General features: G+C 64.0%; 102 protein-coding genes and 1 pseudogene. 52 read left to right on the top strand and 51 right to left on the bottom strand.

Going from position 1 to position 112,984, the window contains the following annotated elements; translation table 11 throughout:
• The first annotated feature begins 39 nt into the window (after positions 1 to 39).
• Positions 40 to 618, top strand: a complete 579-nt coding sequence (locus ACEQXV_RS12380) for a hypothetical protein (protein ID WP_370269465.1) — start codon at positions 40 to 42, stop codon at positions 616 to 618.
• 270 nt (positions 619 to 888) lie between these two features.
• Here the strand turns inward: ACEQXV_RS12380 and ACEQXV_RS12375 are convergent, their stop codons facing one another.
• The 4 genes from ACEQXV_RS12375 to ACEQXV_RS12360 all read right to left on the bottom strand — a co-directional run bounded on the left by ACEQXV_RS12375 (position 889) and on the right by ACEQXV_RS12360 (position 4,067).
• Entirely contained in the window at positions 889 to 1,074 is a 186-nt protein-coding gene (locus ACEQXV_RS12375) for a helix-turn-helix transcriptional regulator (RefSeq protein WP_370269463.1), read from the bottom strand.
• A 261-nt stretch (positions 1,075 to 1,335) separates the two neighbouring features.
• Positions 1,336 to 2,340, bottom strand: coding sequence for an IS30 family transposase (locus tag ACEQXV_RS12370; RefSeq protein ID WP_370269462.1), 1,005 nt, complete (start codon positions 2,338 to 2,340; stop codon positions 1,336 to 1,338).
• A 109-nt stretch (positions 2,341 to 2,449) separates the two neighbouring features.
• Positions 2,450 to 3,460 carry an IS30 family transposase gene (locus ACEQXV_RS12365; protein WP_370269461.1) on the bottom strand — a complete coding sequence of 337 codons (1,011 nt, stop codon included), beginning with the start codon at positions 3,458 to 3,460 and terminating at the stop codon, positions 2,450 to 2,452.
• A 253-nt stretch (positions 3,461 to 3,713) separates the two neighbouring features.
• Positions 3,714 to 4,067 carry a winged helix-turn-helix transcriptional regulator gene (locus ACEQXV_RS12360; RefSeq protein WP_370269459.1) on the bottom strand — a complete coding sequence of 118 codons (354 nt, stop codon included), beginning with the start codon at positions 4,065 to 4,067 and terminating at the stop codon, positions 3,714 to 3,716.
• A 295-nt stretch (positions 4,068 to 4,362) separates the two neighbouring features.
• Between ACEQXV_RS12360 and ACEQXV_RS12355 the strand changes: the two genes are divergently transcribed.
• The 4 genes from ACEQXV_RS12355 to ACEQXV_RS12340 all read left to right on the top strand — a co-directional run bounded on the left by ACEQXV_RS12355 (position 4,363) and on the right by ACEQXV_RS12340 (position 7,355).
• Complete coding sequence (locus tag ACEQXV_RS12355; protein WP_372525773.1) at positions 4,363 to 5,175, top strand: class III extradiol ring-cleavage dioxygenase; 813 nt, start codon at positions 4,363 to 4,365, stop codon at positions 5,173 to 5,175.
• Between the two features lie 55 nt (positions 5,176 to 5,230).
• The gene (locus ACEQXV_RS12350; protein ID WP_370269456.1) at positions 5,231 to 6,130 is read left to right on the top strand and encodes an SDR family oxidoreductase; all 900 of its coding nucleotides are present in this window, start codon (positions 5,231 to 5,233) and stop codon (positions 6,128 to 6,130) included.
• Positions 6,131 to 6,140: 10 nt separating this feature from the next.
• Positions 6,141 to 6,776: a glutathione S-transferase family protein gene (locus ACEQXV_RS12345; RefSeq protein WP_370269454.1), complete on the top strand. Its 636-nt coding sequence runs from the start codon at positions 6,141 to 6,143 to the stop codon at positions 6,774 to 6,776.
• A 90-nt stretch (positions 6,777 to 6,866) separates the two neighbouring features.
• On the top strand, positions 6,867 to 7,355 hold the full coding sequence (locus ACEQXV_RS12340) for a luciferase family protein (protein ID WP_370269452.1): 489 nt from the start codon (positions 6,867 to 6,869) through the stop codon (positions 7,353 to 7,355).
• Between the two features lie 297 nt (positions 7,356 to 7,652).
• Here ACEQXV_RS12340 and ACEQXV_RS12335 read toward each other — a convergent pair whose 3' ends face one another.
• The 7 genes from ACEQXV_RS12335 to ACEQXV_RS12305 all read right to left on the bottom strand — a co-directional run bounded on the left by ACEQXV_RS12335 (position 7,653) and on the right by ACEQXV_RS12305 (position 16,267).
• Positions 7,653 to 8,489, bottom strand: coding sequence for an MBL fold metallo-hydrolase (locus ACEQXV_RS12335; protein ID WP_370269450.1), 837 nt, complete (start codon positions 8,487 to 8,489; stop codon positions 7,653 to 7,655).
• 75 nt (positions 8,490 to 8,564) lie between these two features.
• Positions 8,565 to 9,731: an acyl-CoA dehydrogenase family protein gene (locus tag ACEQXV_RS12330; protein WP_370269449.1), complete on the bottom strand. Its 1,167-nt coding sequence runs from the start codon at positions 9,729 to 9,731 to the stop codon at positions 8,565 to 8,567.
• Positions 9,728 to 11,731: a biotin carboxylase N-terminal domain-containing protein gene (locus ACEQXV_RS12325; protein WP_372525770.1), complete on the bottom strand. Its 2,004-nt coding sequence runs from the start codon at positions 11,729 to 11,731 to the stop codon at positions 9,728 to 9,730. Before ACEQXV_RS12325 ends, ACEQXV_RS12330 begins: the two co-directional genes overlap by 4 nt.
• On the bottom strand, positions 11,728 to 12,519 hold the full coding sequence (locus ACEQXV_RS12320; protein ID WP_370269446.1) for a crotonase/enoyl-CoA hydratase family protein: 792 nt from the start codon (positions 12,517 to 12,519) through the stop codon (positions 11,728 to 11,730). The genes ACEQXV_RS12325 and ACEQXV_RS12320 overlap by 4 nt, the downstream gene beginning before the upstream one ends.
• Positions 12,520 to 12,529: 10 nt before the next feature.
• Positions 12,530 to 14,128 carry an acyl-CoA carboxylase subunit beta gene (locus ACEQXV_RS12315; protein WP_370269445.1) on the bottom strand — a complete coding sequence of 533 codons (1,599 nt, stop codon included), beginning with the start codon at positions 14,126 to 14,128 and terminating at the stop codon, positions 12,530 to 12,532.
• A gap of 99 nt (positions 14,129 to 14,227) precedes the next feature.
• A complete protein-coding gene (locus tag ACEQXV_RS12310; RefSeq protein ID WP_370269444.1) occupies positions 14,228 to 15,058 on the bottom strand; it encodes an SDR family NAD(P)-dependent oxidoreductase in 831 nt (276 codons plus the stop codon).
• A 24-nt stretch (positions 15,059 to 15,082) separates the two neighbouring features.
• Positions 15,083 to 16,267 carry a lipid-transfer protein gene (locus ACEQXV_RS12305; protein WP_370269443.1) on the bottom strand — a complete coding sequence of 395 codons (1,185 nt, stop codon included), beginning with the start codon at positions 16,265 to 16,267 and terminating at the stop codon, positions 15,083 to 15,085.
• Between the two features lie 286 nt (positions 16,268 to 16,553).
• On the opposite strand from ACEQXV_RS12305, the gene ACEQXV_RS12300 reads away from it, so the two are divergent.
• Positions 16,554 to 17,165: a transferase hexapeptide repeat family protein gene (locus ACEQXV_RS12300; RefSeq protein WP_370269441.1), complete on the top strand. Its 612-nt coding sequence runs from the start codon at positions 16,554 to 16,556 to the stop codon at positions 17,163 to 17,165.
• A gap of 19 nt (positions 17,166 to 17,184) precedes the next feature.
• On the opposite strand, the gene ACEQXV_RS12295 is transcribed toward ACEQXV_RS12300, so the two are convergent.
• From ACEQXV_RS12295 to ACEQXV_RS12275, 5 genes are read right to left on the bottom strand one after another with little or no spacing between them, the layout of a single operon-like run.
• Positions 17,185 to 18,792, bottom strand: coding sequence for an acyl-CoA carboxylase subunit beta (locus ACEQXV_RS12295; RefSeq protein WP_370269440.1), 1,608 nt, complete (start codon positions 18,790 to 18,792; stop codon positions 17,185 to 17,187).
• A gap of 2 nt (positions 18,793 to 18,794) precedes the next feature.
• Positions 18,795 to 19,298: a biotin/lipoyl-containing protein gene (locus tag ACEQXV_RS12290; protein ID WP_370269438.1), complete on the bottom strand. Its 504-nt coding sequence runs from the start codon at positions 19,296 to 19,298 to the stop codon at positions 18,795 to 18,797.
• Positions 19,298 to 20,767, bottom strand: a complete 1,470-nt coding sequence (locus ACEQXV_RS12285) for an acetyl/propionyl/methylcrotonyl-CoA carboxylase subunit alpha (RefSeq protein WP_370269436.1) — start codon at positions 20,765 to 20,767, stop codon at positions 19,298 to 19,300. Before ACEQXV_RS12285 ends, ACEQXV_RS12290 begins: the two co-directional genes overlap by 1 nt.
• 11 nt (positions 20,768 to 20,778) lie before the next feature.
• Entirely contained in the window at positions 20,779 to 22,578 is a 1,800-nt protein-coding gene (locus ACEQXV_RS12280) for an acyclic terpene utilization AtuA family protein (protein ID WP_370269434.1), read from the bottom strand.
• A 22-nt stretch (positions 22,579 to 22,600) separates the two neighbouring features.
• On the bottom strand, positions 22,601 to 23,386 hold the full coding sequence (locus ACEQXV_RS12275; protein WP_370269432.1) for an enoyl-CoA hydratase-related protein: 786 nt from the start codon (positions 23,384 to 23,386) through the stop codon (positions 22,601 to 22,603).
• 133 nt (positions 23,387 to 23,519) lie between these two features.
• Here ACEQXV_RS12275 and ACEQXV_RS12270 point away from each other — a divergent pair, with 133 nt between their 5' ends.
• The 6 genes from ACEQXV_RS12270 to ACEQXV_RS12245 are packed head-to-tail and all read left to right on the top strand — an operon-like array spanning position 23,520 to position 28,504.
• Positions 23,520 to 24,734, top strand: a complete 1,215-nt coding sequence (locus ACEQXV_RS12270; protein WP_370269430.1) for an acyl-CoA dehydrogenase family protein — start codon at positions 23,520 to 23,522, stop codon at positions 24,732 to 24,734.
• Positions 24,735 to 24,748: 14 nt separating this feature from the next.
• The gene (locus ACEQXV_RS12265) at positions 24,749 to 25,948 is read left to right on the top strand and encodes an acyl-CoA dehydrogenase family protein (protein ID WP_370269428.1); all 1,200 of its coding nucleotides are present in this window, start codon (positions 24,749 to 24,751) and stop codon (positions 25,946 to 25,948) included.
• A 10-nt stretch (positions 25,949 to 25,958) separates the two neighbouring features.
• Positions 25,959 to 26,813, top strand: a complete 855-nt coding sequence (locus tag ACEQXV_RS12260) for an SDR family NAD(P)-dependent oxidoreductase (RefSeq protein WP_370269427.1) — start codon at positions 25,959 to 25,961, stop codon at positions 26,811 to 26,813.
• The gene (locus tag ACEQXV_RS12255; protein WP_370269426.1) at positions 26,806 to 27,609 is read left to right on the top strand and encodes an enoyl-CoA hydratase-related protein; all 804 of its coding nucleotides are present in this window, start codon (positions 26,806 to 26,808) and stop codon (positions 27,607 to 27,609) included. The genes ACEQXV_RS12260 and ACEQXV_RS12255 overlap by 8 nt, the downstream gene beginning before the upstream one ends.
• 36 nt (positions 27,610 to 27,645) lie before the next feature.
• Positions 27,646 to 28,071 carry a PaaI family thioesterase gene (locus ACEQXV_RS12250; RefSeq protein WP_370269424.1) on the top strand — a complete coding sequence of 142 codons (426 nt, stop codon included), beginning with the start codon at positions 27,646 to 27,648 and terminating at the stop codon, positions 28,069 to 28,071.
• A 31-nt stretch (positions 28,072 to 28,102) separates the two neighbouring features.
• A complete protein-coding gene (locus tag ACEQXV_RS12245; RefSeq protein WP_370269423.1) occupies positions 28,103 to 28,504 on the top strand; it encodes a PaaI family thioesterase in 402 nt (133 codons plus the stop codon).
• A gap of 18 nt (positions 28,505 to 28,522) precedes the next feature.
• Here the strand turns inward: ACEQXV_RS12245 and ACEQXV_RS12240 are convergent, their stop codons facing one another.
• The gene (locus tag ACEQXV_RS12240) at positions 28,523 to 29,857 is read right to left on the bottom strand and encodes a TetR/AcrR family transcriptional regulator (RefSeq protein ID WP_370269422.1); all 1,335 of its coding nucleotides are present in this window, start codon (positions 29,855 to 29,857) and stop codon (positions 28,523 to 28,525) included.
• A 126-nt stretch (positions 29,858 to 29,983) separates the two neighbouring features.
• Here ACEQXV_RS12240 and ACEQXV_RS12235 point away from each other — a divergent pair, with 126 nt between their 5' ends.
• From ACEQXV_RS12235 to ACEQXV_RS12215, 5 genes are all read left to right on the top strand, one after another.
• Positions 29,984 to 30,745, top strand: coding sequence for a glucose 1-dehydrogenase (locus ACEQXV_RS12235; RefSeq protein WP_370269421.1), 762 nt, complete (start codon positions 29,984 to 29,986; stop codon positions 30,743 to 30,745).
• Between the two features lie 112 nt (positions 30,746 to 30,857).
• Positions 30,858 to 32,795: an AMP-binding protein gene (locus ACEQXV_RS12230; RefSeq protein ID WP_370269419.1), complete on the top strand. Its 1,938-nt coding sequence runs from the start codon at positions 30,858 to 30,860 to the stop codon at positions 32,793 to 32,795.
• The gene (locus ACEQXV_RS12225; protein WP_370269418.1) at positions 32,792 to 33,646 is read left to right on the top strand and encodes an SDR family oxidoreductase; all 855 of its coding nucleotides are present in this window, start codon (positions 32,792 to 32,794) and stop codon (positions 33,644 to 33,646) included. Before ACEQXV_RS12230 ends, ACEQXV_RS12225 begins: the two co-directional genes overlap by 4 nt.
• Positions 33,630 to 34,364: an AraC family transcriptional regulator gene (locus ACEQXV_RS12220; RefSeq protein ID WP_370269417.1), complete on the top strand. Its 735-nt coding sequence runs from the start codon at positions 33,630 to 33,632 to the stop codon at positions 34,362 to 34,364. The genes ACEQXV_RS12225 and ACEQXV_RS12220 overlap by 17 nt, the downstream gene beginning before the upstream one ends.
• Positions 34,365 to 34,373: 9 nt before the next feature.
• Positions 34,374 to 34,829 (top strand): PaaI family thioesterase, encoded by a 456-nt coding sequence (locus ACEQXV_RS12215; RefSeq protein WP_370269416.1) that lies wholly within the window; start codon positions 34,374 to 34,376, stop codon positions 34,827 to 34,829.
• Between the two features lie 94 nt (positions 34,830 to 34,923).
• Here ACEQXV_RS12215 and ACEQXV_RS12210 read toward each other — a convergent pair whose 3' ends face one another.
• Together ACEQXV_RS12210 and ACEQXV_RS12205 are read right to left on the bottom strand one after the other, a co-directional pair.
• Entirely contained in the window at positions 34,924 to 35,499 is a 576-nt protein-coding gene (locus ACEQXV_RS12210) for a flavodoxin family protein (protein WP_370269414.1), read from the bottom strand.
• Positions 35,500 to 35,963: 464 nt separating this feature from the next.
• Positions 35,964 to 37,997, bottom strand: a complete 2,034-nt coding sequence (locus tag ACEQXV_RS12205; RefSeq protein ID WP_370269413.1) for an FAD-dependent oxidoreductase — start codon at positions 37,995 to 37,997, stop codon at positions 35,964 to 35,966.
• Positions 37,998 to 38,092: 95 nt separating this feature from the next.
• Between ACEQXV_RS12205 and ACEQXV_RS12200 the strand changes: the two genes are divergently transcribed.
• From ACEQXV_RS12200 to ACEQXV_RS12150, 11 genes are all read left to right on the top strand, one after another.
• Positions 38,093 to 39,274, top strand: coding sequence for an acyl-CoA dehydrogenase family protein (locus ACEQXV_RS12200; RefSeq protein ID WP_370269412.1), 1,182 nt, complete (start codon positions 38,093 to 38,095; stop codon positions 39,272 to 39,274).
• Complete coding sequence (locus tag ACEQXV_RS12195) at positions 39,271 to 40,050, top strand: enoyl-CoA hydratase/isomerase family protein (protein ID WP_370269410.1); 780 nt, start codon at positions 39,271 to 39,273, stop codon at positions 40,048 to 40,050. Before ACEQXV_RS12200 ends, ACEQXV_RS12195 begins: the two co-directional genes overlap by 4 nt.
• Positions 40,051 to 40,059: 9 nt before the next feature.
• Positions 40,060 to 41,220, top strand: a complete 1,161-nt coding sequence (locus tag ACEQXV_RS12190) for an acyl-CoA dehydrogenase family protein (protein WP_370269409.1) — start codon at positions 40,060 to 40,062, stop codon at positions 41,218 to 41,220.
• Between the two features lie 26 nt (positions 41,221 to 41,246).
• Complete coding sequence (locus ACEQXV_RS12185; RefSeq protein WP_370269408.1) at positions 41,247 to 42,638, top strand: phenylacetate--CoA ligase family protein; 1,392 nt, start codon at positions 41,247 to 41,249, stop codon at positions 42,636 to 42,638.
• Positions 42,635 to 44,242, top strand: a complete 1,608-nt coding sequence (locus tag ACEQXV_RS12180) for an acyl-CoA carboxylase subunit beta (protein WP_370269407.1) — start codon at positions 42,635 to 42,637, stop codon at positions 44,240 to 44,242. Before ACEQXV_RS12185 ends, ACEQXV_RS12180 begins: the two co-directional genes overlap by 4 nt.
• Before the next feature lie 10 nt (positions 44,243 to 44,252).
• A complete protein-coding gene (locus ACEQXV_RS12175; protein ID WP_370269405.1) occupies positions 44,253 to 46,259 on the top strand; it encodes a biotin carboxylase N-terminal domain-containing protein in 2,007 nt (668 codons plus the stop codon).
• Between the two features lie 4 nt (positions 46,260 to 46,263).
• The gene (locus ACEQXV_RS12170; protein ID WP_370269404.1) at positions 46,264 to 47,223 is read left to right on the top strand and encodes a hydroxymethylglutaryl-CoA lyase; all 960 of its coding nucleotides are present in this window, start codon (positions 46,264 to 46,266) and stop codon (positions 47,221 to 47,223) included.
• A gap of 12 nt (positions 47,224 to 47,235) precedes the next feature.
• The gene (locus ACEQXV_RS12165) at positions 47,236 to 48,150 is read left to right on the top strand and encodes an SDR family NAD(P)-dependent oxidoreductase (RefSeq protein WP_370269403.1); all 915 of its coding nucleotides are present in this window, start codon (positions 47,236 to 47,238) and stop codon (positions 48,148 to 48,150) included.
• Positions 48,135 to 48,944 carry a citryl-CoA lyase gene (locus tag ACEQXV_RS12160; RefSeq protein WP_370269402.1) on the top strand — a complete coding sequence of 270 codons (810 nt, stop codon included), beginning with the start codon at positions 48,135 to 48,137 and terminating at the stop codon, positions 48,942 to 48,944. The genes ACEQXV_RS12165 and ACEQXV_RS12160 overlap by 16 nt, the downstream gene beginning before the upstream one ends.
• A 3-nt stretch (positions 48,945 to 48,947) precedes the next feature.
• On the top strand, positions 48,948 to 50,111 hold the full coding sequence (locus ACEQXV_RS12155) for an acyl-CoA dehydrogenase family protein (RefSeq protein ID WP_370269400.1): 1,164 nt from the start codon (positions 48,948 to 48,950) through the stop codon (positions 50,109 to 50,111).
• Positions 50,112 to 50,204: 93 nt separating this feature from the next.
• Entirely contained in the window at positions 50,205 to 50,957 is a 753-nt protein-coding gene (locus tag ACEQXV_RS12150; RefSeq protein ID WP_370269399.1) for an SDR family NAD(P)-dependent oxidoreductase, read from the top strand.
• A 173-nt stretch (positions 50,958 to 51,130) separates the two neighbouring features.
• Here ACEQXV_RS12150 and ACEQXV_RS12145 read toward each other — a convergent pair whose 3' ends face one another.
• The gene (locus ACEQXV_RS12145) at positions 51,131 to 52,333 is read right to left on the bottom strand and encodes a CaiB/BaiF CoA transferase family protein (protein ID WP_370269398.1); all 1,203 of its coding nucleotides are present in this window, start codon (positions 52,331 to 52,333) and stop codon (positions 51,131 to 51,133) included.
• Positions 52,334 to 52,683: 350 nt separating this feature from the next.
• Here ACEQXV_RS12145 and ACEQXV_RS12140 point away from each other — a divergent pair, with 350 nt between their 5' ends.
• The 5 genes from ACEQXV_RS12140 to ACEQXV_RS12120 are packed head-to-tail and all read left to right on the top strand — an operon-like array spanning position 52,684 to position 58,540.
• Positions 52,684 to 53,892 carry an ABC transporter substrate-binding protein gene (locus ACEQXV_RS12140; RefSeq protein ID WP_370269397.1) on the top strand — a complete coding sequence of 403 codons (1,209 nt, stop codon included), beginning with the start codon at positions 52,684 to 52,686 and terminating at the stop codon, positions 53,890 to 53,892.
• Between the two features lie 27 nt (positions 53,893 to 53,919).
• On the top strand, positions 53,920 to 54,795 hold the full coding sequence (locus ACEQXV_RS12135; RefSeq protein WP_370269395.1) for a branched-chain amino acid ABC transporter permease: 876 nt from the start codon (positions 53,920 to 53,922) through the stop codon (positions 54,793 to 54,795).
• Positions 54,792 to 56,660, top strand: coding sequence for an ATP-binding cassette domain-containing protein (locus ACEQXV_RS12130; protein ID WP_370269393.1), 1,869 nt, complete (start codon positions 54,792 to 54,794; stop codon positions 56,658 to 56,660). Before ACEQXV_RS12135 ends, ACEQXV_RS12130 begins: the two co-directional genes overlap by 4 nt.
• Entirely contained in the window at positions 56,661 to 57,836 is a 1,176-nt protein-coding gene (locus ACEQXV_RS12125) for an acyl-CoA dehydrogenase family protein (protein WP_370269392.1), read from the top strand.
• The gene (locus tag ACEQXV_RS12120) at positions 57,833 to 58,540 is read left to right on the top strand and encodes an ABC transporter ATP-binding protein (protein WP_370269391.1); all 708 of its coding nucleotides are present in this window, start codon (positions 57,833 to 57,835) and stop codon (positions 58,538 to 58,540) included. The genes ACEQXV_RS12125 and ACEQXV_RS12120 overlap by 4 nt, the downstream gene beginning before the upstream one ends.
• Positions 58,541 to 58,614: 74 nt before the next feature.
• Here ACEQXV_RS12120 and ACEQXV_RS12115 read toward each other — a convergent pair whose 3' ends face one another.
• From ACEQXV_RS12115 to dctP, 11 genes are read right to left on the bottom strand one after another with little or no spacing between them, the layout of a single operon-like run.
• On the bottom strand, positions 58,615 to 59,769 hold the full coding sequence (locus tag ACEQXV_RS12115) for an acyl-CoA dehydrogenase family protein (protein WP_370269390.1): 1,155 nt from the start codon (positions 59,767 to 59,769) through the stop codon (positions 58,615 to 58,617).
• A 6-nt stretch (positions 59,770 to 59,775) separates the two neighbouring features.
• Positions 59,776 to 60,897 (bottom strand): CaiB/BaiF CoA transferase family protein, encoded by a 1,122-nt coding sequence (locus ACEQXV_RS12110; protein WP_370269389.1) that lies wholly within the window; start codon positions 60,895 to 60,897, stop codon positions 59,776 to 59,778.
• On the bottom strand, positions 60,894 to 61,712 hold the full coding sequence (locus ACEQXV_RS12105) for a citryl-CoA lyase (protein ID WP_370269388.1): 819 nt from the start codon (positions 61,710 to 61,712) through the stop codon (positions 60,894 to 60,896). The genes ACEQXV_RS12110 and ACEQXV_RS12105 overlap by 4 nt, the downstream gene beginning before the upstream one ends.
• The gene (locus ACEQXV_RS12100) at positions 61,709 to 63,808 is read right to left on the bottom strand and encodes an acetate--CoA ligase family protein (RefSeq protein WP_372525753.1); all 2,100 of its coding nucleotides are present in this window, start codon (positions 63,806 to 63,808) and stop codon (positions 61,709 to 61,711) included. Before ACEQXV_RS12100 ends, ACEQXV_RS12105 begins: the two co-directional genes overlap by 4 nt.
• Before the next feature lie 4 nt (positions 63,809 to 63,812).
• On the bottom strand, positions 63,813 to 64,304 hold the full coding sequence (locus ACEQXV_RS12095; protein ID WP_370269385.1) for a MaoC family dehydratase: 492 nt from the start codon (positions 64,302 to 64,304) through the stop codon (positions 63,813 to 63,815).
• Positions 64,301 to 65,821, bottom strand: a complete 1,521-nt coding sequence (locus tag ACEQXV_RS12090; RefSeq protein WP_370269384.1) for a class I adenylate-forming enzyme family protein — start codon at positions 65,819 to 65,821, stop codon at positions 64,301 to 64,303. Before ACEQXV_RS12090 ends, ACEQXV_RS12095 begins: the two co-directional genes overlap by 4 nt.
• Before the next feature lie 10 nt (positions 65,822 to 65,831).
• On the bottom strand, positions 65,832 to 67,004 hold the full coding sequence (locus tag ACEQXV_RS12085; protein ID WP_370269383.1) for an acyl-CoA dehydrogenase family protein: 1,173 nt from the start codon (positions 67,002 to 67,004) through the stop codon (positions 65,832 to 65,834).
• Positions 66,997 to 67,746 (bottom strand): SDR family NAD(P)-dependent oxidoreductase, encoded by a 750-nt coding sequence (locus tag ACEQXV_RS12080; protein WP_370269381.1) that lies wholly within the window; start codon positions 67,744 to 67,746, stop codon positions 66,997 to 66,999. The genes ACEQXV_RS12085 and ACEQXV_RS12080 overlap by 8 nt, the downstream gene beginning before the upstream one ends.
• Before the next feature lie 20 nt (positions 67,747 to 67,766).
• Positions 67,767 to 69,056, bottom strand: coding sequence for a TRAP transporter large permease (locus tag ACEQXV_RS12075; RefSeq protein ID WP_370269379.1), 1,290 nt, complete (start codon positions 69,054 to 69,056; stop codon positions 67,767 to 67,769).
• Positions 69,057 to 69,058: 2 nt separating this feature from the next.
• On the bottom strand, positions 69,059 to 69,628 hold the full coding sequence (locus ACEQXV_RS12070) for a TRAP transporter small permease (protein ID WP_370269378.1): 570 nt from the start codon (positions 69,626 to 69,628) through the stop codon (positions 69,059 to 69,061).
• 12 nt (positions 69,629 to 69,640) lie between these two features.
• Positions 69,641 to 70,684 (bottom strand): TRAP transporter substrate-binding protein DctP, encoded by a 1,044-nt coding sequence (dctP, locus tag ACEQXV_RS12065; protein WP_370269377.1) that lies wholly within the window; start codon positions 70,682 to 70,684, stop codon positions 69,641 to 69,643.
• A 271-nt stretch (positions 70,685 to 70,955) separates the two neighbouring features.
• On the opposite strand from dctP, the gene ACEQXV_RS12060 reads away from it, so the two are divergent.
• Positions 70,956 to 71,456 (top strand): hypothetical protein, encoded by a 501-nt coding sequence (locus tag ACEQXV_RS12060; protein WP_370269375.1) that lies wholly within the window; start codon positions 70,956 to 70,958, stop codon positions 71,454 to 71,456.
• A gap of 70 nt (positions 71,457 to 71,526) precedes the next feature.
• Here the strand turns inward: ACEQXV_RS12060 and ACEQXV_RS12055 are convergent, their stop codons facing one another.
• The 4 genes from ACEQXV_RS12055 to ACEQXV_RS12040 all read right to left on the bottom strand — a co-directional run bounded on the left by ACEQXV_RS12055 (position 71,527) and on the right by ACEQXV_RS12040 (position 77,034).
• Positions 71,527 to 72,345 (bottom strand): IclR family transcriptional regulator, encoded by an 819-nt coding sequence (locus tag ACEQXV_RS12055; RefSeq protein ID WP_370269374.1) that lies wholly within the window; start codon positions 72,343 to 72,345, stop codon positions 71,527 to 71,529.
• 127 nt (positions 72,346 to 72,472) lie between these two features.
• Positions 72,473 to 74,599: an acetate--CoA ligase family protein gene (locus ACEQXV_RS12050; protein ID WP_370269373.1), complete on the bottom strand. Its 2,127-nt coding sequence runs from the start codon at positions 74,597 to 74,599 to the stop codon at positions 72,473 to 72,475.
• Positions 74,600 to 74,621: 22 nt separating this feature from the next.
• Positions 74,622 to 75,788, bottom strand: a complete 1,167-nt coding sequence (locus tag ACEQXV_RS12045) for an acyl-CoA dehydrogenase family protein (RefSeq protein WP_370269372.1) — start codon at positions 75,786 to 75,788, stop codon at positions 74,622 to 74,624.
• A gap of 31 nt (positions 75,789 to 75,819) precedes the next feature.
• Complete coding sequence (locus ACEQXV_RS12040) at positions 75,820 to 77,034, bottom strand: CaiB/BaiF CoA transferase family protein (protein ID WP_370269370.1); 1,215 nt, start codon at positions 77,032 to 77,034, stop codon at positions 75,820 to 75,822.
• 182 nt (positions 77,035 to 77,216) lie between these two features.
• On the opposite strand from ACEQXV_RS12040, the gene ACEQXV_RS12035 reads away from it, so the two are divergent.
• Genes ACEQXV_RS12035 through ACEQXV_RS12010 form a run of 6 tightly spaced genes read left to right on the top strand, consistent with a single transcriptional unit; the run spans position 77,217 to position 82,542 of the window.
• Positions 77,217 to 78,608, top strand: coding sequence for an acetate--CoA ligase family protein (locus tag ACEQXV_RS12035; RefSeq protein WP_370269368.1), 1,392 nt, complete (start codon positions 77,217 to 77,219; stop codon positions 78,606 to 78,608).
• The gene (locus tag ACEQXV_RS12030; protein ID WP_370269366.1) at positions 78,605 to 79,276 is read left to right on the top strand and encodes an acetate--CoA ligase family protein; all 672 of its coding nucleotides are present in this window, start codon (positions 78,605 to 78,607) and stop codon (positions 79,274 to 79,276) included. Before ACEQXV_RS12035 ends, ACEQXV_RS12030 begins: the two co-directional genes overlap by 4 nt.
• Positions 79,277 to 79,335: 59 nt before the next feature.
• On the top strand, positions 79,336 to 79,773 hold the full coding sequence (locus ACEQXV_RS12025) for a MaoC/PaaZ C-terminal domain-containing protein (protein ID WP_370269365.1): 438 nt from the start codon (positions 79,336 to 79,338) through the stop codon (positions 79,771 to 79,773).
• Positions 79,770 to 80,912 (top strand): acyl-CoA dehydrogenase family protein, encoded by a 1,143-nt coding sequence (locus ACEQXV_RS12020; protein ID WP_370269363.1) that lies wholly within the window; start codon positions 79,770 to 79,772, stop codon positions 80,910 to 80,912. Before ACEQXV_RS12025 ends, ACEQXV_RS12020 begins: the two co-directional genes overlap by 4 nt.
• A 48-nt stretch (positions 80,913 to 80,960) precedes the next feature.
• Entirely contained in the window at positions 80,961 to 82,133 is a 1,173-nt protein-coding gene (locus ACEQXV_RS12015; protein ID WP_370269361.1) for an acetyl-CoA acetyltransferase, read from the top strand.
• 4 nt (positions 82,134 to 82,137) lie between these two features.
• Positions 82,138 to 82,542 (top strand): Zn-ribbon domain-containing OB-fold protein, encoded by a 405-nt coding sequence (locus ACEQXV_RS12010; protein WP_370269359.1) that lies wholly within the window; start codon positions 82,138 to 82,140, stop codon positions 82,540 to 82,542.
• An 87-nt stretch (positions 82,543 to 82,629) separates the two neighbouring features.
• Here ACEQXV_RS12010 and ACEQXV_RS12005 read toward each other — a convergent pair whose 3' ends face one another.
• From ACEQXV_RS12005 to ACEQXV_RS11985, 5 genes are all read right to left on the bottom strand, one after another.
• A complete protein-coding gene (locus tag ACEQXV_RS12005; RefSeq protein WP_370269358.1) occupies positions 82,630 to 84,573 on the bottom strand; it encodes a TRAP transporter permease in 1,944 nt (647 codons plus the stop codon).
• A gap of 85 nt (positions 84,574 to 84,658) precedes the next feature.
• Positions 84,659 to 85,630, bottom strand: coding sequence for a TAXI family TRAP transporter solute-binding subunit (locus tag ACEQXV_RS12000; RefSeq protein ID WP_372525744.1), 972 nt, complete (start codon positions 85,628 to 85,630; stop codon positions 84,659 to 84,661).
• 43 nt (positions 85,631 to 85,673) lie between these two features.
• A complete protein-coding gene (locus ACEQXV_RS11995; RefSeq protein WP_370269355.1) occupies positions 85,674 to 86,441 on the bottom strand; it encodes a CoA-transferase in 768 nt (255 codons plus the stop codon).
• Positions 86,438 to 87,376: a CoA transferase subunit A gene (locus tag ACEQXV_RS11990; RefSeq protein ID WP_370269353.1), complete on the bottom strand. Its 939-nt coding sequence runs from the start codon at positions 87,374 to 87,376 to the stop codon at positions 86,438 to 86,440. The genes ACEQXV_RS11995 and ACEQXV_RS11990 overlap by 4 nt, the downstream gene beginning before the upstream one ends.
• Positions 87,377 to 87,540: 164 nt before the next feature.
• Positions 87,541 to 88,968, bottom strand: coding sequence for a hypothetical protein (locus ACEQXV_RS11985; RefSeq protein ID WP_370269351.1), 1,428 nt, complete (start codon positions 88,966 to 88,968; stop codon positions 87,541 to 87,543).
• A 231-nt stretch (positions 88,969 to 89,199) separates the two neighbouring features.
• Here ACEQXV_RS11985 and ACEQXV_RS11980 point away from each other — a divergent pair, with 231 nt between their 5' ends.
• The 3 genes from ACEQXV_RS11980 to ACEQXV_RS11970 are packed head-to-tail and all read left to right on the top strand — an operon-like array spanning position 89,200 to position 92,809.
• Positions 89,200 to 90,606 carry an MmgE/PrpD family protein gene (locus ACEQXV_RS11980; protein ID WP_370269349.1) on the top strand — a complete coding sequence of 469 codons (1,407 nt, stop codon included), beginning with the start codon at positions 89,200 to 89,202 and terminating at the stop codon, positions 90,604 to 90,606.
• The gene (locus ACEQXV_RS11975; protein WP_370269348.1) at positions 90,606 to 91,664 is read left to right on the top strand and encodes an acyl-CoA dehydrogenase family protein; all 1,059 of its coding nucleotides are present in this window, start codon (positions 90,606 to 90,608) and stop codon (positions 91,662 to 91,664) included. Before ACEQXV_RS11980 ends, ACEQXV_RS11975 begins: the two co-directional genes overlap by 1 nt.
• The gene (locus tag ACEQXV_RS11970) at positions 91,661 to 92,809 is read left to right on the top strand and encodes an acyl-CoA dehydrogenase family protein (protein WP_370269347.1); all 1,149 of its coding nucleotides are present in this window, start codon (positions 91,661 to 91,663) and stop codon (positions 92,807 to 92,809) included. The genes ACEQXV_RS11975 and ACEQXV_RS11970 overlap by 4 nt, the downstream gene beginning before the upstream one ends.
• 33 nt (positions 92,810 to 92,842) lie before the next feature.
• Here the strand turns inward: ACEQXV_RS11970 and ACEQXV_RS11965 are convergent, their stop codons facing one another.
• Positions 92,843 to 93,661 (bottom strand): IclR family transcriptional regulator, encoded by an 819-nt coding sequence (locus tag ACEQXV_RS11965; protein WP_370269345.1) that lies wholly within the window; start codon positions 93,659 to 93,661, stop codon positions 92,843 to 92,845.
• Between the two features lie 108 nt (positions 93,662 to 93,769).
• Positions 93,770 to 94,252, bottom strand: a complete 483-nt coding sequence (locus ACEQXV_RS11960) for a MaoC family dehydratase (RefSeq protein ID WP_372525740.1) — start codon at positions 94,250 to 94,252, stop codon at positions 93,770 to 93,772.
• A 310-nt stretch (positions 94,253 to 94,562) separates the two neighbouring features.
• Here ACEQXV_RS11960 and ACEQXV_RS11955 point away from each other — a divergent pair, with 310 nt between their 5' ends.
• The 8 genes from ACEQXV_RS11955 to ACEQXV_RS11920 all read left to right on the top strand — a co-directional run bounded on the left by ACEQXV_RS11955 (position 94,563) and on the right by ACEQXV_RS11920 (position 102,953).
• On the top strand, positions 94,563 to 95,675 hold the full coding sequence (locus ACEQXV_RS11955; RefSeq protein WP_370269343.1) for an acyl-CoA dehydrogenase family protein: 1,113 nt from the start codon (positions 94,563 to 94,565) through the stop codon (positions 95,673 to 95,675).
• 28 nt (positions 95,676 to 95,703) lie between these two features.
• Positions 95,704 to 96,930: an acyl-CoA dehydrogenase family protein gene (locus ACEQXV_RS11950; protein WP_370269341.1), complete on the top strand. Its 1,227-nt coding sequence runs from the start codon at positions 95,704 to 95,706 to the stop codon at positions 96,928 to 96,930.
• A 46-nt stretch (positions 96,931 to 96,976) separates the two neighbouring features.
• Complete coding sequence (locus ACEQXV_RS11945; protein WP_370269340.1) at positions 96,977 to 98,125, top strand: TAXI family TRAP transporter solute-binding subunit; 1,149 nt, start codon at positions 96,977 to 96,979, stop codon at positions 98,123 to 98,125.
• A gap of 69 nt (positions 98,126 to 98,194) precedes the next feature.
• Positions 98,195 to 100,162 (top strand): TRAP transporter permease, encoded by a 1,968-nt coding sequence (locus ACEQXV_RS11940; protein WP_370269339.1) that lies wholly within the window; start codon positions 98,195 to 98,197, stop codon positions 100,160 to 100,162.
• Between the two features lies 1 nt (position 100,163).
• Complete coding sequence (locus tag ACEQXV_RS11935; protein ID WP_370269337.1) at positions 100,164 to 100,604, top strand: PaaI family thioesterase; 441 nt, start codon at positions 100,164 to 100,166, stop codon at positions 100,602 to 100,604.
• 33 nt (positions 100,605 to 100,637) lie between these two features.
• Positions 100,638 to 101,414 (top strand): SDR family NAD(P)-dependent oxidoreductase, encoded by a 777-nt coding sequence (locus ACEQXV_RS11930; RefSeq protein WP_370269335.1) that lies wholly within the window; start codon positions 100,638 to 100,640, stop codon positions 101,412 to 101,414.
• A gap of 10 nt (positions 101,415 to 101,424) precedes the next feature.
• On the top strand, positions 101,425 to 101,811 hold the full coding sequence (locus ACEQXV_RS11925; RefSeq protein WP_245582908.1) for a Zn-ribbon domain-containing OB-fold protein: 387 nt from the start codon (positions 101,425 to 101,427) through the stop codon (positions 101,809 to 101,811).
• Complete coding sequence (locus ACEQXV_RS11920; protein ID WP_370269333.1) at positions 101,808 to 102,953, top strand: acetyl-CoA acetyltransferase; 1,146 nt, start codon at positions 101,808 to 101,810, stop codon at positions 102,951 to 102,953. Before ACEQXV_RS11925 ends, ACEQXV_RS11920 begins: the two co-directional genes overlap by 4 nt.
• A 70-nt stretch (positions 102,954 to 103,023) precedes the next feature.
• Here the strand turns inward: ACEQXV_RS11920 and ACEQXV_RS11915 are convergent, their stop codons facing one another.
• From ACEQXV_RS11915 to ACEQXV_RS11880, 8 genes are all read right to left on the bottom strand, one after another.
• Positions 103,024 to 104,157, bottom strand: coding sequence for a C4-dicarboxylate TRAP transporter substrate-binding protein (locus ACEQXV_RS11915; protein WP_370269331.1), 1,134 nt, complete (start codon positions 104,155 to 104,157; stop codon positions 103,024 to 103,026).
• 65 nt (positions 104,158 to 104,222) lie between these two features.
• A complete protein-coding gene (locus ACEQXV_RS11910; RefSeq protein WP_370269329.1) occupies positions 104,223 to 105,530 on the bottom strand; it encodes a TRAP transporter large permease in 1,308 nt (435 codons plus the stop codon).
• Between the two features lie 10 nt (positions 105,531 to 105,540).
• A complete protein-coding gene (locus tag ACEQXV_RS11905) occupies positions 105,541 to 106,062 on the bottom strand; it encodes a TRAP transporter small permease (RefSeq protein ID WP_372525735.1) in 522 nt (173 codons plus the stop codon).
• A 42-nt stretch (positions 106,063 to 106,104) separates the two neighbouring features.
• Positions 106,105 to 106,881, bottom strand: coding sequence for an enoyl-CoA hydratase/isomerase family protein (locus ACEQXV_RS11900; RefSeq protein WP_370269325.1), 777 nt, complete (start codon positions 106,879 to 106,881; stop codon positions 106,105 to 106,107).
• A gap of 28 nt (positions 106,882 to 106,909) precedes the next feature.
• On the bottom strand, positions 106,910 to 108,064 hold the full coding sequence (locus ACEQXV_RS11895) for an acyl-CoA dehydrogenase family protein (protein ID WP_370269323.1): 1,155 nt from the start codon (positions 108,062 to 108,064) through the stop codon (positions 106,910 to 106,912).
• 5 nt (positions 108,065 to 108,069) lie between these two features.
• Complete coding sequence (locus ACEQXV_RS11890; protein ID WP_370269321.1) at positions 108,070 to 109,248, bottom strand: acyl-CoA dehydrogenase family protein; 1,179 nt, start codon at positions 109,246 to 109,248, stop codon at positions 108,070 to 108,072.
• A 1-nt stretch (position 109,249) separates the two neighbouring features.
• Positions 109,250 to 110,437 (bottom strand): CaiB/BaiF CoA transferase family protein, encoded by a 1,188-nt coding sequence (locus ACEQXV_RS11885; protein ID WP_370269320.1) that lies wholly within the window; start codon positions 110,435 to 110,437, stop codon positions 109,250 to 109,252.
• Positions 110,434 to 111,204: an enoyl-CoA hydratase/isomerase family protein gene (locus ACEQXV_RS11880; protein WP_370269318.1), complete on the bottom strand. Its 771-nt coding sequence runs from the start codon at positions 111,202 to 111,204 to the stop codon at positions 110,434 to 110,436. The genes ACEQXV_RS11885 and ACEQXV_RS11880 overlap by 4 nt, the downstream gene beginning before the upstream one ends.
• Positions 111,205 to 111,428: 224 nt before the next feature.
• Between ACEQXV_RS11880 and ACEQXV_RS11875 the strand changes: the two genes are divergently transcribed.
• Positions 111,429 to 112,394: an NAD(P)H-dependent flavin oxidoreductase gene (locus ACEQXV_RS11875; RefSeq protein ID WP_370269317.1), complete on the top strand. Its 966-nt coding sequence runs from the start codon at positions 111,429 to 111,431 to the stop codon at positions 112,392 to 112,394.
• 74 nt (positions 112,395 to 112,468) lie between these two features.
• Here ACEQXV_RS11875 and ACEQXV_RS11870 read toward each other — a convergent pair.
• Positions 112,469 to 112,984: pseudogene (locus ACEQXV_RS11870) on the bottom strand (phenylacetate--CoA ligase family protein); the annotation flags it as partial.

Raw genomic sequence — 112,984 nt, 5'->3', positions numbered from 1 at the left:
ATTGCGCGATAGTCTGCGCAACTTTTGCGGGAGAGCGACATGAAGCGACAGGCGATGGCAGCTGCGATGGGGGCGATGGCGGTGTTTGGCGCCCCGGAAAAGGCGCAAGCCTACGACATCGACTGCGCCATCATGCTCTGTATGGCAGGTGGTTTCCCCCCGAGCGCGGTCTGCGCACGGGCTTATCGTACCATGATCCGCCGCATCACGCCCTGGCCGAGCCGGCCGCCCTTCGGGGTCTGCACTTTTGCCCATGTGCCGGTCGAGCTGGGTGGACCCGGCGGGGAGGGCGAGCTCGACACCAACCTGCCGGACTACGAATGGCTGAACCGGACCCATGTGATCTGGTTCACCGGGCGATCCTACGAGCCACGTGACGAGCCCCGGCAGTGGGACTGGTCAATCCGCTCCTGCGATCGCGAGAACCGGACCTGCCGCCACATCCAGCGGGTCTACGGATCCCACACGCCCTGGCCTGCGACATTCATCTCCGAAAGCGGTCAGGAAATCGCCTACCCGAGCGGTGGCGGTCTTTGGCACTTCCATTCTCGCAGTATCATGGTCGAATACGGCGACTACGAGGGCAACATGGGTCACTCGGAGTGGTTTTCCTACTGATCCTCGCTGCTCGGCAGCTTGAGTGAAATCGGCCGTACAGTGACAAGCGTACGGTCGTAACTGTCAGGGTCCACGAGTTGACGGCGGCTCACGCTTCCATCATCCCAGCGATAGTCGGTACACACATGGGTTTCCTGGGTTCCGTCGATGATAAACCCTTCCTGGAAAGGCCAGCCTGTCTTTCTTTTCGCCATGTACCCGCGTCACTCGTACCGTTCTTGCCGTTCTGTCTTTCTTAATCGCGGCGGGTTCAAAGCCTTAGGAAGCGGATTAGCGCCTCGCGAAGAGTTCTTCGGGATCGACGTTCAGCGCCTGGGCGATGCGTTCGAGAAGATCGAGGGAGGCTGCGAACTTCGAGTTCTCGAGCCGGCCCATATGACCGCGGCTTACGTTGGCCTGATGAGCAAGCGCTTCCTGGCTGAGGCCGCGAGCGCGTCTCAAATCCTGGATGTTCAATGCTACACGGTCCCGCAAGTTCATGCCCAAAGAACGGACATGATGTGCGAAATATAACCACGCGATATATGTTACATTCGAAAGTGTGAGTACAAAAAGGTCTGAAAGGGATGCCAAAAAATGTGTGACCGTTTTGCATGTCATTCCGGTTACTTGACGTTGGGATTGCCACTAGAGCGCGAATTGAATGGCGTCAATACGCCATGACACATGTAAGCGATACCTGAACCGCGACTCCTATTGCTTTTCAGGGTAGGGGTGTTAGCCCATCTCTTCCATCATCTTTTCTCGGAAGACCTCTGCCGGTGTCTTCCATCCGAGGCATTTTCTGGGTGTCGCGTTGAGGCGGTCGCAGATCATTTTCAATTCATGATCTGAGACTGCCGTGATGTCTCGCTTCCGCGGCAGCCATCTTCGGGCGCGGCGATTGGTGTTTTCGACGGTACCTTTCTGCCAGGGCGAAGACGGATCACAGAACCATGTTTGCGTTCCGATCTCAGCCTGCAGGTGCGGCCAGCTGACGAACTCGGTGCCGCGGTCGAAGGTGATTGAACGACGCGCGATATGGGGCAGGTCGCGCACAGCTTTTATGATCTTGCCCATTACGGGCTTTGTCCGCTTGTTTGGATTTTTGAGAAGTACGGTGAAGCGGCTGACACGCTCAACCAGCGAGGTCACGTTCGATTGCCCAAAGCGTTGTTTGAACAGGACAAGATCGGCCTCCCAGTGCCCGAACTGGCGGCGATGAGCCACGTCGTCGGGGCGGAACAAGATACTCACATCACGGTCAAACTTGGGCTTCTGGCGCTTTCTGGCACGACGCGGCCTGCGGGCTTTGCGATGCTCGGGCAGGTACCACCACAGCTCCTTATCCATGCCTTCTTTGGAATAGATGTAGCGGTAGATCGTTTCCTGGCAGACCCGCAGTTTAGCGCCTTCATAGATCATCCGGTTGCCAATCTGCTCCGGCGTCCATCCTTGCTTAATGCGGGCAATGACGCTCTTGCACAGGTCGGGGTAACGGATCAGCTTGCGCTGCACGGATCGGCGTTTGTTCGTCTGCAATTGAGCGGCATGTCCGAAGTAGCCCGCGTACTTCTTTGGAAAGGCATCATCCGCCCAGAAGTTACGTTTGATCTTGCGAAAGATCGTGGATTTGTGGCGTTTGAGGACACGCGCCATCTCTCTGACAGGCACCTTTGCATGCCACCAGTTCTCAATCTTACGGCGTTCTTGAAGCGACAGTTGTGAATACACGGCTCCCATGCGATGATCTCCTATTAGATAACTCATTGTTTTCTAATAGGAGTCGCACTTCAGGGTAGCGCTCTCCAACTGTGAACTCACGGTGAAGTGCAACTATCTGATATCGTTTCTATTCTATCCCATTCCGAATGGCCATCAGTTCGCTTTCAAAGACTTCCGCCGGGGTTCTATAACCAAGGCATTTGCGCGGCGTTGAATTGAGGCGCTGGCAAATCGACCTCAAATATCGATTTGTTAGCGCCGTCGGTTCGGTCGAGCGGGGCAGGTACTTTCGAAGGCGGTTGTTTGTGTTCTCGACCGTGCCCTTTTGATAGGGCGCCTGCGGGTCACAGAACCACGCGTCCGCACCGATCCCATCCTTCAGCTTGCGCCAGGCCGAGAACTCGGTGCCGCGGTCGAAGGTGATCGACTGGCGTGCTTCTGCAGGCAGGGGCGCGAGGCCCTGGATCAGGGCTTCCATGATCGGTTTCGACTGGCGGTCCTCATTGCGCATCACCACGGTGTAGCGACTGACCCGCTCGACCAGAGAGGTGACGTTGATCTTGCCGTGCTCCTTGCGGAACATCATCAGGTCACACTCCCAGTGCCCGAATTCGCTGCGCTCCGAGACGGCCTCGGGCCTGTGTGACAGGCTCTGGCTGTCGAAGATATGGGTGCGGTGGTGGCGCCGGTAACCGCGCGGCCTGCGGCGTTTGCGATGCTCGGGCAGATGCCGGTAGAAAGCCTCGGCGCGGCCGTCCTCGGAGTAGGCGAAACGGTAGATTGTCTCGTGGCTGACGCGGATCGGGTGGCGTTCCAGGCGCATGCGGCCGGCGATCTGCTCCGGCGACCATCCGGCCTTCAGGCGATCCTCGACGGCGGCTTTCAAATCGGGGTTCACGATCAGCTTGCGATGGATGGCGCGGCGGCTCTCATAGGCGTTCTGCGCGGTGACGGAATAGTAGCCGTTCAGCTCAGGGATTTCGGTGTCTTCGTAGACGTTGCGCTTGAGTTCTCGGTAGATCGACGACGGCGCACGGCCCAGCCGATCGGCGATCTCTGGCACTGGCATTTTTGCGTCATGCCATTTCTCGATCTTGCGGCGCTCTTCCATTGTCAGGTGAGAGTAGTGGCTTCCCATTCATCAACCTCCATGCAAACATCTGTTTTGATACAGAATTTGCACTTCGTTTGTGAATCCACCAACTCTAAGTATAAAGTCGCATAATGAAGTTTATGTTAAATATGTTGTGTTTCTTGGGGAATCCGAGAGTCCATCTTATGTTAAAGGATTGCGTGGCAGGCCGGATGTCGGGCAAATAGTCTTGGCTCAAATCGGCTAGGTTTCGCGGCAGCAGGTCACAATTGAGTGGACCGCTACATCATCGAATGTATCATTCTGCGGCCACTTCGACCTTTTTGAATGCACCTTCGGCCTGCCAACGCTGTGCGATTTCGCCCAAGGATTCGAGCACCTGGCGCAGATCGTCGCCGCGGTTGGTCAAACCATAGGTGACCGCGGGCGGGATCGTTTGCGTCTGATCGCGCCAAATCACTCCGGCCGCCTGAAGCATTCGCAACCGCTCCGTCAGCATGCGGGTCGAAATGCCCGGCACGGCTCGTTTCAGAGCCCCGAAGCGTTGCGGCCCGCCATCGCTGAGAACCCAGAGAATATAGGTTGTCCACGGCCCCATCAGCAGGCGCAGAATGGAGTCCATGGGACATGCGGGCGGTGTTTTCTGTTTCATTTCTAGGCTTTTCAAGATTGGTTACTTTTCAGTGCCTACTTGGCTTTAAGAACTAAGACGCTTTATGATACTAGATCGAATGGCAAAACCTGGCAAGGGGGAGCCATTCGGAAGAATGTCCGGGCAATTTGTTCGGAAAAGTGGACGTCTCGTTCCTGAACCCGAACCGAATGGGCGACATCAGATCGGCCCGCGGTAATTTGCGGCGCAGCGCGGTGTAGCTGCACCCTCGGGACAACACATGCGGGCTGGCTCGTCAGGCTTCGCCCGCAACACAGACGAAAGGATGCGGTGCATGACCCGAATGCCGACGATGTTCATTCCACACGGTGGAGGTCCGTGTTTCTTCATGGACTGGAATCCGCCGGAGACCTGGGACCGGCACCGCGCGTACCTTGCAGATGTGCGGGCATCGTTGCCGGAAGCCCCCAAAGCGTTGCTGGTGATCTCCGGCCATTGGGAAGAACGGCAGTTCACGGTGCAGAAAAACCCGGATCCGCCTCTGCTCTTCGATTATTACGGATTTCCGCCCCACACCTACGAGCTGACCTGGCCCGCGCGCGGCGATCCGGCGCTGTCGGACCGGGTGCAGGCGCTGGTCGAAGGGGCCGGGTTCCCCTGCTCCGTCGATAAGACGCGCGGTTACGATCACGGCGTGTTCGTCCCGCTGAAGGTGGCCTTTCCGCAAGCCGACATTCCATGTGTTCAGTTCAGCCTGCGCAGCGATCTTGACCCGGCCGCGCATATTGCCGTCGGCCGGGCACTGGCGCCGTTGCGCGACGACGGTGTTCTGATCCTCGGGTCGGGCAACACCTATCACAACATGCAAAAGATGATGCAGGCGATGCGGGGTGGCCCCGCCGGAGCCGTGAACGGGCAGGACTTCGACCGCTGGCTCAGCGATGCGGCGACCCGCCCCGATCCCGAAGAGCGCAATCAATTGCTGGCACATTGGGACGCCGCTCCCGGTGCCCGTGATGCAAACCCGCGCGAGGAACATCTGCTTCCGCTGCATGTGGTCGCGGGGGCAGCCCTTGCCGACAAAGGCGTGAAAACGCTGGAGGATCACGTGCTCGGCGCCGTCGAAAGCGCGTTTACCTTCGGGTGACTCCGTTCAGACACCCAAACATCCGGATCCAGTCCGAAGAATCGAGGAAACCCCAATGACAAACATCCAGAACGGCCCTTTCATCGTCACCGGCGCATCCGGCCAGCTTGGCCGACAGGTCATCGACAATCTGATTGCCGCCGGTGCCAGCCCGATCATCGCCATCTCGCGTTCGCCGGAAAAGCTGGCCGATCTGGCTGACAAGGGCGTCGAGGCCCGCAAGGGTGATTTCAACGACCCCGCGTCGCTGCCTGCGGCTTTTGCAGGCGGCAAGCGTCTGCTGATCATTTCGACCGACGATCTTGAACCGGGCAAGCGGTTGGAAGCGCATAAAAACGCCGTCGCCGCCGCGACGAAGGAAGGTATCACACATATCGTCTATACGTCGCTGACCAACCCGGTCGAGGAAAGCCCGATCACCTTTTCCAAGGATCACAGCGACACCGAGGCGCTGATCAGGCAAACCGGGGCCAACTATACCATTCTGCGCAACAACCTTTACGCCGATCTGGTGTTGACGGGCGGTGCGCAAAGCATCGCGATGGGACAGCATTTCGCCGCGGCTGCCGAGGGAAAGGCCGGTTATGTCACCCGTGCCGATTGCGCCCGGGCCGCCGCAGCGGCCCTGATGCGTGAAACCGGTTCAAGCGTTCTGGACATTACCGGCCCGGAGGCAGTTTCCCAGGGCGACATCGCGGCCATCCTGTCGGAAATATCGGGCAAGGACATCCCCTATATCGCGATCTCGACCGACGAGTTGGTTCAGGGCATGATCGGCGCCGGTCTGCCCGAGTCCATGGCAAAGGTCTTTGCGTCCTTCGACGAGGCGATCGCAATGGATTATCTGAGCGTTGCAACGGACGATCTGGAAAACCTGACCGGGCAAGCCGGGCAATCGGTGGGTGATTTCCTGAATGCCAACAAGGCGGCCCTGCTGACCCCACAAGCGCAATGAGGAGAGCACGATGAAACTCTACAACGCCAATTTCTCGCCCAACGCCCTTCGGGTGCGTGCCGTTGCCGCGGAACTGGGGATCGACTTTGAACTCATCGAGGTCGATCTCCGGGGTGGCGACAACCGAAGCGCGGATTTCCTGTCGATCAATCCCAATGGCAAGGTGCCGGTGCTTGTGGACGACGATTTCGTTGTCTGGGAATCGCGCGCCATCAATTCGTACCTTGCCAGCAAGAAACCCGAGCGCGGTCTTCACCCGGATGACCCGAAATCCCGCGCAACGGTGGACCAGTGGCTATACTGGCAGGCCATTCACCTTGGCCCGGCGATGCAAAAGCTGTCGTTCGAGCGGTTTCTGAAAGCAAAGTTCGGCATGGGCGATCCGGATCAAAGCGTCATCGACGCGGAACGGAAAAACGTGGATCAGTTTCTGGCGGTGCTGGAAATCGGCCTTGCCGGCAAGGACTGGATCGCGGGCGATCTGAGCGTCGCGGATTTCGCGCTGGCCTCGACATTCATGTACCGTGCGCAGTCTGACATCTCGCTCGACGATCTGCCGAATGTCGCGGCCTGGATCGAACGGCTGGAGGCGCGTCGGTCGTGGAAGGATGCGTTTGCACCCCTCGGGGAACTGCTTGGCCTATAAAAATTGCGAAAATGTTTACGGGGGGGCGAGCCAGTCGCCCGGCCTCAGTGACGGACATATCGTGCAATTCGGAAAACAGTGAGGCAGGAAATGTTTGAACTGACACCCCGCATCGGTCCAAGACCACAAACCACCGACTGCGCGCCGCATGAGCAGGTAAGCCAGAACCCCGACGCCAGTACCTATCAAACGCTCAAAAAGCGCGCCTTTGACTTTCCCTTTGTCAAGCGGCGCCCCAGTATCATCTCTGTTCCCGGTGCCGAGGCTCTTTGGCTGCCGCACGATCACGCGCACGGGTGTCACGAATCCTTTATGGTGGGAAATGAGTTCGCGCATGTGCATCCGCATTATGACGGTTCGATGCATCTGATGCTCCCGCTTGAGTGCACCCGCGAGCTCTTTGCCAAAGGCTGGGGCGAGCCGCACCCGATGGTGGCCACAGGCATGATCCCGGCGACCGCCGTCATGGTATTTGCACCGCGCGATTTGCAAGAGATCGAAACCGCATTGCAAATTCTAGCCACATCATATGATTTCGCGCGGGGAAAACTCTCGAATCCCGCCACGATCCTGGTGTGAAAATGAGTGTATGGAAGGTGTCGCGAAAAAACAGTAATTCTTAGCCAGGTGGATATCCTGTTCCCGATCCACACTGTTGCGATGCTCACGATTTGAACCCAAGGCCGGCGGAAGCGATGTGAGGACAGGTCTTAGCCCGCGTCCTGCGTATCAGCGGCGACGTCTCATGGATAATCCCCGGTTTCAGCACGAAGTATAGGGAACGGAAACATCTGTGGCTGCGCTCCTGCAAACCGACGCGGTATCGGTCTGTTGCCCACTGTTTTCTATAAGGCAGCAGAAATGCTGTTCGACCCATTACCCAACAGATTGCCAGACCTCTCCGTGCCGGATCACCCGAGCCTCTGAAAGCAGCTTCTCAAGGTGGGCAGCAGCATTTCGTTTCGCGGCCATTGCAATATGCGGATCGGACTTCTTGTAAACCGCCTTGGCGATATTCTCGATCGTGTCAGGCGTATTCTCAAGGTGCGCAAGAATTTCAGCCTCCCGGCGCATCCGGTTGGCGAGAAGACGTTTGACGTAGGGTCTCGGGTTTTCGAGCATAGGTCCATGGCCCGGAAAACAAACTTTGTCGTCACGCTCGATCAGCCGCTGAAGCTGGGCACAGTAGTCGCGCATGTTGCCGTCCGGCGGGCTCACGATCGAGCTGTTCCAACTCATCATGTGATCGCCTGAGAACAGGACCCCGCCCGGTCTTGCGAAGCAAAGGTGATCGCTTGCATGACCGGGCGTGTGCAGGACAGTGAGACCGGCGATCACATCGCCGTCGACAAGGTATCCGTCAGGTTCAAATGCGTCGTCCGGAAAAACCCGTGACACATAGACAGGCAGACCTGTCCTTTCACGCAATGCAGGCGCGGCACCGAAATGATCGGAATGGTGATGCGTGACGAGAATTCCGGCGGGATTTGGCCCCAGAGTCTCGACAATGGCTTCGAAATGGGCGCGATCCTCCACCGGTCCGGGGTCGATCACGAATTGGCCGTCAGAGCTGTCGATGATGTAGGTGTTCGTGCCGAAATAGGTCATCTTGCCGGGATTGTCGGCAACGATACGCCGGATGCCCTCGGCCACCTTGACGGCTTGCGCACGACAAGGTTCCGGCTCTGTAAAAAACATGCTGCTTTTCGTCATTGATAATCACCCTCTTCCATGTTTGCGCGGATTGCCCTCCTGTTCAGAAAATCGCCGAAGTCCAGGGCTGACGGCTCACATGCGTTTTGCGACCTCTTCGAGCATTACCTCGCTGGCCCCGCCGCCAATCGCCTGGACACGCGCATCGCGTGACATCCGCTCGACCGGTGTTTCGCGCATGTAGCCCATGCCGCCGTGGAACTGCACGCAATCGTAGAGCACGGAATTGACCAACTCGCCGCAATAGGCCTTGACCATCGAGACCTCTTTCACGCAATCGCGGCCCGCGGCGTCCTGCCGGGCTGCGTGATAGACAAGCTGGCGGCCGGCCTCGATCCGGGTCTGGCAGTCGGCAAGCCGCTGGCGGATCGCCTGCTTGTCCCAGAGCACGCCGCCGAAAGCCTTGCGCTGCCTGACGTAGTCCACGGTCATGTCCAGCGCGGTCTGCGCTTCGGCGCAGGCCATCGCGCCCAGGACGATGCGTTCGTTCTGGAAATTCTTCATCACCGAGTAGAAGCCCTTGTTGACCTCGCCCAGCACGTCGCCGGCGGGGACGCGCACATCCTCGAAGATCAGCTCGGCGGTGTCCGAACACAGCCAGCCGGTCTTGTTCAGCGCCCTGCCGACCGAGAAGCCCGGCGTGCCCTTTTCGATCGCGAACATGGTGATCCCGCGCGAACCCTTGGCATCGGGATCGGTCTTGGCGCCGACGAAATAGATATCGCCATGCACGCCGTTGGTGATGAACATCTTGGTACCGTTCAGCACCCAGTCCGACCCGTCCTGCACCGCGCGGGTGCGCATGCCCGCCACGTCCGATCCGGCACCGGGTTCGGTCACCGCGACGGCGGCGATCTTTTCGCCCGAGGTGATCGAGGGCATCCAGCGGGCCTTCTGTTCCGGTGTGCCGGCATTTTCCAGATGCGGCGAGGCCATGTCGGTATGCACCAGCACCGTGGCCGAGAACCCGCCAAAGGTGGAGCGTCCGACCTCTTCGGCCAGAACCACGCTGGACATCACGTCCAGCCCCGCACCGCCGTATTGCTCGTCATAGCGCATGCCCAGCACGCCCAGATCGCCCATCCGGCGCAAGACGTCGCGGGGCACCATGCCCGCCTCTTCCCAGGCGTCGGCCCTGGCGGTCACCTCGGTTTCGATGAACCGGCGCAGCTGGTCGCGGATCATGCCGAGGTCTTCGTTGAACGGGCCGTTGGCCGCGGCGATGGTGTCCTGTCGGGTCATGTCTGTTCCTCCGGGTCGAGTTTGACGAGTGGGGCGTGCCCGGCGACGGTGTCGCCCGGTGCGCAAAAAATCTCGGTGACCACGCCCGCGACCGGGGCGGGCAGGCTTTGCAGGAGCTTCATGGCTTCCAGCACCACCAGGGTATCACCGGCGGCGACGCGGTCGCCAGGCGCGACGCGCAGCTCGGCAACGGCGCCCGGCATCGGGGCCGTCAGCAGGTCGGCGCCGCCTGCAACGACGCTGGCGCGGGCAAGGTGCCGATCTTCCAGAGTGCGCAGCTCTGTCAAAGTCATTCCCGCAGGGGTCTGTAGATGCACCCGCCAATGATGACCGGCGCGTTCGATGTGGGCGACGCGCGAGAAAGGAACGCCGTCGATGCGTCCGCTCAGGCGGTCGCCGGTCAGGGCGGGAGCCTCGGCTTCGATATTCTGGCCGTCCGGCAGTACGGCGGCGAGCGCTCCCGGGACATCGGACATGCGGATCGGCTCATCCGCGGATGTGGCCCAGTAGGACGCAGCACCGGGCCGCCCCGCGGGGGCGGTAAGCCGCCATGACCCGAGGCTTTCCCAGGGCGACGCGCCCGCCGGGGCCAGATGCAGATGCAGCGCCATGACGGCAAGGCCCGTGTCGCGCGCGTCGGGAGTGGGTTGCGCCCAGCCCTCGGGGAACATGTCGGGCAGGCCCGAGGTATGGTGCCGGAACGCCTGAAAATCCGCATGTGTCAGCAAGGCGCGCTGATAGGACAGGTTCAGACCGACGCCGCCGACGGCGAAGGCATCAATCGCGGCCACGGCCTGCCGGATCGCCCCGGCCCGGTCGGGCGCATGGACGATCAGCTTGGCCAGCATGGAATCGTAATGGTGGCCGACGACCGAGCCTGCCGCGACGCCGCTATCCAGCCGCACGCCAGCGGGCGGGGCCCAGAGGGTGATCCGGCCTGTCTCGGGGCGGAAATTCTCGGCCGGGTTCTCGGCGGCGATGCGGACCTCGATGGCGTGTCCGTCGAACTGGACATCGGATTGCGTCAGCGCCAATGTCTCGCCCCGGGCAATGCGCAACTGCCATTCGACAAGGTCGATCCCGGTGATGGCCTCGGTCACGGGGTGTTCGACCTGAAGGCGGGTGTTCATTTCGAGGAAGTAATATTCGCCGCGCGCCGGGTCATAGAGGTATTCCACCGTCCCTGCCGAGCGATACCCTATGGACTGCGCCAGCCGCACCGCCGCCGACAGCATGTCATCGCGCAGGGCCTCGGGCAGATCGGCGGCGGGTGCCTCCTCGATCAGCTTCTGGTGGTTGCGTTGCAACGAACAGTCGCGATCCCCTAGATGCAGCACCGTGCCGTGACTGTCGCCCAGCACCTGCACCTCGACGTGACGCGCACGCGGGGCGTAGCGTTCGAGGAACACCGCCGCATCGCCGAACGCGCCTTTCGCCTCGGACCGGGCAGAGGCGATGGCCTCGGGCGCGTCGGCCAGATCGGTGACAAGGCGCATGCCGCGCCCGCCGCCGCCTGCGCTGGCCTTGACCAGAAACGGCGTGCCAAGCGCCCGCGCCTCTTCGAGCAGTCGCGCGTCGGACTGATCTTCGCCGCGATATCCGGGCAGCACGGGGACGCCCGCGGCCTCGGCGGCGGACTTGGCCTCGATCTTCGATCCCATCATGGCAATCGCGCCGGGTTCGGGCCCGATGAACACGAGGCCCGCAGCCTGGACCGCCCCGGCGAAACCGGCGTTTTCGGACAGGAAGCCATAGCCGGGATGCACCGCGCCCGCGCCGGTCCTGCGCGCGGCATCCAGAATGGCGCCGACGTTCAGATAACTTTCCGAGGGCGCGGCCCCGCCGATGCAGACGGCGTGATCGGCCTCTGCCACGAAGGGCGCGTCGCGGTCGGCCTTGGAAAAGACCGCGACCGTTTCCAGCCCAAGCTTGCGGCACCCGCGCTGGATGCGCCGGGCGATTTCGCCGCGGTTGGCGATCAGGACGCGGGCAAAGCTCATTTCACCCGCCATGAGGGCGTGCGTTTCTTCAGGAAGCTGTCGATGCCTTCGATCCCTTCGTCGGTTTCCCAGGCGTCGGCCAGACGGTCGGCGGTGTAGATCATGTTGGTTTCCAGATCGTGCGCCGCGACATAGGCGATCAGCGCCTTGGTGTCGGCCACGGCCCCCGGCGCGGCCTGAAGGTGATCCTGCACGACGCGCTCGATGGCCGCGTCCAGATCATCGGCGGAGACGACCTCGGTCAAGAGACCGATCCGTTCGGCACGCGCGCTGTCGAACAGCGCCCCCGACAGCATGGTTTCGCGCGAATGCTCCTTGCCGATGCGGGCCACGACATAGGGCGAGATATTGGCCGGCAGGAGGCCCAGTTTGACCTCGGTCAGGCCAAAGCGCGACCCTTCGGCGCCGATCGTGTAGTCGCAGACCGAAATCATGCCGACCCCGCCGCCATAGGCCGGACCGTTGATCCGCCCGATCAGCGGTTTGGGCAGCGTGTCGAGGCGGCGCAGCAAATGCGCCAGCGTGGCGCTCTGATCGACCCGCTCGGCGCGGGACTTGTCGATATTCGACGAGAACCAGTTGAAATCCCCCCCGGCGCAGAAGCTCTTGCCGGTGCCGGTGAGAACCACGATGCGCACCTTGTCGTCGGCTGCCAGTTTTTCGGCGGCGTCCGTCAACTCGGCGATCAAGCCGCCGTTCAGCGCATTGTGCTTGTCGGGTCGGTTCAGGGTGACGGTGGCGACGCCTCGTGCGTCGGTCTCAAGCAGAATGGTTTCATAGGTCGTCATGGTATTGGCCTCACATTCTGAAAACCGGCGTGTGGCGCCCTGCCCCGGGCACCGATGAGACGATGGCCAGGCACAGGCCCAGAATATCGCGGGTCTGGCCTGGTTCGATCAGCCCGTCGTCCCAGAGCCGCGAGGTGGCATAATAGGGGTCGGACTGTTCGCCGTACTGGGCGCGCACCTGCGCCTCGATCTGCGCCAGGTCGGCCTCCAGCTTCGCAAGCTCGCCACCCTTCTGGCGGCGCAGCTCCAGCATCACGTTGGTGGCGATGTCGGCGGACATGGTGGCCAGTTCCGCCGTGGGCCAGGCAAACAGGAAATTCGGCGCGAACCCGCGCCCGCACATGCCGTAATTGCCCGCCCCGTAAGAGCCGCCCAGAAGGACGGACAGGCGCGGCACCTTGGCCACCGACATGGCATAAACCAGCTTGGCGCTGTCCTTGGCGATGCCGCCGCGCTCCGCTTCCGTCCCGACCATGAAGCCCGATATGTTGTGCAGGAACAGAAGCGGGATGTTCCGCTGGTCGCACATCGACACGAACTGCGCACCCTTCAGCGAACTCTCGGACAAGAGCGCGCCGTTATTGGCGAGGATTCCCACGCGATAGCCGTGGATGCGCGCGGTGCCGCAGACCAGCGTTTCGCCCCAGCCGGGCTTGAATTCGCGGAATTCGCCGGCGTCGATCATGCGCAGCAGAACCTCGCGCATGTCGTAGGGTTCCTTGCGGTCGGCGCTGATGATGCCGAGCAATTCGGACGGGTCATGCAAGGGCCCTTCGGGGGCCGTGTCGGGCTGCATCGGACGCGATTGGCCAAGCTCGGCGACGATGTCGCGCATCAGCGCCAGGGCATGGTATTCGTCCTCGGCCAGATGGTCGCAGACGCCCGAGACGCGCGCATGCATCTCGGCCCCGCCCAGCGTTTCGCCATCGACCTCTTCGTTGATCGCCACCTTGACGATCGACGGACCGCCCAGATGGATGCGGGCGTTGCCCCGCACCATGATGACCTCGTCCGACAGCGCGGGGATATAGGCCCCGCCCGCCGTGCAGCCGCCGAAGACGGCCGAGATCTGCGGCAAGCCGCTGGCCGACATGTTGGTCTGGCGATAGAAGGAATTGCCGAAATGCCGGGCGCCGGGAAAGACCCGGTCCTGTTCGGGCAGATAGGCCCCGCCGCAATCCACCAGATAGAGGCAGGGCAGCCGGTTTTCCGCCGCGATTTCCTGGCCGCGGATGTGTTTCTGCACGGTCTCATGGTAGAACGAGCCGCCCTTTACGGTGGCATCATTGGCGATCACCATGCAGGGCAGCCCATGGACCATACCGATGCCGGTGACGATCCCGGAGCCGGGAACCTCGCCGCCGTATTGGCCATAGGCTGCGAGCGAGGACAGCTCCAGAAACGCGGTGCCGGGGTCCACCAGCAGGTCGATCCGGTCGCGGACCAGAAGCTTGCCGCGCTTGCGGTGACGTTCGACCATGTCGGGGCGCCCGCCCGAGGTGGCCTCGGCGATCCGCGCGCGCAGGGTCTCGACGCGGTCGCTTTGCGCTGCATGATTGCGGGCGTAGCTCTCGGATGCTGTGAGTACCGTTGTTTCGAGACGCGCCATGGATCGGATACCCTGTTACAGGTCGGGCAACCGTCATGCGGCTGCCCGGAAATGTCAGTTGCCAGCCAGGACCCGAAGACGCGGCCAGGGCGGCCGGTGCTAGATCACGAAGCCGCCGCCGCAGATGATGTGCTGGCCCGAGATGAAGTTCGATTCAGGGGTGCAGAACAGATAGACCGCGCCGGCGGCCTCTTGCGGTGTGCCGACCCGGCCCAGCGGGATCATCCGTTCCATCTGGGACAGCAGATCGGGGTTCACGCCGACCTTGATTTCCTTTTCCTCGACCTTGATCGTGCTGTCGCCATCGGCGCTGCCTTCGGTCAGGCGGGTGCGGATCGGCCCGAAGGCCACGGCATTGACGTTGACCTTGTAACGGCCCCATTCCTTGGCCATCGTCCGGGTGACCCCGAGGATACCGGCCTTGGCGGCGGCATAGTTGATCTGGCCCGCATTGCCGCCGGTGCCCGCGATGGACGAGATGTTGACCACCTTGCGGAACACCTCTTGCCCGGCGGCGGCTTCTTCCTTGGCTCTGGCGCTGATCACCGGCTGGGCGGCGCGCAGGATCCTGAAGGGCGCGGTCAGGTGCACGTCGATGATCGCCTGCCATTGCTCGTCGGTCATCTTCTGAACGACGCTGTCCCAGGTATAGCCGGCGTTGTTCACGATGATGTCCAGCCCGCCGAAGCTGTCGACGCCGGTCCTGATGAACCGTTCGGCAAAGCCGTCCTCGGTCACGCTGCCGGCGCAGACCTCGGCTTCGCCGCCGGCGGCACGGATCGCCTCGGCGGTTTCATTGGCCGGGTCGGCATCCAGATCGTTGACCACGATCCGTGCCCCTTCCGAGGCCAGCTTGAGCGCGATCTCCCGCCCGATGCCCCGGCCCGAGCCGGAGACCAGCGCCACGCGCCCGTCGAGTTTGTCGGTCATGGTCTGTCCTCCCGAAGGGCGCTGTCAGACTTTTTCATAAAGCGTGGTCACACAGGCCCCGCCGAGGCCCAGATTGTGCTGAAGCGCCAGACGCGCGCCGTCGACCTGACGCGCATCGGCCTGGCCGCGCAGTTGCTGGACAAGCTCGGTGCATTGCGCAAGGCCCGTTGCTCCGAGCGGATGGCCCTTGGACAACAGACCACCGGAGGGGTTTGTCACGTATTTCCCGCCATAGGTGTTGTCGCCGTCGTCGACGAATTTCGCCGCCTCGCCGCGTCCGCACAGGCCAAGCGCCTCGTAGGTGATAAGCTCGTTATGGGCAAAGCAATCGTGCAGTTCGATCACGTCCACGTCGTCCGGCCCGATGCCCGCGGCCTCATAGACCTGATCGGCGGCGCGCTTGGCCATCGAGAAGCCGACCACCTCGCGCATGTCGTGCGCATCGAAGGTTTCCGGGCCGTCCGTCGTCATGGCCTGAGCCGCGATCCGCACCGAGCTGTCGAGGCCGTGCTTGTCGGCAAATTCCTTGGAACAGACGATTGCCGCAGCCGCGCCGCAGGTCGGCGGGCAGGCCATCAGCTTGGTCATCACGCCGGGCCAGACGACCTGCGCGGCCATGACATCTTCGGGTGTTACCTCCTGCCGGAACAGGGCCACCGGGTTTTTGGCCGCATGGCGGCTGGCCTTGGCGCGGATTTTCGCGAAGGTTTCCAGCGGTGTGCCGAACTCCTCCATATGCGCCTTGCCGGCGCCGCCGAAATAGCGAAGCGCCAGCGGGATCTCCGGATTGCCCACGAGGTCGTCGGTTTCTTCGTCAAACGCCGCAAACGGGCTGACTCGGTCATGGAACATCGCGCCGATGGCGCCGGGCTGCATCTGTTCGAATCCAAGCGCCAGAGCGCAGTCCACCGCGCCGCTTTCGACGGCCTGGCGGGCCAGGAACAGGGCGGATGACCCGGTCGAGCAGTTGTTGTTCACGTTCACGACCGGAATGCCGGTCATGCCGACCTGGTACAGGGCGCGCTGGCCGCAGGTGCTGTCGCCGTAGACATAGCCCACATAGGCCTGCTCGATCTTGCCATAATCCAGCCCCGCGTCGGCCAGCGCGGAGCGGGTGGCCGCAATTGCCATGACATCATAGCTGTCGGATTTTCCCGGCTTCTGGAACGGCACCATCCCGACGCCGACGACATGGGCTTTCTCTGACATTTCTCTCGCTCCCGCGTTCGAGCCGGGCGACATGAGTCGCGCGCCGGTCCATTTTCTACCACTTGTTAGATTTTACATCCTGCCGCCAGACAGTGTCAACATCGACGCAGCGGAGCGATCCTTGCCGAATTTTCTAACATGTGTTTGAATAATCGTGCCGCGCCTTCTGAAACGGCGCACCGCCTTCGGCCTTCCGGCCCGCACGTGAGCTGGAAAGGCGGTTGTTGAACATCGGGCGCCCGAAGCCGGACTCCAGAGACGCCCAGCCCGAAAAAGGAAAAGAACAATGGCCAATTGCTATCAATTCAAAGGCTTCGTTCCCGTTGTGCCCGAGGGGACATTCGTTCATCCCCAGGCGGTGCTGATCGGAAATGTCATACTCGGTCAGGGGTGCTATATCGGACCCGGCGCAAGCCTGCGGGGCGATTTCGGCAGGATCGTGATCGGTGACGGGGCCAATGTTCAGGACAATTGCATCCTCCATTCCTTCCCGGGCCGCGATGCGGTGGTCGAAACCAACGGTCATATCGGCCATGGCGCGATTCTGCACGGGTGCACCGTCGGCCGGAATGCTTTGGTGGGCATGAATGCCGTCATCATGGACGGCGTGGAGCTTGGCGCGGAATCGATTGTCGGCGCGCAGGCGTTTGTGCGGGGGGAAACGGTGATCCCGCCGCGTTCGATGGTGGTCGGAGCGCCGGCAAAGGTGATCCGCGAGGTCACCGAGAAGGAAGTCGCGTGGAAAACCCGTGGAACCGCCGAATATCAGCAACTGGCGCGCGACTGTCTGGCAGGTTTGAAACCCGTCGACCCGCTGAACGCGGTCGAGGCCGACCGGCCCGAGATGGCGGCCTCTGATGTGGTGTCCATTCAGGAGGCGCGGCAGCAGACGACCTGATGCGCCGAATCCCGGACGGTCACAGCCGGAATATCCCGTAATGCGGATCGTCGATCGGCGCGTTCAGCGAGGCCGAAATCGACATGCCGAGCGCGTTGCGTGTATCCGCCGGGTCGAGGATGCCGTCGTCCCACAATTCCGAGGTCGAGGTATAGGCTTCGACATCGCGCCGGAATTTCTCCAGCACCGGATCGCGGATCGCGGCGATTTCCTCTTCGCTCAACTCCTTGCCCTCGCGCTGAAGCTGCCGGATCTTGACGTCGGCCATGGTATTGGCGGCCTGATCCGCGCCCATCACGCCGATTTCCGCCTGCGGCCACATGAACAGCGTGCGCGCATCCCAGGCCCGTCCGCACATGCCGTAATTGCCCGCGCCGTATGAGGCATTGGCGATCACGGTGAATTTCGGCACCACCGACCCGCCCTGCGCCATCAGCATCTTGGCGCCGTCCTTGGCGATGCCGCGTTCCTCGTATTCGCGCCCCACCATGTAGCCGGTGATGTTCTGGAAAAAGACCAGAGGCGTGCGGTTCTGGTTGCACAGCTGCATGAAATGCGCGGCCTTGAGCGAACTGTCGTTGAACAGCACCCCGTTGTTGGCCAGAATCCCCACCTTGTAGCCCCAGATATGGGCATAGCCGCAGATCATCGTGGTGCCGTAGTCAGGCTGGTATTCGTGAAACCGCGAGCCATCCACGATCCGGGCCAGAACCTCGCGCATGTCGAACTGGGTTTTCCGGTCCTTGGGGATGATCCCGTAGAGTTCCTTGGGGTCGTAATACGGCGCTTCACAGGCGACGGTTTCGATGATCGTTTTCGGCGGGCGCGTCCACTGGCTGACAATCTCGCGCGCCAGTGAAAAAGCGTGCTGTTCGGTGGCGGCGCGGTAATCGCCGGTGCCCGAGACCGAGGTATGCATCACCGCCCCGCCCAGCTCCTGAACGCCGACCTCTTCGCCGGTCGCGGCCTTGACCAGCGGCGGACCGCCAAGGAAAATCGCCCCGGTGCCTTCGATGATGATGTTGTAATCGCTGAGCGTCGGCACATAGGCCCCGCCGGCCGTGCAATGCCCGCCGACCACCGCGATCTGCGGGATGTTGGCCTGGCTCAGCTTGACCTGATTGCGGAAGACCCGCCCGCCCAGATAGCGGTCGGGAAAGACTCCGTGCTGCAACGGCAGGAAGCCGCCGGCGCTGTCGCAGATATGGACAACCGGCAGGCGGTTTTCCAATGCCACATCCAGAAGCCGCACGATCTTCTTGACGGTATGGGGATACCATGCGCCGCCCTTGACGCTGGCGTCGTTGGCGTGAATGGCGACCTCGCGCCCCTGCACGATGCCGATGCCCGTCACCACCGCGGCACCGGGCACCGCGCCGTCATATTCGCGGCAGGCGGCGAGGGTGGAAAATTCCAGGAACGGCGTGCCGGGGTCCAGCAGCAGCTTCAGCCGTTCGCGCACGCCCAGCTTGTTCTGGCGCTCAAGGCGATCGACGTCGCGTTGCGGGCGTTCGAAACGCGCCGCGTGCTGGCGGGCGTGAAACTCTTTCAGCCGCGCGGACATGGCCGCGTGATTGACCCTGAAGTCAGGGGCATTGGTGTCGATCTGGCTTTCGATCCGGCGCATGGTCACTCCTCCTCCGGCGCCAGCAGGGCAAGCGTGGCCTTCAGCCCGAAACTGTCGCCCTCGGCAAATGGTATTTCGGCCACCACGCCGTCGCGCGGCGCGGTCAGGCTGGTTTCGAGTTTCATGCTTTCGATGACAAGCAACCGCTGGCCTTCCTTGACGTGATCGCCGGGCTTTGCGTTCACCAACACGACCACGCCGGGCATCGGTGCGACGATGCGGTCATCGGCGGCGCCGCCATCGCGTCCGGCCAGACGCTCGGCGGGATCGATCCGCCCGATCGCGTAGGTCCGCCCGTTCATATGCACAAAAGTCGCGTCAGGGCCGACGGCCAGCCGCACGTCCTGCACGCGTCCGCGCGCCCGCAGCACATGGCCACCGGGCGCCCCGGTGGGGTCCAATTGGCAGGGAACCGCGCCATCGGGCGTGTTGAGGATAAAACGATTGCCGTCATGGGACAGCCAGCATTCGGTTTCGTCGCCGTCGATCTGGTATATCCGCCGCATCAGTTTCTCCACCCGCCCATTTTCCGGTGCATCTCGGGTATCTGCATCACGTCGCTCACCAGCCGTTCATCCGACAGGGCGGCGACCGCCATCAGCAGCTCGGTCACATCTTCGCCCGGCGCGGTCAGCGCCTCGGCCTGCTCGGCCAGAAACCCGGTCGAGACATTGCCCGAGGCGAAATCCGGATGCGCAAGGATCGCATCGAGATAGCCGGTATTGGTCGTCACCCCGAGGATCACGTAATTCCGAACCGCCTGACGCGCGCGGGCGATGGCCTCGGCCCGGTCCGAGCCGTGCACGATCAGCTTGGACAGCATCGGGTCGAAATCGGTCGTCACCTTGCCACCGCCCAGAATGCCGCTGTCCACCCGCACGCCCGCGCCCTGCGGCTCGTCCAGCAGAAGGATGTCGCCGATGGCGGGGCGAAAATCTTCCGTCGCGTCCTCGGCGCAAATGCGCAGTTCGATCGAATGACCGTTCTGCGCAATATCGGCCTGTGCGGCGCTCAGCCCCTCGCCCGCCGCGATGCGCAGCTGTTCGGCGACAAGGTCGAAGCCGGTCACCATCTCGGTCACCGGATGTTCGACCTGAAGGCGGGTGTTCATTTCCAGGAAATAGAAGGCGCCGTCCTGCGCATAGATGAACTCGACCGTGCCAGCGCCGCGATATTTGACGGCGCGGGCAATCCCGGCGGCGGTTTCACAGATCTCGTCCCGCTGTTCGGGGGTCAGCGCCGGGGATGGCGTTTCCTCGATGATCTTCTGGAACCGGCGCTGGATCGAGCATTCGCGTTCCCAGAAATGCACCACATTCCCCTGCCCGTCCCCCATCACCTGCACCTCGATATGGCGCGGGCGTTCGATATAGCGTTCGACGAACAGCCGTCCGTCGCCGAAATAGCGCTCGCCCTCGCGGCGGGCGGTTTCGATTTCGGATTCCAGCGCGCCGTCTTCGCGCACGACGCGCATCCCCTTGCCACCACCGCCCGCCGAGGGCTTGATCAGCAGCGGATAGCCAACCGCGCGAGAGCGTTCGACAAATGTAGCGGGGTCGTCATCCTCGATGGCCGAGGGGGCAACCGGAAAGCCGCGCTCCTCGACAAAGGCGCGGGCGCGGATCTTGTCGCCCATCAGGTCGATGACCTCGGATGTGGGGCCGACAAACGTCACCCCGGCCTTGTCCAGCGCGGCGACAAAGCCCGCGTTTTCCGACAGGAAGCCATAGCCCGGATGCACCGCGTCCGCGCCGATCCGTTGCGCCGCCTCGACGATCTGGGGGATGTCGAGATAGGCGGCCACGGGGGTCGGGCCCTCGATGGTCACCACCTCGTCGGCAATCAGATGGGCCGGTCCCTCCTGTTCCGAGTTGTGCCGCAAGACGGCGGTGGCGAGGCCGCGCGCCTTGGCGGTGCGCAGGACGCGGGCCGCGATCTCGCCGCGATTGGCGACCAGCAGTTTGGAAATACCCATCATCCTTCCTTTCATGCACGCTCGGCGGGGTGCAGCCCGTCTTGCGCCGCCAGATCGGCCGGCACGGGAATTTCGATGTCGAGCAGCATCTGCGCAAACCCCTTGCCCTGCGGGTCGATGCGGACCGAGGCGATGCCGCCGCCGCCCAGCGATTCATGCAGCAGGAAGTTCATCGCATGGCTGCCGGGCAGGTCGAAACGTTCGACCGGGCCGTCGCAGAGATGCGCGAAATAGTCTTTCACCCTGTCTTCGGTGAGGGCGGAGCGGATATAGGGCAGATACTCTAGCTTGCGGGCCAGAATGCCGATATTGGCGATGTCGCCCTTGTCGCCGGAGCGGCCCCAGGCCAGATCGACCAGCCGCACCCTGACCGCGTCGGGCCCGGCCTCGCGGCTTTCCACCTGCGGTGCGGCGGGCGGATCCAGTCGGACCTCCTTGGTGGCCACGGTGACCGGCACCTCCTTGCCGTCGACCTCGACCGAAACGGGCGTGTCGGCCTTGTCTTGCAGGAACGAGAACAGCCGCACCACCGGCTGCACCTTGGGCCGTCCGGCGAAGAACCCGGTCAGGCCCTGCGCGGTGGAAATGGCCATCGGCGCGATTTCTCCGGCGAAGATGTTCAGCGCGTTTCGGTCGTCATGAGTGACGCCGATCTTCAGAACGACCTCGCGCGTCCGGGCGCGGGCGTTGGCGCCGTAAGCGGCCTCCGCCCCCAGAACCTCGACGCTGACCTGTCGAAAATCGGCGAGGTTGCGGTCGCGGAAAATCCGCCGGCAGCGGGTCAGGATCGCCTCGGCGACGCGCTCGGCCTTGGCCGGGGCGTCGATTGCGGCGAGCGTCAGCGTGGTGACCGCGCGCCAGCCATCGGCATGGGTCGCCGAGACCTTGTAGCTTCCGGTGCGCCCCAGCCCCCTGCCGCCCTTGACCAGCACCCGGTCCGGGCCGACCTGTTCGAGCGTGACCCCGGACCAGTCGCAGATCACGTCGGGCAGCAGGTAGGCCCGTGGATCGCCGATTTCGTAAAGCATCTGTTCGCCGACCGAGCCCGGCACAACCAGCCCGCCGGTATCGGGCGTCTTGGTCATGACAAAGCTGCCGTCTTCGGCCACTTCGACGATGGGCATCCCCATATTGTCCCAGCCCGGCACCTCCTGCCAGTCGGTGAAATTGCCCCCCGTCCCTTGCGGTCCGCATTCTATCAGATGGCCCGCGAGCGAGCCCTGGCTGAGCCTGTCCCAATCCTCGTCGCTCCAGCCGAATTCGTGCATCAAGGGGCCAAGCGCCACCGCGCTGTCGGCGCAGCGCCCGGTGATCACGATGTCGGCGCCGCCGTCCAGCGCCGCCGCGATGGGGCGGGCGCCCAGATAGGCGTTCATGCTCCAGATATCGTCGGGGAAACCGGCGCCAGAGAACATTTCGCTCACGCCGCCGTCGCGCATCTCGTCCGCGCGGTCCAGCAGATCGTCGCCCAGAACGACACCGATGGACAGGTCGATCCCAGCCGCCTCTGCCGCCCTGGCGAGCGCATCGCGGCAGCCGCGCGGATTGACGCCGCCGGCATTGGCCACAACCTTGATCCCCCTGGCCTTGATCTCGGGCAACCACGGCACCAGCGCCTTGACGAAATCCGGGGCAAAGCCCGCCTCCGGCGTCTTGGCGCGGGCGCGCGCCATCAGCGACATCGTCACTTCGGCAAGATAATCGAACACCAGATAGTCGATTTCGCCCTTGGACACCAACTGGCCGACCGCTTCGGGCGTATCGCCCCAGAAACCGGAAGCGCATCCGATGCGCAGTCTTCGATCCGACATAGCCTTCTCCTCACCGCTCCTGTCAGCGGCCCGTCCATTCAGGGTCGCGTTTTTCATTGAAAGCGGCAAACCCCTCTCGCGCGTCTTCGGTCTGCGCCATCCGCGGCAACAGCGTTTCCGCAAAGCGCATCTGCTGCGGATAGGTCATGTCTTGCAATGCGTGGCAGGCATATTTTCCGAGCCTGATCGCAGTCGGCGACTGCGCCGCAATCCGTGCGACCAGTTCCGCAACCTTGTCGTCAAGTCCGGCGCTGTCTGTCACATAGTTGACCAGATCATAGCGCAGGGCCTCGTCCGCCGTCAGCAGGACGCCGGTGATGAACATCTCCATCAGTTTCCGACGCGGCAACACGCGCATCATCGGCGGCACGATGGTCATCGGAAACAGACCGACCTTCACCTCGGGCGTGCCGATTTTCGCGTGATCCGCCATCACCGCGAGATCGCAGGCACAGATCATGCCCGCGCCCGCGCCAACCGCCACTCCGTTGATGCGCGCGATGGTCGGTTTTCGGCAGGCCTGTATCGTTTCGAACAGCCGGCCGGCAAAATGGTCCGGATCCGCCGGGTCCTGAACAAACGGGCCGCCATCGGCCCCCGCCTTGAGGTCGCCGCCAGCGCAGAAAGCGCGCACGCCCTCGCCGGTCACAACGATCACCCGGCATTCGGGATCGGCCTCGGCCGTCAGAAGCGCGGCAGTGATTCCCTCTGCCACGTCGCGGTTCAGGGCATTGCGCTGGTCCGGACGGCAAATCGTGATGCGCGTTTCATGCCCCCGCGCCTGCGAATGTACGACGTTATCAACCATTTCCGAGACCTCCCGCATCTCCCTTTGCGTCGCCTGCAACGTCAGGTCGCAAAAAGCCTGCCTTGATCTATTTTCTAACATGTGTTTGATTTTGGTCAACACCGCAGATCACATTCCGTTCGGGGGAAGAGAGATGACCAGCCAGAACGTACCTGACGTGGCCGCTTTGGAGGCCATCAGGGCCAATTACTCGCTGACCGATGAGCAGCGCCAGATCGTCGATCACGTCGACAGGGTGTCGCGCGAGGTGCTTCATCCGCTTCAGGCGCGCATGGACGAGGAGGACTGGTGGCCCGACGATCTGTTCCGGCAGATGGGTGAACTGGGCCTTCTGGGCATTACCGCGCCCGAGGAACTGGGCGGATCGGGCCAGAACGAATTCACCCAGGCGCTGGTGTCCGAGGTGATCTCGAAATGGAACCCGGCGGTGGGCCTGTCGCACGGGGCACATGACAACCTGTGTCTGAACAACCTGCTGCGCAACGGGTCCGACGAACAGGTCAGGAAATATGTGCCGGGGCTGTGTTCCGGCGAGCTGGTCGGCGCCCTGGGGCTGACCGAGCCCGGCGCCGGGTCGGATGCGCTTGGGTCGATGGCCACCACGGCGCGTCGCGATGGCGATGATTACATCATCAACGGCTCGAAGATTTACATCACCAACGGGCCGATCGCCGATCTGATCCTGCTTTATGCCAAAACCGACAAGTCCAGAGGTGCCAAGGGCATTTCCGCCTTTATCGTTGAAACCGACAATCCGGGTTTCAAGGTGGCGCAGAAGCTCGACAAGATGGGCTTTCGCGGCTCGCCCACCGGGGAGCTGGTGTTCGAGGAGTGCCGGGTGCCGGCCTCGGCCATGATGGGCGCCGAAAACAGCGGCGTATCGGTCGTGATGAGCGGGCTGGATCTGGAACGGGCGATGGTCGCCTCGGTCTGCGTCGGCATGGCCGAACGGGCGCTGGAGCTGGGTCTGGAATACGCGCAGATCCGAGAACAATTCGGCAAGTCGATCTCCCGCTTCCAGATGATGCAGTCGAAGCTCGCCGAGATTTACACCGAGGTCGAAACCGCCCGCGCCTTCAGCTATCGCGCGCTGGCCGCCTGCGTCGGCCTGCCCAAGGGGGCCGGCGGGCGCGGCGAGATCCACAAGCTGACCGCGGCGGCCTGCCTTTACGCGGGCGAGGCGTTCAACAAGGCCGTCACCGAGGCCTGCCACATCCACGGCGGATCGGGCTACATGCAGGACACCGAGATCAACCGGCTGTTCCGCGCCAACAAGCTGCTGGAGATCGGCGCGGGCACCAGCGAAGTCCGCAAGATCATCATCGCCGAAGAACTGCTGCGCGCCTGAAGGAGGGCGGGACCATGAACAAGCAACTGCGAAACGACATCACCCTTCCGACGCATTTCATGACGGACGAACAGCAGGCGCTGGCCGATCAGGCCGGCAAGTTCTTCATGTCCGAGTTTCACCATCTGAACGCGGAAATGGACGACACCGACGACCTGCCGCCATCGGTCTTTCCCACGCTCGGCAAGATGGGGTATCTCGGTCTGAACGTGCCACCGGAATTCGGCGGGGCCGGGCTGGATTTCACCTCGGCCTGCATCATCACCGAACAGCTGTCGCGGGCCTCTGCCGCGATCGGGCTGACCCATGTGGCGCATGACAACCTGTGCGTCAACAACATCTATCGCAACGCCAATGACGCGTTGCGCCGCAAGTATCTGCCGGGCCTGTGCGATGGCTCGCTGGTGGGCGCCCTGGGCCTGACCGAGCCCGGCGCGGGGTCCGATGCGCTTGGCTCCATGCGGACCACGGCCAAAAAGGATGGCGACGATTACATCCTGAACGGGGCCAAAATTTACATCACCAACGGGCCGATTGCCGATCTGGTGCTGGTCTATGCCAAGACCTCGCCGGAAAAAGGCGCCAAGGGCATTTCCGCCTTCATCGTGGAGACCGACACCCCCGGCTTCAAGGTGGCGCAGAAGCTCAACAAGATGGGGTTCCGCGGATCGCCAACAGGCGAATTGGTGTTCGAGGATTGTCGTGTGCCCGCCAAGAACATGGTCGGCAAGCTGGACGGCGGTGTGGCGGTGACCATGTCGGGGCTGGATCTCGAACGGGCCATCGTCTGCTTCAATGCCCTGGGGATCGCGCAGCGCGCGCTGGATATTTCCGTCGACTACGCCAGGACGCGCCGACAGTTCGGCAAACCGATCGCCAGTTTCCAGATGGTGCAGGCGATGCTGGCCGACATGTACACGCGGATCGAGGCGGCGCGCAGCCTGTCGCTGAAGACGGTCGCCATGTGCGAGGGTCTGGAAGAGGGCGAAGGCGGGCGCGGCGAAATTCACAAGCTGACGGCGGCGGCGATCTTCAAGGCCGCCGAGGTGACCTCATTCGTGCTGGACAAGGCCGTCCAGATCCACGGGGGGTCCGGCTACATGCGCGACACGGAAGTGAACCGGCTTTACCGGACCGGCCGTGTGCTCGAGGTCGGTGCGGGCACTCAGGAAGTGCGCAAGCTGATCATTGCGGGCGAGCTTCTGAAAGACTGAAGGGGGAAACATGAGCGAGAAAAGAACATCGCGCTATGCTCCGGATCTGATGGCGGGCCAGGTGGCCCTTGTCACCGGATCGGGTTCGGGAATGGGTCGGGCAACGGCGCTTGAAATGGCCTCTTGCGGGGCCAGGCTGGCGCTGTTCGCGCGCCGCGAGGAACCGCTGGAAGAGACCGCAGAAATGATCCGCGCGGCGGGCGGCGAGGCATTTGTCGTGCCCGGCGATACCCGTGACGCGGACAGTATCGAAACCGCGATGGGACGCATCAAGGACCATTTCGGGCAGCTCGACGTTCTGGTGAACAATGCAGGCGGCCAGTATATTGCCGCCGCGCGCGACATTACCAACAAGGGCTTCGAGGCGGTGATCCGCAACAACCTGATCGGTTCGTGGCAGATGACCCGCGCGGCGGCGGATCATTTCATGTACGACAACGGTGGGTCGGTGGTGTTCGTCACCGCGATTTCGGCGCGCACCGCGCTGACCGGGTTTGCCCATACCGTCGCCGCCCGCGCCGGCGTGACCGGGATGATGAAAACGCTGGCCGCCGAATGGGGGGAATACGGGATCCGTCTGAACTGCGTCGCGCCGGGCACGATCAGGACCGAGGCGCTTGGCCGCTATCCGATTCCGCCGGACCGGTGGAAACAGCTGAACCGCTCGGTCCTGAACCGTATGGGCGCGCCCGAAGACATCGCCGGCACGATCATTTTCCTCGCGTCCGACCTGGGAAATTTCATCACCGGCGAAGACATCTATGTCGACGGCGGAGAAACCCTGCATATGGGCCACGATGCCCGCGACATGATCAATCCCGACATGTTCGAGAAACGCGAACGCGGAGATGGAAAGAATGAGTAAGCACCCCGTCCTTCTGGACATTTCCGACAGGATCGCCACGGTCACGCTGAACGATCCGGAACGCCGCAACCCGGTGACCGGCAACGACATGATCGCCGCCCTTCTGGACACCTTCGCCAAGGTGCAGGCGGACCCGGAGGTCAGCGTGATGATCCTGACAGGTGCCGGCACGGCCTTTTGTGCCGGCGGCGACATCAAGGAAATGCACGACCCCGAAAGTATCTTCCGCAAGGAGCCGCTGGCGGCGGCGCAGAGCTATGTCGACGGCGTGCAGCGTCTGCCACAGGCGCTTTACAACCTCGACATCCCGACCATCGCGGCGGTCAACGGCCCGGCGGTCGGCGCGGGATGCGATCTGACCATGATGTGCGACATGCGCATCGCGTCCGAGAAGGCGAAGTTCGGCGAGGTGTTCCTGAACCTCGGCATCATTCCCGGCGATGCGGGCAGCTGGTTCCTGCTGCGCCGTCTGGGCCATCAAAGAGCCGCCGATCTGACCTTTTCGGGCCGCATGGTCGAGGCCGAAGAGGCGCTGGAAATCGGCATGGTGCTCGAGGTCGTGCCCGATGACAGGTTGATGGAGCGGGCGCGGGAACGGGCAGCCGTGATCGCCGCGAAACCACCGCGCGCGGTGCGCGTCGCCAAGCGCCTGATGCGCAATGCCGAGCGGATGGATTTGCCGGATTTCCTGAATTCCGCGGCGGCCTATCAGGCCCTGATGCATCAGACCGAAGACCACCACGAGGCGGTCTCTGCGTTCATCGAGAAGCGAAAACCCAACTTTACGGGGCGCTGAGGAAAAGAACGCATGGCAGACATAACCAAACAGAAGATGGAGCAGATCGCGCGGATGTGGAATGCGCGCGGCAAGGGTCTGATTACCCACATGGCGCTTGATATCGAGGACGTATCGCGCGACGGCGTGCGGGTCCGGATGCCGTTCAATCCGGACTTCTGCGTCGATGAAGACCAGACCCTGCTTCATGGCGGTATCCTGACCGCCCTTCTGGACAGTGTTTTCGGTTTGGCGAACTTCGTGGCCATAGAGGGGATCAGCACCATGGCGACCCTTGACCTGCGGGTTGACTATCTGCGCGCGGCACGGTCGCGCGCGGATGTCATCGTGCGCGCGCATTGCTTTCGGCAAACCCGCCACATTGCCTTCAATGCCGGCAGCATCCGGTTCGACGGTCATGAAGAGGCGGAAATCGCCCGCGGAACCGCCTCGTTTGCATTGACGCGCGGCGAGACCGGCTGATTGGCGCAATGACAGAAGGAAACGCCTCGTAATGGACCTGCAAACCGTCAATGCCAACGTATCCCGGGTGCCGTTCTTTCGATTTCTCAACTTCGAGGTTCAGGAGGTGGACAGCCTCCGTGCCGACACGGAGATGACCTTCGAATCACGCCATATCGGAAACCCCGTCTTGGAGCTTTATCATGGCGGCATCATTGCCAGTTTCATGGAAGCCACGGCCGCCATCGCGGTCCATCCCGAATTCGCGGAAGTCCCGGCCAAGCCGATCAATCTCACCGTGGATTACCTCAGACCCGCCACCAGGGGACCGTTGTTTGCCTGCGCAAATGTGACGCGCAAGGGAAAGCGCATCGCGAGCGTCAGCGTGATCTCCTGGCAGACCGCCCGGGAGAAACCGGTTGCGGAAGGGCTATATCATTTCCTGTTGGTCTGATCGCGATGGTGGCTGCGATCAGCAAGCCTCGGCTCGTTCGGCGCAGGTGGTATTCTGCCTGTCGCAAATCCCTTCGAGAAGCAGCTTGACAAGCATGCCGGAGAATTCGGGCAGGGAAAGATACCCCTCTTCGCCCGCCTTGTTCGGATCGAACCATTCCACCGTCCAATTCAGGGCACCCAACATGACCTGACGCAACGGCACAATCTTGATGTCCGATCTTATGGCATCGTCTTCCTGCGCTTCGCGCAGGATTCTGTCCCAGAGCCTGCCGTACTCGTGACGGATTCCCCCGTGTCGCTTCCTGAAGTGATTGGGCAGCATCCCGTAGCTTCTGATGTTTGCGGACGTGAATTCACTTGCCTTGAAAAGAAAGTCCAGATGCGTCCAGATTGCCGTCGCGATCCTCGTATGATGGTCATACGGGGCTTTGAATTCCTGGACCGCGGCGCTGACACCCGATAGCAGGTCGTGCAACCCGGCGTTCAGAACCTCGTCCACGATCGCCTCTTTGGACTTGAAGTGGTAATAGACGCTGCCCGCCTTCATATCCGCTTCTTCCGCGATCTGTCTCAGCGTTGTCGCCTTGTAGCCATTTTCCCGGAGCATGCACGCTGCGGCCCGCAATATCTCTGCGCGGGTTTTTTCGGCCTTGCCGAACGATTCGGGGGTCTTGACGGAAATGGCGGGAACGGCCTTCAGGCGTTCCGTATCGACGACGCGCCGCGAACACATTCCGTCGAGGATCAGTTTGCTCATCCGTTCCGCGAGGATGCTCACCGGATACCGGTCCACATCATACCATTCCACGGTCCAGTTCATGGCACTCAGTATGAACTGGCGGATCACGGTTACCGAAATGTCACTTCGAAGTTGGCCGGAACGTTTCGCCTCGTTCAGAAAATCGCTCCAGACGCCCGCATAGGACGCCCGCAACTCGCGGTGCGGCGCGCGTGCTTCATCCGACAACATCGGATAGTTGCGGATATTGGCCGATGTAAAGTCGCTCTCGGTCAACAGATAGGTCAGATGCGTTTCGATGAGCAATGCGAAGGTCTCGCGGAAATCCTTCGACCTGTCCTTCGTGGGACGAACAATGTCACAGACCTTCTCGTACAATTGCCGCACACCAAGATCGAGAACTTCGCTGAGAATTTGGTCCTTGGATTGGAAATGGTAATAGATGCTTCCGGCTTCGATGCCGGATACCTGCGCGATGTCACGCATGGTTGTCGCGTAATAGCCTTCATTCCGGAACAGGCGCGCCGCCGCAGCGAGGATGCTGCTGCGGGTCCTCTCCGACTTGCTCAAATCATCGTCGGTTTGCTTGATGGCGTCGGGTTGTCTCATCATGAATTTCGATACTTGTCAGCACCGAGACTGTCCATTGCATTAAATCTAACAAATGTTAGAATATGCCATTGAAGGCGTCGAATCAAGTTCTTTGCCAGGATGATAGCGGAAGAGGAGGACCTCCATATGCGAGGGTTGAGTGGAAAACGCGTAATCGTGACCGGCGGCGGCAGCGGCATCGGGCGCGCGGTTTGCGAACGGTTCGGCGAAGAAGGCGCCGAGGTTGCGATCTTTGACATGAGCGAAGACGGGGCGAAGGAAACGGTTCGCCTTATCACCGAGGCCGGCGGCAAGGCGCAGGCCTTCAAGGTGGACATCACCGACCGTGCCCAGGTCGACAAGGCGGTCGCCGCGTTCGAGGCCGGGGGTCCGGTCGACGTGCTGGTGAACAATGCCGGCTGGGACGAGATCAGGCCGTTCCTCGATACCGATGCCGACCTGTGGAAAAAGGTCATCGACATCAACCTTTACGGCCCGCTGAACATGCATCACGCGGTGCTTCCGGGCATGGTCGAGAACGGTGGCGGCCGGGTGGTCAACATCGCCTCCGATGCCGGGCGTGTCGGCTCATCCGGCGAAGCGGTCTATTCGGCCTGCAAGGGCGGCATCATCTCGTTCACCAAGACCGTGGCGCGGGAACTGGCGCGCAAGGGCGTTCAGTTGAACGCTGTGGCGCCCGGACCGACCGATACGCCGCTGTTTGCCCAGGTGGCCCAGGGCGAGGCCGGTGAAAAGATCGCCGAGGGCCTCAAGCGGGCCATCCCGATGAAGCGCCTGGCACAGCCTACGGACTATCCCGGCATCATCTGCTTCCTGTCCTCCGACGACGCCGGGTTCATCACCGGCCAGGTCATTTCGGTTTCGGGTGGCCTGTCGATGCACGGTTGACCGCTGGGGGCCGCGTCTGTCACAAGGCGCCGCCGCCAGGCCGGCCAGAAGTTACCTCCCTGACTGGCCGTGCCCATGGTGCGGCCTTTTTTGCGGTGAAGAAAGGTGAGGAATGTTTCAACCAGACACTGACATTCGGCGTTCAAGCACACTGGCCGCGTTCCTGAAAGATTGTCATACGGACAGTTACGAGGATCTTGCCAGCCGGGCCAACAGCGACCCGGACTGGTTCTGGGACCGGATCATCGACTTTGCCGGGATCCGGTTTGATCGCCCCTACACGCGGTTACGGGATATGTCCGATGGGCCGGAATCGATCCGATGGGCCGTCGGCGCAGCCCTGAACCTGACGGAGACCTGTCTCGATGCCCGCATCGAGGACGGTCTGGGCGACAAGACCGCGATCGACTGGGTAGGCGAGGATGGAAGCCGCCGCCGCTGGACCTATGCCGAACTCGCCGCCGAAGCCGCGCGCGTCGCGTCAGCCCTTGCCGCGCGCGGGGTAGGGCCGGGTCAGGCGGTGGGTATCTACATGCCGATGATCCCCGAGATTCAGGCCGCGCTTCTGGGCATCGCGCGGCTTGGTGCCATCGCCGTGCCGCTGTTTTCCGGCTTCTCGCCCCCCGCCATCGTGTCGCGTCTGAACGATGCCGGGGCGGTGGCGGTGATGACGACGGATGCCACCCCCAGACGGGGCAAGCCGGTCTGGATGGAGGCCAGGCTGGCCGAGGCGTTGAGAGAGGTGCCTTCGGTTCATACGGTGTTCAGCCTGCGCCGGTTCGGCGGTGCCGTGGCCGATCCGGCCCGCGATCTCGACTGGACCGAAACCGTGGGGTCTGCCAGCCCGGATTTCGCGGCTGTTCCCGTCGCGTCCGAAGACATCTTCCTGATCGCCTATACCTCGGGCACGACGGGTCGGCCCAAGGGCGTCGTGCATACCCATCTGGGTGTGCAGGCCAAGGCCACGACCGATTTCCTGCTGTGTCTCGACATGAAACAGGATGACCGGCACCTCTGGATGACCGACATGGGCTGGGTGATGGGGCCGCTTACCCTTTTGTCGGTGCTGCTGTCGGGCGCGACGCTGGTGCTGGCCGAGGGCGCGCCGTCGATGCCCGGCGATCCGTTTCGGCTGTTGCGTCTCGCCTCGGATATGAACGTGACCCATATGGGCGTCGCCCCGACCCTGGTGCGGCAGTTCATGACGCAGGATCGCGCACCGCTGGCTGACTATGACCTGTCGGCGCTGCGCATCGTCGGCTCGACCGGCGAGCCCTGGACCGATGACGCCTGGCTCTGGCAACTTGACCATATCTGCCGCCGCCGCGCGGTGCCGCTGAATATCTCGGGCGGGACCGAGCTTTTCGGCGCGATCCTGACCTCGACCGTGCTGCACGAGATCAAGCCCGGCGGGTTCTCCGCCGAGGCGCTGGGTGTCGGGGCGAAGGTGCTGCGCGAGGACGGCAGCGAGGCCGCGCCGGGCGAAGTGGGCGAACTGGTCGTGACCCAGCCGCCCTTGGGCCTGACCCCGGCCATCCGGGGCGACCGCGAGCGGTATATCGAGACCTACTGGTCCACCTTCCCCGGCATCTGGCGGCACGGCGACTGGGTGCGCCGCGATGCGGACGGCACATGGTATATCCTTGGGCGATCCGACGACACGCTGAACATCGCCGGCAAACGCATCGGCCCGCCCGAGATCGAGGCGGCCCTGACCGGGACGGGACAGGTGGTGGATGCCGCCGCCGTTGCCGCGCCCGACGATCTCAAGGGCGTGGCCGTGGTCTGTATCTGTGTGGCGGCTCCGGGTGTGTCGCCCGACGCCGCCCTCGTCGAACGGCTCAGGGACCGGGTCGGAGAGGTCGTCTCCAAGCCCTTCCGCCCGCGCGAGATCCATTTTGTCGACGCGCTGCCGAAAACCCGCACCATGAAAACGATGCGCCGGATCGTGCGCGCGGCCTTCCTGGGCGAAGACCCGGGTGATCTGTCAGCTGTGAGCAATCCCGAGACGATGGCTGCCATCGCTGCTATTGGAAAGGAAACGGAATGATTACTGTCTTCGGAGCCACCGGCACCACCGGCGCCCCCCTTGTCGATAGGCTGCTGGAAAAGGGCGCGAACGTGCGTGCCGTCACCAGCGATCCGGCCAAGCTCGAAAGGCTCAAGGCCAAGGGATGCGAGGCCGTCCTGGCGAATTTCACCGACCCCGCTGCGCTGGAACAGGCCTGCGCCGGGGCGGACAGGATCTATCTGGTGACACCCGCGCATCTGGACATGCGTCGCTGGAAGGCCAATGCGATCGCGGCGGCCAAGGCCGCAGGCGTTCGCCATGTCGTTCTGGCCACCGGGCTTGGGGCGTCGCCCAAGGCGGGGCTGAGCTTCGGCAAGTGGCATTCCGAAACCCAGGAATTGCTGAAGGACAGCGGCCTTGACTGGACCTTCATCCAGCCGACCTATTTCATGCAGAACCTGCTGTGGCAGGCCGACAGTATCGCAAGGGACGGGGTGTATTACGACGATCTGGGCGGACCCGTGGCCTGGATCGACGCCCGCGACATCGCCGATGTCGCCGCCGAGGCGCTGACCGGCGCGGGCCACGCGGGCAAGGGCTATGGCCTGACCGGCCCCGAAGCCCTGACCGGCGAGGATATCGCCGCTGTCCTGTCCGAGGTGACAGGCCGATCCATCACCTCTGCGCCTCTCGCGCCTGAGGACGCCAAAGCAGCGATGGTCGCAAACGGCATGCAGGACGAGGTCGCCGCGGCGATGGTGGAACTGGCCTCCATCGCGCCCAAGGGCTACCTCGGGAGCATCGAGACCACGGTCAGCGACGTGCTCGGACGCCCGGCCCGCCGGTTGCGCGATTTCGTTGCCGAGAATCGGGATGCCTTCGTCAAGTGACCTGACGGCTGCGCCGCTCTATTTCGAACTGACGCCGACAGCAGATGCTGCGACGGAGGTTGACCATATTTTCGTGTTCCGCGACACCGGCGCATTGAGCCATCGTGGCAGCGGGCGTTTCGCGACCGATCTGTTCTCCCTTTCGGTGGCGGGTGGTTGTGGCGGGACGCTTATATCGCTTGCGCCACCCCGCCCGGATTTCGTGCCCCGCCCGTCATCCTTTTGCGGAATCGTGGCCGGGCTGCGGCTGTCGGTGCGACCTGAGCGTTTGCCCGGGACCGGGGCGCTGGAGCCGCTGGCCACCGCGCTTGGAAGGGTCCGGCAGAGCGATGATGGCCTGCCGTCGCTTGTTGCCGAGCTGGACGGTCTCGCAAGGGCGCTGACTTTCGCTGCGCCCCCGCAGGCGTTCAGCGACCGGACCGAACGCCGCAGGGCACGGGAAGAAACCGGCGTATCAAGGCGCCGGCTTGCGGCAGTCAGGCGGTTTCGCCTGCTGCTTGGACGTTTCGCCGGCCCTGCCCTGCCGTTAAGCGATCTGGCGCTGGACGCGGGCTACTACGATCAATCGCATATGTCGGCGTCCTGCCGGGCCTTCGCTGACAGACCGCCCGGCGCGCTACGCCTTCAGGCCACAGCGCGCGCTTTTGGCCCTTCGTTACAAGATGGGAAGATCAAGGACCGGATAAGATTGGTCATCATGGATGACCGCAAGGAGTGAAATCACGCAATGGCGAAATTTGAACCGAAGAACTCCGACTTCGACGTGCGCGTGCGCGACAGTTTCAATCTTCAGAAGGTGATGCATACGCTGGGGATCGGCATTGCCGGCCTGTCGCCCGGTCATATCGTTCTGGAGATGGCGCATAGCGACGCGCTGACCCAGCAGCACGGGTTCCTGCATGCCGGAATCGTGTCGACCGCGCTGGACAGCGCCTGCGGATATGCGGCCTTTTCGCTGATGCCCGCAGACGCGGCGGTGCTGACGGTGGAGTTCAAGATCAACCTGCTCAACCCCGCCGATGGCGAACGGTTTCGATTCGTCGCCGACGTGGTGAAACCGGGCCGAACGCTCACGATCTGCGAAGCGCGCGCCTATGCATTGAAAGGACAGGATGAAAAGCTTGTCGCCACGATGACCGGCACCCTGATGGCGTTGGTGGGGCGGACGGGCGTTGCCGGATGACCCGATGCGGGGCAATGGCCCGGGGCCAGTGCGGACAGGTGTGAACCGGCCGCCGCAAATCCGGGCGGCCGGGACGCGGTAGAGGAAAGCCGGATCAGCTGTTCCAGCGGTTTGCGACTTCCACCAGCCGCTGGCCGTAGGCGCGCGCCGTGTCCAGATCGCCGCCCGTCGGGTATTCGTCGGGGGCGCTGTCAGAAGGCGCAATCGCCAGAAGACCGGCATATCCGCCCGTCCAGTTCAGCTTTTCCGGACCGTCCGCCTTGGCGTTCGCGGGCATGAGGCCGACGCCGCACCAGAGCTGGCCGTGTTGCTGCGACAGCGTGAAGAAATACTGGATGGTCGAGAACTTGTCGCCGTTGACCGTGGCCGAGGTGGTAAAGCCGCCGGCAATCTTGTCCTTCCAGTTCCGCGTGAACCAGGGCTTCGAACTGGCATCCGCGAATTTCTTGAACTGCCAGGCAGGTCCGCCCATGTAGGTCGGGCTGCCATAGACGATGGCATCGGCAGAATCGAGCGATGCCCAGGCCGATTCATCCAGCTCTCCGTCGTCAGACAATTTCAGCAATTCGACCTCGGTGCCGTCGACACCCTTGGCGCCTTCGGCAACGGCTTTGGCCTGAACTTCCGTGTGGCCATATCCACTGTAATAGACAATCGCGACATTCGTCATGGTCGGTGTACCTCTGCTTGGATTCTGCACGATTCCGATCTAGGAGACATGGTTATAAAAAGAAAGCCGATTATGTTTTGAAACCTCGTATGCAGGCTGGAGAGGCGACATCGGCGATCTGTGACGTGCGCGCGCAAGGCATTGCAAAATAAACAGTTTACGCTGATGCCGGGGGGTCTGCCAAGGGGGCTCTGAGCGCAGTCGCACAACCATTGTTCGCCGGACGTATCCTCAAGTGCGCGCATTTTCATCGGCGATCCAGGTTTCAGGCACGTGTCCAGAAAGACCCAAGCCAGTCGATCGACCCGCTTTGTCCATTCGGCACGGGTCAACCGCTGGCTTGCGTCCTCCAGGGCCAGAGCTTCCGTGCAATCCCGAGCGCGGGTCCGGAAGATGGAAGACAGATCGGCGCGCCCTGCCCGCATGGCCTCGGGCGGTATCGCATCCTCTCTCGCTCGGAAGCCTCAGAGACTTTGCGCCAGACGCACCCCTTCATCGATCGCGCGCAGCGCGTCGAGTTCGGCGGCCTCCTTCGCCCCGCCGATCATCGTGACGGTGACGCCGCGCGCGCCAAGTTCGTCGGCCAGGGCGCGCTCCGGTTCCTGCCCGGTGCAGAGCACGATCGTATCGGCAGCAATGATCTTCGGTTCTCCGTCCATCAGAATATGCAGCCCCGCGTCGTCGATGCGTTCGTAGACCACGCCGCCCAGAGCCGCGACTCCGTGCTTGCGCAGTGCGTTGCGCAGGATCCAGCCCGTGGAGACGCCAAGCCCCGCGCCCGGTTTCGAAGTTTTTCGCTGTAGCATCACAACCTTGCGACGCGATGATTTCGGGGCCAGCGGATCGCCCGCCAGAGCGCCCGACGTGGCGAACTTCGGGTCCACGCCCCATGTCTTGCAGAATGCGTCGGTGTCGTGGGCCTCGGCCGGTTCGGTCACCAGGAACTCGGCCACGTCATGGCCGATGCCCCCTGCCCCCATCACCGCGACGGTGTCGCCCGCCGCGCGCGCGCCCGACAGGATCTCGGCATAGGTCGCCACACTGGGATGATCGACGCCCGGCAGATCGGGAATGCGCGGCGTGACCCCGGTGGAGATGACCACATGGTCAAAGCCGGTCAGATCGTCCGGCCCGGCCCGCTGCCCCAGGCGCAGCTTGACGCCGTGCTTTTCCATCTGGCCGGAATAGTACCGCAGGGTTTCGTCGAATTCGTCCTTGCCCGGTGCCGCGCGCGCCAGCGTCAACTGACCGCCCAGCTTGTCTTGCGCTTCGAACAGGGTGACGTCATGGCCCAGCCTGGCGGCCTCGGCGGCCGTGGCCATGCCAGCGGCACCGCCGCCGACCACGGCGACCTTCTGCGGAGAATCTGTCGGCGTATCCCGGAATTCGGTTTCGCGCCCGGCCCGCGGGTTGACCAGACAGCCGACCGGCCGGTCCGAAAAGATGAAGTCCAGACAGGCCTGATTGCAGGCAATGCAGGTATTGATTTCGTCGGCGCGGCCTTCGCGCGTCTTCCTGACGAAATGCGGGTCGGCCAGAAAGGGCCGCGCCATCGAGATCATGTCGGCCTCGCCAGAGGCAAGGATATCCTCTGCAAGCTCGGGCGTGTTGATCCGGTTGGAGGCGACGACCGGGATCGACACCGCCGCCTTGACGTTGGCCGCCGCCTGACGCCAGGCACCGCGCGGAACCGGATAGGCGATGGTCGGCACGCGCGCCTCGTGCCAGCCGATCCCGGTGTTCAGAATATCTGCGCCCGCGGTCTCGATCTTGCGCGCCAGTTCTGCGATTTCATCGGCGGGCGCGCCGTCCTCGACCAGATCGGCGGCCGAAATCCGGTAGATGACCAGAAAGTCGGGCCCACAGCGTTCGCGCACCGCGCGGACGATCTCGACCGGAAAGCGGTGGCGGTTCCCGGCGCTGCCACCCCAGTCGTCGTCACGCCTGTTGGTATGGGTGACGGTGAATTCGTTGATAAGGTAGCCCTCGGAGCCCATGATTTCGACGCCATCGAACCCCGCGGCCTGCGCATTGGCGGCGGCTTTGGCGAAATCCTCGATGGTGCGGCGGATGTCGGCGTCCGTCATTTCGCGCGGGACATGGCGGTTGATCGGGGCCCGGATCGGACTGGGCGCGACACAGCCTTCGATCTTGGCATAGCGCCCGGCATGAAGAAGCTGCGCGCAGAGCAGGCTGCCTTCGGCCTGCACCGCCTCGCAGATCGGGCGAAGCTCCTGCGCCTTCTCCGCATCGTCGATGCGCGGACCTTCGGGATCGAATATGCCCTCGGCATTGGGGGAAAACCCGCCCGTGACCAGAATCGCCGCCTCTCCCCGCGCCCGTTCGGCGTAAAAGGCGATCTGCTTGGCAATGCCGTCGGGCTCGGTCTCCAGCCGGGTATGCATCGATCCCATGATGACCCGGTTTCGCAACATGCGGCGGCCCGCGCGGATCGGCGAAAGCAGGGTCCCGAAGCTTTCCTCTTGTGTGCCTGTCATCGTGAACATCCTCCTCACAAATTCCCTTGATCTGTATTCTAACATTTGTTAGATTTTTGGAAAGAGCATAATTTCGGTCATGGGGAGCGGCGCCGATGCAATTCCAGCCATCAGAAGATCAAAAGGCGTTTCGCGAAACCGCGAAGCGATTTGCGACAGAAAAGCTGGCACCGAGCTATCAGGAGCGCGCAAAGGGTCACAGCTTTGATCGCGCCCTGATCAGGGAGATGGGCGCACTGGGTCTGATCGGGGCCGATCTGCCCGAAGAATTCGGCGGGCTAGGCGAAAGCTCGGTCACCTCGGGACTTATCGTCGAAGAGATCGCCTATGCCGATTTCAACGCAAGCTACATCCAGCTTCTGGGCTCGCTCATGGGCGGCATGGTCGCCAAGCACGCCTCTGGCGATATCGCTTCGGAATGGGTGCCCAGGGTTGTTTCGGGGGACGCCGTCATCGGCCTGGGCCTGACCGAACCGCGCGGCGGATCGGATGCGGCGAACCTGATCCTGAAGGCCGAGAGATCCGGAAACGGCTGGCGGCTGAATGGCGAGAAGACGTCCATGAGCTTTGCCAGTCAGGCCGATGCCGCGGTGGTCTTCGCGCGCACCGGCGACCCTGACGGCGGCTCGCGCGGGGTCAGCGCCTTTTTCGTCGATCTGAACCAGGAAGGCATCAAGCGCACCCATTTTGACGACATCGGCACCAAGCCTGTCGGGCGCGGGTCGGTGTTCTTTGACGATGTCTTCGTGCCGGCCGAAAATATGATGGCGGAACAGGACCGTGCCTTCGGCACGATCATGGCGGGCTTCGACTATTCCCGCGCACTGATCGGGCTGGAGTGCCTGGGGGCCGCGCAAGCGTCGGTGGATGAAACCTGGGCCTACGTTCAGGAACGCGAGGCATTCGGGGCCCCGATCGTGCAGTATCAGGGTGTCAGCTTTCCCTTGGCCGAGGCCGAAACCCAGCTGACCATGATGCGCCAGCTTTGCTACTATACGCTGGATCTGCGCGACCGTGGCCTACCCCACACCTCCGAGGCGGCGATGTGCAAATGGTACCTGCCCAAAACCGCCTGCGAGATCCTGCACCAGTGTCTGATCCTGCACGGGCATTACGGCTATACCACCGACCTGCCGCACCATCAGCGTTACAACGACGTTCTCGGCCTTCAGATCGGCGACGGCACCGCGCAGATCCAGAAGCTGGTGATCGCCCGCGAAAAGGTCGGGCGGATGGCGCTTCAATACGACAAGAAGGCGAAGGGAGCCGCGAAATGAGTGACCCGGTCGCCGTAAGTACCGAAGGCAGCGTCGGCATTATCGAGCTGGCGCGCCCCGAGAAATTTAATTGCCTTTCACTGCAAGTGCATGAGCACATCGCTGCCGCGCGCGCCGGGTTCGAGGCCGACCGGGACATCCGGTCGATCCTGATCCGGGCGCAAGGCAAGCACTTCTGCACCGGCGCCGACCTGGCCGAGGTGAAAGGCAAACTGAACGATCCCGCCGCGCTGGACCATTTCATCGCTTTTGGAATGAACAACCTGCGCGCGCTCGAAACCTCCTCCCTCCCTGTCGCAGTGGCGGTGCAGGGTTTGTGTCTGGCCGGTGGGATCGAACTGATGTTGGCTTGCGATGTGTGCTTCGGGGCCGAAACCGCGCAATTCGGCGATCAGCACGCGCAATTCGGCCTGATTCCCGGCTGGGGCGGCTCGCAACGGCTGACCCGGCTGATTGGCCAGCGCCGGGCGCTCGATCTGATGTTCTCGGCCCGCTGGCTCAAGGCGGACGAGGCCAGGGAGGCCGGTCTGGTCAATTACGTCGTGCCGGATGCGGATCTGCACAGGGCCGCGCTGGAATATTGCCAGAAGATTGCCACCCGGTCGCGCCCCGGTATCGCCGAGATGAAGCGTCTGGCACGGGAAGGGGCAGACCTTGGCATCGACCAGCAGATGCGGCTTGAGCGCGACGCCGCCGTACGCGCCCTGCCCAGCGATGATGTCGCCGAAGGGCTCGATGCTTTCGAAAACCGCCGGACCCCCGCTTTCAAGGGCTGAGAAGACACAATGGATTTCACTCTGAACGACGAACAACGCCAGATTTACGACTATGGCGGCCAGCTGGCGCAGAAATTCGACAATGCCTATTGGCTGGATCACGCCCGCAGGCATGAATTCCCGCAAGAGATGTTCCGGAAGATTGCCGATGACGGTTTTCTGGGGATCATGGTGCCCGAGGAATACGGCGGCGCCGGTCTTGGCATGACCGAAATGGCGCTGTTCATGGAAGGCACCGCCAATCACGGCATCCCGCTGCTGATGATGGTGGTCGGTCCGACCATGTCGCTGGCCCATATCGCCAGCCACGGCACCGAGTTCCACAAGAAAGAGCTTCTTCCAGCGGCCTGCCGGGGCGATATCCAGTTCTGTTTCGCGATCACCGAACCGGGGGCCGGATCGAACACGATGAAGGCCACCACGCTGGCCAAACGCAGGGGCAACCGGTTCAGCCTGTCGGGCGAAAAAACCTTCCTCACCGGCGCCGAGGTGTCGGATTATTGCCTGGTGGTGGCACGGACCAAGCCGCATACCGAGGTCAGCCGCAAGACCGACGGCTTCACCCTCTTTGCCGTCGACCTGAAGAAAAAGGGCGTCGACAAACAGCGGGTGAAGATCTCGATCCCCCTGCCCGAGGAGCAATGGACGCTTTTCTTCGACGAGGTGGATCTGGGCCCCGAGGATGTGGTCGGCGAGGTGGACGAAGGATTCTCGATCCTGTTCGACAGCCTCAACCCCGAGCGGATCATCCTGGCCGCGTTGTGCTGCGGCATCGGCCGGTTCGCCCTGAACAAGGGCGTGGCCTATGCCTCCGAGCGCAACGTCTTCGGTCAGCCGATCGGCGCGCATCAGGGCGTGCAGCATCCGATGGCCAAGGCGCATACGGCGGTCGAGATGGCCAGTCTGATGACCCGTCGCGCGGCATGGGAGTTCGACAACAAGCTGCCGGCTGGGGCCTCGTCGAACATGGCCAAATACGCCGCCGCCGAAGCCGGGATCGAGGCCGTGGACGCCGCACTTCAGGCGCATGGCGGGTCGGGCTTTACCGAGGATACGGGGCTCTACGAGATGTATCCGCTGGTGCGCCTGCTGCGCACGGCACCGGTGAACCGCGAACTCTGCCTCAGCTTTATCGGCGAAAAGGTCATGGGCCTGCCGCGATCCTATTGATCGCGCGGCCAGGAAGGGAGGACGACATGCAATTTGGAATGCGCTTCCGGCGTCAGGACGCCGCCGGCAAGGCGAATGATCGCTTCTGGCACGAGATCGAAGGCACGCCGCTCGACGAGGTGCGCCGCATCCAGGAAGAGCGCCTGCGCGATCAGATGGCCTACCTCAAGGAAAACTCGACCTTCTATCAGGAAAAGTTCGCCGAGGCCGGTGTGGATTTCGACGAAATCCGCAGCATCGAAGATTTGCAGAAGCTGCCCTTCACCTACAAGACCGAGATCCGCGAAAGCCTTGCTGCGGAACCGCCCTTCGGCAAGCACCGGGCCGCGCCGATGGCCGATATCATCCAGATGCAGGCCTCGTCCGGCACCACCGGAAGCCCGTCTTACGTGGCGCTGACCGAAGCCGATACCGAGATGTGGCACGAGATGACGGCGCGCTGTTTCTTTGCCAATGGCGTGCGGCCCGGCGATATGGTGCTGCATGCGTTTTCGCTGGCCAAGGGTTTTGTCGGCGGCATTCCGGTGATGCAGGGGTTGCAGTACATGGGCGCAATCGACGTGCCGGTGGGGGCGGATGGTGGCGTGGAACGGCTGCTGCGCGCCTGCGCCGACACGCGCCCGCGTTGCATCGTCGGCGCGCCGAATTTCGTGCTGCACCTGGCTGACAAAGCGCCCGAAGTGCTCGGCTGCAAAGCCAGTGAACTGGGCGTCGAACAGATCATCGTCGGTGGCGAACCCGGCGGCGGCATTCCCGCCATCCGGGCCAAGATCGAAGCGGCCTGGGGCGCGAAATGCTGTGAGATGCTGGGCGGCACCGATCTGGGTGTGACCTATTGGGCTGAATGCGATGCCCAGTCGGGGATGCATATGGTCAACATGGACTACATCATTACCGAATTGCTCGACCCCGAAAGCGGCGAAATCATCCCTTGGGAAAAGGGTGCCGAGGGCGAGATGATCTATACCGCGCTCGGCCGTCGGGCGAGCCCGCTCGTGCGATTCCGGTCGGGCGATTACATCGAGGTTCTCGACACCGACTGCACCTGCGGGCGCACCGGGCCCAAGATCCGCTGCACCGGCCGGACCGACGACATGCTGATCGTGCGCGGGGCCAATGTCTTTCCCTCGGCCATCAACAGCGTGATCACCGAGATGGTGCCGGAGACCAACGGCGTCATGCGCATCGTGGCCGATTTCGAGGGTCACACCACGCAGGGCGCGCTGACGGTGATCGTCGAACGCGGTCCCGACCGCGACGCCGCGGATGACGAGGCGCTCAAGAAGAAAATCGAGCAGCGCCTGCGCGATGCCCTTGTCTTCAAGGCCGACGTTCACCTTGTCGCGCCCGACACCTTTGAGAAACCCGGTGCCGCCAAGGTCGCCTTCGTTCTGAGAGAATATCCCGACCTGCCATGACAAGAATGAAATCCCTTCTCGACACCGGGTCCGACGACTTCCGGGAAAACGACGCGCGGTATCGCGAAAAGATCGGTGAACTGCATGCGCTTCGCCTGCAACAACGTGTCGGCGGCCCGGAAAAGGCGCGCGACCGGCACCTTTCGAAAGGCAAGATCCTGCCGCGCGAACGGGTCGAGCGTCTGATCGACCTTGGCACGCCATTTCTGGAACTGGGCGAGCTTGCCGGGCTGAACAAATATGACGGCGTCCCGCCGGGGGCCGGCATCATCACCGGCATCGGCATGATCGAGGGCCGCCAGTGCATGATCATCGCCAACGATGCCACGGTGAAGGGCGGCACCTATTTCGGCATGACCTCGCGCAAGCATGTGCGCGCCCAGAAGATCGCCTGGAAGAACCGTCTTCCGGTGATCACGCTGGTCGATTCCGGCGGCGCGTTCCTGCCCGATCAGGAGAATATCTTTCCCGACGAGGGCCAGTTCGGTTCGATCTTCCATCAGCAGGTCGGTATGTCGGGCGACGGCGTGCCGCAGATCGCCGTGGTCATGGGCCCCTGCACGGCGGGTGGTGCCTATATCCCCGCGCTCTGCGACGAGGTGGTGATCGTGCGCGGTCAGGGCTTCATGTATCTGGGCGGCCCGGAACTGACCTTCGCGGCGACCGGCGAGAAGGTCGAAGCCGAAGAACTGGGCGGCGGCAAGATGCATTCGTCGGTGTCGGGCGTGACCGACCATCTGGCCGAGGATGACGCCCACGCCCTGGCCATCACCCGCGAGATCGTCAGCCATCTGGGCGAAAAGCCCCGGCCCCGCAAGACGCCCGCCGCGCCGCGCCCGCCGGCCTATCCGGTCGAGGAAATCTACGGCATTGTCAGCCGCGATCCCAGGGTGCCGACAGACAACCGCGAGATCGTCGCGCGGCTGGTGGACGGCAGCGATTTTCACGAGTTCAAACCGCTCTATGGCGACACCATCATGACCGGCTGGGGCCGCATCCACGGCCATGAGGTCGGTATTCTCGCCAATACCGGCGTGCTCTTCGTCGAGGCCGCGCTGAAGGCCACCCATTTCATCAATCTCTGCGTCCAGCGCGACATTCCGCTGCTGTTTCTGGCCGATGTAAACGGCTTCATGGTCGGTCGCGAGGTCGAGCAGATGGGCATCGCCAAGGCCGGGGCCAAGATGATTACCGCCATGTCTTCGGCCCGGGTGCCCAAGTTCACCATCATCACCGGCGGCTCCTACGGCGCGGGATATCTGGCCATGCTGGGCCGCCCGTTCCAGCCGGATGCGACCTTTGCCTGGCCCACGGGCCGCGCCGCCATCATGGGCCCCGAACAGGCCGCCAGCGTGCTGGCGCAGGTCCGCGCCCAGATCAACGAGCGCGAAGGCAAGAGCTGGACGCCCGAGGAGGAGGACGCCTTCAAGGCCCCGATCCGCAAGGAATACGAGGATTTCCAGGGGGCCTACAATTTCGCCTCGAACCTCTGGATCGACAGCGTGATCGAGCCCTGTGAGACCCGCGATGTCATGGCGCTGATGCTGGATGCGACCTCGCGCAGGCCAAAGGTCGAAACCAGTTTCGGCGTGTTCAGGATGTGAGGCGCGGGACATGAAAATCAAAACGCTTCTCATCGCCAATCGCGGCGAAATTGCCTGCCGGATCGCGCGTACCGCGCGGGCCAGCGGTATCACCCCGGTCGGCGTGCACTCCGAGGCCGATGCCAATGCGCTTCATGTGCGCGAGATCGGGCATTCCGTCTGCATCGGTGCCGGACCGGCCTCCGAGAGCTACCTGAAGATCGACGCGGTGATCGCCGCCGCGAAATCGGTCGGCGCGGATGCGATCCATCCCGGATACGGCTTTCTGGCGGAAAACCCGGATTTCGCCCGTGCGGTCGAGGCCGCCGGGATGATCTTCATGGGGCCGACGCCGGACACGCTCGAACGGTTCGGCGACAAGGCCAGCGCCAAGGCGGCGGCCGTGGCCGCTGGCGTCCCTGTGATCTCGGGCGCCGAAGGCGCGTGGTCCGATCCGCAGCAGATTGCCGACGAGGTGCGCGAAATGGGCCTGCCCGTCCTGCTCAAGGCGGTCGGCGGCGGCGGCGGGCGCGGCCAGCGGCTTGTGACCGACGAGACCACGCTTGTCGAGGACATCGAAGGCGCGCTGCGCGAAGCAAAATCCACCTTCGGCTCCGAAGGGCTGCTGCTGGAGCGGTTCCTGCCCGAGGCGCGCCATGTCGAAGTGCAGATCGCGGGCGACGGCAAGGGGCATGTGGTGCACCTGTTCGAACGCGACTGCACGCTTCAGCGCCGTCACCAGAAGGTCATCGAGGAGGCCCCGGCCTGGGGCCTGCCCCGCGCCCTTCTGGACGAGATCGCGCAGGACGCGGTGCGCCTGGGCGAAACGCTCGACTATCGCGGTCTGGGCACGGTGGAGTTTCTGGTGGCGGGCGAGGACTACTTTTTCCTCGAAGTGAACCCCCGCATTCAGGTCGAACACCCCGTCACCGAGGCGATCACCGGGCTGGATCTGGTGGCGCTGCACCTGCGCATTGCGGAAGGTGCGGGCCTCGGGCTGGTGCAGGAGGATCTGGCGATCAACGGCCACGCGGTCGAGGCGCGGCTTTACGCCGAAGACCCGGCGATGCAATTCGCCCCCTCGACCGGCACCCTGACCACGCTCAGCCTGCCCGAGGGTCTGCGCATCGACAGCGGTGTCGAAGAGGGCGACGCGGTCACCCCCTTCTATGACCCCATGATCGCCAAGCTGATCGTTCACGCGCCGGACCGGGAGACCGCCCTGGCGCGGCTGGCGACAGCCCTGGATCACGTCGCAGTGGAAGGCGTGCAGACCAACCGCGCCTTTCTGACGGCGCTGGCGCGCGACCCCGAATTCGAGCGGATGCAGGTTCACACACGCTGGATCGACGGCAGGCTCGACGCGCTGACACAGGCAGGCCCCCTTGCCCGCCCCGAGTTGTGGAAGGCCGCCGCCGCCATCCTTTTCGTGGCCACGCCGCGCCGCGATACCGATGCCGATCCCTGGACCAACCGCGACACCTTCACCGGCTGGCGGCTTGGATTGGGGGGCGATCGGATCGAAGCCGGACAGCCTGTGACGCTGACCGATTCCGCCGGGGCCTCCGAGGAATTGCTCGTCGGACCTGTCAAGCACGGAGACCGATACACCGTCCTGGCGGAAAACGCCGATGCGGCGACCCTGTCGGTGCGTGAAACCACGCCGGGCCGCTGGCGTGTGAGCCAGGGCGACACGGTCCACCTCATCGACGCGCGGCTTCATGCGGGCGTGATCGAGCTGGACACGCCCGAGGGCCGCCTGATCTTCCATCCGGCCGCGCCTCTGGACTACGCCGGCGGCGATGCTGCGGCGGACCGTGCCGTGGCTTCTCCGCTGACCGGGATGATCGTCGAGATCAAGGTGACCGAGGGTCAGCCCGTCACCGAAGGCGACGTGATTGCGGTCATGGAATCCATGAAACTCGAAATCTCGATCCGCGCGGCCGCGACCGGGATCACCAGCAACATATCCGTCTCGAACGGAGACATGGTCGATCGTGGCCAGGTCATCGCCGAGATACTGCCGCCCGAGGAGTGATGAGATGAGCGACTTTCCCAAATTCGTCGAATTCCGAGAGGAAGGCCCGCGCGAGGGCTTCCAGATCGAAAAGAAGATCTATCCGATCGAGGAGCGGATCGAGTTGATCGACATGCTCAGCGAGACCGGTTTGAAACGCATTCAGGTCGGCAGCTTCGTCAGCCCGAAATACGTGCCGCAGATGGCCGACACCGGCGAGCTGTTCCAGCGGATCAAGCGCAAGCCGGGCGTCAACTACACCTCGCTCTGGCTGAACGACAAGGGGTTTCGCAAGGCGCTGACCGCGCATGAGGTCGATATCGACCCGCGCCTGCTGTTCTACCCCTCCGAGGCCTTTGCGCAATCCAACAACAATTGTTCCTCCGCCGAGATGCGCGAGAAACAGCGCGACTGGGTCCGGCTTTACAAGGAAGAAGGCTACACCGTGGACGCCGCCTATGTGATGACGGCCTTCGGCTGCAATTTCGAAGGCCCCATCCCGCAAGAGCGCATCCTGGACGATTTCCGCTTCATCCTGCAACTTTGCGAGGAAGAGGAGATTCCGGTGCCGATCCTCGTGGTCGCCGACACGATGGGCTGGGGCAACCCCGAAGCTGTCAAGCGGATGATCGGCGCGCTGCGCGACCTGGCACCGGAGGCCCGCATCGGCATGCATATCCACGACACGCGCGGGCTGGGCATCGCCAATGTCCATGCCGCGCTGTCGATGGGCGTGGACATGTTCGAAAGCTCTGTCGCCGGGCTGGGCGGCTGTCCTTTCGCGGGCCACGGCCACGCGCGCGCCGCGGGCAATGTCTGCACCGAGGACGCCGTGTTCCTGTGTCACGAGTTGGGCATCGAGACCGGCATCGATCTGGACAAGCTGATCGCGGCGGCCCTCAAGGCGGAAGAGATCATCGGCGCGCCGCTCATGGGCCGGGTCATGCACACAGGCGGACTCGACAAATATCGCAAGGCAGGCTGAGGGAGAATGAATATGGCAAGGGCACTTGACGGAAAGGTGGTTCTGGTCACCGGGGCGGGTGGCGGAATCGGTCGCGATATCGCGCTGATGGCCGCGTCAGAAGGCGCCGCCGTGGTGGTCAACGATCTGGGCGCATCGCTGAAGGGCACCGGGCAGACGGAAACCGCAGCGCAGAAGGTGGTTGAGGAAATCAAGGCCGCTGGGGGCGAGGCGATTGCCGATGGCGGCAGCGTCACCGACCCCGACGCCGCGCGCGCGATGATCGAAGCCGGGGTAAAGGAATTTGGCCGCATTGATGCCGTCGTGAACAACGCCGGTATCCTGCGCGACGGGTTCTTCCACAAGATGACCTATGAGGATTTCGACGCGGTGGTGAAGGTCCATCTTTACGGTGCCTTCAACACAAGCCGCGCCGCCGCCGACTATTTCCGCGAGCAGGAAAGCGGCGCGCTGGTGCACATGACCTCGACCTCGGGGCTGATCGGCAATTTCGCACAGGCGAATTATTCCGCCGCCAAGCTGGGCATCGCGGCCTTTTCGAAATCGGTGGCGCTCGATCTCAAGCGCTGGAACGTCCGTTCGAACTGCATCGCGCCCTTCGCCTGGAGCCGGATGATCTCGTCGATCAAGACCGACACCGAGGAACAGAAGACGCGGGTCGAGAAGGTCAAGAAGATGACCCCCGCCAAGGTCGCGCCGATGGCTTGCTACCTGATGAGCGACCGCGCGGCGGATGTGTCGGGGCAAATCTTTGCAGTGCGGATGAACGAGATATTCCTGTTCAACCAGCCCCGCCCGCTCCGGTCCGTCCACTCCGGTGACGGCTGGACCGCCGATGAAATCGCCGAGCGCGCCATTCCCGCGCTCAAACCGCAGTTCACACCGCTCGAAGTTTCGGCGGATGTCTTTTCATGGGATCCAGTCTAATGGGCAAGCGCAAGGAAAAAATCAGCTCGAAGATCGGCTGGAGCACCCCCGACAAGATTTGCGTGCGCGGGCTCGACCTGCCGAACGAGATCCTCGGCCATATGAACCTGGGCGATCTGGCCTTTCTGCAATTGACGGGCCGCAAGGCCACGCTCGAGGAAAGCCGCGTCTTCAACGCCATCATCATCACCCTTGTCGAACATGGCATCACGCCATCGGCCCTGGCGGCGCGGATGACCTATATGGGCGCGCCGGAATCGCTTCAGGCGGCGGTCGCGGCCGGGCTCTGCGGGCTGGGCACGGTGTTTGTCGGCTCGATGGAAGGCGCGTCGAAGATGCTTTACGAGGCACTGCCCGAGGACAAGCTGGGCACTGGCGCCGATCTGGACGCAATCGCGCTGGAGACGGTCGAAAAATTCCGCGCCAGAAAGGCCATCGTTCCGGGGCTGGGCCATCCGGTGCACAAGCCGGTTGACCCGCGCGCGCCACGTCTGTTCCAGATCGCGGCCGAGAATGGAAAATCCGGCGAATACATCGAACTGATCCAGAAAATTCAGACCGTCGCCGAGGAAAAGTCCGGCAAGATGCTGCCGATCAATGCCACAGGTGCGATCGGTGCGATCTGCTGCGAATTCGGCTTCCCCTGGAAGATCGTGCGCGGCTTTGGCGTCATGGCACGCGCCATCGGGCTGGTCGGTCATATCCTTGAGGAAAGCGAGAATCCGATTTCTTTTGAATTGTGGCAGCGCGCCGAAGAGGAAATCCTCGAAACCTCCGGCCCGGGAGCGGCTTGAACGATGCAGACTTCGGCACCCGACACCCATAACGATCTGCGCGACGCGCTTCGTGCGCTGTGCGCGCAGTTCCCGCCGGAATATCATCGCAAGTTCGGCGAGGATGAAACCTATCCCGAAGAATTCGTCGATGCACTGACCCGCGAAGGCTGGCTGGCGGCGATGATCCCCGAGGAATTCGGCGGCTCGGGCCTCGGCCTGACCGAGGCCTCGATCATCATGGAAGAGGCAAACCGTTGTGGCGCCAATGCCGGCCACTTCCACGGACAGATGTACAACATGGGCACGCTCCTGCGGCACGGCTCGGACGCGCAGAAGCAGAAATACCTGCCCGGCATCGCCAGCGGCGCCTTGCGCCTGCAATCCATGGCCGTGACCGAACCGACCACCGGAACCGATACCACCAAGCTCAAGACCACCGCGGTCAAGAAGGGCGATCGGTATGTGGTCAACGGTCAGAAGGTCTGGATCAGCCGTATCCAGCATTCGGACCTGATGATCCTGCTGGCGCGCACCACGCCGCTGAAAGAAGTCAAGAAGAAATCCCAGGGACTGTCGATCTTCATGGTCGATCTTAAAGAGGCCATCGGCAATGGCATGGAGGTCCGCCCCATCGCCAACATGCCCGGCCATGAGACCAACGAAGTGTTCTTCGACAACCTCGAAATCCCCGCCGAGAACCTGATTGGCACCGAGGGGCGTGGCTTCTATCATATCCTAGACGGTCTGAACGCGGAGCGGACCCTGATCGCGGCGGAATGTATCGGCGACGGCTACTGGTTCGTGGACAAGGCCCGCGCCTATGCCGGTGAGCGCATCGTTTTCGACCGTCCCATCGGGCAGAACCAGGGCGTGCAGTTTCCCATCGCCAGGGCCTATGTGAACGTCGAGGCCGCCAACCTGATGCGCTTCGAGGCCTGCAGACGCTTCGATGCCGGGCAGGAGTGCGGGGCGCAGTCGAACATGGCCAAACTGCTGGCCGCCGATGCCAGTTGGGAAGCGGCCAATGCCTGTCTCCAGACCCACGGTGGCTTTGGATTCGCGCGCGAATATGATGTCGAGCGCAAGTTCCGCGAGGCCCGGCTGTATCAGGTGGCACCGATCTCGACCAACCTGGTCCTGTCTTATGTCGGCGAGCATATCCTTGGTATGCCGCGGTCGTTCTGAGATGTTTCCGAGCGGGACTTGATCTCTGTCATGCGGGACGCAAGCCGCATCCTTTTTAAACTGCCGTCACAGCAATCTTAAAGGATGATCGACATGAAACGGCTCCAGGGAAAGACTGCACTGATCAGTGGTGCGGCCAATGGCATGGGGGCCGCAGAGGCACGTATTTTTGCCGATGAAGGTGCGAAGGTCATCGTGGCGGATGTCGACGACACGGGCGCAAAATCCGTGGTGCAGGACATTAAGGATGCGGGGGGCACCGCAATGGCGGTGCATCTGGATGTGTCCGATGCCGCCAGTTGGGAAAAGGCGATCGATGAAGGGCAAAAGGCATTCGGCAACATCAACGTGTTGGTCAACAATGCCGGCATCGCTTTTCTGAAGCCGGTCCAGGACACGTCGGAAGAGGAATGGGACAAGATCTTCGCGATCAATGCAAAGGGGGTTTTTCTTGGCACCAGGGCGGTGCTGGAGAATATGAAAGCCGCGGGCGTTGGAGCAATCGTCAATATTTCGTCGATCTATGGTCTGGTCGGCGCGCCTTCGGCGGCGGCATATCAGGCGACCAAAGGTGCGGTGCGACTGCTTACCAAATCGACGGCATCGGATTACGCGCCGTTCAACATCCGGGTGAATTCGATCCATCCGGGCGTGGTACGCACCGCGATGACGGAAGACATTCTGGCTGACCCGGACGGTCAGAAGGAGATACTTGGGACAACGATCATGGAGCGCCCTGCCGAGCCGGAAGAGGTAGCTTGGGCGGTGCTGTTTCTGGCTTCCGACGAGGCATCCTACATGACCGGATCCGAAATGGTTGTCGATGGCGGCTATACCGCGCGGTGAAACGCGCGGAGCCGGAAGCCTGGAACAGTCGGGACCGGTTGGCCGCGAACCGATCCTGGCCAACCCGGAACCGGTTGATTTGGGCGCGAGTTTCCGACAGGCGTCGTGAAATCCATGAGCGAAGGGCACGACCGGCAGCGAATTCGACGCACTTCACTCCTAGCCTGGTTCCGTCAGGTGTCGGCGCGCGGAAGGCGGATTTCGGACAGAACCTCCTCCGTGTGCTCGCCCAGCCGCGGTGGCAGACGGCGCACCCGGCCGGGGCTATCCGAGAACTGGACCGGTATCCGGGGCGTCACGAGGGCGCCCTCTGTCGGGTGCTCGTGGCGCTCGAAATACCCGGTTTGAACTAGGTAGGGATCAACCAGCAGATCCTCCAGGCTGTTGGCCGGTCCATTCGGCACGTCGGCCGCGTCGAACCGGCGGCGCCACTCGGCGGTTGTATTCCCCGCGATTGCCTCGGCGAGGATTCCATATAACCCGTCGATGTGATCGGTGCGCAACTCGGCTGTGGCAAATCGTGGATCGTCGCGCAGCTCGGGCCGGCCTATGGCGTCGAAGAGACGCAGCCACTGGTTGTCCATCGCCGCCATCACGCAGATGTGCCCGTCCTGCGTCGGATAAGGCCGACGATGAGGCGAGAATACCCGGCTGTAACCCATGCCCAGATCGGGCCGGTCGAGCGTTGCGCCCCAGAAATGCTCGATCAGATTGAAGTTGACCATCGCATCCATCATCGGCACGTTTACCTGCTGCCCGTGGCCGGTGCGCTCGCGCCAGACAAAGGCCATCGCGATGGACGATGCCAGGATGTAACCGCATAGTTTGTCCGCGATTACGGTGGGGAAATAGCGCGGCTCGCCGCTGGCCCGGGCCATTATCCCGGCTACGCCGCTGGCGCCCTGGATCACATCGTCGAAAGCAGGCCAGTCGCGGCGCTCGCTGTCCAGCCGGAAACCCGAAGCCGAGGCGTGGATGATGTCGGGATTGACCGCGCGGATCGCCTCGTAGTCAACGCCCAGCCGTTCGGCGGCGCCAGGGCGCATCGAATGCACCAGCACGTCCGCGGAACGCACCAGATCAAGGAGCGCGGCCCGCGCGTCGGGTTGCTTCAGGTCGAGCACGACCGAGCGTTTGTTGCGGTTTGCGTTGAGGAACAGTGCCCCCATCTTCGGGTTGCGCGACGGTCCCACCTGGCGTGTGTAGTCGCCGTCGGGTGACTCGATCTTGATGACGTCGGCCCCCATGTCGCCGAGGATCTGGGTCGCCACCGGCCCCAGCACGTTGACCGAAAGATCAAGCACCCTGTAACCGGCAAGCGGGCCGTCCCCCTCGGCTGGCTGCTGCGGTGATGGCTGCTGCGGCTGGCTGTCCATTTTTCTTTTCCTTTTGCGGTATCGCACCCTTCGAGCCGGCAATGCGCGCCGCAGTCCGGCGGTCAGCCGGCCCGCAACCCAAGGGCGCGGCGCGGCAACCCTGCGGAAGCGTCCCTGCAAGACCCACACTGCTTCGGGAGCGGCTCGCGAAAGCGGTTCCGCAGGCCATTAGAACGGCGTCGCCAAAAGCGCTCAACCGCCGCAGATCAAAAAACACATCTGTGCGCAAAAGGCCCGCCCGGCCCGGAGGTCTTGGTGCAGGCTGACCGCCCCGCTTACCCTAGGGTACCGGAGTCCTGTCATCGGCAGATGCCGCTTTCGGACTTGCGGGATTTCAGGGAGGAGCCACAATGAACAAGTTTCTACAGGCCGTTATCGGCCTGGCCGTCGCCATTGCGCCGCTGACGTCTTCACCTGCGCTGGCCCAGGCCGAAGAAATCGTGATACCGGCGATTGCCGCGATGTCGGGACCGGTCGCCGTGACCGGACAGGATGCGCAAAAGGGGATCGCAGTTGCCCTTGAACATATCAACGCCGATGGCGGCGTCGCCGGTCGGCCGCTGAAGATCCAACTGTATGACACACAGGGCAATCCCGGTGTGGTGCGCCAAGTGATGGAGCGGTTGACCCGCCTCGAGCGGGCGCCGATCATCCTTGGCTGCGAGATCAGCGCAGGCACATCGGCAGCGGCGCAGTTCGCCGAGCAGGCGCGGGTTCCTTACCTGAACTCGTCGGCGGTGTCGGCCGAGCTCCTCGAACGCGGTTACAAATGGTATTTCTCCGACCAGATCACAGCCGATTCCGAGGCGTCCACGGTCGTGTCTTTCCTGGAACACCTCATGACGCAAGGCGACGTCGTCCCGGCGCTGCTTTATGAAGACAGCCCGCGCGGCGCCGGAACCATCGAGCGGATCGAAGTTCTGCTGGAGGAGCGGGGCATCGAGATCGCCGCCAGCGCGCCGTATTCGCGCAGCGATCGCAACCTTCTGCCACCGGTCAAGCGGGTGCAGACGTCGGGTGCCAACGTGGTGATCTGGGCCGGCTACACCGAAGATGTGGTGACCGGGCTCCAGGCAATGCAGCAGCTTGACTTCAAACCCTACATTGTCGGAATCGGCGGCGGCCCGGGTGATGTGCGCATCCCGCAACTGGTGGACCGGGGCTTCATTGAGGACGTCAATCTCAGCACGGTGGACTACTTCAATCCCGACATGGACCGCGCCCAGCGATTTGTGAAGTCCTACGAGGAAGAGCACGGCATCGTGCCGTCCAGCTATGCGTCGATGTGCTACCGCGGTGCCTACACGCTGAAGGCTGCGCTGGAGAAGACGCTTGAAGCCGGCCAGGATCTGACGACCGAGAACCTTCGCGCCGCCATCCTTGAGATCGACATCCCCGGCGATCAGCTGATCTCGCCTTTCTCGCGGATCAAGTTCGACGAACACGGCCGGAACGTCGGATCGCAGAACCTGATCGCGCAATGGAAGGAAGGCGGCACGAAGAAGGTCACGGTCTGGCCGCCAGAGGTGGCTGTGGAAGACCCCAATCCTCTGAACTGATACGTAAACTGGACGGGAGTGGTCAGGATGAGTGTTGAGCTTCTTGTTCAGGCGGCAGTGTCGGGGTTCCTGATGGGTGGCATCTATGCGCTTATCGCCCTGGCCCTGGCGCTGGTGTTCGGCGTCATGGGCGTGCTGAACTTCGCCCATGGCGACCTGCTCATGGTCGGCATGTACGGCGTGGTGATGGTCTGCGCCTCCACGGGTCTCTCGCCGTTTCTTGCGGGCCTCCTGATTGTGCCTGCCATGATGGCGATCGGATGGGCGGTCTTCGGGCTGCTCATCCGGCCGATCGTCGGCTCCGCCCCTCTCGTTCAGGCGCAGTTGACCATCGGGCTGTCATTCGTGATCCAGAGCGCGGCGTTCCTGTGGTTCGGGGCCGACCTGTTCAACGTGAGGACCGAACTCGGAGCGTCGACAATCCGTCTTGGCGCCATCGTGGTAAGCGTGCCGTTGCTGATAGGCTTCGTCATCGCCCTGGTGGCGTCGGGGCTGCTGGCCTGGTTTCTCTCGGCGACCGTCTGGGGGTACCGCATCCGTGCCACGGCGGAAGACCCGGTGATGGCCCAACTGTGCGGCGTGACGGTGCAGCGTGTGCAGATGTGGGTCTTCGTCGGCGCGACGGGGTCGCTGGCGGTCGCCGCCGGCTGCCTGATGGGGTTCTATCATGTCACCCCGGTGGTGGGCCTTCAGTTCAGCGTTCTGTCTCTGATGATCGTGGTGCTGGGCGGGCTGGGTGATCTGCGCGGTGCGATGGTGGCGGCGCTGGTTCTCGGCGTGGCCGAGGCGCTGGCCGGCGCCATCTTCAACAGCGCATCGGCGCCGGCGGGGCTTTACATCTTGTTCGGCGCCGTGCTGCTTCTGAGGCCGCACGGCCTTCTGGGGCGGGGGGCGACGGTATGAGCGGCAAACCGGATACCGCGGTCCGCCTCGGTCGATCCCCGGCGGGTGCCATAGCAGGCGTGCTGCGCAGCGAGGGTGCAGTCGCCATCCTGGTCATCTGGGTGGCGGTGGTGATCGCCCTCACCGTTCTGAACGCCTACTGGGTCAGCGTCGCGGTGATGATGCTCGTGTGGTGCTACCTCTGCACGGCCTGGAACCTGATCGGCGGCTATGTCGGCCAGGTCTCCTTTGGCCACGGGGCCTTCTTCGGTGTCGGTGCCTACTGCACCATCTACCTTGCCACCACCTATGGGGTCAGTCCCTGGCTGGGGATGATCTTCGGCATGGCCCTGTCGGTCGTTCTCGCCCTGGCGGCGGGTTACATTCCGTTCCGGAAAGGTCTCAGCCACCTCGTCTTTGCGCTCCTGACGCTTGCCCTGGCCTATGCGCTTTTCTACGGGGTGTCGGGGGTCAGAGCACTCGGTGGCACCAACGGCATGTTCATGCCGCTTGACGAGACCGGTCTTGCGGCCCTGCGCTTTCAGGACCTCTGGCCCTATCTGCTCGTCATCGCGGTATTCAACACGGTGCTCCTGCTCGTCCTGCAGGCGCTTCTGAATTCGCGCCACGGCTTCATCTGGCGCGCCACCCGGGACAACGAGGCCGCAGCCGCGGCGTCGGGCATCAATCTTTTCCGGTCCAAACAGCTCGCCTTCGCCATCAGCGCCGCGGCGACCTCGGTGGCGGGCGGCTTCTACGCGCAGTTCGTGGGCTTCATAGACCCGCATTCGGTGCTGGGCGTGCATGTGATCATTCTGATCCTGCTGTTCTCGGTTGTCGGTGGCACCGGAACACTTCTGGGTCCGGTCGTGGGCACCCTTGTGCTCTTCCCCCTGGGCGAGATCATGCGCGTGCAGTTGATGTCGCTTGGGGCAGGCGCGCACCAGCTGGTCTACGGCGCCGCCCTTGTCGCGGTGATCCTGCTTCTGCCGGGGGGGCTGATCGGGCAGTTGCGCAGGGCACTGGGCGGGCGATGGTTTTCCGGCTTCACCCTTTCCGTGCCGCAGTCCGTCGCTGCCGGGCCGTTGCCCCGGCGCCACGCCGCCGATCTTGAGGATGGCGGGAAAATTCTCACCGCAGATGGCGTGGGCCGTGACTTTGGCGGCGTGACGGCACTGCAGTCGGTCGATCTCGAAGTTCGTCAGGGCGAAATCCTCGGCCTGATCGGCCCCAACGGCGCCGGCAAGACGACCTTCTTCAACCTGCTCGGCGGTGCCTTTCCGCCAAGCCGCGGCCGGATAACCCTGCTCGGACAGCGCGTCGACGGGCTGGCCCCGCACGAATGCACCCAACTGGGCATCGCGCGCACCTTCCAGATCACGCAGACTTTCGCGTCCTTCACGGTGGCCGAGGCGGTGTTCACTGCCGCGCTTCCCGACCGCTCCTTCGACGAAGCCCGCAGCATCGCCGGTCGGGTGCTTTCCCGTGTCGGGCTCGAGACACGCCGAGATGTGCCCTGTGCAGAACTCACGCTGTCCGAGCGGCGTCGGCTGGAAATCGCGCGCGCCCTTGCAACGGGACCTTCTCTGTTGCTGCTCGACGAAGTCATGGCGGGGCTGACACCGACCGAGGTGACAAGCGTGATCGCGCTCATCCGCGGCCTGCGCGCGGAAGGGATCACCGTGGTGATCATCGAGCACGTGATGCATGCGGTGATGGAGCTTTGCGACCGGATTGTGGTGCTCGATGCGGGCGCGGTGATAGCCGAGGGGCTGCCAAGCGAGGTCAGTCGGGATCCCCACGTGATCGAAGCCTATCTCGGCAAGCGCGCGCAGCAAGCCTCTGCCGCCGCAGCATCCGACAACGCCGACAACGGAGAAACCTGAATGATGATGTTTGATCTGCCCGAGGACGTCAGGGAAGTGCAGCAGATGGTGCGGCGCGTCGCCAACGAGCGCGTGGCGCCCCGCGCCCACGAAATCGACCGCAGCGGGGAGTACCCGCAGGACATGTTCGATCTGCTGCGCGAACTGGGGATGTTCACCTTGCCGTTTCCGGCCGAGCACGGCGGCATGGGAAGCCAGCTTGCCGCCTGCGTCGCGGTCGAGGAACTGGCGCGCGTCTGCTATAATACCGCCTATCTGCTGATCGTGCAGTGGGTCCCGTTCGGTGCGATCCTGTTCGGCGGTGACGAGGCGCAGAAGGCGCGCTTCCTGCCCGGCTTGGCCGATGGCAGCCTGCGGAGTGCGCTGGCGGTCACCGAGCCGCAAAGCGGATCGGATGTTGCCGGGATCCGCACCCGCGCTGTGCGCGAGGGCGACGCTTATCGCATCAATGGCCAGAAAATCTGGAGCACCAACTCGGCGGTCGCCGACTTCGTTCTTGTCGCGGCCAAGACCGGCGCCAGCGACAGCACCGGAGAGATCAACTTCTTCATCGTCGAAAAGGGCACGAAGGGCTTCGAGCTTGGCCGCAAGGAAGACAAGCTGGGCGCCCGGGGCGTGCCTTCGAACGCACTGCATTTCGAGGACATGATCGTGCCCGCCGCCAACCGGATCGGCCCCGAGGGCAAGGGCTTCAAGATCGTGATGGAAGCGTTCAACCAGTCGCGTCCGATCATCGGGGCACGCGGCGTCGGTCTGGCCCAGGGAGCGATGGAACTCGCGCGCGATTTCATCCTCGAACGGCAGGCCTTCGGGCAGGCGGTATCCGACTTCCAGGGCGTGCGCTGGATGATCGCCGACATGGCAACCGGAGTGGAGGCATCGCGGCTGCTGGTCTATCGCGCCGCCGCCCTGGTGGACGCCGGCAAGACAGGAACCGAACTGGCTGCGGCGGCCGCGATGGCCAAGCGGTTCGCCACCGACACCGCGATGCAGGTGGCCCAGGACGCCGTCCAGCTTTTCGGGGCGGCGGGCATCTCGAGCGAGGTTCCGATCAACCGCTACTTCCGCGACGCCAAGGTTCTGCAGATCATCGAGGGCACCAACCAGATTCAGCGCAACATCATCTCCAACACGATCCTGGGCCGGCCCCGCACATCTACTCGGGGCCCAAGATGAAGCTGTCGATCGAGTCTCTCGTCTCCGGTTACGGTCTGCTCGACGTGCTCCACGGTGTCAGCATCGAGATCGCCGAGGGCGAGGTCGTGGCTGTGATCGGGCCGAACGGCGCGGGCAAATCCACCCTTCTGCGCACGATTTCGGGCCTCGTGGCCGCCCGTTCCGGGACAATCCGCTACGATGGCAAGGAGATCGGCGGCCTTGCCGCCAGCGAGATTCCGCGCCTTGGCCTCGTTCATGTACCCGAGGCGCGGCACGTCTTCGGGTCGCTCACGGTCGAACAGAACCTGATCGTGGGCGCAAGCGCCGCATCCGACACGAAAGACCGGAAGAGCGCCCTTTCCGAGGTCTACGAACTCTTTCCGATGCTGAGCCAGAAGGCCCGCGAACTTGCCGGAGGGCTCTCGGGCGGTCAGCAGCAGATGCTGGCGATCGGGCGCGCGCTTATGTCCCGGCCCAGCATGATCATGCTCGACGAGCCGTCGCTCGGCCTCGCGCCTCTGGTGGTCGAGCAGATGTACGAGGCCCTCGACGGTCTTCGCCGCACCGGCCTGACCATTCTTCTCGTGGAACAGGATGTCTACATGGCGCTGGATTTCGCCAGCCGCGCCTATGTTCTGGAAAACGGGACAATCGCTCTCACCGGAGCCTCCGACGTCTTGCGCCACGACGATCATGTGCGCCGTTCGTATTTGGGAATCTGACCCGCCCGGTGCCCGCATTCCGCCTGCCATTCAGACCGGCATCGGCGGCAGGCCGTGCGCAAACTGCGGACCGGTCAGCCCCGCAGCGCCGAGATGCCCAGGGCCCCCTGCGCCAGAAGCAGCGCCTGAAGCTGGTTTGTGCCTTCGGCAATCGTCAGGTGGCGCACGTCGCGATAGTAGCGCTCCACCGGGAAGTCCCGGGTATAGCCCGCCCCGCCATGCACCTGCAAAGCGGTCTCGCAGACCCTGAGCGCCGTGTCGGAATTGTGGCGCTTGGCCATCGAGCAGGCGCGGCCGCGATCCGGCGCGCCGCGGTCCAGCGCGTCGGCCGCCCGGCAAGCCAGCATACGCGAGGTTTCCACGCCGGTCATCATGTCGGCGATCATCTGCTGAACCAGTTGGAAACCGCCGATCTTGCGCCCGAACTGTTCCCGTTCACCGGCATAGCGCAGCGCCGCCTCGTAGGCGGCAATCGACAGGCCGAGGCAGGTGAAGGACACAAAGCAGCGGCCCACGTTCAGATAGTGCTTGGCGATGGCAAAGGCCTCGCCCTCGGTGCCGATCAGGTGATCGGGTGGCAGCCTCACGTCTTCGAACAGAAGCTCGCCCAGCGGGCAGGCGTTCATGCCCATGCTGCGCACCTCGCGCGCCGAGAACCCCGACGCGCCGGTCTCGACCACGAAGGCCGAGACCCCTGCTCTTTCGCCCTCACCCGAACGCGCGAAGACAACGCCCAGATCGGCCCCCGTCCCATTCGAAATATACAGCTTGCGACCGTTCAGCCGCCAGCCATCGCCGTCGCGCCGGGCCCGTGTCTCGACATTGCTGGCGTCCGAGCCGACATTGGGTTCGGTCAGCGCGAAGAAGGCGGTCTTGCGGCCCGACACCAGATCGCCCAGCCATCTTTGCTGCTGCTCTGGCGTTCCGCGCTGCGCAATGATCATCAGGACCAGGTTGGAGGTGCTGACGATGCTGCGCAGGGACGGCCAGACCTGCGACAGCTCGCACAGGAGCGTGCAATAGGTGAGGTAGTCCAGACCCGCCCCGCCCTGCGCCTCGGGCAAAAGGCCGCCCAGAAGGCCGAACTCGCCCATCTTTTGCAACACTTCGGGCGGCGGCGGACGGTGGGCATCCTCGTGCGCCTCGACCAACGGCGCCACCTCGGCGTCAAGGTATTTGCGGAAGCTGCGCCGCGCCGTTTCCTGCCAGTCGTCCAGCTCAAACTGCATCGGTCCTCACTCCAGCCTTTCGGCTTGGTCCAGAATTTCGGCCTGATGCTCGCCCACTGCCGGGACGTGGCCCGCCGGATCACTCATCCCAGCCATCGGCACCGGGAAGGCCATCACCTGCGCCGCGCCGGCTGAGCGCACCATCCCGCGCGCCTTGAGCTGCGGGTCTCGTGCCAGATCCTCCAGCCCGTTGACCGGGGCGAAGGGAACATCCTCGGCCTCAAAGATCTCCGCCCAATGCGCATAAGGACGCGCGGCGATCAACGGGGTCAGGGCGGCGCTGATATCATCCGTGCGGTCGGTGCGTGCGGCGAAGTCGTCAAGCGCCGGATCGTCGAAGCCCGTCATCCCGGTGGCGCGGATCAGGCGGCGGAAGAAATGCGTCTCGATCGCACCGATGGTCATATATTTTCCGTCGGCGGTCGCGAAGATACCATAGGCGGCGCGGCGCAGGATATCGGCCTTTGTGATCTCGCGCCCGGCCTGGCGTCCGGCGTCCCACACGCCGTAGCGCGGGGCGACCCAACTGGCCAGCGCGTCGGTGATCGCCACGTCCAGATACTGGCCCCGCCCCGTGGCGTCGCGTCCGCGCAACGCAGCAAGAATGGTGATGATGGCATACATGGCTGCCGAGAGATCCCCGATCGGCACGCCAGTCGTGTATTCAGGCGGTCCGTCGGGCGCGCCCGAGATCGCCACCGCGCCCGCCATCGCCGCGTAGTTCAGATCATGCCCCGGCCAGTCGCGCGCCGGCCCGGTCTGACCATAGCCGCTGACCGAACAGTAGACGAGGCCGGGATTGAGCGCCGAAAGCGTCTCATAGTCGATGCCCAGCCGCGCGGTCACGCCCGGGCGATAACCCTCGATCACGACGTCCGCCCGTTTGGCCAGCCGCAGGAAAGCCGCGCGGTCTGTGTCGTCCTTGAGGTTCAGGGCGATGCTTTTCTTGCCGCGGTTCACGGCGGCAAAGAGGCCGGGGAACATGGCGCGCGCGGCGTCGCCCGCGGGACGTTCGACCTTGATGACCTCGGCCCCCATCTCGGCCAGTTGCTGCGTGGCATAGGGTCCGGGCAGAAGCTCGGTCAGATCGAGGACGCGAAGCCCCGAAAGCGGTGCAGTGCCGGTCATTTTTGCGCTCCTGTGCTGTCCGCGCAGTCCGGGTCTACGATCCCGGCGCATTCCGCCGAGTCGTCCTGTTCCAGGATCATGTCCCAGATCTTCTGACCCTGTGGATTTTCGAGTTCTTCCATCAGATGCGCCAGAAGCCCGGCGGATCGGCCAATCAGGGCGAAGGCCCGCGCCCAGATCGGGGCAAGCCCCATGTCCGAAACGGTGGCCCCGACCGCGCCGGCGGCGTTGATGGGCAGCAGACGGCCATATTCCTCGCGGGCGGCGGACTCGACGGCCGCCATGAAGCGCCAATGCCGCCCGTCGAACCCGTTCTCGCCCGCGATGCGCCGCAGAACCGGCGTGCGGGGGTCGCCCTCGACGTGGATCGGATGGCCGAGGCCCGGCACAATGCGGCGCGCCGCGCGAAAGGCGCGCACGACCTCCTGCGCGCGGGCGGCATAGGCTGCGTCGTCGTCGCTGTCAGACAGCCCGCCGATCTCGTCGCGGGTAAAGGCGGCGGCGTTCTGCATGGTGCCCAAAAAATGGTTTCCCGCGCCCAGCAAGCCCGCAGCCACCGCGCCCTGAAGCGATTCCGGCGCGCCGAGAATGGTCATTCGCGCGGCGATGGCGCTGGGGGTAAGGCCGTGATCGGTGGCGGTGACGATGATCGCATTGGTCATCGCGCGGGTGCGGGCATCCGGCTCCTTCCCCGTGGCGGTGAAATAGATCATGTCGATGAAATCCATCTTGCCCAGGATGTCATCGGCCAGATCGCGCCCGCGCACATAGATGCGGTCGCGGGTGGTGAAACCGATGTCCGTCTTTACCGTCATTGTCTTGCCTTTCCTTCTGTGTCGGTCGGAGCGCGCAGGATCACCGCGTCAAGCACCGTGGCACCCGCCGGACCGGCGCGCACCGGATTGAGATCCATCTCCGCGATGTCGCCGCGCGCACCCAGGGCGGCCAGGATCACGAGAAGATCGGCCAGCGCGCCCAGATCGGCGCCGGGGCGGCCGCGCAGCGGACCCAGCAGTGCGCGTCCGCGGATCTCGTCGATCATCGCCAGCGCCTCGTCCCGCCCAAAGGGCGCGGCGCGGTGCGTGACGTCAGAAAGCGCCTCGACCATCACGCCGCCGAGGCCGAAGCTCACCACCGGGCCGAACACCGGATCGCGGTGCAGTCCCGCCATCACCTCGACGCCCGGCCCCTGTTCCATGCGCTCAACCAGAGCGCGCTCCAGCCTGTGCCCCTGCGCCGCCAGCGACGCCGCCATCGCGTCCCAGGCCGCCGCCAGCGCCTGCTCATCCATCAGCCCGACGGCTACGGCCCCGGCTTCGGTCTTGTGCAGAAGACCGGGCACCAGCGCCTTGAGCACCACCGGAAAGCCGATCCCGCGCGCCGCCTCGCCTGCCTGCCTCGCACTGGTCACGACCCGTCCTTCGGGCACGGTCAGACCCAGGTCGGCCAGCACCGCCTTGGCGGCAGCCTCGTCATGCTCGCCGGGCGGAAGTGCGGGCAGCGACGGGGTCTCGGTGTCCGAGGGGCTCCAGTCGCCGCGCCAGATCAGCCGCTTCAACGCCGTCACCGCCTTGCCGAGGCTGCGAAAAGGCGCCAGCCCTGCCGCGTTCAGCGTGGCATAGCCAGCGGCGCGATGCCCGCTCATCCAGACCGGCAGGAGCAGAGCCGGGCTGTCCGGCGCCAGCGCGACCATGTCGTCGGCGGACCGGTCGGTGATCGGGCCGTAGTCGGCGGGAATCGGCAGAAGCACAACATCGGTGGCCGGATCGCGCGCCACCAGCGACAGGCAGTCGCGGTTGAGCGTGTCCTGCGTGAAAACCTGGGTCGTCAGGTCCACCGGGTTATCGACCGCCGCATAGGACGGGGCCAGCGCGCGCAGCCCGGCGCGGGTGTCGGGGGCCAGTTCGGACAGGGTCAAACCGGCGCTGCCCACCATGTCGGCGGCCAGCGCCGCGGTGCCGCCAGAGAAGGAATAAACGCAGATTCCCCGGCGTCGGGCGATGCCCGCACGCTCGAACAGCGCCGCCGTGTCGATCAATTCGTCCAGATCGTCCACCTCGACGATGCCGTGCTGGCGGAACAGCGCCGAGGTGACCGCCGCCGATCCGGCGAGCGCGGCGGTGTGCGAACGGGTGGCAGCAACGCCATAGTCCGACTTGCCCACCTTCATCGCCACCACCGGCTTGCCGGCGCGAGCGGCAGCGCGGGCAGCTGCCAGAAAGCGCGGCCCGTCGCGGAAGCCTTCGGCCAGAAGCGCGATTACCCTTATGTCGGGATCGCCCACCATGTGATGCACGACATCGGCCATGGTCAGGTCGGCCTCGTTGCCGGTAGAGCACCACAGGCCGACGCCGACACCGCGTTCGCTGGCCTGGATAAAGGCGCGGCCAAGCCCGCCGCCCTGTGTGACAAGCCCGATGCCGCCGCCCAGCGTGTCGTTCTTGAACACCGGCGAGAAGGTCAGCCCGAGGCGGCGATTGATGTTGCTCAGCCCCGGCGAGTTCGGCCCATAGATGCGAATCCCGCTGTGCCGGGCGATTTCAGCCATCTCGGTCTCGGCGGCGCGGCCCGCATCCCCGGTTTCGCCGAAGCCAGAGGTGAAGACCACCGCGAACCCAGTTCCTGCCGCGGCGCAATCCCGCAAGGCGTCGATCACCGCCTCCGCCGGAAGGCACACCACCGCCACATCAACGGGGCCGGGCAAGGCCGACATTGCGGGATAGGCCCGCAGGCCATGAACCCTTGCACGCCCGGGATTGACCGGGAAGATCCCTCCCTCAAAGTCGGAATGCTCGGCAAGGTTCAGCAAGGTGTCACTGCCCACGCTTCGGGGGCGTTCACTGGCCCCCAGGATCGCCACGCTGCGCGGCGACAATAGCCGCGAGAGATCGGGGAAGTCGCCCGCCCTCATCGGTTCAGGCACCCGGTGGCGCACGACGGACGAGCAGTTTCCAGACCCCTTCCACCACGGTCTCCCCCCGCTGGTTGGTCACCTCGCGCCGGAACGACAGGATGCCGCGTTCGGGTTTCGAGGTCTCGCGCTTCTCGGCCACGGTGACGCGCACCCCGATCGTGTCGCCGATGAAGGTGGGTTTCGGGAACCGGCATTGCATGTCCAGAAGTCCCAGCAGCGAAGGTTCGAGGAAGGTGTTCAGCAACATCCGCGTGGTCAGCCCCGACATCACCGACACAACCAGAAGCCCGTGTGCGATGCGCTGGCCATAGGCTGACCCGGCGGCATACTCGGCATCCACATGCAGCCGGTTGAAATCGCCCGACAGGCAGGCAAATCCCGTCACGTCCGCCTCGGTGATGGTGCGGGTGGGGCTGTCGAACTGGTCGCCTTCGTTCAGGTCCTCCCAGTAAAGCTGCTGGCCCTTCAGGGCAGAAAGGTCGGGTCGGGTCATCGGCTTTCCTCCTCCTCTTCCGGCAGCGCCAGCACCATGCCCTTGAGTTCGGACTTGAGCACGCGGCCGGTCAGGTTGCGCGGCACCGCCGCCATGAAAACCACGCGTCGCGGACGCTTGTAGCGGTCAAGCCCCGCCTCGGCGTGGGCGATCACATCGGCCGCGGTCAGCCGGGCGCCCGGCGCGGGCACGATCACCGCGCAGATCGCCTCGGTCCAGCGCGGATCGGGCAGGCCGATGCAATGCGCCTCGGCAATCTCGGGATGGCTGGCCAGCGCCTCCTCGATCTCGGGGGCGTAGACGTTGATGCCGCCGCTCTTGATGATGTCGCGCTTGCGGCCGGTGAACCAGAGCAGCCCCTCGGCATCGATCCGACCCAGATCGCCCACCGTCAGATAGTCGCCGCGCCGGGTCTCGGCGGTCAGCGCCTCGTCGTTGTAATATCCGTCATAGCGGCTTTCGCTGCGGGTGCAGATCTCGCCGACCTCACCCTGCGGCACCTCGTTTCCATCATCGTCCAGCAGCTTGAGTTCGACCCCGAAGAAGGGACGGCCCACGCAATTGCCTGCAAGGTTGCGGCGCAGGTCCTCGGCGGTCAGGTTGGCATAGGGCCCTGCTTCGCTGGAGGCGGCATAGATCATCAGCGCATCGCCGAACTTGTCGAGCGCGGCGCGCTTGAGGTCGGGATACATCTCGCCGCCGCCCGACTGCAAAGTGCGCAGCGACGACAGGTCGGCGCCGGCGAAGCCGTCGGACTCGACCATCCGCTGCAGCATGGCCGGCAGCAGCATGGTGGCGGTCAGCCGTTCGTCCTCGATCAGGCGCAGCGCCGCGGCCCCGTCGAAGCGGCGCATCAGATGGACGCTGGCACCCAGATAAAGCGGCAGCAGCGTATAGGTGCAGCCGGCCGACAGGCAGATCGGCAGCGCCGACAGCGCCCGGTCGTCGGGGCGGAAACGCTGCTCGATGGCGCGTTCCTCCATGCCGAAGAGACTGCGCAGCGCGCCCTTGGGCTTGCCGGTGGTCCCCGACGTGTGCAGCATGATCGTGGTGCCGTCCTGCCCTTGCGGCGGATCGGGCGGTGTGTCTGCCAGAAGGTCCGACAGGCGCGGCAGTCCTTGCGCGGCCACGTCGCCAAGGGCGATGATATCGCTTACCACAGTCCGGAACAGATCGGCATGGTCCAGCGCCGCGTCTCCCAGCAGCAAGGCCTTGCTGTCCGAGCGGGCGACCACCTCGGCCATGACCTCGGGCGCGATGCGGTAGTTGATCGGTGCGGGGATCGCGCCCAGCCCGGTCACCGCCACATAGGCGGCAAGGAAATCGGGATGGTTTTCCGAGATCACCGCCACCTTGTCGCCCGGCGCGATGCCGCGTCGCGCCAGCACCGTCATCATCCGTTCCACCCGGTTCAGAAGATCCGTGTAGGTCTGGCTTCGCCCCTCGAACACCACCGAGGGTTTCGTGGGGAACCGCCGCGCGTTCAACCTCAGGGCCTGGAGAAAGGTCATCGGCATGGCCGCCTCCTCAGGTGAATGCCGAGATCCCGAGAACCTCGCGCCCGATGATCAAAGTCTGGATTTCCGAGGTGCCCTCGGGGATCAGCCCGCCGCGGGTGTCGCGGAACAACCGCTCGACCGGGTAATCGGTGGAATATCCCAGCCCGCCATGGGCCTGCAGCGCCATCGACGCGACCTCATGCGCCGCCTCGCTGGCATAGAGCTTGGCAATCGAGCATTCCTTGCGCCCGGGCAGACCCGCGTCCAGCGCCTGTGCTGCGCGGTCGGTCAGGGCGCGGGCGGCTTCGGTGCGGATGGTCATGTCCACGATCAGCTTCTGTACCAGTTGGTAGCCCCCGATCACGTTACCGAACTGCTTGCGCGTCTTGACGTAATCGGTCGAGAGGTCCAGCGCCCGCTGCGACGCGCCCACCGCGCCCGCCGCCACGTTGAGCCGCCCGTAATTCAGCCCGGTAAGGATCGCCTTCAGGCCCTTGCCCGCCGGTCCCAGCAGGTTTTCCTTTGGCACTCTTGCGTTGTGAAAGGCCAGTTGCGATGTCGCCGTGGCCTTGATGAACATCGTGCCCACCCGCGAGGCTTCGAAATCGGTTTCCTCGGAATCCACGAGGAACAGGCTCAGATCGCCGTCGCAGCCTTCGGTGAACGTCCGCGCCACCAGGATTCCGACCCGGCCGTGAATACCATTCGTCGTCCACAGCTTGCCGCCGTTGATCAGCCAGTGGTCGCCCTTGTCCTCGGCCCGGGTCTGGACCGAGGCGACGTCGGAGCCGTGGTCAGGTTCGGTGATCCCGACCCAGACCGGCATCTCCCCGGCGATGACGGGATCCAGCCATTTCTCCTTCTGCCGGGCGTCGCCCAGATGGTGCAGCAGCGCGGCGACGATGTTGACGGTATTGAGCAGCACCCGGAGCGACAGCCAGCGATACCCCGCCTCCTCCATCATCATCGCCCAGGTGCGGTAACTCAGCCCGTAGCCTCCCGCCTCCTCGGGCAGAAGCCCGCCGAGATAGCCGAACTGGCGCAGCGCGCCCACCATCTTCCAGGGCAGCTCGCCCGCCGCCTCGCATTCGGAGATGCGCGCCTCGGTCAGTTCGCGCGCCATGAAACCCCGGATGCTGTCGCGCAGCATCCGCGTCTCCTGCTCCTGGTCATCGATGGACGGCGCGACGTGTTCAGCCATACCGCCCGCCGGTGATGTGCAGTGTCTCACCCGAGATGTATTCCGCCGCATCAGAGGCGAGGAACACCACGCCGTTGGCGATGTCGCGCTCGTTGCCCAGGCGCGGAACGGTGTTCATCGCCAGCGCGCGCGACTTGATCCGGTCGTAGTTCGGAAGTGCCTCGATCATGTCGGTGGCGATGAAACCCGGCGCGATGGCGTTGACCGTGACGTTGAAGCGCCCCTGCTCCATCCCAAGCGCCCGGGTAAAGCCGATAATGCCGGCCTTGGCCGCCGCATAGTTGGTCTGCCCGGGATTGCCGAGATAGGCGCGCGACGAGATGTTGATCACCCTGCCCCAGTTCTGCTCCATGAAATGCGGCACCACGGCGCGCGAGCAGTTGTAGGCACCCTTCAGGATCACGCCCACCACGGCATCCCAATCCTGCTCCGGCATCTTGGTGATATAGTTGTCGCGCGGAAAGCCGGCGTTGTTCACAAGGATATGGACGGCCCCGAATTTCTCGATCGTGCGCGCGACGAGCGCGTTGACCTGGGCCTCGTCGGTGACGTCGCAGACGGCACCGATCGCCGCGTAACCGTCGGCGACAAACGCAGCGCGGGTGGCTTCGGTGGTTTCCGGGTCGATATCGGTGATCACCACCTTCGCCCCTTCCTCGGCCAGCGCGCGCGCCGTCACCGCGCCGATCCCGCGGCCCGACCCGGTGACGATTGCTACCTTGTCCTTCAGTCCCAGTTTCACTTTCGATTCCTTTTTATTGCCTAGTATTCACCCGAGAACGCGGTGACGATTTCCGGGAAGAAGGCGATCAGCGCCAGAACCGCGAACTCTGCCAGAACGAAGGGCAACACACCCACAAAGACCCGTTTGAGCGGCACCCCGGTGATCGAGCTGGCGACGAAGACGTTCATCCCGATGGGCGGCGTGATCAGCCCGATCTCGACGGTCTTGGTGATGAGGATGCCAAACCAGATCGGCGAGTAGCCGAGTTCCATGACCATCGGAAAGACGATCGGCATGGTCAGGATCAGGATCGCCAGCTGATCCATAACGCAGCCCAGAAGCACGTAGATCACGATCAGGATGAGGATCACCATTCCCGGACTGATCTCCAGCCCCTGCACGTAGGAAACCAGCGCCTGCGGTGCCATCGTGAGGGTAACGAAATAGCCGAAGATATGGGCCCCGATGATGATGGTAAAGATCATTGCCGTGGGGCGGGTGGTGCGTTCAAGCGCGTTCATGAAGTCGCGCCAGCCCATGCGCCGCAGCATCACGGCGGCGATCAGGATCGCGCCGAGACAGCCTGCCGCCGCAGCTTCGGTGACGGTGACGGCGCCGGAATAGATTCCGGCGACCACAAACACGAACAGCAAGATCACCGGCCAAAGCTCACGCAGCGACAGGATGCGCTCTCGCCAGCTGTGGCTTTGCACCGGCGGCGCAAGTTTGGGGTTCAGCGCCGCCCAGGCCATGGTGATGCCGGCAAAGGACAGCGCGGTGATCAGTCCGGGTACGATGCCGGCGATGAAGAGCCCGCCGATAGAGGTTTCGGTGATAATGCCGTAGACCATGAGCACCACCGACGGCGGGATCATGATCGACAGCGTGCCGGCTGCCGCCACCGTGCCCACGATCATACCACGGTCATAACCGTATTTTTTGGCCTCCGGCGCGACGGTGCGGGCCATTGTCGCGGTGGCGGCGGTCGACGAGCCAGACACCGCACCGAAACCTGCGCTGGTGAACACCGTGGCCACAGCCAGCCCGCCTGGCAGATGCCCGACCCACTTGTTGGCGGCGCGGAACATGTCCGACGAGATCCGGCTGGCCGACAGGATCTCGGCCATCAGAATGAACAGGGGAATGGCGGTCAGCAACCAGGAGGCTGTGTTGCGATAGGGGGCGACCGACAGGATCCCGAGCGCAAGGTTGAGCCCGCCGATCAGGTAAAGCCCCACAGTGCCGGCGATGCCCATAGCGAAGCCAATCGGCATCCCGACGACGAGAAGCCCCGCCAGCAGGAAGGACACGGGTGCGAGATATTCCATGCTCAGACCGCCCGATCCTTGGGGTCGCGGAGCCGCTGCACGTCGCCCGCCAAGTTCACCAGAAGCCGCAGGACAATCAGCAGGCAGCCGATTGGCGCAATCACGAGGGCGGTGACGAGCGGCGCGTCGATGTCGCCCGACGTGCGATACCCGAAGTCCCACGCCTTGAGCGCCTCACGCGAGGCACCGTAGCACACCAGCGCGAAAAACGCGGCCGCCAGCAGACGCAGAACCACGTCGAGACCGGCGCGCAGCCTGGCTGGCAGCGCCTCGAACAGGATCCCCACCCGCACATGGCCGTCGTGCATCTCAAGGTAGCTCAGGCTTCCGAACACGATGATGGGCATCAGATAGAGTTCGGTGGCCCCTATGACGCCCTCGATCGGGTCGTTCAGGACATAGCGGGTGAAGATCTGGATAAGGATCAGCACCAGCATGATGATCATCGCCGCGCGCGACAGCCAGTTCGCCCAGGTGTCAACCCGGTCCATTGTGCGGCCAAGAGGGCCGTGCAATCCAGCCTTGGGCGGCGGCACGGCGTCCTCTTCGGGATCAAGATCATGCGGATGCACGGTCGGGCCCCTTTACTGCTTCTGGTGCTTTTCGATATTTGAACGAAAAGCCTCCAGCACCTCGCCGCCGGGCATGCCGCGCTCTTCCAGGTCCGAAACCCAGGCATCGAAGACCGGCGCCGTGGCCGTTCTGACCTGTTCGCGCTGCGCTTCGTCAAGAACGATGACCTCGATGCCGCTTTCGCGCATCTTGTCTTCGAGTTCGGCGGCCGATCGGTCGGTTTCCTCGGCGACGCGCTGCATCGCCTCCTGCGCCGCCTGCTTCATCGCCTCCTGATGCTCGGGCGCAAGCCCTTGCCAGACCTCGTCGCGGATCACGTAAGGTGCCCAGTACACGAAGATATCCAGCCCAAGCACAGCGGTGTCGATCACCTCTTCGAGCTTGTAGGAATAGATGCTCGTGGTCGGGAAGATCGCGCCGTCAACCGTGCCGGTCCGGATCGCCTGATAGGTTTCGGGGCTGGGAATATCCACCGGAGCGCCGCCCAGGGCCTTGACAGATTCCGACATGTTACCGGCAATGATCTTCAGCTTGAGCCCATCGATATCCTCCAGGCCGTCGATCTCCTTGCCACGGGTAAAGAGATTGTAGGTGGAGGTCATTACGCCCCAGAGCGGACGCATCCCGTTTTTCAGAAAATCGTTCTCCAGGATCGGCCCCGAGGTCACCGTATCGTAGAATGCCGGTGTGCCGACCGTACTTTGCGAGAACAGCCCCGGCAGCGTGTGCACACCGGCCAGCGGCATCGTGCCCCCGTTATAGGCCGGTGGGACATAGCCTATGTCCACCACGCCCGACTGCACCAACGAGAACATGTCGCGAAGCGAGCCCATCTGCCCTGCGCCGAAATACTGGAACTGGACCTCGCCGTCGGTCAGTTCGGTCACCCGCTCCATCCAGTATTTGGTGCCGGTCTCGACGATGTAGTGGCCCGGCGGAAAGGTGTCCGCCACCTTGAGGGTTGTCTCGGCCAAGGCCACCTGCGGCGCCAGCGCGCCTGCGATTATCAGCGCCGCGCCTGCGGCAAGACGATCCAGTCCGTTCAATACAGTCATTATAATTCTTCCTCCCTGCGTCGGCCGACGCTTCCCGAGCCCGGCCGCCTCCCTTGCTTCGGCGGGTGCCTCATGGACCCGTCCGTTGGTTAGCCTTCCTCGTCCGATGCAATCACCCGGCACGCGGCCCGGTCAATGCGGAAGCGCCGCCCACCCCGATCCCGCCACCAGATCGCACATATATGCGATTGCGCGAACGAAGGCCGCGGTTGCGTCCGCACGTCGATCGCCGGTCCGGTGGACCTGCGCATCCCAGCGCTGTTTCGGTAACGTGGTAGAGTATCAACTCCCCGCTGACCGGCGCATTCGGAATGTCGAGCGTGTCGAACGGCACCTGCCCCCGTGCCGTGGTCCGCTATGGCAGGAGCTGCGCGACGACGATGCCCGGAAACCCGGGAAAGTGCAGCCGTGCGGCGAACGCGTTGGTCATCATTGCGCCGCCGAACACATCGTCGTGGCCCAGCCCGCACTGAAACTCCACCCTGTTTGCAGTGACGGTTCGGGGCATCCATCAAAAAACTGCGAAGGGCCGCAAGACTACCTGCGGCGCCGCGACGAAACGGACAGCTATCATGCCTGGCGTGATATAGGCACGACGGTCGAATGGCTGGATGATAGTCTTCGGAGAAGCGTTGGGGACGAGGCAGCTGCTGAATTGACAGTTTATGATGCGCGAATGGCGATGGCGCGCATAGCGGCCCGCAGGCCCTTCTTGGCAGGCAAATTCTCTCGCAAGCCGGTCGATCAGGCATTTGGCGACGCGCGAACCTGAACAGGACTCCGACTATCGGATCCGGGAAATCTCCGCCCCGGATCCTGGGGTGACCCAGGACTTACGGCGGTCAAGAACTCCGATGTTCAACAGACCTGTGGTCATGACCTTTCTTTCCCAAGTTCTGAAGAATCTCTTCACGCATGATCCTGACAATTTCGTTCTCGGACCGCAGGATGACATCCGTCGGAGCACCAACCCCAACGGCAAACAGGCGGGAACTCTGGTGGCTGGGAAAGGGCATCGAGATCAACCCGGCACCTTTGACGACTTGATCGGTCGAACGATAGTATCCCTTGGCACGCGTCTCGGCCAACGAGGCGACGAAAGCCTTCACGTCCACCGCCGGTTCGTCGGGCGCACGATAGGCATTGATCTTTCGTAACAGGCGACACACTTCTTCATCGCTGAAGCGGCTCATCAGAACCCGTCCCACCCCCGAATTCCCCAGCGGACGTCGCGTGCCGAGGGAAATGTGGTGAATCGGCGACTTCTTCGGACGGATTACCTGCACATACTCGGCTTCGTCGCCGTTCTTTGTTCCCAGGACAACGACATGCTGGGTCCGTTGCGCAATCGCCTTGAGCAGCCGCTGGATGATGCCTTCGCCGAACAGATCCGGGTTCATCCAAGAGCCCAAAAGCGGGACCCGTTCCGTGGGGAAGTAGTTCTTGTTTCGGGCATCGTGCGTCAGGAAGCCGAGGCTGACCATACTCTTCAACAGCGCCGAGGTACTCGATTGCGGATACCCAAGTTTCCTGGATACTTCCACTACCGAAAGCGGTCGACGCATCTCGTCGAAATACACCAACGTTTCACAGGTTCGGGCAACTGATTTCACGATGTGACCCCCGCCGGTCTTCACCGGCGTCTGATGCGCAGCTTCCATAATCCCCTCCCAGCATACTATTATATGAACAGTATTCAGAAAGTAGATTGGCCGCGTATGTATTTTCTGTCAACTGTTAGAAAACCGCGGACAGTCCGTCGCTTGCTGCCAGGGGATCGGGAAGATGTCAGGCTCGGTTGTCAGTGGCCTCCCTGCCGGTTGGAATGACGACACAGTCGGCGGCCACGGCGCCCTGGCCATCGGCTCCGACGATCATCGGGTTGACATCAATCGTCTCAAGCGCGGCCCCGTGATGGGCGGCAAAGGCCGACAGGCGCGCCAGCGCGTCGGCGAGCGCGCCGATATCGCGTTCGGGCGCGCCCCGGAAGGCGTCCAGCAGCTTTCGACCGTGGATTTCGTCGATCATGCGGCGCGCTTCGGCGGGCCCGAAAGGCGCGACCCGGAAGGACACGTCTCCCAGGGCCTCGACCAGCACCCCGCCCAGACCGAACATGACCACCGGGCCGAACGCGGGATCCCGGGTCACGCCGAGTATGGCCTCCAGTCCCGGTGCTGCCTGTTCCGCCACGACCAGCCCGTCGATCCGCGCATCGGGTGCCTTTTCGGACGCCAGTTCCAGGATTCGCGCCCCGGCGGACCGGACATCTTCGACCGAGCGCAGATTCAGCGCCACGCCGCCGATATCGGATTTGTGCAGGATGTCGGGCGAAGCGATCTTGAGCACGACCGGAAAGCCCATCTCCCGCGCCGCCTCGGCTGCCGCTTCCGGCGTCCTGGCCAAAGTCTCGCGCACGATCGCAATGCCGGCCTCGGCCAGCAGCGCCTTGGCCTCGATCTCGTTTATCATCCCGTCCGGCAGCGGTGACAGGTCAGTGAGTTCGGGTATCGGGTCGGCTTCACCGGCGCGCGCGAAGGAACGGGCGAAATAGCGCAATGCGGCCATCGCGCGGACCGCGCGGGTCGGTTCCTCGAACACGATGAACCCCGATCTTTCGTATGCGGCACGGCCTTCGGGTTCGGTCAACGAACAGAACAGCATGGGTCGACCGGGATACTTCTCGCGGATGCGCTCCAGCCCGGTCCGGATGGCTTCGTTCAGGTCGGCGACCAGACCGACCGTGGACATGAAGATGATGGCTCCGTCGATGTCGCCGTCGCCAAACAACACATCCATGTTGGTTTCCAGCAGGTCGATCTGGTTTACCAGCTGCGCCGTCACGTCGACCGGGTTGCGGACCCCGGCGAAGGGCAGCACCGCTTTCAGTTTCTTCTGCGCATGATCGGGAAGTGCGGGCACGTCCAGTTTCAGTCTCTCGGCTTCGTCGGCCATCAGCACTCCGACGCCGCCCGACACCGTCACGAGGCCCAGCCGGTCGCCCTGCATCATCGACGCCGATTCCGCGCAGGCATAGGTCACATCGAACATTTCATCGACCGATTGCGCCCGGTAGACGCCGTATTGCCGGAAGGCCGCGTCATAGACCGCGTCGGACCCCGCCAGCGAAGCGGTGTGCGATTGCGCGGCCTCGGCACCGACGGCGCTGCGTCCGACCTTCATCATGACCACCGGCTTTTCCCGGGCGCGCGCCAGTTCCAGCGCCTCGACCAGCCTGTCGCGGTCGGTCGCGCCTTCAAGGTATCCCATGATCACGCGGGTCTCGTCATCCTGCGCGCAATAGGCCACGGCATCGGCAAAATCGACATCGCAGGAATTGCCCGTCGTCGCCCAGAGGTTGACCCCCAGGCCGCGCATCCTGACCAGCGTCATGCAATACGACCCGAAAGCGCCGCTCTGGCTGACGATCGACACGCCGCCGGGTTTGGGCAGGTGCTTTTCGACGCCCGGCGTAAAGGTCGCGTAAAGGTTGTGGCGGACGTTGGCGATGCCAAGGCAGTTCGGCCCGACCAGCCGCATACCGCCCTCGCGCGCGATGTCGACCATGCGCGCCTGAAGTGCGGCACCTTCGTCATCGACCTCGGAGAACCCCGAACTGAAGATCACCGCGCCCCGCACACCACGCGCCGCGCAATCCGCGACCGCCTGAACTGCCAACGGCGCGGGCAGCGCGATCACCGCCAGATCCGGGGTCGTCGGCGCCTCGGTGATCGACGGATAGGCCGTCAGACCCTGAACCTCGGACGACCTCGGATTGATCGGCAGGATCGTGCCCTCGAACCCGTGACGTATGAGAAAATCCACCGGCCGTCCGCCGATGCGCTTGGGGTCGCTCGACGCGCCGATCACGGCAACAGACCGAGGGGCGAAAATGGCATCCATTCCGTCAATTCGCATGGGTCTTCCCTTGATATTCTTATTAGTAGGATTTCGGCAGGCCGAGCGCATGTTCCGCGATGAACGACAACACCAGTTGTGGCGTGACCGGCGCGATGCGGAACAGGATGGCTTCCCGTACAAGCCGCTCGACATGGTATTCCTTGGCATAACCGAAACCGCCGAAGGTCAGCTGCGCGGTCTGCGTCGCCTTCACCGCCGCTTCGGCGGCCAGGTATTTGCCTGCATTGGCTTCGTTGCCACAAGGCTTGCCGGCATCGTAAAGCGCGCCGGCGTTCATCGCCATGAGATTGGCGGCTTCCAGTTCCGCCCAGCAGGCGGCCAGCGGGTGCTGCACCCCCTGATTCTGGCCGATCGGCCTGCCAAAGACGACACGCTCGTTGGCATAATCCGCGGCGCGCCGAAGCGCGTTGCGCCCGATGCCCACCGCTTCGGCGGCCACAAGCACCCTTTCGGGATTCAGCCCGTGCAGGATCTGGCGGAAGCCCTGGCCTTCCTCGCCGATCAGATCCTCGGCAGGAATCGGCAGCCCGTCGATGAACAACTCGTTCGAATCGACGCATTTGCGGCCCATCTTCTCGATCTCGCGCACGGTGACGAACGTCCGGTCGAGATCGGTGTAGAACAGGCTCAGGCCTTCGGTCGGTTTCCTGACCTCCTCCAGCGGAGTGGTGCGCGCCAGAAGCAGGATCTTGTCGGCAACCTGGGCGGTCGAAATCCAGACCTTCTGGCCGTGCACGACATAGCGGTCACCCTGCCGCACGGCGCGGGTTTTCAGCTTGGTCGTGTCGAGGCCGGTCGTCGGTTCGGTGACACCGAAACAGGCCTTTTGCTCACCGGCCACGAGCGGCGGAAGATAGGTCTTCTTCTGGTCCTCGGTGCCGAACTTGACGACCGGATTCAGGCCGAAGATGTTCATGTGGATCGCCGATGCGGCGCTGTTGCCGCCGCCGGATTCCGCAATCGCCTGCATCATGATCGCAGCATCGACAATGCCAAGACCGGCGCCGCCGTATTCTTCGGGGATGGCAATGCCCAGCCAGCCATCGCGGGCCAGCTTCTGGTGCAATTCGTGCGGGAAGCCGCCTTCGCGATCCCGGTTGAGCCAGAATTCGTCGTCGAACTCCTCGCAAATCCGCAGAACCGCATCGCGGATTCCCTGCTGATCGGATGTCATCTGATAGGTCATGGTGTCCTCCTCAATTCTCGCAGACCCGGGCTCAGCGGTCCGGTCCGGCGATGATGCCAGTGTCGGCAAGCGCGTCGATCTGCCCGGCGTCGTATCCGAGCTCTTCCAGCACCGCGCGGCTGTCGGCCCCCAGTTCGCTGCGCCCGAGCCAGCGCAGCCGGCCCGGCGTCTTGTCCAGCTTCGGCACGGGGCCGACGACCTTGGTGTCGTCGCCCTCGACCCCGACGATGTCGCCCCGCGCCGCGATCTGCGGATCGGCCAGGATGTCATCGACGTCATAGACCATCGCCGCCACGGCATCGTGGGCCTGGAAGATGTCGATCGCCTTCTGCGCGTCATGCTGGGCCACGAATGCCCCGAGCCGGTCCACGATCTCGTCCATATGTTCCGCAAAGCCCTCCAGACTTTGGAATTGCGGCTGATCCGCCCATTCCTTTCCGCCCGCGGCCTCCAGAAGACGCCGCCCGGTCGCCGCACTGCCTGCGCTGATTGTGACCCACTTGCCGTCCCGGGCGCGAAACACCCCCGCCGGAGCGTAGGAATTGGGTGACTGAAGTCCGTTTCGATCGACCGGCAGTCCCGCGCCGGTGCGGGTCGGGACGTGGTAGTCGATCAACCGCAAGAGCGGCTCGAATATCGCCAGATCGACCACCTGGCCCCGGGCGCTGCCGTTCTGCACCGCATGAAGCGCCATCATCGCGCCGTAGGCGGCCATCAGGCCGGTGGTCGAATCCGCGGCGGGAAAGCCGGGGTGCATCGGGGCGTTGTCGGCGAAGCCGGTCATGTGGGCCAGCCCGCTCATGGCCTCGCCGGCCCGACCGAAACCCGGCCAGGAGGACCGCGGCCCGGTCTGGCCATAGCCCGAGATCCGCACGATCACCAGATCCGGGTTCCATTCATGCAGGACCTCTGGCGCCAATCCCGCCCTTTCAAGCACGCCGGGGCGAAAGTTCTCGATCAGAACCTGCGCGTTTTCGACCAGGCGGCGCAGAACCTCTCGGCCCTCGTCGGTCTTCCAGTCCAGCGCCACCAGTCGCTTGTTTCGCGCCAGGGTCTTCCACCAGGCACCCACACCATCCTTTGTGCGCGCGCTCAGAGCCCGCAGCATGTCGCCCTGCCCCGGCCGTTCGATCTTGATCACGTCAGCGCCGAAATCCGAGAGCAGAGCGCCGCACATCGGCGCGGCGATCACATGCCCCATTTCAATCACCCTGAGATCGCTCAGCGGCCCGTCTTCTATCGTCACTCGGTCTTCTCCCGGATGTTCATTTCTCGGTCGTCAAGCCCCGATCGCCGGGTCCAGCGCCCCTAGTCTCCCCGGAACCGAAATCCATTGCGAGAACAATCGAACGCCCGTTAGATCCCCGAAACGGACGCATGACTTTTCACTTGACGGAGGAAGAAATGGCTGAACCAAACACGAATCGAATGGCTGAACGCCGACGTTCGGTTGCCGAGGCACTGGACGGTCTGTTCGATCCCAACACCATCGCGGTGGTTGGGGCGTCCCGCACCAAGGGCAAGCTCGGGCAGGCCGTGTTGGCCCTGCTGAAGAGCAACGGCTATCGCGGCAAGATCATCCCGGTAAACCCTTCGGGCGGCGAGATCGAGGGGCTTGCGGCTGTGCGCAGCCTGGAAGAGATCGACGGTCCGATCGACGTGGTCGTTCTGGCGACCCCGGTCGGCATCGCTCTCGATGCGTTGGAAACCTGCACCCGGCTCGATGTGAAAGTGGTGGTCGGGGTGACCTCCGGGTTTTCGGAAGCCGGCGAAGACGGGCATGAGAACGAGATGCGGCTGCGCCGGATCATGCAGGACGCGTCCTTTCGCCTGGTCGGGCCGAACTGCGAGGGCGTGGTGCGCCCCGCAACGGACCTGCAACTGACCTTCAGCCCGATGTTCAACGGTCTCAGGCCCGGCCCCGTGGCCATGATTTCCCAGTCCGGCGCGCTTGGCGGCCTTATGGCGTTGCGTCTGGGCGAACGCGGCGTGGGGATCAATGCCATCGTCTCCAGCGGCAACGAAACCGATCTGACCGCGGCGGATCTGCTTGAATATCTGGGCAACGACCCTGAGACCCGCGTGGTGCTGTGCTACGTCGAGGAACTGCGCGACGGGCGACGGTTCGCCGAGGTGGCCCGGCGGCTGACGCAGGACGGAAAGCATGTCGTTGCGGTCAAGGGCGGGCGAAGCCGCGCCGGATCGCGCGCGGTCCAGTCGCATACCGGCGCGATGGCCGGGGACGACCGGGTGATCAGCGCGGTGTTTCGTGAAACCGGGGTTATCCGCGCGCGGGAATCCGTGGCCGCCGTCGATGCCGTCACGGCCCTCGCCGCGGGGCGGCGGCCTGCCGGCAACCGGGTCGGCATTATCTCTGTCACCGGCGGACTCGGCGTCGAGATGACCGACCTCGCTGAAAGCGCCGGCTTCGAGGTTCCGGTCCTGGCCGAGGCGACGCAGACCGCGCTGTCGCGCTATGTGCCGTTCTACGGCTCGGTCTCGAATCCGGTCGATCTGACCGGCGTCGTTCTGGCGAATCCCACCTATGTCGGCCGCTGCCTGGAGGCCGTTGCCGATGATCCGGGCGTGGATATCGCCATCGCGATTATCACATTTGTGCCGGATCAGCAGTTCATCGAAGCCCTGGCCGAGGCGTTCGACAGCACCGGCAAGCCGATTCTGATCGTCTGGACCGGCGCGGCGCGCAGCAATGCCTCGGGCGAGGCGCTGCGCGAACGGGCGGTTCCGGTGTATGATTCGCCCGCGCGGGCGGCGTCGGGCCTTGCGGCGCTGGCGGCCACGACGGGAGAAGTGGCATGACCCCGAGGGAAACACTGGAAGACTGGCAGCGGGCCGGGCGCAAAGTGGTCCATGAGGCCGACGCGAAGGACCTGCTGCAACGGATCGGCGTACCGGTGCCGAAACGCGACCCCGTCGAAGGGCGCTGTGTCGCCAAGCTGTGTCACGACGATTATCCGCACAAGTCCGATCATGGTCTCGTCCGACTGGGTCTTTCCCCCGAAGAGGCGAAACGGGCCGCCGCCGAAATGGCGGAGCGTTTTGCGGGCGGCACGGCGCTGATCGAGGAAATGGAAGAAGACTCGGTGGCCGAATGGATCATCGGCTGCAAACGCGACGACACCTTTGGCCCGATCGTGCTGGCCGGTCCCGGCGGCATCCTGGTGGAACTGATCGACGCAGCCGAGATCCGGCTCGCGCCCGCGGGGCCGCAAACCGCCGAGACGATGGTGGATTCGGGCCCGGGCGCCAGGTTGCTGGCGGGGCTGCGCGGCGCGAAACCCGCCGACCGGGGGGCCCTGGCGGACCTGATTTCACGCATATCTGTTTTCTTCGCCGAAAACGCCGATCTGATCTCGGAAATCGAAATCAACCCTGTGATGGTTCGGGCGGACGGGAAAGGATTGGTCGCTGCCGATGCCTTGATCGTGTTGGCGCCCAAGGCGGACGAACAGGAGAATATCACGTGATACGTCACCCTTTCGGAGAGTTGTCACTGGGCCAGACCGGCGTATCCAGCGGACGGACGATGACGGAAACAGATGTCGTCAATTTCTGCATGCTGACCGGGAACTGGCTTGAGCTGCATTCCAACATCGAGCATGCCAAGGAGGCGATCTACGGTCAGCGCCTCGTTCAGGGCAGCCTCGTGTTTTCCATCGTCAACGCGATGATCCCCTTCGACAGTACCGTTCTCGCCGCCTTTTACGGCTGCGACGGTCTGCGCTTTCTGCGACCGACCTTCATCAACGATACCCTCTGGGCCCGCGTGGAAATCGTCGATCTGAAGGATCATGACGAAAAGCACGGTGTCGTGACCAGCAAGCTGGAAGGCATCAACCAACGCGACGAAACGGTGATGCGCTGCGCGTTCAGCCTGCTGATCCGAAAGACCCGACTCGATCGCCCCGGAGAACCGCCCAAGATCCGGGCCGCGCACGGCACCGCACAAGGAGAGAGAGCATGAACTTTCTCAGTCCCGAGCAGGAGATGTGGCGTGCGACCGTCGCGCGTTTCATCGACGAGGAGATCGGTCGCGACTACATCCGCAAATGCGACCGTGAGCGCGAATATCCCTACGAGGCCTATGAAAAGGTCGCCAGGCAGGGCTGGCTCGGCATCCTGTTTTCCGAGGAAAGCGGCGGGCTGGGCGGCGACATCATGGACTATGCGCTGATGTGCGAGGGGCTGGCGAAATACGGTTTCGATTTCTCCACCGGTCTGATGGTCGCCACATTCACCGCGATGAATATCGAGAAATTCGGCACGCCCGAACAGAAAGAGCGCTATATCCAGCCGTTCCTCGATGGCGATATCCGCTTCTCGATCTCGATTTCCGAACCCGGCGCCGGGTCGGATGCGGCCTCGACCAAGACCCGCGCGCGGCGCGACGGTAACGGCTGGGTCGTCAAGGGGCAGAAGCTGTGGTGCTCGGGCGCGACGGCCGACAATGCGATCCTCGCCATGCTGACCCGCACCGATCCGGACGCGCCCAAGCACAAGGGGTTGTCGGTCTTCCTGATCCCCAACGATACCGAGGGTCTGGATATCCGCAAACTGCCGACCCTGGCGCGGCGCGCAACAGGCACCACCGAGATTTTCGTGGATGACGTGAAACTGCCCGCCGATGCGCTGCTGGGCACCGAAAACGAGGGCTGGAAGATCATCACCGATCATCTGGAACTGGAACGTGTCGCGGTGGCCGCCGCCTATGTCGGCAATGCCCAGACGGCGGTGGACGATGCCCTGCGCTACGCGCATGAACGGATCCAGTTCGACAAGCCGATCTTCGACTTTCAGGTGATCCGCCACATGCTGGCCGACATGCAGACCCAGGTCGATGCCGCGCGGCTGCTGGTCTATCGCGCCGCCAGCCTGGCCGCGGCCAAGACGCCCTGCACGCGCGAAGTCTCGATGGCGAAACTCTTTGCCTCCGAGACGCTGCAAACCGTCACCCGCAACGGCATGCAGATCCTCGGCGGTCATTCCATGCTGCCCGAGGCGGATATGGAACGGTATTTCCGCGAGGGAATGCAAAGCACCATCGGTGGCGGGACATCGCAGATACAGCGCACCCTCATCGCCAAGACCATGCGCCCGAACTGACATCGGGACCGCCTTGGGGCACGACCGGACAACAAAGGGAAAGAACCCATGAAGAACGGACGCGATCCGGTGATCGTCGGCCTTGCCGACGCGCCAATCGAGGACGGGAAATTCGTCACCAAGGCTTCGGTTCTGGGCCATGCCGCCCTGGTGGCGAAAGCCGCCGTCGAGGAAGCCGGCCTGACGCTGGACGATGTGGACGGTCTTCTGACCGCCGGCATGTGGGGCGTACCGGGGCCGGGGCAGCTTGCGACGGTGACGCTGGGCGAATATCTCGGCATCATGCCAACCTATGTCGATGGCACCAATATCGGCGGCTCGGCCTTCGAGGCGCATGTCGCCCATGCCGCGATGGCGCTGCGCGAGGGCTATTGCGAGGTTGCCCTGATCGTCTACAGCTCCGACCAGAAATCGCTGCGCAGCCGCAATCTGGGGGGGCGCCCCTCGGTCCTGTCGATGCAGCACGAAACGCCTTACGGGATGCCGACGCCGGTGGGCGGCTACGCGATGGCGGCGCAGCGTCACATGCACGAATACGGCACCACCTCCGAGAACCTGGCCGAGATCGCCGTCGCCACCCGGAAATGGGCGCAGCTGAACCCCGCCGCGACGCGGCGCGATCCGCTGTCGGTCGACGATGTCCTGTCCAGCACGATGATCTCGGAACCGCTGCACCTGCTTGATTGCTGCCTTGTCACCGACGGCGCGGGTGCCATCGTGATGACCACCGCCGAACGCGCCAGGGACCTCGGGACCGAACCCGTCGCGGTCAGGGGCTATGGCGAGGCGCACACCCATTGGGCCATCGGAGAGATGCCGGACCTCGCCCGCCTGCTGCCCGCGCAGAAGGCCGGCGAAACGGCGATGAAAATGGCCGGGGTGAGCCATTCCGATATCGACGTGGTCGAGGTCTATGACAGTTTCACCATCACCGTCCTGCTGACGCTGGAGGCGCTGGGTTTCTGCAAGATCGGCGAAGGTGGCGATTTCGTCTCCGGCCAGCGCACGGCACCCGGCGGCGCCTTTCCGATGAACACCAATGGCGGCGGTCTTTCGGCGCTGCATCCGGGCATGTACGGGATATTCCTGCTGATCGAGGCCACCCGCCAGTTGCGGGGCGTCTGCGGCATCCGGCAGGTCGCGGGGGCCGAGACCGCGCTGGTGCATGGCACGGGGGGCACGCTGTCCTCCGGCGCGACCGTGATTTTGCAGAAGGACTGAGTCGATGAGCACTGAAAAACCGCTTCCGGTGATCGACCACGACAGCGCCCCCTATTGGGCGGCCGCGCACGAGGGCCGCCTCGACATCCCGCTTTGCGGCGATTGCGGCAGGCATCACTTCTATCCGCGGGCGATCTGCCCGCACTGCCATTCCGACAACCTGAAATTCGACACGGTCAGCGGGCGCGGCGAGGTGCATACCTTCACCATCGCCCGCCGCCCGGCAGGCCCGGCCTTTGCCGACGACGTGCCTTACGTCGTTGCGCTGATCGAACTGGAAGAAGGCCCGCGGATGATGAGCCGGATCCAGACCGACGATCCCGAATCCGTGCGTATCGGGGCCAGGGTCGAAGTGACCTTCGTGAAAGCGACCGACGAGATCACCTTTCCCTACTTCAGGATGACCTGAGACAGCGCGCACAGGTCCGCGCAACCAACCGTAATAGGGCCGCCGCAGGTGTTCTGCGGCGGCTCCTTTTTTGAAGTTGCATCGGCGTCAACCGGTGCCGAGGGTCTGCCGCTCTCCGCGAAAGAACCGCCATGCCACCAACGCAATCAGCACCAGCCCGCCGATAATGTCGGCCAACGGCGCAGCATAGAACAGCAAGGTTGCCGTCGCCAGAAACATCCCCCGCCCCGGCAGGGACAGCGTTCCCCGGAGGTAACCGCTCAACCCGACGCTGACGGCGAAGACCGCGGCACTGGCCACGCCCAGATCCAGAACGATCTGACCGGACCCGCCCTGCGCCAGGATACCCGGCCTGAACACGAACAGGAACGGCACCACATAGACCGCACCGGCAAGCACCAGCGCGCGGCCCGCCACCTTCCAGAAGTTGGCTCCGGCCAGCGCGGCGGCGGCATAGACGCTGGCGCAGACCGGTGGCGTGATGGCCGACAGGATCGCGTAGTAGAAGACGAAGAGATGGGCGGTCATTTCCGGCAGGCCAAGCCGCACGAGGCTGGGCGCGGCAACCGCCGCCGCCAGCACGTAGGACGCGGTGGTCGGAACATCCATGCCCAGCACGATCGACAGCACCGCCGCCAGCAGCAAGGCGACGATCAGGCCCTGATCGGACACCGAAAACAGCAGGTTCGAGATCTTCACCCCCGCGCCTGTCGCCGTCAGGACCTTCACCACGATCGCGGCACAGGCCAGCAGCGCGGCGATCATCACCAGCGCGCGGCCGGCTTCGACCATCCCTTCGTAAACGTCCCGGGCCAGCCCGGCCCAACAGGCCCGCAGCCCCTGCGCCCGGGCCTCCTGGGAAAAGGGGCGCACGACCGCGCAGGTCAGGATCAGAACGATGATCGACGCCGCACCCGCAAAGCTCGGTGTATAGCCTTGAAACAAGAAATAGATCACCGTCCCGATGGGAAGAAACAGCGGGATCGCCTTGTCGGGCGCCAGGAAATCCGCCGGTTTCGGCATTTCGCTCTTCGGGGTGGGCTGAAGGCCTGTCTTGCGCGCATAGAGGTCCACCCCGAGCCATATCGCGAGGTAATAGAGAAACGCAGGACCGATCGCAGCGACCGCGATTTCGGTGTAGGGAATGTTCAGGAACTCGGCCATGATGAACGCCCCCGCCCCCATCACCGGCGGCGTCAGCTGACCGGCGGAGGAGGCGACCGCCTCGACCGCGCCGGCAAAGGCCGGCGGATAGCGCAGCCGCTTCATCGTGGGGATGGTGATCGAGCCTGTCGCCATGACATTGGCCACCGCCGATCCGGTCACCGTCCCGAACATCGCCGAGGACAGGGCGCAGACCTTGGCGGGGCCGCCGAAGGTGCGTCCGGCGATCCATGTGGCCATTTTCATGAACACGTCGGTCGCCCCGGTGGACAGCAGCAATGCCCCCAGAAGCACATAGATCGTGATGACCCGCGCGCCCACATCCGCGAGATAGCCGAAGATGCCGGTGGTCGAACTGTAGAAGGTCTCGACCGCCGTGCGCGCCGAAACCCGCGGCGGGCGCCAGCCGCCGTCAATCAGATCATACCCGAAGTAATAATAAAGAACGGTGATCAGCGCCAGCAAGGGCAGGAACCAGCCGATCACCCGGCGGGCCGCTTCGAGCGTCAGCAGGACGGCCAGCAGACCAGCCGCCTTGTCGAGCGGGCCGTACTGCACCATGATGTCGGAAAAGCGATCCCGGTTGAGGATCACGTAGAGGCAGACGCCAAAGGCCAGCAGCCCGAGCGTGATGTCGATGGCCCGTTCCAGGCCGCTTCGACCGCCGGTCCGCGCCGCGCGCGCGGCGTAGAGGAAAAAGGCACCGCCCAGACCGAAGCCGATAAAGATCGGTCGTTGAACCAGCGGTTCGAACTGTCCGTACAGGGCATTGTAGAAATGCAGTGCGACGAATGCTGCGAACAACGCGCCGAGTGCCTGCGCTCCGCGCCGTTCCCAAGGCGAAGCTTCGCTCGATGATTGTCTCATGTTCCCTCCCGAGACGGCGGGGCGCATGGGGCGCCCCGCTCGACCGGTCCGTTTGACCGGCTGTGCGACTGTCCGCCGGGCGGAATCAGTTGCCTGCGGCTTCTTTCCAGTACCGCGCCGCGCCCGGATGATAGGGTATACCGGTCTCGATGGTCGCGACGGCATCGGCGGCGATGTCGTATTCCGCCAGTTGCGGCCAGGCTTCGACCAGCAGATCCATGTTCTGGTGGATGCTGCGGGCGATGTCATAGGCGGTGTCGTCGTCCATGACGCCGGTGCGGGTCAGGAAGAAGACGTTGAGCTTGGGCACCCGCATCTCCTCGGACCCGGGAATAAGCCCCGCGGGAAGGGTCGTGAAACCGACGCCCTCCATGGCTTCCGTTGCCGCTTTCTCCTGCTCCTCGGAAAAGCCGATCAACCGCATCTCGGTGCTGGTCATCAGCTCTTGCAGGGTTGCATCGACAGAGTTTGCGGCCCCGTATTTGCTGTAGCCGATGATCTGGCGGTTCTTGATGCCTTCGACCGCGTCACCGACGGCCCCGTGCACGAGGTCGGCGTTGATGTCGAACATCGACAGCACGGTGGTTGTCAGGTTCTCGGCGGCCGATCCCCGGATACCCGGATTGAACTTCTTGCCATCCAGATCCTCGAGCGAGGTCACGCCCGACTCCTCGGTTGCGGCAATCAGCAGGACCGACGCGCTGTAGGGATAGAGCGCGACCGTGTCGGGAACGGCGTTGCCTTCGAACTTGCCCGATCCGTTACGGGCCGCGATCAGAATGTCGGTGGTGGCAAGGCCGAGATCGATTTCGTCCCGTGCGAGGCGCAGGACATTGTCCACGCTGGCGCCGGTCTCGATCACGTTGACGGTGGTATCTTCCATGCCGGTCTCGATCGCCTTGCTCATCGCGACCGAGATCGTGAAATGGCTGGACGTCGGGCTCGTGGTCCCCATCGTCAGATCCCTGGCCGAAACCGCCCCGCCCACAAGAATGGCACTCAAGGCCGCCGCGGCACCGATTGCCCGCCGGTTTTCAGTCATCATGCGTTTGAACATCTCTTCCTCCCAGTGGTTGTTCAAAGTTATCGGCATCCGCGCTTCAGGCGCGCAGAGTGCCGGTCTTGTCGACCCGCTCGCGCAGGATTGTCAGTTCGTCGTCTGTTGGCGGCGGCGTCGTTGGCACGTCGCCCGAGACTCCAAGGTCGAACCCCGTGTGGCGCTGCACCTCTTCGGCGGTCGTGCCCGCGTGGACCGATTTCAGCCGCATCCGCAGCGTCGCCGGGTCGAAATCCAGAACCGCGCGGGGTGTCACCACGAACCGCGGCCCCTCATTGGTCATGCCGGCGGCGCGTTTCGCCTCGGGCCCCGAAAGGTGCCCCGGTATGGTGATGAAATCCACTTTCTCGACAAAATTTCGCGCCGTATGAACCGTGGGGCAGATGTAGAACCGCGTGGAGGTATGGCAATAGGACAGGTTGGCCGCCCCCGGCCCGCGCATCCCGGGCGCGTGCAGCGTACCACCGACGTGATGCAGGTTGATGTTGCCGAAGGCATCGTGCTGCAAGCCGCTGTGAAAGAAGAAATCCAGCCCGTGATGGCTGTGGCCGAAAAGCTCGATGAAGGTTTCGGCGGCCTCGCAGCGGCCCAGGGCCCGGTCGTCCAGCATCGAGGGATAGAGCCGTCCCGGCTCCGGGTTGAAGAACATCTCTCCGCCGATAGTCAGGTTGGGCGCATGCAGTTCGCGCGCCAGAGCGATCGCCGCCATCGGCACCAGGGCCGCAGCGCCCGCCGCCCCCAGTTCGCCATCGGCCAGGTCGCGGGCCAGCACGACGACCATCTGCTCAAGGGGGGAAATCGCAGCACTCATTCTCTCCGCGCCTCCGCTTCGAGCCGGGCGAAATGCTGGGCGTCGCCGACCGCCTCGATATAGTCGTCCTGGTTCTTCGGCCCGGTCACGTGGCGCGCGATATACGCGTCCAGCCCGGCGCGGTCGCCGGTCCGGGCGGCATCGCCCAGATCGGCGTAGGCGTCGATGTGGTCCTCGTCCATCGCATAATGGGGGAAGCTCGCGGTGGGGTGCGCGCCGTAGGGCACCTCGACCACGGCATCGACATAATGGGCCGGCACCGTGACCCGCGTCGGATCGTCCAGAACGACCTCGTCCGGCACGATCCTGTCCACGCTGGCAATGACCATGTCCGAGGCGCGCGCCATCAGCTGATCGGCATAGACCATCGTGCTGAGATGGCGCAGGTTTCCCCAGCGGTCGGCCTCTTGCGCGTGCAGCAAGGTGACGCGGGGCCGGATCGGTCCGACGGCATGGATACGGCGCCCCGAGAAGGGGCAGTCAATCTCGCGGATCAGCGGGTTGTGCTTCAGAACGTCCGACCCGCGCAGCGCGTCGATCGGCTGAAACGGAACACCGTGGGCCGAGGCCATCAGCCCGCCCACCACGGTCAGCGCATCAAGTGCATGGGCCGTCACCTGCCCTGCCTCGACCGCGCGGCGGAAATTGGGGCAAAGTCGGTTCTCCAGCGTGACGCCGGGAATGAATATCTGCGCGACCGCGCCTGCCGCGATCATCAGGTCCACGTCATAGCCCGCGCCGGGCGAGGAATAGACATGCAGGCCCTTTGCCCCCGCAGCCAGCAGCCCGCGCACCAATGCGACCGGTCGGCCCTGCTTGAACAATCCGCCAAGGCAAAGCTCCGGACGGTCCTGCAAGGCATCGCGGGCCAGGCGGGCTGCGTCCCGCAGCCCCGTGACCTTGCTGCGACGCCTGGGTTTGGTTTGGCCGTCCATCGTACGGGTGGTCGCTCCGATGCTTCTGTTGCCCTGGCGGATCGCCGGGGAATTTGCGCAGAACAACTGTACCGGAACGCACCCGATCCAGCACCTTCCGGCATGTGACAGGCAGGATCGAACACATATGTGCGATTGGCCGCGCCGGGTTCGGGATCAGGAGATCAGAGCAACCCCGCAGCGACACCGCCACCGACAATGAGCGTGATGAGAATGATGCTGGCAAGACCGAACAGTCCGTTCCAGCGCAAACCGATGGTCGTGGGCCGTTCCCCGACGATGGAAGAGGCATAAACCACGGCCGTGATGGCAGGCCCCATGCAGATGATGCTGCTCCAGCCGCCGGCCAGTGCAAGACCCAGAGCGAGCGGCGACAGACCATCCACGCCGATGCGGTTGACCACTTCCGCCAGCAGGACCACCGAAATCATCGGGTGCACGCCCACCAGCCCCGTCAGGAACACCGTCATGATCAACAGCACGACGGTCAGCACAGGCCGCGTTGCGATCCAGCCAAGATGGTCGGCAATCCATTCGACCGGAACGACCTCCAGCGCGACGAGGCCGATGAACCCCGCCGACGCGATAACGCTCATTTCGGTCGCGAATCCCGGTGCCTGCGTCACGAACCGGCGCGACATGTCCGGAATGCTGCCGATGCCCTTTCGCAGACCCAGCCAGAGAAGCGCATAAATCGGCACGATGGCGATCAGGACGGTCTGGAAACTGTATTCTGTCGCCCTGTCCAGCGCCACCACGGCGCCCCCCAGCACAAGGACATGGCCGGCAACGATCACGACCGACCAATGGGCCCAGCCCGGAAGGACTCCGGTCAGGGCCGGGGCCCGGCCCCGCGCCGAGGGCGGGCGCCACCATTCCACCGTGTCGAACAGCCACCCCAGAAGGAAAAGCACCCCGGCCAGCGCAATTCCGTACGGCGCCAGTAGCGCCCATTCGAGCCCCGGAATCGTGAGGATCATCAGGTTGAGAGCGATCCCGAACGGCGTCCAGAACGCGATCGAGGAAAACCCCCGCATACAGGCGCTCACCATCCTGCGCTTGCGCGCCTCGAACACGAAATCGTCCATCTCATGGCGATGGGCTTCCAGCCCTTTCATGATGACCTCAAGCATCACGCCCAGCCCGCCGAGGTTCAGCAGCACGCCGAACAGGTGGCCCCCAGCACCCAGAGAGGCGTAGCGCCGGGTCGGCGGCTGCAACGTCAGGAATTCTCCGGCAACCTCGACAACCGGGTCCTGTGTGGCCGCGATGCGCAGGAATGCGACAGCCGTCAGCAGCGCGGACAGGAAAACGACGCGCGCCGCGGCCTCGGCGAAAATATGTGGGTCGATACCATCGGCCAGCGCCAGGACGGCAATCGCGAACGAGAAGAAAAGCAGCACCCATCCGACGCGGGCAATGTTGCGGAACGCGATCGCGAGATAGACGCCGAAAAACGGCACGGCGGCGAGCGACACGCCGCTGGCGGGAAAGATACCCTGCAAGATGCCACCGCCAAGACAGGTCATCAGGCAGACAGCCGCAATCGAGTTGCGCACGGCGGACCGTTTCAGAGCATCAATGGACGACATCTGCACCCGCTTTTCCAAAGCCGCGTGGCCCTTTTTCTCGCAGCTTTTCTGATACGCCCCGGCGCCCGATCTCAAAGGGATTCAGATGACGGTTTGCGGCCAGCCTGCCTCAACCGGGCGGGGATCTCAATGCGACAGCTTCGTTCAACACATATGTGCAAACAGATGGTCACCCGAATTGATAGCCCCTCCCGTCATGAGGCAAGGTGCGCTACCAGAGAGGATCGACACATGGTCAGTGATTTCACCCGCCGTCTGACGCGGTTCATCGCCGCGCCACATCGGCTGGACGCGGCAAATGCCGGACAGGCCGCGCTTTGCGTCGAGGATACGGTGGCTGTCATCCACGGTGGCTGGCACGAACCGGTGGTCCGCCGTCTGGCGGCACTCGACGGGGACAGTGCGGCGACACCTACGGACGCCTTCGACAAATGCGGCGTCGAACAGGCCGCGTTTCTCACCGCGGTCTCCGGTCATGCGCTGGACTTCGACGATGTCCACACGCTCAGTGTCACGCATCCCAGTGTGGTCTTCGTGCCGTCGCTGCTGGCGATGGCGGACGCGCGGCCCGAGACGGCGCCCCGGGTCGCCCCCGCGCTTGCGGTGGGAACGGCCGTCAATGTCGCGCTGGGACGGGTCCTGGGCTTTGGTCACTACGACAAGGGCTGGCACGCCACATCGACGATCGGCGCCGTGGCCGCGGCGGCGGCGGTCGCGCACCAGCTCGACCTCGACGAGGAGGCCATCGGCAACGCCCTGTCTCTGGCCGCGTCGCTGGCCGGCGGATTGCAGATCAATTTCGGCTCGATGGCAAAACCGATCCAGGCCGGCAACGCCGCCCTTGTCGGACTGCGCGCCGCCCGCATGGCCGAGACCGGGATCACCGGCGCCCCCGATATCTTTGCGCCGCGCGGTTTTTTCGATCTTTATGCCGGCCCGGACGGGCTTGCGGGCGATCCCGCCGGGGTGGAGCCAAGGATCGATCTGGGCAGCGTGTCGCGCAAGCTTTATCCCTGCTGCTATCTCACGCACAGGATGATCGCCGCCGGGCGGCACCTTCACGCGCAACGCGGCGGAGACGTTGTGCCCGAGGGCTCCGTGATCGAAATGACGGTGCCCAAGGGCGTCATGGTGCCCCTGCATGTCATGGATCCCAAGGATGGAATGGAAGCCAAATTCTGCGCCGCCTATACCCTGTCCACGGCCCTGTATCAGGGCCGGGTCGGGCTTGCGGATTTCGAGGGCGACAGCCCCCAGCGCCCCGGGGTCCGCCGCCTCATGGACATGGTGACCATCGAAACCGAACCGGACGCGGGGCAGGATCGCGTCGGTGTGGACCACGGGGCGGTCCATGTCCGCCTGCGTCACGGAAACGAAACCCTCGCCGAAACCTCGGTCGCGGCGCATCCCGGTTCGCCCGCGGACCCGGCGAGCCCCGCCGAGATCGGCGACAAGATCGCCGATTGCCTCGATAAATACCGCAGGGACGGCGGCGCGCCGCCTGCTGCCGGGGCGTTCCGTCAGGATCTGCGCAGACGGCTGCATCTGCCGCCGCTGCGAGACAGGATGGCTCCCGACGGCAAACCGGAACACGGCACGTCAGCCGGCAACCAAGCACCGTCTGAAAGGACCACCTGATGGACTCGATGATCCACGACATGGCCGAGCGGCTTTTCCGCGACCATGTCAGTCATGGCCTGCGCGAGGACGCCGCTGCCGGGCACTGCCCCGAGCCCCTCTGGACGCAGATCGAGGAGGCCGGATTGCCCATGGCGCTGGTGCCCGAAGAGGCCGGCGGTTTCGGCGTGCCCGCCGCCGAGGCGCTGGGGCTGGTCCGCATCGCCGGGGCGCATGGCCTGCCGCTGCCACTGGCCGAAACCCTGATCGCGAACGCGGTGCTGGCCCGCGCGGGTCTCGCCCTGCCCGGCGGCAGGCTGACCATTGCCGAGGGCGCGGCGCTGCGGCTGGAACGGCGCGGGGCTGCCATCCATTTAAGCGGGCCGCTGACATTGGTACCTTTTGCACGCTGGGCCGACCGGATCGTGACCATCGCCGCGCTGGACGGCGCCGATCATGTTCTGTCCCTGCCGGTCAAGGATCTGACGGTCGCCCCGGCGCAGGATCTCGCCGGGATGCCGCGCGACGATGTAAAGGTCGATCTTGCGCTGACAGAGGCCGATGCCGCCCCCCTGCCGCGGTCGCTCGGCGGAATGCGCGGGCTGGGGGCGCTTGTCCGCAGTCTGGCCACGGCCGGCGCGATGGAGACCATCCTTTCGATGAGCGTCGAGTATGCCAACGACCGGGTCCAGTTCGGACGGCCGATCGGCAAGTTTCAGGCCATTCAACACTATCTCGCGACGATGGCCGGAGAAACCGCCGCGTCGCGCACCGCCGCCGAAATGGCCGCCGACAGCTATGACACGCCCGCCTTTGCGCTGACCGTTGCCGCCGCCAAGATCCGCGCCGGAGACGCGGCGGAAACGGTCGGTGCGCTGGCCCATCAGGTTCATGGGGCCATCGGCTATACCCAGGAACACGCGCTGCACCATTTCACCAAACGGATCTGGAGCTGGCGTGACGAGTTCGGCACCGAACTGGACTGGACCAGGGAGCTGGGACGGGCCGCCCTGTCGAGCCCCCAGGGCACCTTCTGGCATTTCATCACCGACAGCACGGCACAAGGCACCCCGGCATGACCCTCACCGCATTTCCTCCACCCCCGCCCGGTGCCGATCACGACGACCTCCGGCAAGAGGTCCGCGCGTTTCTGGCCGAAGAGCTGGCCGATTTCCCGCCCGAAAAGCGCGCGGAATCCTGGAACGGGTTCAGTCGTGACTTTTCGCGCAGGCTGGCGCAGCGCGGCTGGGTCGGCATGACCTTTCCCGAGGAGTACGGCGGGCACGCGCGCAGCGCGCTGGAACGTTATGTCGTGTCCGAAGAGCTGCTGGCCGCCGGTGCGCCGGTGATCTCGCACTGGATCGCCGACCGTCAGAGCGGACCCCTGATTCTGGCCAAGGGCACCGAAGACCAGAAACGCCAACTCGTGCCGCGCCTCGCCGCGGGCGAGCTGTTTTTCTGCATCGGGATGAGCGAGCCCGATTCCGGCTCGGACCTTGCGGCCACGCGCACCCTCGCCACCGAGGTCGAGGGCGGTTTCCGGGTCAACGGCACAAAGGTCTGGACGACTTATGCGCATGTGGCCGATTACATGATCCTGTTCTGCCGAACCGGCAAGAGCGAGGACCGCCACGGCGGGATGAGCCAGTTCCTCATTGATCTCAAGGCCACCGAAAACATCCAGATCAGCCCGATCATCGACCTGGGCGGCGAACATCATTTCAACCAGGTCATCTTCGACGACACGTTCCTGCCATCCGACGCGCTGCTGGGCGAAAAGGGCGAGGGCTGGTCGCAGGTCATGAGCGAACTGGCCTTCGAACGCAGCGGACCGGAACGGTTCCTGTCGTCCTTCGCGCTGATCGAGGAACTGATCCGCGTGCTGCGCCAGGACGCCACCGAGGCCCAGCAGGCCGAGATCGGCCGCCTGTCCGCGCATCTGATGGTGCTGCGGCAAATGTCGCGGTCGGTCGCCGGGATGCTGAACGAGGGCAAGAACCCCGCGCTTCAGGCCGCCATCGTCAAGGATCTGGGTGCGCTTTTCGAGCAGGATATTCCGCGTCTTGCCCGCAGCCTCGTCTCCCGCCCCGCCGTGCCCGGAGGCGGCGACAGCTACGCCGCGGTGCTGGCCTACACCGAACTTGCGGTGCCGTCATTCTCGCTCCGGGGCGGCACCCGCGAGATCCTGCGCGGCATCATCGCACGCGGACTGGGTTTGAGGTGACGCGGGTTCCTATGCAAAGATAGCCTCGGGGGCCTAATGCATGGACGGCCCCGTCTGATCGGGACGATAGCCAAGCGCCATCGAAAGTTGCTCGGCGCTCGCTTTGGCCGCTGTCACACAAAGTTTCCTGTTCCGGGCTGCGCGTTCCAGGGGCGCGCCGATCACCAGGGCCCCGGCCAGGTTTCCATCCGAACGGAACACCGGGACTCCGAACCCCGCGGCGTCGACATGCGCCGTGCCGACCGTTGTGGCATACCCGGTCTTGCGGATCTCTGAAATGATGCGCCGCAGTTCCTGTTCGTCGGTGATCGAATTACCGGTTAGCGGCGCCAGTTCCGTCCGCCGAAAATACGCATCAAGTTCCTGCGGCGTGACATAGGCCAGCATCACCAGACCCGATGCCGAACAGAACAATGGCCGGTCGGCACCCGTCTGGGCAACATAGCGGACGGCCTGCGGGCTTTCGATGACCGACGAATAAACCACACGATCACCATCCCGCACCGCGTAGAGGACCGTCTCGCCGGTCTGTTTGACAAGGTCGTTCATCACCCCGCGCAGAACCGATTCGAACGGATGGTTGGTCAGGATGGTCTGCGCAAACTGGAAAATCCGTGGTCCGAGGAAATACGCGTCTTTCTCGCGCATCAGGTAACCTTTTTCGGTGAGAGGGCGCAGCAGCACCAGCAGACTGCTCTTGGGGCAATCCAGCGCGCTGCTGAGCTCGGACAGGGACATGCGCCGGTCGCTTTGCGCCACCAGATCGAAAAGCGCCAGGATCCGGTTCAGCGACCGTGGCCCTTCCGATGTGCGTCCGGCAGGTCCAGTTGCCTCAGATTGCGCGGTTTTCATGATCGTTGTCTCCAGTTAGTCTATGCGCCCCGGGTACCTCCAAAACCCCCGCCGCAGTCCAGCCATATTTTGCCAGGATCGACTTTCTGCAGCGCATATGAGACAGGTCTAGGCCTCTCCCGGTTCCTTGTCCGTCGTGCGTGCCTTGATCATCCGCAGGGGCGTGTATTCCAGAACCTGCTCTCCGGTTTGCTTGAAAACCTTGTTCCGGGTCCGGACCAGGCCGCGGTTCGGTCGGCTCTTCGAGCGGCGCGACTCGGTCACCTCGACCTCGCAATGGACCGTGTCACCCGCGAATGTCGGCCCCAGAACCTTCAGTTCCATTTCCAGAAAGGCAAAGCCCGTGTGCTGCATCGTGGACTGGGTCAACAGACCCTCCATCAAGCAGTAGACCAGGGAGCCGGGGGCGGCGAAGCCCTGCATGTTGGATTCCTTTTCGCGGAATTCGCTGTTGATGAACAGCACTTCAAGCATGCCGGTGACGCTGACGAAATTCGTGATGTCGGTTTCGGTCACCGTGCGTCCGATGGTCCGAAACTTGCGCCCCACCGGCAGATCCTCATAGCAAAATCCAAGGCCCACAGTTTCCATGTCGCTCAATCCCATTCTTATCAATCGCCTCCCCGGCGAAAAACTTCGTCGCGCCGTTAAGGCGCTTTCGAAAGGTAGGGTATAAGCGCCAAAATTATCAATTGAAGCGGCAGATATCGCTGGTCCGACGTGAATCAATCACATTCGTGATAAACCCCGCTTCCTGCTCCCGTTCAGCGTTTTCGACACGACATTGCACATATGTGGTTTTTCACGGCCGCCGGCCGTTAGTGTTTGGTCGCGCCCGACCGCCAACCTACCGTCGACCGGCAAGCACTCGGCATCCACAGCCGCAAGGAGGTGCACCGGCATGAATTTCGGTTTTTCCGAGGAGCAGGATACCATTCGCGAAACCCTGGCCCGGATGCTTGGCGATCACGCCACCCTGGAGGTCGCGCACAACCGGCTCGACAGCGCGGAAGGGTTCGACACGGCAACCTGGTCCGCCCTGGCCGAAGGCGGCTGGCTCGGCCTCGCCATGTCGGAAGCAGAGGGCGGTTCGGGGATGGGCGCGGTGGAACTGGCCATCCTTGCCGAGGAAATCGGCCGCTGCCTGGCCGCCGTGCCTTGCCTCCCGGTCCTGTGCCTGGCGGTTCCGGCCCTTCAGTCCGCCGGGACGGAAGACCAGCGCAGATCGTTTCTGCCCGGCATTGCCGAGGGCCGCACGATCATGGCGACAGCGCTTGCCGAAGGCGGGGGTCTCGCCCCGGACACCGTATCGGCGAAAGTGGCGCGGGATCGCCTGTCGGGACGAAAAGCGCCGGTCACCTTCGGCGCCGCGGCGACCCACGCGCTTGTCGCCGCGACCGATGAAGAGGGCACATCGCGTCTCTATCTTGCGGATCTCGCAGCTCCGGGCGTGACGATCCGAGCGCTTGACCCGATCGACCGCACACGCCCGGCGGCCGAGATCGTCTTTGACAACACGCCGGTCGACCTGCTGCCCGGCTCGGATCCCGCGGCGATCCGGCGCCTTCTGGACGGCGCCGCGGTGCTGGCGGCCTTCGAACAGATCGGTCTTGCCGGGCGCGCGCTGGCCCTGACCACGTCTTACGCCGGCGACCGGCACGCTTTCGGGCGACCGATCGGCAGCTTTCAGGCGGTCAAGCACCGGCTCGCGGACATGTTCGCCAGGATCGAACTGGCGCGGTCCAACGCCTTCTTCGGCGCATGGGCGCTGGCGAGCGGCGACAGCCGACTGCCCGAAGCCGCCGCCGTCGCGCGCCTCACGGCGCTCGATGCGGTGCAATTCGCCACCGAGGAAACGATCCAGCTGCACGGCGGTATCGGGTTCACCTGGGATGCCGACCCGCACCTGTTTCTGCGGCGCGGCTGGCAGTTGAAGGCAGAACTCGGCCCCGCCGCAATGTGGCGCGAACGGCTGCTCGGGCATCTGGCCGACGCCCAAGGGGCCGCAAGCTGACAGGGAAGCTGACAGGGAAACCGGACACATGGATTTTAGCGACAGCCCGGAAGAAGCCGCCTTTCGCGCAAAAGCGCGGGACTGGCTGGATGCCAACGCGACCCTGCGGGACGGCAGCGAGAAGGCTCAGGATCACTTCATGGCCCGCGACGCCGACGAGGTCGCGCGGGCGCGCGACTGGCAGGCCCGCAAGGCCGAAGCGGGCTGGGCCGGGTTGACCTGGCCGCGCGCTTTCGGCGGGCGCGACGCCACGCCGATCGAACAGGTGATCTGGAACCAGGAGGAAGGGCGCTATGCCGTGCCACCGAATGCCTTCCTGATCGGCATCGGGCTGGTCGGGCCGACGGTCATGGTCCACGGCACGGAGGATCAGAAAAAAGCGGTTCTGCCGCGCGCCCTGACCGGCGAGGACATCTGGTGCCAGCTGTTTTCCGAACCTGCCGCCGGCTCCGACCTGGCCGGCATCCGAACCCGCGCGCGGCGCGATGGCGACGACTGGGTGATTTCCGGCCAGAAGGTCTGGACCTCGGGCGCGCATTATTCCAGCCACGGCATCCTTCTGGCCCGCACCGACCCGGAGGTGCCCAAGCACAAGGGCATGACGATGTTCCTGGTGGAAATGTCCGATCCGGCCATCCAGACACGTCCGATCCGCCAGATCTCGGGCGGTGCCAGCTTCAACGAGGTGTTCATCGACGACCTGCGACTGCCGGACAGCGCCCGACTGGGCGGCGAATCCGAAGGCTGGAAGGTGGCGCTGACGACGCTGATGAACGAACGGTTCAGCATCTCGGTCGGGCGCGCCAGCGGCGGGGCGCGCGCCGAGGAGCTGATCGCCCTTGCCGCCCGCGTCCAACGCAACGGGCGTCCGGCCATCGAGGACGGCGCAGTGCGCGCGCGCATCGCGGATTTCGTCGCGCGGCAACGCGGGCTGGAATTCACCTCCTACCGGGTCATGACGTCGCTGTCGCGCGGCGAGGCGCCGGGCGAGGAAGGCTCGATCGGAAAGCTGCTGCTGGGCAGGCTGCGGCAGGAGATGGGCGCCTTCGGGATGGAACTGGCGGGCACTGCGGCGGGCGTGTCGGCGGCCGACGACGACGATGCCGCGCGCTGGCGCAACGAGTATCTTACGGCGCCGGGCAACCGGATCGCCGGCGGGTCCGATGAGATCCAGCGCACGATCATCGGCGAACGTATTCTCGGGCTGCCGCCGGACATACGCGTGGACAAGACCGTGCCATTCTCGAAACTTTAGGCCTACCGCCCGGCCTTGCCGGACAACCAACAAGGAGGAGACTACCATGAACTTCAGATGGACAAGCATCGCGGCTGCCGGGTGTCTGGCGATGGCCGCACCGGTCGGCGCGCAGGACATCGAATTGCCCGACGTCATCGCCTGGTCGGCTTACGACACGGGGTCGGCCGGCCATGCGCATTCGATTGCCATCGGCAACATGATGCGCAGCCGTTTCGGAACGACGATTCGGGTGCTTCCGGGGCGCAACGACGTCTCGCGGATGACGCCTCTCAAGAATGGCACGGTGGATTACTGCCTGTGCGGCATCGCCTCCTATTTCGCCGGCGAAGGCGTCTTCCTGTTCGCCTCGCCGGAATGGGGCCCGCAGCCGATCCGCGCGGTGCTTCAGGCTGTCGGCGACTACGGTCTGGGTGTGGCCGTCGCGGCCGATGCCGGCATCGAGACGATTACGGACCTCAAGGGCAAACGGGTCGGTCGCGCCGCAAGCTCGCCGGCGATCGATGTCAACATGGAGGGTCTGCTGGCCTTTGCGGACCTGACATGGGACGACGTGGAGGCTGTCGAGTTCTCGGGCTATGTGAATTCCCTCAAAGGCATTCTTGAAGATCGCGTGGATGCCGCATTTGCGCTGACAACGACGACAGTGAACTACCAGATCGAGTCCAGCCCGCGCGGTCTCAAGTGGCTCGAAACCCCGGCGGACCAGACCGAAGCATGGGAGCGCTATACCAGCGTGACGCCGTATGTAACGCCGCACATGGTGTCGGTGGGGCCGGCCATCGACCCCGCCTCTCCGCTGCCGATGGCGCAATATCCCTATCCGATCCTCGTCACCGAAGCCGATCAGGATGCCGCCGAGGTGCGCAACATCGTCGCCGCGCTCGACGCCGGTTTTGACGACTACAAGGACGCCGCGCCCGGCGCCAATGCCTACGAAATAGATCGCCAGATCCTGTCCTGGGTGATGCCGTGGAGCGATGGCAGCATCGCCTACTTCAAGGAAAAGGGTCTGTGGACGCCCGAAGCGCAGGAAAACCAGGACAAGCTGGTGGATCGGCAGAAGGTTCTTGCAGACGCCTGGGGAGGCTTTGTCGACAGCGCTCCGGACGATGAGGAAGCGTTCACCGCGGCCTGGATGAAGGTGCGCGCCGAGGCGCTGGAAACCGCCGGTCACGACGTCTTTTTCCGCTGAGACACCGCGGCGCGGCGCCGTAAAGGTGCCGCGCGCTATCGGAAAGCCGGGACAACACGGGAATCGCGCATGTCACAGCAAACGCAGGACGCCTCGGCACCGCCGGTGGGCATGGGCACCCTGCCCCCTTACCTTCGCTGGCTGCTTGCCGCATCGGCGGTTCTGTTGTCCGCGGCATCGATCAACCATCTCTTCAATCTCGGGTTCTTCATGAACGTCCGGCTGCTGGAGATTCATTACCTCTACGTGATGCTGCTGCTGACGTTGCCGCTCGTTTACCTTGTCTTTCCATGCAGCAAGACAAACCCGCATGGGTCGACGCGATGGTGGGATTACTTTCTGGCCCTTCTGGCGCTGATCACCTGCGCGTTTTTTGCCTATTACGGGCGCAGCGTGGTCAACAAGGGCTGGGACTTCGCGGCCCCCACCCATGCCGTGATTGCCAGCTTCGCCTTCTGGTTCCTGCTGCTCGTGGCGGCGCGGCGCACTGGCGGGTGGATGCTCTTTGCGGTCATCCTGATGTTCTCCGTCTACCCGATGATCGCCAACTATGCGCCGGGCCCGATCCAGGGGTTCCAGCGCCCGCCGGTCGAGACGGCGATCTTCCACGCCATGAGCGGCGAAAGCGTTCTGGGCATCCCGATGCGCAGTTTCGTCAACCTTGTGGTCGGCTTCATGATCTTCGGGGTCGCGATGCAGCACACCGGCGCGGGGCCGTTCTTTATCGACATCGCCTTTGCCGCGCTCGGGCATGTCCGGGGTGGGCCCGCCAAGGTCGGCGTCCTGACCAGCGCGCTGACCGGCTCGATGAGCGGCAGCGTCATCACCAATGTGCTGACCACCGGGTCGATCACCATTCCGGCCATGAAAAAGGTGGGCTTCCGGCCCAGCTATGCCGCCGGAATCGAGGCCGCGGCCTCGACCGGGGCGGTGTTGATGCCCCCGATCATGGGCGCCACGGCGTTTGTCATGGCAAGCTTTCTGCTGACCGATTACACCAACATCGTGGTTGCGGCGGTGCTGCCCTCGCTGCTTTATTTCTTTGGCCTCTTCGCCCAGATCGACGCCTATTCGGCGCGCAACGGACTGAAAGGCGTGCCGCGCGCCGAACTTCCCAGGTTCGGCAATGTGATGCGCGAGGGCTGGTACTTCCTCGCGGTCTTCGGGCTTCTCATCTGGATGCTGCTCTATCTCAAGCGCGAGGCGATTGCCCCGTTCTATGCGACCGCGCTGCTGATCGGCCTGAACCAACTGATGTCGAAATCGCGCTGGGGGCGGCAGGAGCTGATGAACTTCCTGATCGCGACGGGTCGGCTGTTTGTCGAACTGGTCGCGATCCTCGCGGCGGTCGGGCTGATTGTCGGCGGGCTGGCGGTGACCGGCATGTCCGGCACGATTTCGAACGATCTGCTTTTCATTGCGGGCGGCAACACCTTCCTGCTGCTGCTTCTCGGCGCCCTGACCAGTTTCATCCTCGGGATGGGCATGACGGTGACGGCCGCCTATGTCATCCTCGCCGTGTCTCTGGCGCCGGCTCTGATCGCCGGCGGGCTCGACCCGATCGGCGTTCATCTGTTCATCCTCTACTGGAGCATGCTCAGCTACATCACCCCGCCCGTCGCGCTGGCGGCCTTCGCCGCGGCGGCGATTGCCCAGGCCCGACCCTTCGCTGCGGCCTATGAGGCGATGAAGCTGGGCACCGTCATCTATGTGCTGCCCTTCTTCTTCGTGCTCGATCCCGCCTACACCCTCCAGGCCGGGTTCGTAGACAGTCTCCTGACGATCCTGCGCGCGGGTATCGGCGTCCTGCTGATCTGCGCCGGATTGCAGGGGTATCTGCTGGGCGTCGGTCGTATCGAACCCGGCCCCAGAGGCGCGATCGCGCGGCTTCTGCTCGGGATTGCCGGTCTGGCCTTCGCGCTGCCGTCGACCGCGATGCTGGCCGTTCCGATCGCCGCGGCGGTGGGCGTCGGCGCCGCGGTCACGGCGCTGGCGGCGGTCATCGTGACCTTCTCGCGCAACCGAAAGGCCGCCTGAGATGAGCGCACAGGATGGCAAACCCGAGGTTCCCGCCCCGTTCAACACCCTGCTGGGCGTCCGCTTCGTATCGTGGTCCGAGGGCCACGCCGAGTTGCAACTTGCAATCACCCACGACCACCTGAACGGCGCCTTCGCGGTGCATGGCGGGGTCTTCGCAACCATGCTGGACAACGCGGTCACCTTCTGCGCCGCCTTCGCGGGCCAAGGCCGGCCCGGCCATCGCTGTCTGACGCTCTCGCTTACCACGAGTTTCGTGGCCTCGGCCGTCGAGGGCGATGTGCTGACAGCCCGGGCGCGCCTTGCCGGTGGCGGGCGCAAACTGGTCTTCGTGCAGGGCGAGATCCTCAATCAGGACGGGCGTCGTCTGGCGCATGGAGATGCCGTGATCAAGCGGGTCACTCCGCCATCGGGCCAACCCGAACGGCGGGGCGGCAACTGAGTTGCAACCAACGAACCAAGTGAGGAGACATAGATGATCAACCCGATGTCACTGGAAAATCAGGTAATTATCGTCACCGGCGCCGGACAGGGGATCGGCCGCGGCGTGGCGGAACTGGCGGCCGAGCTGGGCGCCAGGGTCGTCGTGAACGATCTGAACGAAGACGGCGTCAGGGAAACCGCCGAGAAGATCGGTGGCAATGCCCGCGCGCTCGTCGGAAACGTGGCCGACCCGGACTTTCCCGAAAAGCTGGTGAAATTCGCGCTTGACGAATTCGGGGACATCAACGGGCTGGTAAACAACGCCGGCATCGTGCGCGCCGCGATGATCCACAAGATGGACCGTGCCACATGGCAGCAGGTCATCGACGTCAATCTCACCGGTGTCTTCGCCTGCCTGCAGGCTGTGGGCACCTACTACAGGGATCAGGCCCAGAACGATCCGGACAGCGCGGCGCGCCGCGCCATCGTCAACGTCTCCTCCGATGCCGGCCGCCGCGGCACCATCGGGCAGATCAACTATGGCGCCGCCAAGTCCGGCGTGCTCGGCCTGACAATGAGCGCCGCGCGGGAATGGGGCCGCTACGGGATCAACGTCAACTCGGTCTGTTTCGGAATGGTCGAAACGCCGATGACCGAAACGATCCGCTCGGACAAGTTTGCCGACAAGTACATGGCACAGATTCCGATGGTCCGAATGAGCACTCCGGAGGAAGTGGCGCAGCCTGTCTGTTTCCTCTTGTCCAACGCAGCATCCTACATCACCGGCCAGCACCTGAGCGTGAACGGCGGGTTCCACATCGGGTTCTGAGATGACAGGCATGGAAAAGGGCCCGGGGCCCGATGCCGTCTTTGCCGCCAAGCTGGCCGACGGCGTCTTCGAGATTCAGAAATGCGGCGGCTGCGGCAGCCATGTCTTTCATCCGCGGGTGATCTGCCCGGCCTGTGGCAGCGCGGACCTTGAATGGGTGGCTCCCACGGGACGGGGAACGATCTATGCGCGGACAATCGTGCGCCGGAAACCCGAACGGGGCGGCGATTACAACGTGGTGCTGGTGGACCTCGACGAAGGCGTGCGCATGATGTCGCGCGTGGACGGGATCGCGCATGACGAGATCGCGGCCGGGCTGAAGGTCTCCGCGTCGATCGGCGAAGGGGCAGACGGCGGCCCCGCCGTGGTGTTCCGGCCTGAAGGAGGTGCATCATGAGTTTGCGGGGAAAAGCCGCCATCGTCGGCGCCGCGCTGGCGGGGTGCGGCGAGGCCCATGGCAAGAGCGCGATGGAAATCACCGTCGAGGCCGTGCATGGCGCATTGGCCGATGCCGGCGTGTCGCTTGGCGAGGTCGACGCCGTTGCCACCTGCCAGCCGCTGGACATGCTTTCGGGGCTGACGCTGGCGCAGGAACTGGGGCTGAACCCCAGGTTCACCATGAACAACCGCATGGGCGGCTCGTCGTTCCTGTCGCACACGCTCTGGGCCGCGATGCTGCTGGAGTTGCGGCTCGCCGACACCGTGCTGATCGCCTACGGGTCGAACCAGCGCACCGCCTCGGGCAAGCTGATGACCGCGCTCGGCCTGCCAACCTACGAGGCCCCCTACAAGCCGCTGTTCCCGCTGTCGTCCTACGCGCTTGCCGCGGACCGTCACATGACCCAGTTCGGCACCACGCGCGAACAGCTGGCCGACGTGGCGGTGGCGGCGCGCGCCTGGGCCCGGAAGAACCCCGAAGCCTTCATGCGCGATCCCCTGACGCGCGAGGATGTCATTGCCTCGCGGCCGGTCTCGGATCCGCTGCGGGTGCGCGACTGCTGCCTTGTCACGGACGGTGGCGGCGCGCTGATAATGCGGCGGGCCGAGACGGCGAAGGATCACCCCAGGCCACCGGTCTATCTGCTGGGGGGCGGTGAAGGCACCACCCACCGCGACATTTCCGAAATGCCCGACCTGACCGCGACCGGGGCCGCGCAGTCCGGTGCCGCGGCGCGCGACATGGCCGGGGTCACACCCGCCGACATTGACGTGGTGCAGCTTTACGATGCCTTCACCATCAACGTGATCCTGTTCCTTGAGGATCTGGGCTTTTGCAAAAAAGGCGAGGGCGGCGCCTTCGTCGAAGGCGGCGGCATCGCGCCCGGCGGTCATCTGCCGGTCAACACCAATGGCGGCGGGCTGTCCTGCGTCCATCCCGGCATGTACGGCATCTTCACGCTGGTCGAAGCGGTGCGACAGCTGCGCGGCGAAGCTGGAGACCGCCAGATCGACGGCGCCGAGCTGGCCCTGGCCCACGGCAACGGCGGTGTCCTGTCCAGCCAGGTGACGAATATCCTGGGCACCGAAGCGACGCTCTGACCAGGCCATCGGACAAGACGAAAGCGGCCCTCTGTAGGAAGGGCCGCTTTGCGTTTCTGCCTGAGGCGGCTCAGTTCGGGTAGGTTGCCAGGTCGATCTTGGAATAGATTTCCTGGCGCAGAAGGTCGGCAAAGGGCTGCGGATTGTCGCGGATCGGATGCAGCGGCTCAACCAGACCGTGCCATTTCTCGATCAGCTCGCGATAGGTTGCGATCAGCGGTTCCGGATCTTCGATGCCGCGTTCCTCTCGCGAGATGCGGGCGATCTCTTCAAGATCGGCGGTGCGGAAATCGATCAGATCCTGAAGAAACTCGGGCGAGGGTTCGTGCACCTCCAGACCAAGGTCGCCGGCCTCTTTCAGCACGTCCAGATCGTCGGTTTCGTAATACACCTCGGTCTGCGCAACGGCGTCGGGCAGGTTCTTGGCGAATTGCTCGCGTTGCTCCGGCGAAAGTGAGGCCCAGAATGTCGGGCCGGCGGCAAAGATCGAACCGGAATGATAGGTGCCCAGCGGCAACTCCGTCAGGTGCTTGGCAACCTCGATCAGACTGTGCCCCTTGAGCGCACCGACCGGCTGCACCGCAGCGGTGACGACACCGTGGCTCATCGTGTCGTACATCTCGCTCGACGGCACGTTTACCGGCTCTGCCCCAAGGCGTGTCGCCCAGCGGTCCCAGACCGACCCGCCCGTGCGCAGCTTGACCCCTTGCATATCGCTGATTTCGACGATCGGCTTGGTGGTCAGCAATACATAAGGCGCAGTGCTGATCCCGCTAAGCGCCACCATGCCGTTCTTTGCGAACTCGTCCTTGCACGGCTGGCAGTGCAGCATCACGAACTCGCTGGTTGCACCGGCCATGGCATAGTGGTCTTCGCCCAGAAGCGCCAGATCGGCAACGAGCTGCGCATAGGGCATTTCCGAGGGGAAATAGGTCAGCGCAAGTAGGCCGACATCGGCCACGCCGTCGCGCAGGCCCGACAGCGTCGGCTTGGGGCCAAGCAGGGCACCGCCGGCAAACAGCTTGAAGTCGAAGGCATCGGGAAATTCGGCCTCGGTCATGTCTGCAAAGGCTGCATGGCCGCGCGACGTTGCGTGGTTGGGCGAGGTCCAGTTGCTGATCGTCACCCGTTTTTCGGCCAGGACCGGGGTTGCCGTCAGCACGGCACTCGCCGCCAGTATCGTCAGTGTTTTTGTCAGTCTCATGTGGTCTCCTCCTCGTTTCAAAGTCCCGCTGTCGCGCGGGTTGCATCACGGCCTCAAAAGCCGCTTCAATTGGCAAGTTCCGGCAAGAACATGACCAGTTCGGGAAAGGCGATCATGATGACCAGCACCAGCACGTCGGCCGCCAGAAACCACATGACCCCCTTGAAAATCAGCGAAATCGGAACCGCATCACCGACGATTCCCTTGATCACGAAGACGTTGAGCCCGACCGGTGGCGTGATCAGCGCCATCTCGACCAGCTTGGTTGCAAGCACGCCCAGCCAGATCAGGCTGATATGGTTCGCCTCGTAGATCGGCAGAAGGATCGGCAGCGTCAGCAGCAGAATGCCCAGCGGATCGAGGATCATGCCCAGCAGACAAAAGATCACGGCCGTGCCGAAAACCAGCATCACATAGCTGGCCCCCATATCAATCACCAGGTCGGTCATCGCTTCGGGGATACCGCTGATCGCCAGAAACCTCGAAAACAGGTTGGCACCGACCGCGATGATGAAGATCGCCGCAGTCATTTTTGCAGTGTCCATCAGCGCGATCCTGGACACTTTCCAGTTCAGGGTGCCGCGCGCCGCCGCAATCACGAAGGACAACGCCGCCCCGACAGCCCCGGCCTGCGTGGGTGTGAATATCCCGGTGAACAGACCGCCGAAAACGCCCACCACCAGCAAGATCACGGGCCATGTCTCGCTCAGGGCCTCCAGCCGTTCGGACCATGTCGCGCTTTCGTCGAGCGACGGCGCGAGCGCGGGATTGATCCACACACGAACGATGATCACGGCCCAGTACCCCAGCATCGTCAGTACGCCCGGCACGATCGCGGCCAGAAACAGCTTGCTGATCGCGACCTCGGCAAAAATACCGTAGATGATCAGAAGGATGCTCGGCGGGATGAGCGACCCCATGGTGCCGGCTGCGGCAACCACGGCGGTACTCAGCCCGGGATCGTAGTCGCGCTTCAGCATTTCCGGCACCGCGATCCGGCCCATTGCCGCGGCGCAGGCCAGGCTGGAGCCCGCCGCCGCCGAAAACAGCGCCGCGCCGCCCACGCTGGCGACCGCCAGCCCGCCCGGCAGGAATGACAGCCAGACCCGGGCGGCCTTGAAGATCCCGCGCGTGATGTCGGTCTGGTAACAGACGTAGCCCATCAAGAGGAACATCGGGATCGAGCTCAGCGTCCAGTGCGCGGCGAAGTCATAGGGCACCGCCGTCAGCAGGCCGAAAGCCGCGCCGCTTCCCAGCATCGCCCAGAACCCGAAGAAGGACACGATACCCAGCGCGACCGCGATCGGAACGCGCAGCAAGACCAGCAGAATGACAGAGACGACGCCGCAAAGGCCGATCTGGAAAAAGCTCACCGTTCCGCTCCTATTCGTACATGTCGTGATTGGGGCCGGCCATGCCAGCGTCGGTGAAAGGCCTCTGGATCAGCTTGGCCAGCAAGAGCAGAACCATCAGCCCCGCACCAAGGGGCAGACAGAAGCGACCGGGCCAGACGGTCACCGCCGCCATGCCCATGGATTGCTCGCCGATGAGGTATTTTTCGACGGCATCGATCCAGGTCTGCCAGGTGAGCAGCCCGTAGAACACCGCAGACAGCGCCAGAGCCAGCATGTCGAGAGCGGTCCTCGCCCCCGTCGGGAGCAGATCGTGGATCAGGTCGACCTTGATGTGCTCGTTGGTGTATTCGACGAAGGGAAGCGGCAGAAAGACCAGCCCGACCATGTAATAATACGACACGTAATCCACCGTGCCCGGCAGGGGCTCGGCGATGAACTGGCTCAGGATGACATCGAGCGTGACGTGGACCATCATCAGGGCCGCCAAAGCCGTCGCGGCATAGGTGATGATCCGCGACACCCATCCGAGTCTGGCAATTACTGATTCCATCGCCGTATCTTTCCCTGTCATGTCGGGCCGCGCACCAGGTGGCTATGCCCCTCGGAACACCGGTTGTCTCTTGTTCAGAAAGGCGTCGATGCCTTCGGCGTGGTCTGCGCTCTTGATGATTTGCCCCTGGATGATGGCCTCGGTTTCCAGAAAGCTCTCAAGCGAAGGTTGCAGCGCGGCCCGCATCAACCGCTTGGCCCCGGCCAGCGCAAAGGTCGGACCTGCGGCCAGGTCTGCCGCATATTCCGCTGCGGCGTCGTCGAGCGCGTCGTCGGGATGCACCTGGCTCGCCAGACCCAGGCTCAGGGCCTCTTGCGCGGGCACCAGCCGGGCCGAGAAGGCAAGGTCTGTCGCCCGCTGGCGTCCGATCAGGTTCTGAAGAAAGAACGCCGCGCCGCCATCCGGGGCCAGGCCGATCTTGCGAAAGACCTGACCGAGTTTCGCTGTCTCTGAAAGCAGCAGGACATCGCAGGCCAGCGCCATGCTGAGCCCGATCCCCACCGCTGGCCCACGCACCGCCGCCACTACCGGCTTTTCGCAATTGTAGATCGACAGGATCATCTGATGTGCCCGGTGCAGACGCGCACGGTCGCCCCAGACATCGTCCTTGCCCATGGTCGAGATGTCCGCTCCCGCACAGAAGGCACGCCCCTCGGCTCTCAGCAGCACCGCCCGGACCTCGGGGTCGGTGTGCATCCGGCGGAAGCTGTCCATGAGCTCGACCCGCATCTCAAGGGTCAGCGCGTTCAGCTTGTCCGGCCGGTTCAGCGACACGATGGCCAGACCGTCCTTGCGTTCAACTGTGATGTCACTTGCCATGACCGCCCCTCCCTCAGGCGAAAATCCGTCAGTCGGCAAACAGCGCCCGTGCGATCCCGTTCTTATGAATTTGTGTCGTGCCTCCGGTGATCGTCAGCATCCGTACGTCCCGCACCATCCGCTCCAGCGGCAGCGAGCCGAAATAGCCGTAACCGCCGAACATCTGCATCGCGTCGTGGGTCACGCGCTGCGCCATCTCGGTGGCCTGGACCTTGGCGATCGAGGACAGCGTCGGATCGGGCTGGCCTCGGTCGATCAGCGACAGCGCGGTGTAGCACAGCGACCGGGCGGCCTCGATCTGCACCTTCATGTCCGACATCATCCATTGCAGGCCCTGCATGTCGGACAGCGCCTTGCCGAACTGGCGGCGGGTTTTCATGTAGTCACAGGCCAAATCGAACGCGCCCTCGGCCACGCCGAGCGCCAGAACCCCCATGCCGACGCGGGTGCCGTTATACACGCCAAGCGGACGGACAAAGCCGCTGGAATTTCCGGCCAGACCCTCGGTCACGATGTTTTCCGCCGGAACCCGCACATCGTCGAAATGGATCTCGCATTCGTTGCAGCCGCGCGTGCCCATCTTCTGTTCGAGGATGTGCACCGTGACGCCGGGGCTCTCGCGTTCCACCAAAACCGTGCCGATGCCGCGCGCCCCTTTGCTGTCGCAGAACCGCGCATAGACCAGAAGGTAATCGGCCCGGTCACCGAAGGTGGTGAAAATCTTGCCGCCGTTCAGCACGAAGCCGTTGCCGTCTGGCCGCAGCGAGGTCGTCACGGCCGTCGCGTCCGACCCCGCCTCGGGTTCTGTCCAGGAAATCGCGCATTCGATCTCGCCCGCCGCGAAGCGCGGCAGGAAGGCGCGTTTTAGGTCGTCGCTGCCGCAGGTGGCGATGATCCGGGGCGAGACGTTCTGATCGTGGACGATCAGCGCGGTGTTGAAATCAACCTTCGCCAGTTCCTCGATCACCAGATAGCAATCCACCAGCGAAACCCCGCCGCCGCCAAATTCCTCGGGGATGGTCATGCCCAGATAGCCGAGTTCGCCCAGGCGATGGTGGTTCTCGTCGGGGTAGATGCCTTCCCGGTCCCAGCGCGCGGCGCGGTCGCGGAATTCACCCAGCGCCAGCTTGCGCGCCGCGTCCTTCAGCGCGATCTGATCCGTGGTCAGCAAGGAAGGATGCATGCGCCCTACCCTCCCCGCCGCTGGTTGAAGCTGTGGCCATAGACCATGGCGGCGATCGTGTTGCGCAGGATCTCGACCGTGCCACCGCCAAGCGCGAAGCCGCGCGCGTCGCGCACCATGCGTTCCAGCGGGTATTCACGCGTATAGCCGTTGTGGCCGTGGATCTGCAGCGCCTCGTTCGTGACCCGTTGCGCCATTTCGTTGGCGTAGAGCTTGGCCATGGTTGCATCCATCGGGTCGGGAAAGCCGTTTGGCGCGGGGTTGGTGGCGGCGCGATAGACCATCAGCCGCGCGGCATGGATCTGTGTCGCCATGTCGGCGATCTTCCATTGCAGGCCCTGAAACTCGTTGATGGGACGTCCGAACTGATGACGGATCTCGGAATATTCCTTGGCCGCCTCGAAGGCGCCTTGCGCCAGACCCACGCACATCGCCGCATTGCCCACACGCTCGGGTCCGAAACTGCTCATCAGAAGCGCGAAAGAGCGCGAGCTTTCCGGATCGCCCTCGACCAGCACATCCTCGGGACCGGCCTTGTAGTTTTCAAGGATGATCTCGGCCTCGGTCAGACCCCGGCCACCCATCTTGAGCGATATGTGGCCGATCCGCGCGCCGGGTTTCTTCAGATCGACGACAAAGGCGCCGATCCCCCTCGCCCCGCTGGCCTTGCCGAAGCGGCAGAAGACCAGCGCGTAATCAGCGATATGCGCGCCGGTGGACCAGCATTTGTTGCCGTTCAGCACCCAGCCGTCACCATCCCTGGTGGCCGTGGTGCGCAGGTCGGTGACTGCGGATCCCGCTTCGGGTTCACTTATGGCGATGGCGATGAACTTCTTGCCCGCCGCCATGTCCGGCAGAAACCGCTTTTTCTGTTCGTCGTTGCCCAGAACGCTGATCGCCCGCGAGGGACCGTTCAGGTAAAGCTGCGAGACCAGCGCGGTGTTGAAACAGACCCGCGCCATTTCCTCCAGAAAGACGGTGCCCTGCACCACGGGCGCGCCGGACCCACCGTATTCCTCGGGGATGAACATGCCCAGATAGCCAAGCTCGGCCAGCTTGTCGCGATTGGCGGCCGGAAATTCCTCTTTCTCGTCCCAATAGGCGGCCTTGGGGGCGAATTCCCGTTCGGCCAGCTTGCGGGCCTCGTGGCGAAAATCTTCCAGTTCCGGATCGAGCTTGAACATGTCAGTTTTTGTCCTCTGAGAGTGGGGAAAGCCCGGCGTCGCGCAATGCGCCCAGAACGCGGGCCGTATCGGCGCCTGCTGCCGGGGCGGGCCTGGGGGCCACGCGGTCGTGACGGGCAAATTCCATCGGCAATCCGGGTACGGGGATCGTGCCCAGATCCGGGTGCGGAAGATCGTGGATCATGCCGCGGGCGCGCATGTCGTCGTCGGCCACCACCTCGGCCAGGGTGCGCACCGGGGCGCCCGGCACGCGCGCGTCGCTCAATGCCGCGAAAATCCCGGCGCGGGTATGCTGCGCGGTCCATTCCGCCACCCAGCCATCGACCTCGGCGCGCCGCGCACAGCGCGCGGGGCCCTCGGCCAATTCGGGATCCTCGGCCAGATCCGGGCGGCCCATCGCGCGGCTCAATTGCTGCCAGTGGCGATCGTTCAGGCACATGATCGCCACCTGCCCGTCCCGCGCCGGAAACAGGTCGTAGGGCGCGACCTTGAGCACGGCCTGGCTGTTGCCGGCCCGGTCCGCGAACCCTTCGGGCGCCAGCAGAAAACTGGAGATATTCGACGCCAGCGCGTGATGCGTGACGTCCTGCATGGCGATCTGAACGAAGTCGCCGCGCCCGGTCGTGCCGCGGGCATGCAGCGCCGCCATGATGCCGCCGAACAGGTGGATGCCGCCGAGGAAATCGGTGATCGCCGCGCCGCATTTCACCGGCGGGCCATCGGGGAACCCGGTCACCGACATCAGCCCGGTCAGCGCCTGAATGGGAAAATCCATCGCCGGCGCATCGCGGTAGACGGAATCGGCGGCGTAGCCTTTGCCAGACCCCATGACCAGACGCGGATTGCGGGCCGAGAGCGTCTTCCACCCCAGCCCCAGCTTTTCCATCGTGCCGGGCCGCGCGTTTTCGATCAGCACATCGGCGGTATCCGCCAGCGCCAGAAGCGCGGAACGCCCGTCGTCCGACCGCAGATCGAGCACCACGCTTTGCTTGCTGGAATTCAGCATCATCGCCGCCGGGTTTTCGCGCCCGCCCGCGATGCCGCGGATGCTGTCGCCGCCGGGGGGTTCGACCTTGATGACCTCGGCCCCCATGAGCGCGAACATCAGCCCGCAATAGGGGCCGAGGTAGACCTGGCCCAGGTCGATCACCCTGAGACCGGACAGGGGACCGCCCGCCGTCGGCATCATGATCCGCAAAAGCGCGGCTGGCGCTTTTCTTTGAAAGAGGCCACAGCCTCGCGGTGATCCTCGGTCTGCATGATAAAGGCTTCGGCGGTGGCCTCGATCTCAAGATAAGTCGCAAAGTCGCAATCCATGCCGCGGTTCAACATCGCCTTGCCCAGCCCGAAGGCACGGGTCGGCCCTTCGGCCAGACGCGTGGCCAGCGCAGAGGCTTCCGCCTCCAGCGCGTCTTCGTCGTGAATGGCATGAACGATCCCCAGATCGCGTGCCTCCTGCGCGCCGATCACCTGGGCGGTCATGAACATGGCCTTGGCGCGCTGCGTCCCGACCACCCGCGACAGCAGGTAAAGCCCCCCGCCATCGGGCACGATCGCCACCCGCGCATAGGCCTGACAGAACCGGGCCGAGGGGGCGGCAAGGATCACATCGGCCAGAAGCGCGATGTTGAACCCCACACCGAACGCGGGCCCTGCAACCGCCGCAATCACCGGTTTTTCAAGGTCATAGAGCATCCGGGTGACGCGGTGCTGCTGCTTCATGCGGTCGCGCATGGCGACGGGGGTTGAGTCGGCAAAGGTGTTGATGTCGCCGCCCGCGCAGAACGCGCCACCTGTTCCGGTGATCAGAAGCGCGCGGACACGGTCATCATCCCGCACGTCCGTGACGATGCGCTCCATCTCCTTGCGTGCGTCCTGGTCGAGCGCATTCTTCTTCTCGGGAAAATCGAAGGTCATCCGACCGACACCCTCCGAGCGGCTATAGAGCAATGGCACCGCTTCTTCCTCCCGAATGAGTCGGCTTCTGACACGCTAAGGGTTGGGTGGCTCACCGCACATGCCCCGGCATCGAAAAACAGACTCGTGTGAAATTCACGGTGCCGTCTTTTCCCGTTGTGATCTTCCGGCAGGGATGTTTCGCTCTGCATGAGTGTCTACCAAACACTTTGGCGAAACCTCGGCTTCGCCGGAAATATCTGAAATTATGAAGAAAATGGACCATGTACAAAGACTCCCCTCTGGGCCGTCTGCGCCTGCCTGTGATCGGCTCCCCGATGTTTCTGGTGTCCGGCCCCGACCTGGTCATCGCCCAGTGCAAGGCCGGCGTGATCGGCAGCTTTCCGGCATTGAACGCGCGCGAGGCCGATGGAGAGCCGCCTCTGCTGGACGCCTGGCTCAAACGCATCACCGAAGAGCTCGACGCGCATAATCAGGCCAATCCGGATCGGCCGGCCGCGCCCTTCGCGGTCAACCAGATCGTGCACCGCTCGAATGACCGGGTCGAACGCGACGTCGAGATCTGTGCCCGCTGGAAGGTGCCGGTCTGGATCACCTCGATGGGCGCGCGGGAAGACGTGAATCAGGCGGCGCACGGCTGCGGCGGCACCGTGCTGCACGACGTGATCAACAACCGGTTTGCCAGGAAGGCCATAGACAAGGGGGCCGACGGGCTGATCGCGGTCTGCGCCGGTGCGGGTGGCCACGCCGGCGCGCTGTCGCCCTTTGCGCTGGTTCAGGAGATCCGCGAATGGTTCGACGGCCCGCTGGCCCTTTCGGGATCCATCGCCACCGGGCGCTCCGTTCTGGGCGCGCAGGCCATGGGCGCCGACTTCGCCTATATCGGTTCGCCCTTCATTGCCACCACCGAAGCTGTCGCCGCCGAAAGCTACAAGCAGATGATCGTCGACAGCGGCGCCGACGACATACTCTACACCAGCCATTTCAGCGGCGTGAACGCCAATTATCTCAAACCGTCGGTGCGGGCGGTCGGGCTTGATCCGGACAACCTGACCGGCGACGGGAACATGCTCAACCTCTCGACCGGCGACGTCCGCCCGAAGGCCTGGCGCGACATCTGGGGCAGCGGCCAGGGGATCGGCGCGGTGCATGCGGTGACGACGACAGCGGAATACGTCGACCGTCTCGACAGGGAATACCGTGCCGCGAAGGAGGCGCTCTGCGCCTGACGGATGCGGGCGGCAGGTTGCCCTGCCGCCATTTGGCGTTCCGTCTGCCGGTCACCGAGGCTTCGGACCCGCCGTCAGTTGTCTTTCCGATTGACGATCAGGTCCGCATTCTCGGGCAGTTCGTCAATGACGCTCACCGCATCGGCACGGATCCTTGCATGCAGCTGAAAGGCCTCGGCGGCGGCTTTCTCGGCGGCGGATGCGTCGGCGCCAGCTTCAAGCACAAGGGAAACGCGGATCATGTCGCGATCGTTTTCCCGGGTCACCACGGCCTGCGCAGCCTTCGCGCCCGGCGTGGCGATGACGGCTTCCTCGATCACGCGGGGATAGACGAAAATCTCGCGCACCTTGACCGCCGCGCCGACCCGCCCCTGCAATGCGGAGATGCGCTTGACGCTGCCATCCGCGTTGCTTTCCAGCGCGAATGCACTGTCGCCGGTGCCGAACCGGATCATCGGCCATGTGGCGTCGCGGGCGGTCACGACAACCTCGCCCGGCTCGCCATTGGCGACCTGCGCGCCACTGACCGGATCGCAGATTTGCACCACGCGGTCGGGGTGAACCACATAGCCTTCGCCGCCATCCTCATA

Source organism: Nioella sp. (genome assembly GCF_964229645.1).
GTDB lineage: Bacteria > Pseudomonadota > Alphaproteobacteria > Rhodobacterales > Rhodobacteraceae > Nioella.
Note: the sequence above shows the minus strand (reverse complement) of the source record. Positions and strands in the feature narration are given on the sequence as shown.

Excerpts from the sequence above, each read along its gene's own strand:
- ACEQXV_RS12380 (WP_370269465.1), top strand. The coding sequence starts at position 40 with ATGAAGCGACAGGCGATGGCAGCTGCGATGGGGGCGATGGCGGTGTTT.
- ACEQXV_RS12370 (WP_370269462.1), bottom strand. The coding sequence starts at position 2,340 with ATGGGAGCCGTGTATTCACAACTGTCGCTTCAAGAACGCCGTAAGATT.
- ACEQXV_RS12365 (WP_370269461.1), bottom strand. The coding sequence starts at position 3,460 with ATGGGAAGCCACTACTCTCACCTGACAATGGAAGAGCGCCGCAAGATC.
- ACEQXV_RS12360 (WP_370269459.1), bottom strand. The coding sequence starts at position 4,067 with ATGAAACAGAAAACACCGCCCGCATGTCCCATGGACTCCATTCTGCGC.
- ACEQXV_RS12355 (WP_372525773.1), top strand. The coding sequence starts at position 4,363 with ATGACCCGAATGCCGACGATGTTCATTCCACACGGTGGAGGTCCGTGT.
- ACEQXV_RS12350 (WP_370269456.1), top strand. The coding sequence starts at position 5,231 with ATGACAAACATCCAGAACGGCCCTTTCATCGTCACCGGCGCATCCGGC.
- ACEQXV_RS12345 (WP_370269454.1), top strand. The coding sequence starts at position 6,141 with ATGAAACTCTACAACGCCAATTTCTCGCCCAACGCCCTTCGGGTGCGT.
- ACEQXV_RS12340 (WP_370269452.1), top strand. The coding sequence starts at position 6,867 with ATGTTTGAACTGACACCCCGCATCGGTCCAAGACCACAAACCACCGAC.
- ACEQXV_RS12335 (WP_370269450.1), bottom strand. The coding sequence starts at position 8,489 with ATGACGAAAAGCAGCATGTTTTTTACAGAGCCGGAACCTTGTCGTGCG.
- ACEQXV_RS12330 (WP_370269449.1), bottom strand. The coding sequence starts at position 9,731 with ATGACCCGACAGGACACCATCGCCGCGGCCAACGGCCCGTTCAACGAA.
- ACEQXV_RS12325 (WP_372525770.1), bottom strand. The coding sequence starts at position 11,731 with ATGAGCTTTGCCCGCGTCCTGATCGCCAACCGCGGCGAAATCGCCCGG.
- ACEQXV_RS12320 (WP_370269446.1), bottom strand. The coding sequence starts at position 12,519 with ATGACGACCTATGAAACCATTCTGCTTGAGACCGACGCACGAGGCGTC.
- ACEQXV_RS12315 (WP_370269445.1), bottom strand. The coding sequence starts at position 14,128 with ATGGCGCGTCTCGAAACAACGGTACTCACAGCATCCGAGAGCTACGCC.
- ACEQXV_RS12310 (WP_370269444.1), bottom strand. The coding sequence starts at position 15,058 with ATGACCGACAAACTCGACGGGCGCGTGGCGCTGGTCTCCGGCTCGGGC.
- ACEQXV_RS12305 (WP_370269443.1), bottom strand. The coding sequence starts at position 16,267 with ATGTCAGAGAAAGCCCATGTCGTCGGCGTCGGGATGGTGCCGTTCCAG.
- ACEQXV_RS12300 (WP_370269441.1), top strand. The coding sequence starts at position 16,554 with ATGGCCAATTGCTATCAATTCAAAGGCTTCGTTCCCGTTGTGCCCGAG.
- ACEQXV_RS12295 (WP_370269440.1), bottom strand. The coding sequence starts at position 18,792 with ATGCGCCGGATCGAAAGCCAGATCGACACCAATGCCCCTGACTTCAGG.
- ACEQXV_RS12290 (WP_370269438.1), bottom strand. The coding sequence starts at position 19,298 with ATGCGGCGGATATACCAGATCGACGGCGACGAAACCGAATGCTGGCTG.
- ACEQXV_RS12285 (WP_370269436.1), bottom strand. The coding sequence starts at position 20,767 with ATGGGTATTTCCAAACTGCTGGTCGCCAATCGCGGCGAGATCGCGGCC.
- ACEQXV_RS12280 (WP_370269434.1), bottom strand. The coding sequence starts at position 22,578 with ATGTCGGATCGAAGACTGCGCATCGGATGCGCTTCCGGTTTCTGGGGC.
- ACEQXV_RS12275 (WP_370269432.1), bottom strand. The coding sequence starts at position 23,386 with ATGGTTGATAACGTCGTACATTCGCAGGCGCGGGGGCATGAAACGCGC.
- ACEQXV_RS12270 (WP_370269430.1), top strand. The coding sequence starts at position 23,520 with ATGACCAGCCAGAACGTACCTGACGTGGCCGCTTTGGAGGCCATCAGG.
- ACEQXV_RS12265 (WP_370269428.1), top strand. The coding sequence starts at position 24,749 with ATGAACAAGCAACTGCGAAACGACATCACCCTTCCGACGCATTTCATG.
- ACEQXV_RS12260 (WP_370269427.1), top strand. The coding sequence starts at position 25,959 with ATGAGCGAGAAAAGAACATCGCGCTATGCTCCGGATCTGATGGCGGGC.
- ACEQXV_RS12255 (WP_370269426.1), top strand. The coding sequence starts at position 26,806 with ATGAGTAAGCACCCCGTCCTTCTGGACATTTCCGACAGGATCGCCACG.
- ACEQXV_RS12250 (WP_370269424.1), top strand. The coding sequence starts at position 27,646 with ATGGAGCAGATCGCGCGGATGTGGAATGCGCGCGGCAAGGGTCTGATT.
- ACEQXV_RS12245 (WP_370269423.1), top strand. The coding sequence starts at position 28,103 with ATGGACCTGCAAACCGTCAATGCCAACGTATCCCGGGTGCCGTTCTTT.
- ACEQXV_RS12240 (WP_370269422.1), bottom strand. The coding sequence starts at position 29,857 with ATGATGAGACAACCCGACGCCATCAAGCAAACCGACGATGATTTGAGC.
- ACEQXV_RS12235 (WP_370269421.1), top strand. The coding sequence starts at position 29,984 with ATGCGAGGGTTGAGTGGAAAACGCGTAATCGTGACCGGCGGCGGCAGC.
- ACEQXV_RS12230 (WP_370269419.1), top strand. The coding sequence starts at position 30,858 with ATGTTTCAACCAGACACTGACATTCGGCGTTCAAGCACACTGGCCGCG.
- ACEQXV_RS12225 (WP_370269418.1), top strand. The coding sequence starts at position 32,792 with ATGATTACTGTCTTCGGAGCCACCGGCACCACCGGCGCCCCCCTTGTC.
- ACEQXV_RS12220 (WP_370269417.1), top strand. The coding sequence starts at position 33,630 with ATGCCTTCGTCAAGTGACCTGACGGCTGCGCCGCTCTATTTCGAACTG.
- ACEQXV_RS12215 (WP_370269416.1), top strand. The coding sequence starts at position 34,374 with ATGGCGAAATTTGAACCGAAGAACTCCGACTTCGACGTGCGCGTGCGC.
- ACEQXV_RS12210 (WP_370269414.1), bottom strand. The coding sequence starts at position 35,499 with ATGACGAATGTCGCGATTGTCTATTACAGTGGATATGGCCACACGGAA.
- ACEQXV_RS12205 (WP_370269413.1), bottom strand. The coding sequence starts at position 37,997 with ATGACAGGCACACAAGAGGAAAGCTTCGGGACCCTGCTTTCGCCGATC.
- ACEQXV_RS12200 (WP_370269412.1), top strand. The coding sequence starts at position 38,093 with ATGCAATTCCAGCCATCAGAAGATCAAAAGGCGTTTCGCGAAACCGCG.
- ACEQXV_RS12195 (WP_370269410.1), top strand. The coding sequence starts at position 39,271 with ATGAGTGACCCGGTCGCCGTAAGTACCGAAGGCAGCGTCGGCATTATC.
- ACEQXV_RS12190 (WP_370269409.1), top strand. The coding sequence starts at position 40,060 with ATGGATTTCACTCTGAACGACGAACAACGCCAGATTTACGACTATGGC.
- ACEQXV_RS12185 (WP_370269408.1), top strand. The coding sequence starts at position 41,247 with ATGCAATTTGGAATGCGCTTCCGGCGTCAGGACGCCGCCGGCAAGGCG.
- ACEQXV_RS12180 (WP_370269407.1), top strand. The coding sequence starts at position 42,635 with ATGACAAGAATGAAATCCCTTCTCGACACCGGGTCCGACGACTTCCGG.
- ACEQXV_RS12175 (WP_370269405.1), top strand. The coding sequence starts at position 44,253 with ATGAAAATCAAAACGCTTCTCATCGCCAATCGCGGCGAAATTGCCTGC.
- ACEQXV_RS12170 (WP_370269404.1), top strand. The coding sequence starts at position 46,264 with ATGAGCGACTTTCCCAAATTCGTCGAATTCCGAGAGGAAGGCCCGCGC.
- ACEQXV_RS12165 (WP_370269403.1), top strand. The coding sequence starts at position 47,236 with ATGGCAAGGGCACTTGACGGAAAGGTGGTTCTGGTCACCGGGGCGGGT.
- ACEQXV_RS12160 (WP_370269402.1), top strand. The coding sequence starts at position 48,135 with ATGGGATCCAGTCTAATGGGCAAGCGCAAGGAAAAAATCAGCTCGAAG.
- ACEQXV_RS12155 (WP_370269400.1), top strand. The coding sequence starts at position 48,948 with ATGCAGACTTCGGCACCCGACACCCATAACGATCTGCGCGACGCGCTT.
- ACEQXV_RS12150 (WP_370269399.1), top strand. The coding sequence starts at position 50,205 with ATGAAACGGCTCCAGGGAAAGACTGCACTGATCAGTGGTGCGGCCAAT.
- ACEQXV_RS12145 (WP_370269398.1), bottom strand. The coding sequence starts at position 52,333 with ATGGACAGCCAGCCGCAGCAGCCATCACCGCAGCAGCCAGCCGAGGGG.
- ACEQXV_RS12140 (WP_370269397.1), top strand. The coding sequence starts at position 52,684 with ATGAACAAGTTTCTACAGGCCGTTATCGGCCTGGCCGTCGCCATTGCG.
- ACEQXV_RS12135 (WP_370269395.1), top strand. The coding sequence starts at position 53,920 with ATGAGTGTTGAGCTTCTTGTTCAGGCGGCAGTGTCGGGGTTCCTGATG.
- ACEQXV_RS12130 (WP_370269393.1), top strand. The coding sequence starts at position 54,792 with ATGAGCGGCAAACCGGATACCGCGGTCCGCCTCGGTCGATCCCCGGCG.
- ACEQXV_RS12125 (WP_370269392.1), top strand. The coding sequence starts at position 56,661 with ATGATGATGTTTGATCTGCCCGAGGACGTCAGGGAAGTGCAGCAGATG.
- ACEQXV_RS12120 (WP_370269391.1), top strand. The coding sequence starts at position 57,833 with ATGAAGCTGTCGATCGAGTCTCTCGTCTCCGGTTACGGTCTGCTCGAC.
- ACEQXV_RS12115 (WP_370269390.1), bottom strand. The coding sequence starts at position 59,769 with ATGCAGTTTGAGCTGGACGACTGGCAGGAAACGGCGCGGCGCAGCTTC.
- ACEQXV_RS12110 (WP_370269389.1), bottom strand. The coding sequence starts at position 60,897 with ATGACCGGCACTGCACCGCTTTCGGGGCTTCGCGTCCTCGATCTGACC.
- ACEQXV_RS12105 (WP_370269388.1), bottom strand. The coding sequence starts at position 61,712 with ATGACGGTAAAGACGGACATCGGTTTCACCACCCGCGACCGCATCTAT.
- ACEQXV_RS12100 (WP_372525753.1), bottom strand. The coding sequence starts at position 63,808 with ATGAGGGCGGGCGACTTCCCCGATCTCTCGCGGCTATTGTCGCCGCGC.
- ACEQXV_RS12095 (WP_370269385.1), bottom strand. The coding sequence starts at position 64,304 with ATGACCCGACCCGACCTTTCTGCCCTGAAGGGCCAGCAGCTTTACTGG.
- ACEQXV_RS12090 (WP_370269384.1), bottom strand. The coding sequence starts at position 65,821 with ATGCCGATGACCTTTCTCCAGGCCCTGAGGTTGAACGCGCGGCGGTTC.
- ACEQXV_RS12085 (WP_370269383.1), bottom strand. The coding sequence starts at position 67,004 with ATGGCTGAACACGTCGCGCCGTCCATCGATGACCAGGAGCAGGAGACG.
- ACEQXV_RS12075 (WP_370269379.1), bottom strand. The coding sequence starts at position 69,056 with ATGGAATATCTCGCACCCGTGTCCTTCCTGCTGGCGGGGCTTCTCGTC.
- dctP (WP_370269377.1), bottom strand. The coding sequence starts at position 70,684 with ATGACTGTATTGAACGGACTGGATCGTCTTGCCGCAGGCGCGGCGCTG.
- ACEQXV_RS12055 (WP_370269374.1), bottom strand. The coding sequence starts at position 72,345 with ATGGAAGCTGCGCATCAGACGCCGGTGAAGACCGGCGGGGGTCACATC.
- ACEQXV_RS12050 (WP_370269373.1), bottom strand. The coding sequence starts at position 74,599 with ATGCGAATTGACGGAATGGATGCCATTTTCGCCCCTCGGTCTGTTGCC.
- ACEQXV_RS12045 (WP_370269372.1), bottom strand. The coding sequence starts at position 75,788 with ATGACCTATCAGATGACATCCGATCAGCAGGGAATCCGCGATGCGGTT.
- ACEQXV_RS12035 (WP_370269368.1), top strand. The coding sequence starts at position 77,217 with ATGGCTGAACGCCGACGTTCGGTTGCCGAGGCACTGGACGGTCTGTTC.
- ACEQXV_RS12030 (WP_370269366.1), top strand. The coding sequence starts at position 78,605 with ATGACCCCGAGGGAAACACTGGAAGACTGGCAGCGGGCCGGGCGCAAA.
- ACEQXV_RS12025 (WP_370269365.1), top strand. The coding sequence starts at position 79,336 with ATGACGGAAACAGATGTCGTCAATTTCTGCATGCTGACCGGGAACTGG.
- ACEQXV_RS12020 (WP_370269363.1), top strand. The coding sequence starts at position 79,770 with ATGAACTTTCTCAGTCCCGAGCAGGAGATGTGGCGTGCGACCGTCGCG.
- ACEQXV_RS12015 (WP_370269361.1), top strand. The coding sequence starts at position 80,961 with ATGAAGAACGGACGCGATCCGGTGATCGTCGGCCTTGCCGACGCGCCA.
- ACEQXV_RS12010 (WP_370269359.1), top strand. The coding sequence starts at position 82,138 with ATGAGCACTGAAAAACCGCTTCCGGTGATCGACCACGACAGCGCCCCC.
- ACEQXV_RS12005 (WP_370269358.1), bottom strand. The coding sequence starts at position 84,573 with ATGAGACAATCATCGAGCGAAGCTTCGCCTTGGGAACGGCGCGGAGCG.
- ACEQXV_RS12000 (WP_372525744.1), bottom strand. The coding sequence starts at position 85,630 with ATGTTCAAACGCATGATGACTGAAAACCGGCGGGCAATCGGTGCCGCG.
- ACEQXV_RS11995 (WP_370269355.1), bottom strand. The coding sequence starts at position 86,441 with ATGAGTGCTGCGATTTCCCCCCTTGAGCAGATGGTCGTCGTGCTGGCC.
- ACEQXV_RS11990 (WP_370269353.1), bottom strand. The coding sequence starts at position 87,376 with ATGGACGGCCAAACCAAACCCAGGCGTCGCAGCAAGGTCACGGGGCTG.
- ACEQXV_RS11985 (WP_370269351.1), bottom strand. The coding sequence starts at position 88,968 with ATGTCGTCCATTGATGCTCTGAAACGGTCCGCCGTGCGCAACTCGATT.
- ACEQXV_RS11980 (WP_370269349.1), top strand. The coding sequence starts at position 89,200 with ATGGTCAGTGATTTCACCCGCCGTCTGACGCGGTTCATCGCCGCGCCA.
- ACEQXV_RS11975 (WP_370269348.1), top strand. The coding sequence starts at position 90,606 with ATGGACTCGATGATCCACGACATGGCCGAGCGGCTTTTCCGCGACCAT.
- ACEQXV_RS11970 (WP_370269347.1), top strand. The coding sequence starts at position 91,661 with ATGACCCTCACCGCATTTCCTCCACCCCCGCCCGGTGCCGATCACGAC.
- ACEQXV_RS11965 (WP_370269345.1), bottom strand. The coding sequence starts at position 93,661 with ATGAAAACCGCGCAATCTGAGGCAACTGGACCTGCCGGACGCACATCG.
- ACEQXV_RS11960 (WP_372525740.1), bottom strand. The coding sequence starts at position 94,252 with ATGGAAACTGTGGGCCTTGGATTTTGCTATGAGGATCTGCCGGTGGGG.
- ACEQXV_RS11955 (WP_370269343.1), top strand. The coding sequence starts at position 94,563 with ATGAATTTCGGTTTTTCCGAGGAGCAGGATACCATTCGCGAAACCCTG.
- ACEQXV_RS11950 (WP_370269341.1), top strand. The coding sequence starts at position 95,704 with ATGGATTTTAGCGACAGCCCGGAAGAAGCCGCCTTTCGCGCAAAAGCG.
- ACEQXV_RS11945 (WP_370269340.1), top strand. The coding sequence starts at position 96,977 with ATGAACTTCAGATGGACAAGCATCGCGGCTGCCGGGTGTCTGGCGATG.
- ACEQXV_RS11940 (WP_370269339.1), top strand. The coding sequence starts at position 98,195 with ATGTCACAGCAAACGCAGGACGCCTCGGCACCGCCGGTGGGCATGGGC.
- ACEQXV_RS11935 (WP_370269337.1), top strand. The coding sequence starts at position 100,164 with ATGAGCGCACAGGATGGCAAACCCGAGGTTCCCGCCCCGTTCAACACC.
- ACEQXV_RS11930 (WP_370269335.1), top strand. The coding sequence starts at position 100,638 with ATGATCAACCCGATGTCACTGGAAAATCAGGTAATTATCGTCACCGGC.
- ACEQXV_RS11925 (WP_245582908.1), top strand. The coding sequence starts at position 101,425 with ATGGAAAAGGGCCCGGGGCCCGATGCCGTCTTTGCCGCCAAGCTGGCC.
- ACEQXV_RS11920 (WP_370269333.1), top strand. The coding sequence starts at position 101,808 with ATGAGTTTGCGGGGAAAAGCCGCCATCGTCGGCGCCGCGCTGGCGGGG.
- ACEQXV_RS11915 (WP_370269331.1), bottom strand. The coding sequence starts at position 104,157 with ATGAGACTGACAAAAACACTGACGATACTGGCGGCGAGTGCCGTGCTG.
- ACEQXV_RS11905 (WP_372525735.1), bottom strand. The coding sequence starts at position 106,062 with ATGGAATCAGTAATTGCCAGACTCGGATGGGTGTCGCGGATCATCACC.
- ACEQXV_RS11900 (WP_370269325.1), bottom strand. The coding sequence starts at position 106,881 with ATGGCAAGTGACATCACAGTTGAACGCAAGGACGGTCTGGCCATCGTG.
- ACEQXV_RS11895 (WP_370269323.1), bottom strand. The coding sequence starts at position 108,064 with ATGCATCCTTCCTTGCTGACCACGGATCAGATCGCGCTGAAGGACGCG.
- ACEQXV_RS11890 (WP_370269321.1), bottom strand. The coding sequence starts at position 109,248 with ATGTTCAAGCTCGATCCGGAACTGGAAGATTTTCGCCACGAGGCCCGC.
- ACEQXV_RS11885 (WP_370269320.1), bottom strand. The coding sequence starts at position 110,437 with ATGATGCCGACGGCGGGCGGTCCCCTGTCCGGTCTCAGGGTGATCGAC.
- ACEQXV_RS11875 (WP_370269317.1), top strand. The coding sequence starts at position 111,429 with ATGTACAAAGACTCCCCTCTGGGCCGTCTGCGCCTGCCTGTGATCGGC.